Origin of the sequence: Variovorax ureilyticus (assembly GCF_037889935.1) — a bacterium.
Classification (GTDB): Bacteria; Pseudomonadota; Gammaproteobacteria; order Burkholderiales; family Burkholderiaceae_C; genus Variovorax; species Variovorax ureilyticus.
Map to the genome: position 1 here is coordinate 113623 of NZ_JBBKZU010000013.1, position 110137 is coordinate 223759.

101 protein-coding genes and 3 pseudogenes (1 of these 104 cut by a window edge) are annotated in these 110137 nt (G+C 67.0%); 50 read left to right on the top strand and 54 right to left on the bottom strand.

Annotated elements, in window-relative coordinates:
* The 3 genes from WKW77_RS25780 to WKW77_RS25790 all read left to right on the top strand — a co-directional run.
* A protein-coding gene (locus WKW77_RS25780) for an ABC transporter ATP-binding protein (protein WP_340359740.1) crosses the window boundary here: on the top strand, nucleotides 1-128 show its 3' portion. It extends 664 nt beyond the left edge of the window; the window shows 128 of its 792 coding nt (coding positions 665-792); the start codon falls outside the window, past its left edge; the stop codon is at nucleotides 126-128.
* Between the two features lie 161 nt (nucleotides 129-289).
* Nucleotides 290-1000, top strand: a complete 711-nt coding sequence (locus tag WKW77_RS25785) for an ABC transporter ATP-binding protein (RefSeq protein ID WP_340359741.1) — start codon at nucleotides 290-292, stop codon at nucleotides 998-1000.
* 4 nt (nucleotides 1001-1004) lie between these two features.
* Nucleotides 1005-1724, top strand: a complete 720-nt coding sequence (locus WKW77_RS25790; protein ID WP_340359742.1) for a type 1 glutamine amidotransferase — start codon at nucleotides 1005-1007, stop codon at nucleotides 1722-1724.
* A 27-nt stretch (nucleotides 1725-1751) separates the two neighbouring features.
* On the opposite strand, the gene WKW77_RS25795 is transcribed toward WKW77_RS25790, so the two are convergent.
* Nucleotides 1752-1949, bottom strand: a complete 198-nt coding sequence (locus tag WKW77_RS25795; protein WP_340359743.1) for a hypothetical protein — start codon at nucleotides 1947-1949, stop codon at nucleotides 1752-1754.
* Nucleotides 1950-2015: 66 nt separating this feature from the next.
* Here WKW77_RS25795 and WKW77_RS25800 point away from each other — a divergent pair, with 66 nt between their 5' ends.
* From WKW77_RS25800 to WKW77_RS25815, 4 genes and pseudogenes are all read left to right on the top strand, one after another.
* Nucleotides 2016-2216 carry a hypothetical protein gene (locus WKW77_RS25800; RefSeq protein WP_340359744.1) on the top strand — a complete coding sequence of 67 codons (201 nt, stop codon included), beginning with the start codon at nucleotides 2016-2018 and terminating at the stop codon, nucleotides 2214-2216.
* A gap of 1942 nt (nucleotides 2217-4158) precedes the next feature.
* Nucleotides 4159-4602 carry a hypothetical protein gene (locus WKW77_RS25805; protein WP_340359745.1) on the top strand — a complete coding sequence of 148 codons (444 nt, stop codon included), beginning with the start codon at nucleotides 4159-4161 and terminating at the stop codon, nucleotides 4600-4602.
* Between the two features lie 335 nt (nucleotides 4603-4937).
* Nucleotides 4938-5144: a hypothetical protein gene (locus WKW77_RS25810; RefSeq protein WP_340359746.1), complete on the top strand. Its 207-nt coding sequence runs from the start codon at nucleotides 4938-4940 to the stop codon at nucleotides 5142-5144.
* A 179-nt stretch (nucleotides 5145-5323) separates the two neighbouring features.
* A pseudogene (locus WKW77_RS25815) lies at nucleotides 5324-5638 on the top strand (FAD-dependent oxidoreductase); the annotation flags it as partial.
* On the opposite strand, the gene WKW77_RS25820 reads toward WKW77_RS25815, so the two are convergent.
* Nucleotides 5547-6542 (bottom strand): YihY/virulence factor BrkB family protein, encoded by a 996-nt coding sequence (locus tag WKW77_RS25820; protein WP_340359747.1) that lies wholly within the window; start codon nucleotides 6540-6542, stop codon nucleotides 5547-5549. The pseudogene WKW77_RS25815 and the gene WKW77_RS25820 overlap by 92 nt on opposite strands.
* Nucleotides 6543-6566: 24 nt before the next feature.
* Nucleotides 6567-7421, bottom strand: a complete 855-nt coding sequence (locus tag WKW77_RS25825) for a nucleotidyltransferase (protein ID WP_340359748.1) — start codon at nucleotides 7419-7421, stop codon at nucleotides 6567-6569.
* Between the two features lie 155 nt (nucleotides 7422-7576).
* Here WKW77_RS25825 and WKW77_RS25830 point away from each other — a divergent pair, with 155 nt between their 5' ends.
* On the top strand, nucleotides 7577-8347 hold the full coding sequence (locus WKW77_RS25830; RefSeq protein ID WP_340359749.1) for a metallophosphoesterase family protein: 771 nt from the start codon (nucleotides 7577-7579) through the stop codon (nucleotides 8345-8347).
* 27 nt (nucleotides 8348-8374) lie between these two features.
* On the opposite strand, the gene WKW77_RS25835 is transcribed toward WKW77_RS25830, so the two are convergent.
* The 17 genes from WKW77_RS25835 to badH all read right to left on the bottom strand — a co-directional run bounded on the left by WKW77_RS25835 (nucleotide 8375) and on the right by badH (nucleotide 26054).
* Nucleotides 8375-9337: a branched-chain amino acid ABC transporter permease gene (locus WKW77_RS25835; protein WP_340359750.1), complete on the bottom strand. Its 963-nt coding sequence runs from the start codon at nucleotides 9335-9337 to the stop codon at nucleotides 8375-8377.
* A 92-nt stretch (nucleotides 9338-9429) separates the two neighbouring features.
* The gene (locus tag WKW77_RS25840) at nucleotides 9430-10284 is read right to left on the bottom strand and encodes a branched-chain amino acid ABC transporter permease (protein ID WP_340359751.1); all 855 of its coding nucleotides are present in this window, start codon (nucleotides 10282-10284) and stop codon (nucleotides 9430-9432) included.
* Nucleotides 10285-10297: 13 nt separating this feature from the next.
* A complete protein-coding gene (locus WKW77_RS25845) occupies nucleotides 10298-11002 on the bottom strand; it encodes an ABC transporter ATP-binding protein (RefSeq protein ID WP_340359752.1) in 705 nt (234 codons plus the stop codon).
* A complete protein-coding gene (locus WKW77_RS25850) occupies nucleotides 10995-11738 on the bottom strand; it encodes an ATP-binding cassette domain-containing protein (protein WP_340359753.1) in 744 nt (247 codons plus the stop codon). The genes WKW77_RS25845 and WKW77_RS25850 overlap by 8 nt, the downstream gene beginning before the upstream one ends.
* A 1-nt stretch (nucleotide 11739) precedes the next feature.
* Nucleotides 11740-12933, bottom strand: coding sequence for a substrate-binding protein (locus WKW77_RS25855; protein WP_340359754.1), 1194 nt, complete (start codon nucleotides 12931-12933; stop codon nucleotides 11740-11742).
* Between the two features lie 52 nt (nucleotides 12934-12985).
* Nucleotides 12986-13645: a cysteine hydrolase family protein gene (locus WKW77_RS25860; RefSeq protein ID WP_340359755.1), complete on the bottom strand. Its 660-nt coding sequence runs from the start codon at nucleotides 13643-13645 to the stop codon at nucleotides 12986-12988.
* Between the two features lie 482 nt (nucleotides 13646-14127).
* Nucleotides 14128-15561 carry a GntP family permease gene (locus WKW77_RS25865; RefSeq protein ID WP_340359756.1) on the bottom strand — a complete coding sequence of 478 codons (1434 nt, stop codon included), beginning with the start codon at nucleotides 15559-15561 and terminating at the stop codon, nucleotides 14128-14130.
* Nucleotides 15524-15652 (bottom strand): hypothetical protein, encoded by a 129-nt coding sequence (locus tag WKW77_RS25870; protein ID WP_340359757.1) that lies wholly within the window; start codon nucleotides 15650-15652, stop codon nucleotides 15524-15526. The genes WKW77_RS25865 and WKW77_RS25870 overlap by 38 nt, the downstream gene beginning before the upstream one ends.
* Nucleotides 15649-16686, bottom strand: a complete 1038-nt coding sequence (locus WKW77_RS25875; RefSeq protein ID WP_340359758.1) for a zinc-binding dehydrogenase — start codon at nucleotides 16684-16686, stop codon at nucleotides 15649-15651. Before WKW77_RS25875 ends, WKW77_RS25870 begins: the two co-directional genes overlap by 4 nt.
* Complete coding sequence (locus WKW77_RS25880; protein WP_340359759.1) at nucleotides 16683-17156, bottom strand: MaoC family dehydratase; 474 nt, start codon at nucleotides 17154-17156, stop codon at nucleotides 16683-16685. The genes WKW77_RS25875 and WKW77_RS25880 overlap by 4 nt, the downstream gene beginning before the upstream one ends.
* A 16-nt stretch (nucleotides 17157-17172) precedes the next feature.
* Nucleotides 17173-18846 carry an electron transfer flavoprotein-ubiquinone oxidoreductase gene (locus WKW77_RS25885; protein ID WP_340359760.1) on the bottom strand — a complete coding sequence of 558 codons (1674 nt, stop codon included), beginning with the start codon at nucleotides 18844-18846 and terminating at the stop codon, nucleotides 17173-17175.
* 27 nt (nucleotides 18847-18873) lie between these two features.
* Nucleotides 18874-20841 (bottom strand): AMP-binding protein, encoded by a 1968-nt coding sequence (locus WKW77_RS25890; protein ID WP_340359761.1) that lies wholly within the window; start codon nucleotides 20839-20841, stop codon nucleotides 18874-18876.
* A gap of 48 nt (nucleotides 20842-20889) precedes the next feature.
* The gene (locus WKW77_RS25895) at nucleotides 20890-22080 is read right to left on the bottom strand and encodes an acyl-CoA dehydrogenase (RefSeq protein ID WP_340359762.1); all 1191 of its coding nucleotides are present in this window, start codon (nucleotides 22078-22080) and stop codon (nucleotides 20890-20892) included.
* 9 nt (nucleotides 22081-22089) lie between these two features.
* Nucleotides 22090-23250, bottom strand: coding sequence for an acyl-CoA dehydrogenase family protein (locus WKW77_RS25900; RefSeq protein ID WP_340359763.1), 1161 nt, complete (start codon nucleotides 23248-23250; stop codon nucleotides 22090-22092).
* Nucleotides 23251-23281: 31 nt separating this feature from the next.
* Complete coding sequence (locus WKW77_RS25905; RefSeq protein WP_340359764.1) at nucleotides 23282-24280, bottom strand: Bug family tripartite tricarboxylate transporter substrate binding protein; 999 nt, start codon at nucleotides 24278-24280, stop codon at nucleotides 23282-23284.
* A gap of 33 nt (nucleotides 24281-24313) precedes the next feature.
* Complete coding sequence (gene badI / locus WKW77_RS25910; protein WP_340359765.1) at nucleotides 24314-25096, bottom strand: 2-ketocyclohexanecarboxyl-CoA hydrolase; 783 nt, start codon at nucleotides 25094-25096, stop codon at nucleotides 24314-24316.
* Nucleotides 25097-25283: 187 nt separating this feature from the next.
* Nucleotides 25284-26054: a 2-hydroxycyclohexanecarboxyl-CoA dehydrogenase gene (gene badH, locus WKW77_RS25915; protein WP_340359766.1), complete on the bottom strand. Its 771-nt coding sequence runs from the start codon at nucleotides 26052-26054 to the stop codon at nucleotides 25284-25286.
* Nucleotides 26055-26189: 135 nt separating this feature from the next.
* On the opposite strand from badH, the gene WKW77_RS25920 reads away from it, so the two are divergent.
* Nucleotides 26190-26714, top strand: coding sequence for a MarR family winged helix-turn-helix transcriptional regulator (locus WKW77_RS25920; protein WP_340359767.1), 525 nt, complete (start codon nucleotides 26190-26192; stop codon nucleotides 26712-26714).
* 249 nt (nucleotides 26715-26963) lie between these two features.
* On the opposite strand, the gene WKW77_RS25925 is transcribed toward WKW77_RS25920, so the two are convergent.
* The 3 genes from WKW77_RS25925 to WKW77_RS25935 all read right to left on the bottom strand — a co-directional run bounded on the left by WKW77_RS25925 (nucleotide 26964) and on the right by WKW77_RS25935 (nucleotide 29070).
* A complete protein-coding gene (locus WKW77_RS25925) occupies nucleotides 26964-27245 on the bottom strand; it encodes a hypothetical protein (RefSeq protein ID WP_340359768.1) in 282 nt (93 codons plus the stop codon).
* 228 nt (nucleotides 27246-27473) lie between these two features.
* Nucleotides 27474-27704 (bottom strand): hypothetical protein, encoded by a 231-nt coding sequence (locus WKW77_RS25930; protein ID WP_340359769.1) that lies wholly within the window; start codon nucleotides 27702-27704, stop codon nucleotides 27474-27476.
* Nucleotides 27705-28506: 802 nt separating this feature from the next.
* Nucleotides 28507-29070, bottom strand: a complete 564-nt coding sequence (locus WKW77_RS25935; RefSeq protein WP_340359843.1) for a hypothetical protein — start codon at nucleotides 29068-29070, stop codon at nucleotides 28507-28509.
* Between the two features lie 38 nt (nucleotides 29071-29108).
* Here WKW77_RS25935 and WKW77_RS25940 point away from each other — a divergent pair, with 38 nt between their 5' ends.
* From WKW77_RS25940 to katG, 5 genes are all read left to right on the top strand, one after another.
* Nucleotides 29109-30140: an autotransporter domain-containing protein gene (locus WKW77_RS25940; protein ID WP_340359838.1), complete on the top strand. Its 1032-nt coding sequence runs from the start codon at nucleotides 29109-29111 to the stop codon at nucleotides 30138-30140.
* A 275-nt stretch (nucleotides 30141-30415) separates the two neighbouring features.
* Nucleotides 30416-30835 carry a hypothetical protein gene (locus WKW77_RS25945; protein ID WP_340359770.1) on the top strand — a complete coding sequence of 140 codons (420 nt, stop codon included), beginning with the start codon at nucleotides 30416-30418 and terminating at the stop codon, nucleotides 30833-30835.
* A 210-nt stretch (nucleotides 30836-31045) separates the two neighbouring features.
* Complete coding sequence (locus tag WKW77_RS25950; protein ID WP_340359771.1) at nucleotides 31046-33403, top strand: cytochrome P450/oxidoreductase; 2358 nt, start codon at nucleotides 31046-31048, stop codon at nucleotides 33401-33403.
* A 107-nt stretch (nucleotides 33404-33510) separates the two neighbouring features.
* Nucleotides 33511-33930 carry a hypothetical protein gene (locus WKW77_RS25955; RefSeq protein WP_340359772.1) on the top strand — a complete coding sequence of 140 codons (420 nt, stop codon included), beginning with the start codon at nucleotides 33511-33513 and terminating at the stop codon, nucleotides 33928-33930.
* 126 nt (nucleotides 33931-34056) lie between these two features.
* Nucleotides 34057-36327, top strand: coding sequence for a catalase/peroxidase HPI (gene katG / locus WKW77_RS25960; protein WP_340359773.1), 2271 nt, complete (start codon nucleotides 34057-34059; stop codon nucleotides 36325-36327).
* A 54-nt stretch (nucleotides 36328-36381) separates the two neighbouring features.
* Here katG and WKW77_RS25965 read toward each other — a convergent pair whose 3' ends face one another.
* From WKW77_RS25965 to WKW77_RS25975, 3 genes are read right to left on the bottom strand one after another with little or no spacing between them, the layout of a single operon-like run.
* Complete coding sequence (locus WKW77_RS25965; RefSeq protein WP_340359774.1) at nucleotides 36382-37311, bottom strand: dihydrodipicolinate synthase family protein; 930 nt, start codon at nucleotides 37309-37311, stop codon at nucleotides 36382-36384.
* Nucleotides 37312-37339: 28 nt separating this feature from the next.
* A complete protein-coding gene (locus tag WKW77_RS25970; RefSeq protein ID WP_340359775.1) occupies nucleotides 37340-38215 on the bottom strand; it encodes an SMP-30/gluconolactonase/LRE family protein in 876 nt (291 codons plus the stop codon).
* The gene (locus WKW77_RS25975) at nucleotides 38212-38979 is read right to left on the bottom strand and encodes an SDR family NAD(P)-dependent oxidoreductase (RefSeq protein ID WP_340359776.1); all 768 of its coding nucleotides are present in this window, start codon (nucleotides 38977-38979) and stop codon (nucleotides 38212-38214) included. The genes WKW77_RS25970 and WKW77_RS25975 overlap by 4 nt, the downstream gene beginning before the upstream one ends.
* A 135-nt stretch (nucleotides 38980-39114) precedes the next feature.
* On the opposite strand from WKW77_RS25975, the gene WKW77_RS25980 reads away from it, so the two are divergent.
* Nucleotides 39115-39852, top strand: a complete 738-nt coding sequence (locus WKW77_RS25980) for a FadR/GntR family transcriptional regulator (protein ID WP_340359777.1) — start codon at nucleotides 39115-39117, stop codon at nucleotides 39850-39852.
* A gap of 41 nt (nucleotides 39853-39893) precedes the next feature.
* Here the strand turns inward: WKW77_RS25980 and WKW77_RS25985 are convergent, their stop codons facing one another.
* Complete coding sequence (locus tag WKW77_RS25985) at nucleotides 39894-40790, bottom strand: amidohydrolase family protein (RefSeq protein ID WP_340359778.1); 897 nt, start codon at nucleotides 40788-40790, stop codon at nucleotides 39894-39896.
* Between the two features lie 29 nt (nucleotides 40791-40819).
* Nucleotides 40820-41209 (bottom strand): hypothetical protein, encoded by a 390-nt coding sequence (locus WKW77_RS25990; RefSeq protein ID WP_340359779.1) that lies wholly within the window; start codon nucleotides 41207-41209, stop codon nucleotides 40820-40822.
* 189 nt (nucleotides 41210-41398) lie between these two features.
* Here WKW77_RS25990 and bamA point away from each other — a divergent pair, with 189 nt between their 5' ends.
* The gene (gene bamA, locus WKW77_RS25995; protein WP_340359780.1) at nucleotides 41399-43786 is read left to right on the top strand and encodes an outer membrane protein assembly factor BamA; all 2388 of its coding nucleotides are present in this window, start codon (nucleotides 41399-41401) and stop codon (nucleotides 43784-43786) included.
* 7 nt (nucleotides 43787-43793) lie between these two features.
* Here the strand turns inward: bamA and bamC are convergent, their stop codons facing one another.
* From bamC to WKW77_RS26010, 3 genes are all read right to left on the bottom strand, one after another.
* Nucleotides 43794-44894, bottom strand: coding sequence for an outer membrane protein assembly factor BamC (gene bamC, locus WKW77_RS26000; RefSeq protein WP_340359781.1), 1101 nt, complete (start codon nucleotides 44892-44894; stop codon nucleotides 43794-43796).
* Nucleotides 44895-44987: 93 nt separating this feature from the next.
* Nucleotides 44988-45860: an EamA family transporter gene (locus WKW77_RS26005; RefSeq protein ID WP_340359782.1), complete on the bottom strand. Its 873-nt coding sequence runs from the start codon at nucleotides 45858-45860 to the stop codon at nucleotides 44988-44990.
* A 46-nt stretch (nucleotides 45861-45906) separates the two neighbouring features.
* Nucleotides 45907-46644 carry a phosphonate utilization associated transcriptional regulator gene (locus WKW77_RS26010; protein ID WP_340359783.1) on the bottom strand — a complete coding sequence of 246 codons (738 nt, stop codon included), beginning with the start codon at nucleotides 46642-46644 and terminating at the stop codon, nucleotides 45907-45909.
* 164 nt (nucleotides 46645-46808) lie between these two features.
* Between WKW77_RS26010 and WKW77_RS26015 the strand changes: the two genes are divergently transcribed.
* The 4 genes from WKW77_RS26015 (at nucleotide 46809) to WKW77_RS26030 (ending at nucleotide 51601) form a co-directional block, all read left to right on the top strand.
* Nucleotides 46809-47843: a putative 2-aminoethylphosphonate ABC transporter substrate-binding protein gene (locus WKW77_RS26015; RefSeq protein ID WP_340359784.1), complete on the top strand. Its 1035-nt coding sequence runs from the start codon at nucleotides 46809-46811 to the stop codon at nucleotides 47841-47843.
* An 80-nt stretch (nucleotides 47844-47923) separates the two neighbouring features.
* Nucleotides 47924-49018 (top strand): putative 2-aminoethylphosphonate ABC transporter ATP-binding protein, encoded by a 1095-nt coding sequence (locus tag WKW77_RS26020; RefSeq protein WP_340359839.1) that lies wholly within the window; start codon nucleotides 47924-47926, stop codon nucleotides 49016-49018.
* Between the two features lies 1 nt (nucleotide 49019).
* Nucleotides 49020-50714: a putative 2-aminoethylphosphonate ABC transporter permease subunit gene (locus tag WKW77_RS26025; RefSeq protein WP_340359785.1), complete on the top strand. Its 1695-nt coding sequence runs from the start codon at nucleotides 49020-49022 to the stop codon at nucleotides 50712-50714.
* Between the two features lie 95 nt (nucleotides 50715-50809).
* On the top strand, nucleotides 50810-51601 hold the full coding sequence (locus tag WKW77_RS26030; protein ID WP_340359786.1) for an alpha/beta fold hydrolase: 792 nt from the start codon (nucleotides 50810-50812) through the stop codon (nucleotides 51599-51601).
* On the opposite strand, the gene WKW77_RS26035 is transcribed toward WKW77_RS26030, so the two are convergent.
* The 3 genes from WKW77_RS26035 to WKW77_RS26045 are packed head-to-tail and all read right to left on the bottom strand — an operon-like array spanning nucleotide 51582 to nucleotide 53549.
* Complete coding sequence (locus WKW77_RS26035) at nucleotides 51582-52643, bottom strand: aldo/keto reductase (RefSeq protein WP_340359787.1); 1062 nt, start codon at nucleotides 52641-52643, stop codon at nucleotides 51582-51584. The genes WKW77_RS26030 and WKW77_RS26035 overlap by 20 nt on opposite strands.
* Nucleotides 52640-52996, bottom strand: a complete 357-nt coding sequence (locus WKW77_RS26040; RefSeq protein ID WP_340359788.1) for a TIGR04076 family protein — start codon at nucleotides 52994-52996, stop codon at nucleotides 52640-52642. The genes WKW77_RS26035 and WKW77_RS26040 overlap by 4 nt, the downstream gene beginning before the upstream one ends.
* A 16-nt stretch (nucleotides 52997-53012) precedes the next feature.
* Nucleotides 53013-53549 (bottom strand): helix-turn-helix domain-containing protein, encoded by a 537-nt coding sequence (locus WKW77_RS26045; protein ID WP_340359789.1) that lies wholly within the window; start codon nucleotides 53547-53549, stop codon nucleotides 53013-53015.
* A gap of 225 nt (nucleotides 53550-53774) precedes the next feature.
* Between WKW77_RS26045 and WKW77_RS26050 the strand changes: the two genes are divergently transcribed.
* From WKW77_RS26050 to WKW77_RS26075, 6 genes and pseudogenes are all read left to right on the top strand, one after another.
* Entirely contained in the window at nucleotides 53775-54056 is a 282-nt protein-coding gene (locus WKW77_RS26050) for a DUF3311 domain-containing protein (protein WP_340359790.1), read from the top strand.
* Entirely contained in the window at nucleotides 54053-55567 is a 1515-nt protein-coding gene (locus tag WKW77_RS26055; RefSeq protein WP_340359791.1) for a sodium:solute symporter family protein, read from the top strand. Before WKW77_RS26050 ends, WKW77_RS26055 begins: the two co-directional genes overlap by 4 nt.
* A 208-nt stretch (nucleotides 55568-55775) precedes the next feature.
* Nucleotides 55776-61401: pseudogene (locus WKW77_RS26060) on the top strand (HAMP domain-containing protein).
* The gene (locus WKW77_RS26065) at nucleotides 61392-63617 is read left to right on the top strand and encodes a response regulator (RefSeq protein ID WP_340359792.1); all 2226 of its coding nucleotides are present in this window, start codon (nucleotides 61392-61394) and stop codon (nucleotides 63615-63617) included. Before WKW77_RS26060 ends, WKW77_RS26065 begins: the two are co-directional and overlap by 10 nt.
* A gap of 140 nt (nucleotides 63618-63757) precedes the next feature.
* Nucleotides 63758-65605, top strand: a complete 1848-nt coding sequence (locus WKW77_RS26070) for a contractile injection system protein, VgrG/Pvc8 family (protein ID WP_340359793.1) — start codon at nucleotides 63758-63760, stop codon at nucleotides 65603-65605.
* Between the two features lie 160 nt (nucleotides 65606-65765).
* Nucleotides 65766-66635 carry an amino acid ABC transporter substrate-binding protein gene (locus tag WKW77_RS26075; RefSeq protein ID WP_340359794.1) on the top strand — a complete coding sequence of 290 codons (870 nt, stop codon included), beginning with the start codon at nucleotides 65766-65768 and terminating at the stop codon, nucleotides 66633-66635.
* A 9-nt stretch (nucleotides 66636-66644) separates the two neighbouring features.
* On the opposite strand, the gene WKW77_RS26080 is transcribed toward WKW77_RS26075, so the two are convergent.
* The 4 genes from WKW77_RS26080 to acnA form a co-directional block, all read right to left on the bottom strand.
* On the bottom strand, nucleotides 66645-66875 hold the full coding sequence (locus WKW77_RS26080; protein WP_340359795.1) for a Bug family tripartite tricarboxylate transporter substrate binding protein: 231 nt from the start codon (nucleotides 66873-66875) through the stop codon (nucleotides 66645-66647).
* A gap of 162 nt (nucleotides 66876-67037) precedes the next feature.
* Complete coding sequence (locus WKW77_RS26085) at nucleotides 67038-67790, bottom strand: ABC transporter substrate-binding protein (RefSeq protein ID WP_422823272.1); 753 nt, start codon at nucleotides 67788-67790, stop codon at nucleotides 67038-67040.
* Nucleotides 67787-68680 (bottom strand): GntR family transcriptional regulator, encoded by an 894-nt coding sequence (locus tag WKW77_RS26090; RefSeq protein WP_340359796.1) that lies wholly within the window; start codon nucleotides 68678-68680, stop codon nucleotides 67787-67789. Before WKW77_RS26090 ends, WKW77_RS26085 begins: the two co-directional genes overlap by 4 nt.
* Before the next feature lie 16 nt (nucleotides 68681-68696).
* Nucleotides 68697-71345, bottom strand: coding sequence for an aconitate hydratase AcnA (gene acnA, locus WKW77_RS26095; RefSeq protein ID WP_340359797.1), 2649 nt, complete (start codon nucleotides 71343-71345; stop codon nucleotides 68697-68699).
* A gap of 114 nt (nucleotides 71346-71459) precedes the next feature.
* Here acnA and WKW77_RS26100 point away from each other — a divergent pair, with 114 nt between their 5' ends.
* The 3 genes from WKW77_RS26100 to WKW77_RS26110 are packed head-to-tail and all read left to right on the top strand — an operon-like array spanning nucleotide 71460 to nucleotide 74873.
* The gene (locus WKW77_RS26100) at nucleotides 71460-72524 is read left to right on the top strand and encodes a lactonase family protein (protein WP_340359798.1); all 1065 of its coding nucleotides are present in this window, start codon (nucleotides 71460-71462) and stop codon (nucleotides 72522-72524) included.
* Nucleotides 72521-73846, top strand: a complete 1326-nt coding sequence (locus WKW77_RS26105) for an MFS transporter (protein ID WP_340359799.1) — start codon at nucleotides 72521-72523, stop codon at nucleotides 73844-73846. Before WKW77_RS26100 ends, WKW77_RS26105 begins: the two co-directional genes overlap by 4 nt.
* Nucleotides 73847-73880: 34 nt before the next feature.
* Nucleotides 73881-74873 carry a Bug family tripartite tricarboxylate transporter substrate binding protein gene (locus tag WKW77_RS26110; protein ID WP_340359800.1) on the top strand — a complete coding sequence of 331 codons (993 nt, stop codon included), beginning with the start codon at nucleotides 73881-73883 and terminating at the stop codon, nucleotides 74871-74873.
* 3 nt (nucleotides 74874-74876) lie between these two features.
* On the opposite strand, the gene WKW77_RS26115 is transcribed toward WKW77_RS26110, so the two are convergent.
* On the bottom strand, nucleotides 74877-75437 hold the full coding sequence (locus WKW77_RS26115) for an anti-sigma factor family protein (RefSeq protein WP_340359801.1): 561 nt from the start codon (nucleotides 75435-75437) through the stop codon (nucleotides 74877-74879).
* A complete protein-coding gene (locus WKW77_RS26120; protein ID WP_340359802.1) occupies nucleotides 75434-76033 on the bottom strand; it encodes an RNA polymerase sigma factor in 600 nt (199 codons plus the stop codon). The genes WKW77_RS26115 and WKW77_RS26120 overlap by 4 nt, the downstream gene beginning before the upstream one ends.
* Nucleotides 76034-76142: 109 nt before the next feature.
* Here WKW77_RS26120 and WKW77_RS26125 point away from each other — a divergent pair, with 109 nt between their 5' ends.
* The gene (locus tag WKW77_RS26125; RefSeq protein ID WP_340359803.1) at nucleotides 76143-76871 is read left to right on the top strand and encodes an oxygen-binding di-iron domain-containing protein; all 729 of its coding nucleotides are present in this window, start codon (nucleotides 76143-76145) and stop codon (nucleotides 76869-76871) included.
* Nucleotides 76872-76894: 23 nt separating this feature from the next.
* Here the strand turns inward: WKW77_RS26125 and WKW77_RS26130 are convergent, their stop codons facing one another.
* Together WKW77_RS26130 and WKW77_RS26135 are read right to left on the bottom strand one after the other, a co-directional pair.
* The gene (locus WKW77_RS26130; RefSeq protein ID WP_340359804.1) at nucleotides 76895-77851 is read right to left on the bottom strand and encodes a Bug family tripartite tricarboxylate transporter substrate binding protein; all 957 of its coding nucleotides are present in this window, start codon (nucleotides 77849-77851) and stop codon (nucleotides 76895-76897) included.
* Between the two features lie 159 nt (nucleotides 77852-78010).
* A complete protein-coding gene (locus tag WKW77_RS26135) occupies nucleotides 78011-78919 on the bottom strand; it encodes a LysR family transcriptional regulator (RefSeq protein WP_340359805.1) in 909 nt (302 codons plus the stop codon).
* Between the two features lie 160 nt (nucleotides 78920-79079).
* Between WKW77_RS26135 and WKW77_RS26140 the strand changes: the two genes are divergently transcribed.
* Nucleotides 79080-80234, top strand: coding sequence for an acyl-CoA dehydrogenase family protein (locus tag WKW77_RS26140; protein ID WP_340359806.1), 1155 nt, complete (start codon nucleotides 79080-79082; stop codon nucleotides 80232-80234).
* Here the strand turns inward: WKW77_RS26140 and WKW77_RS26145 are convergent.
* Complete coding sequence (locus tag WKW77_RS26145; protein ID WP_340359807.1) at nucleotides 80231-80623, bottom strand: VOC family protein; 393 nt, start codon at nucleotides 80621-80623, stop codon at nucleotides 80231-80233. The two genes, WKW77_RS26140 and WKW77_RS26145, sit on opposite strands and share 4 nt — an antisense overlap.
* Before the next feature lie 131 nt (nucleotides 80624-80754).
* Between WKW77_RS26145 and WKW77_RS26150 the strand changes: the two genes are divergently transcribed.
* From WKW77_RS26150 to WKW77_RS26175, 6 genes are all read left to right on the top strand, one after another.
* Complete coding sequence (locus tag WKW77_RS26150; protein WP_340359808.1) at nucleotides 80755-81318, top strand: BPSL1445 family SYLF domain-containing lipoprotein; 564 nt, start codon at nucleotides 80755-80757, stop codon at nucleotides 81316-81318.
* A 184-nt stretch (nucleotides 81319-81502) separates the two neighbouring features.
* Nucleotides 81503-82591: a tartrate dehydrogenase gene (locus WKW77_RS26155; protein ID WP_340359809.1), complete on the top strand. Its 1089-nt coding sequence runs from the start codon at nucleotides 81503-81505 to the stop codon at nucleotides 82589-82591.
* Nucleotides 82592-82733: 142 nt separating this feature from the next.
* On the top strand, nucleotides 82734-84089 hold the full coding sequence (locus tag WKW77_RS26160) for a dicarboxylate/amino acid:cation symporter (RefSeq protein ID WP_340359810.1): 1356 nt from the start codon (nucleotides 82734-82736) through the stop codon (nucleotides 84087-84089).
* 17 nt (nucleotides 84090-84106) lie between these two features.
* Nucleotides 84107-85396: a glycerate kinase type-2 family protein gene (locus WKW77_RS26165; protein WP_340359811.1), complete on the top strand. Its 1290-nt coding sequence runs from the start codon at nucleotides 84107-84109 to the stop codon at nucleotides 85394-85396.
* The gene (pyk, locus tag WKW77_RS26170; RefSeq protein WP_340359812.1) at nucleotides 85393-86808 is read left to right on the top strand and encodes a pyruvate kinase; all 1416 of its coding nucleotides are present in this window, start codon (nucleotides 85393-85395) and stop codon (nucleotides 86806-86808) included. Before WKW77_RS26165 ends, pyk begins: the two co-directional genes overlap by 4 nt.
* Nucleotides 86809-86959: 151 nt before the next feature.
* Nucleotides 86960-87907, top strand: a complete 948-nt coding sequence (locus WKW77_RS26175) for a Bug family tripartite tricarboxylate transporter substrate binding protein (RefSeq protein ID WP_340359841.1) — start codon at nucleotides 86960-86962, stop codon at nucleotides 87905-87907.
* Nucleotides 87908-87938: 31 nt separating this feature from the next.
* Here the strand turns inward: WKW77_RS26175 and bamE are convergent, their stop codons facing one another.
* The 3 genes from bamE to WKW77_RS26190 all read right to left on the bottom strand — a co-directional run bounded on the left by bamE (nucleotide 87939) and on the right by WKW77_RS26190 (nucleotide 89853).
* Nucleotides 87939-88535, bottom strand: coding sequence for an outer membrane protein assembly factor BamE domain-containing protein (gene bamE, locus WKW77_RS26180; RefSeq protein ID WP_340359813.1), 597 nt, complete (start codon nucleotides 88533-88535; stop codon nucleotides 87939-87941).
* Nucleotides 88536-88621: 86 nt separating this feature from the next.
* Entirely contained in the window at nucleotides 88622-88852 is a 231-nt protein-coding gene (locus WKW77_RS26185) for a hypothetical protein (RefSeq protein ID WP_340359814.1), read from the bottom strand.
* 80 nt (nucleotides 88853-88932) lie between these two features.
* Nucleotides 88933-89853 carry a LysR family transcriptional regulator gene (locus WKW77_RS26190; RefSeq protein WP_340359815.1) on the bottom strand — a complete coding sequence of 307 codons (921 nt, stop codon included), beginning with the start codon at nucleotides 89851-89853 and terminating at the stop codon, nucleotides 88933-88935.
* Between the two features lie 93 nt (nucleotides 89854-89946).
* On the opposite strand from WKW77_RS26190, the gene WKW77_RS26195 reads away from it, so the two are divergent.
* The 5 genes from WKW77_RS26195 to WKW77_RS26215 all read left to right on the top strand — a co-directional run bounded on the left by WKW77_RS26195 (nucleotide 89947) and on the right by WKW77_RS26215 (nucleotide 93636).
* Nucleotides 89947-90957 carry a zinc-binding alcohol dehydrogenase family protein gene (locus WKW77_RS26195; RefSeq protein WP_340359816.1) on the top strand — a complete coding sequence of 337 codons (1011 nt, stop codon included), beginning with the start codon at nucleotides 89947-89949 and terminating at the stop codon, nucleotides 90955-90957.
* Between the two features lie 139 nt (nucleotides 90958-91096).
* Nucleotides 91097-91738, top strand: a complete 642-nt coding sequence (locus tag WKW77_RS26200) for a peroxiredoxin (protein WP_340359817.1) — start codon at nucleotides 91097-91099, stop codon at nucleotides 91736-91738.
* A 219-nt stretch (nucleotides 91739-91957) separates the two neighbouring features.
* Entirely contained in the window at nucleotides 91958-93001 is a 1044-nt protein-coding gene (locus WKW77_RS26205; RefSeq protein WP_340359818.1) for a VWA domain-containing protein, read from the top strand.
* A gap of 81 nt (nucleotides 93002-93082) precedes the next feature.
* Nucleotides 93083-93373, top strand: coding sequence for a nucleotidyltransferase family protein (locus WKW77_RS26210; RefSeq protein ID WP_340359819.1), 291 nt, complete (start codon nucleotides 93083-93085; stop codon nucleotides 93371-93373).
* Complete coding sequence (locus tag WKW77_RS26215) at nucleotides 93370-93636, top strand: HepT-like ribonuclease domain-containing protein (RefSeq protein WP_479694170.1); 267 nt, start codon at nucleotides 93370-93372, stop codon at nucleotides 93634-93636. The genes WKW77_RS26210 and WKW77_RS26215 overlap by 4 nt, the downstream gene beginning before the upstream one ends.
* A gap of 46 nt (nucleotides 93637-93682) precedes the next feature.
* Here the strand turns inward: WKW77_RS26215 and WKW77_RS26220 are convergent, their stop codons facing one another.
* Nucleotides 93683-94423, bottom strand: a complete 741-nt coding sequence (locus tag WKW77_RS26220; protein WP_340359820.1) for a FadR/GntR family transcriptional regulator — start codon at nucleotides 94421-94423, stop codon at nucleotides 93683-93685.
* A gap of 116 nt (nucleotides 94424-94539) precedes the next feature.
* Here WKW77_RS26220 and WKW77_RS26225 point away from each other — a divergent pair, with 116 nt between their 5' ends.
* From WKW77_RS26225 to WKW77_RS26235, 3 genes are read left to right on the top strand one after another with little or no spacing between them, the layout of a single operon-like run.
* Entirely contained in the window at nucleotides 94540-95736 is a 1197-nt protein-coding gene (locus WKW77_RS26225) for a mandelate racemase/muconate lactonizing enzyme family protein (RefSeq protein ID WP_340359821.1), read from the top strand.
* Between the two features lie 2 nt (nucleotides 95737-95738).
* Nucleotides 95739-96698 (top strand): 2-hydroxyacid dehydrogenase, encoded by a 960-nt coding sequence (locus WKW77_RS26230; RefSeq protein ID WP_340359822.1) that lies wholly within the window; start codon nucleotides 95739-95741, stop codon nucleotides 96696-96698.
* A 43-nt stretch (nucleotides 96699-96741) separates the two neighbouring features.
* Complete coding sequence (locus WKW77_RS26235; protein ID WP_340359823.1) at nucleotides 96742-97761, top strand: Bug family tripartite tricarboxylate transporter substrate binding protein; 1020 nt, start codon at nucleotides 96742-96744, stop codon at nucleotides 97759-97761.
* Between the two features lie 21 nt (nucleotides 97762-97782).
* Here WKW77_RS26235 and WKW77_RS26240 read toward each other — a convergent pair whose 3' ends face one another.
* Nucleotides 97783-98433, bottom strand: a complete 651-nt coding sequence (locus WKW77_RS26240; protein ID WP_340359824.1) for a LysE/ArgO family amino acid transporter — start codon at nucleotides 98431-98433, stop codon at nucleotides 97783-97785.
* Between the two features lie 73 nt (nucleotides 98434-98506).
* On the opposite strand from WKW77_RS26240, the gene WKW77_RS26245 reads away from it, so the two are divergent.
* Nucleotides 98507-99403, top strand: coding sequence for a LysR family transcriptional regulator ArgP (locus WKW77_RS26245; protein ID WP_340359825.1), 897 nt, complete (start codon nucleotides 98507-98509; stop codon nucleotides 99401-99403).
* A gap of 23 nt (nucleotides 99404-99426) precedes the next feature.
* Here WKW77_RS26245 and WKW77_RS26250 read toward each other — a convergent pair whose 3' ends face one another.
* Nucleotides 99427-100725 (bottom strand): flavin-dependent oxidoreductase, encoded by a 1299-nt coding sequence (locus WKW77_RS26250; protein ID WP_340359826.1) that lies wholly within the window; start codon nucleotides 100723-100725, stop codon nucleotides 99427-99429.
* On the bottom strand, nucleotides 100722-102137 hold the full coding sequence (locus WKW77_RS26255) for a hypothetical protein (RefSeq protein WP_340359827.1): 1416 nt from the start codon (nucleotides 102135-102137) through the stop codon (nucleotides 100722-100724). The genes WKW77_RS26250 and WKW77_RS26255 overlap by 4 nt, the downstream gene beginning before the upstream one ends.
* Nucleotides 102138-102389: 252 nt before the next feature.
* Here WKW77_RS26255 and WKW77_RS26260 point away from each other — a divergent pair, with 252 nt between their 5' ends.
* Nucleotides 102390-102920 (top strand): GAF domain-containing protein, encoded by a 531-nt coding sequence (locus WKW77_RS26260; RefSeq protein WP_340359828.1) that lies wholly within the window; start codon nucleotides 102390-102392, stop codon nucleotides 102918-102920.
* 12 nt (nucleotides 102921-102932) lie between these two features.
* On the opposite strand, the gene WKW77_RS26265 is transcribed toward WKW77_RS26260, so the two are convergent.
* Complete coding sequence (locus tag WKW77_RS26265) at nucleotides 102933-103415, bottom strand: Lrp/AsnC family transcriptional regulator (protein WP_422823275.1); 483 nt, start codon at nucleotides 103413-103415, stop codon at nucleotides 102933-102935.
* A gap of 153 nt (nucleotides 103416-103568) precedes the next feature.
* Between WKW77_RS26265 and WKW77_RS26270 the strand changes: the two genes are divergently transcribed.
* The 3 genes and pseudogenes from WKW77_RS26270 (at nucleotide 103569) to WKW77_RS26280 (ending at nucleotide 107328) form a co-directional block, all read left to right on the top strand.
* On the top strand, nucleotides 103569-104738 hold the full coding sequence (locus WKW77_RS26270) for a M20 aminoacylase family protein (RefSeq protein ID WP_340359830.1): 1170 nt from the start codon (nucleotides 103569-103571) through the stop codon (nucleotides 104736-104738).
* Between the two features lie 154 nt (nucleotides 104739-104892).
* A pseudogene (locus WKW77_RS26275) lies at nucleotides 104893-106086 on the top strand (diaminopropionate ammonia-lyase); the annotation flags it as partial.
* 9 nt (nucleotides 106087-106095) lie between these two features.
* The gene (locus WKW77_RS26280) at nucleotides 106096-107328 is read left to right on the top strand and encodes a M20 family metallo-hydrolase (RefSeq protein WP_340359842.1); all 1233 of its coding nucleotides are present in this window, start codon (nucleotides 106096-106098) and stop codon (nucleotides 107326-107328) included.
* A gap of 15 nt (nucleotides 107329-107343) precedes the next feature.
* Here WKW77_RS26280 and WKW77_RS26285 read toward each other — a convergent pair whose 3' ends face one another.
* The 3 genes from WKW77_RS26285 to WKW77_RS26295 all read right to left on the bottom strand — a co-directional run bounded on the left by WKW77_RS26285 (nucleotide 107344) and on the right by WKW77_RS26295 (nucleotide 110042).
* Nucleotides 107344-108261 (bottom strand): protein NO VEIN domain-containing protein, encoded by a 918-nt coding sequence (locus WKW77_RS26285; RefSeq protein WP_340359831.1) that lies wholly within the window; start codon nucleotides 108259-108261, stop codon nucleotides 107344-107346.
* A gap of 82 nt (nucleotides 108262-108343) precedes the next feature.
* Nucleotides 108344-109120 (bottom strand): alpha/beta hydrolase family protein, encoded by a 777-nt coding sequence (locus tag WKW77_RS26290; RefSeq protein WP_340359832.1) that lies wholly within the window; start codon nucleotides 109118-109120, stop codon nucleotides 108344-108346.
* Entirely contained in the window at nucleotides 109104-110042 is a 939-nt protein-coding gene (locus tag WKW77_RS26295; protein ID WP_340359833.1) for a DUF3182 family protein, read from the bottom strand. Before WKW77_RS26295 ends, WKW77_RS26290 begins: the two co-directional genes overlap by 17 nt.
* Nucleotides 110043-110137: the final 95 nt, after the last annotated feature.

Consider the following 110137-nt stretch of genomic DNA (forward strand, 5'->3'; position numbering starts at 1 on the left):
TGGCCGGCCGCATCCTCACCGAAGGCGCGCCGGCCGAGATCGGCAGCGACCCGCGCGTGCGCGAGGTCTACCTGGGCAACACCCATGTCGCCGCACATGCGGCCATCGCGAGGGCCGCGTATGCCTGACATGAAACTCGCCCCCAGCCTCGCCCACTTCGTGTGGCTCGGGCACCCCCTCTCCGGGGGCAACCCCGGCGGCCCGGCAGAGCCGGTTCCGCGGGGTTCCTGGTCTTGGCTGTGCCGGCTGCATGTGATGCGGGCGGTGCACAACGCAATGGAGAACTGAGATGCTCGACTTCGATCAAGTCACCGCCGGCTATGGCAACGCGGTGGTGCTGGACCGCCTGTCCTTCTCGATCGCGCAGGGCCGGAGCCTGGCCGTACTGGGGCGCAACGGCGTGGGCAAGACCACCCTGCTCGAAACGCTGATGGGCAACACCCGCGTGACGAGCGGCGCGATCCGCTGGGGCGGCGACGACATCACGCGCTGGCCCGCGCACCTGCGTGTGCGCGCAGGCCTCGGCTGGGTGCCGCAGGAGCGCGAGGTCTTCCCCTCGCTGACGGTCGAGGAGAACCTCGCCGTCGTCGCGCGGCCGGGCCCCTGGAACCTCGGCCGGGTCTACGACTTCTTTCCGCGGCTGCGCGAGCGCCGTGCCAACTACGGCAACCAGCTCTCCGGCGGCGAACAGCAGATGCTGGCCATCGGCCGCGCGCTGATGACCAACCCGGCGCTGCTGCTGCTCGACGAGCCGATGGAAGGCCTTGCGCCCATCCTCGTCGAGGAGCTCGCGCGGTCGATCCGGCGTTTGTGCGAAAGCGAGGGTCTGGCATCGGTCGTGGTCGAACAGCATCCGGTGCTCGCGCTGGAGATGACCCACCAGGCGATCGTGCTGGAACGGGGCACCGTGGTGCATGCGGGCCCGAGCGCCGAACTGGCCGCCGACGTCGCGCTGCTCGACCGGCTGCTGGGCGTCGGTATCGAAGAAATCCCGGGCTGATGCGATGAAGCCGATTGCCGTCTTCCAGCACACCGAAGTCGGGGCCCCCGGCACCGTGGTCCCCATCCTGCAATCGCTCGGCCAGGCGGTGCGCGTGATCCGCATCGTCGACGGCGAGCCGGTGCCGGAGAGCGCCGAGGGCTTCTGCGGCCTCGTCTTCATGGGCGGCTACATGGGCGTCCATGACGGCCTGCCGTGGATCGCGCGCGAACTGGCGCTGATCCGCGACGCCGATGCGCGCGGTCTGCCGGTGGCGGGGCATTGCCTCGGCAGCCAGCTGGTCGCACTGGCGCTGGGCGGCAGCGTGGCGCGGCATACCGCGCCCGAGATCGGCTGGCAGCCGCTGCAGACGGGAAGCGGTGCGCTCGCGCGCGACTGGTGGGGTGAATTTGCCGGGGGAGAAGTGCAGACGTTCCAGTGGCATGGCGACACGTTCCAGCCGCCGCCGGGGGCACTGCAGATCGCACGCAGCGATCACTGTTCGAACCAGGCCTTCGCCCTGCGCGATCGTCACTTGATGCTGCAGTCACACCTGGAGATGACGCCTGCGCTCGTCTCGCTTTCGCTCGAACGCAATGGCGAGCAACTCAGGCGGCAGTTCGCCGCCGGCAATCCGGCCGTCAGCGATCCCTCGGATGTGCTCGGCGACCTCGACGCGAGAACGGCGCGCATGCGCACGGTTCTCGCGCGCCTCTACGCCCGCTGGGTTCGTGGCTGCGCCTAGCGCATCGGCGAACCACGAGCGCCGGCATCAGTAGCGGTACGGATTCTCCGGACGGCGGTCGTAGCGGTCCGGCACGCCGTCGCGGTCGTAGTCACGCCGCCAGCCGTGAGGCGGTGGAGCAGGCCGGCTGTAGTACTGGCCCTGCGGGGGACCGGCGTCATAGGGATAGGCCACGCAACCGGCGAGCGCGGCAGCGGCGAGGAGGAGTGGAACGAGGACTTTCATGGCGTCCAAGTTGCCCTCATCGATGCGGGGCGCCACCGGCCTGTTCGCCCGTGTTCGAGTAGGCGCATGCCGCTAGTTCCGCTTGCATGGGGTCAGGATGCCGCTCTTGCAGAGATGCTCCTGGGTGCGCTTCCAGCGCGGCTCTATGCGCGGCTCTATGGGCGGCTCGGGCAGACCGTATCCGTCGGAATGACGAGGTACTGGGACGTGCCACCCTGGCGACAGACCTTCATCTGCTTCTTCTGGGGAGCCGACGTGGCGCTGTAAGTGCCGCCCCCACCGGAGGCGAGAGCAGGCCGGGCTGGAGAGGTGCTTGCTTTTTGCTCGTAGTTCTGCTGCCCGCTCCGGATCGCGCTCTGTATCGCAGCGTCTTGAGATGCGGCCTTCTGTGGGCTCGGGGGTGCGCATCCTGCAAGCGCCGTCAAGCACAGGGATGCGAGCACTTTCATGATGACCCTCCTCCGGAAGCCCGAACTACGCGGCATTCATTCTTTGGTGACCACGAACCGATTCCCGCGGCGCACCCGCTCGGCACTGAGTGATGCCTTGTAGCAGGGCGAGCAGGCGCAAAAGGAGACAAAAGTATCACTGGCACTCGGGTTAGTAAATAAGACGAACGCTCGATTCTTTTCTTGCCATCGTTCACCTATGGTCACGCAGCCTGCTGAGCGGCGCCACGCCTCTGCGTAGCGACACTCCGCCGGTCCAGCAGCCGGCCTGGCAAGGGACAACTGCAAGAAATAGCGGCCTGCGCACCCCGTTCGTACAGCACCTCATCGAGCTGCACGCCCCGCCCAAGCATATGAACAAGGGGAATCAAAGTGACCGACGCACTCCACCGATCTCGAAGGGTTCCACCGCGGGAACGCAGGCGTTGATCGGCACTGCGCCGAGTGGGTAGCGCGATTCAAACGGTCAGACATCGTCCTGCTAACGGCCGTGCAAAGGGCCGACTGCCCGGATCGACTTCGCCGCCTGCATCCAGGAAGCCAGCCTGATCAGACCGCCGACCCATCCCTGAGACGCCCTCCGCTCGCTGCCACGCTCATTGCCATGACGAAAATCTGCGAGACGTGTCACACCGCAAACCGGGACGGGGCCAAGTACTGTCGAGGATGCGCAGCGCGGTTCGGCCTCGTTCGAAGCGCAGGCATCGAATTGGATGGATGCCTGCTCGAAGAAGAGGCGCCGGCGGCCGCAAGAACGCCGGTACGCGGTGCCGGACTGCCTGCGCCGGTCATCCAGCCTGTGCGAATGCGGGCGGTGACAACGAGCGAGTATCCCGTCGTACCTCACAGAGCCAGGAAAAAGGGGGAGTTCGCTTCGCGCCTCGCTCTTCCTCCCGAACTCGACGTGAGCGTCTTGTTGCTCCTGATCGGCGTTGTCCTGCTGAACGCGATCTTCGTGGGGTGGTATCTGCACCACAAGAGCGACAGGAGCCAGGCGACGCCTCGCCAGGTCTCGCGGATCCAGACTCTGCAGGTTCCGCTTGCGGCACCGGCGGAGAGTTCGCTGCTGACGTCCGCGCCGGCCGCAGCCGTACCGGTCGCCGTCCAGCACCTCGAGCCCACGCCATTGCCGCAAGAGGCTGCGCTTGCGATGCAGGTCGATGCTTCGGCCTTGGCTCTGCCGCAAGCCGCCGCGTTCGAGGAACATCCTCCCGGCACGCAACGGCCTCCCGATACCGGCGAAACGGCCGGGTCAAAGGGTTTCGATGCGCAAGTTCCCGGCGCGCCCGATGCACCAGCCCCGGCAGCAGTGCGGGAGCGTCGCGCGAGTGCTACGCCCAACGAAAGGAACCAGGCCTTGGCCGCGCCGGGCACCACCAGCCGGCGTCGTCAGGCGTCCGGCGTGCCGGGCGTCGCAAGCATCCAGCCCCCCATTCAACCGGAGCAGTCCGCCATTGCCCCGCAAGCGACGGTAGCGAAGCAGACTGCAGTGATGGAGCGGAAGGCTGCCAGCAATGGGGCACGCTGCGATCCGTACAACCCCTTCGGTGAGGCCATCTGTGTGAGCGTTCCTGTGCCGGGCATGCCAACGTCGGGTTCTTCCGACGCCGTCGCACCGTCCGGTCAATCCGCCGCCGGGATGGCCGCGTCCAAAGGCTTGACCATGTCAGCGGGTTTCGCCGTGGCGAACAGCCTCGCTGATCCGGGCGGCGGCGGTTCTGGCGGAGGTGGAGGGGGCGGCGGAGGAGGGGGCGGCGGAGGTGGAGCTGGTGGAGGTGGGGCCGGTGGAGGTGGGGCCGGTGGGGGTGGAGCCGGTGGGGGTGGAGCCGGTGGGGGTGGAGCCGGTGGGGGTGGGGCCGGTGGAGGTGGAGCCGGTGGGGGTGGGGCCGGTGGAGCCGGGGCCGGTGGAGGTGGGGCCGGTGGAGCGGGGGCCGGTGGAGCTGGAGCCGGTGGAGCTGGAGCCGGTGGAGCTGGAGCCGGTGGAGCTGGAGCCGGCGGAGCTGGAGCCGGCGGAGCCGGGGCCGGTGGGGCGGGCGCCGGAGGCGGTGGCGCCGGTGGCGCCGGTGGTGGCGGAGCCGGTGCCGGCCCCGGCGGCGGAGCCGCTGGCGGTGGATCGGGTGGCGGAGCCGGCGGGACCGGGGGCGGACCGGGTGGAAACGGCCGCTGAGGCAGCCGGCCACCGCGCCCTTTGCCCGCCCACGTGATGCCGGTGCGATTCCTGCACACGATGCGCTCCGTTCCCGACATGGGCGCGCCGAACGAAGGCAAGCCGGCAGGCACGCAAACCGGGAATCGGCGGGCAGTGGAACGTCCTCTGAAACGGTCGGGGGTCGCTCCAACGATTCGGCCTCGTCCAAACAGCACGGCTGAAGCGCCGAACGAGGGAGCGCAAAAGCGTGTGGGCCTGGTCCTACTCCGTGGCGCGCCCTGGGCCTAGTTCCACCAGCAGGTCCGGACGACACCATCTGCGGCCCGCGCCAGATCGGCGAGCGGACTGGTGCGCCGGGGCTTTCGCCCCCGATGAATGGAGACAAGAGAGATGCCACTGAAGTTGCTGGCGCAGATGGGCAAGGAACCGCTGCCCACGCTGGTCCGCAAGGACGATTCGAAGAACAAGGTTCTCGCGCTGAAGGCGGCCGGACTTGTCTATGCGCTTGAATCCGAGGACGAGGACGAGATGCTCGTCTGCCTGACCGACAAGGGCCGCCGTGCGCTCGAACCCACGCCCGGATCGCCGTCCCACTGAGGGGCTGCCAGTCGCTGCATCGAACTCGCCGGGGAACGGCACCGGGAACGCGTAGGCACCCGCGGCCCCTGGCGAGCGGTTCAGAAGCGGATCCGTGCGCCGGGCGTGGTCGCAAGCAAATGCACTTCTTCGAACTGCTTGAGCACCGCGGAGCTTGCAGCAGGTGGATCAACGTCGCGCTCGGGGTGTTTCCCCAACTCGCCGATCTGCAGATTCCGCATGCATGGGGCGGTTTCGTCGACATCACGATGAACAAGGCGCCGGACTTCGGTCGGCTGGGCCGCAACATCTATTACCTGCAAGGCTTCTCGGGGCATGGCGTGGCGCTCTCGGGCATGGCGGGCAAGCTGGCGGCCGAGGCGGTCGCGGGGCAGGCCGAGCGCTTCGACCTGTTCGCTCGCATCAGGCACCGCCGCTTTCCCGGGGGCTCGCCGATGCGGACGCCGGCGCTGGTGCTGGGGATGATGTATTACCGGCTGCGAGACATGCTCTAGGGCTGCCCACTTGCCGACCTGGACGCCGCGATGCCTTGGCAGCCCCCTGGCGGAGCACCCCGTTGATCTCCGCGCCATAGATCAAGGTCGTCGCGCTGATGTACAGGAAGATCAACGTCGCGACCACGCCCGCGAAGCTGCCGTAGATCAAGACCAGCTTTCCGGCGGTGCGCAGCGTGTACGAAAGGACGGCGGCGGCTCCCACCCACAGCGCTGCGCCCACCAGTGCGCCGGGCAGCACCGTCACCAGCCGCTGATGGGTGTCGGGAAGCCAGCCGTACACCAGCGCATACAGGACCACCAGGGTCACGTAGGCCAGGGCGTAGCGCACCGCGTAGTTCAGCCAGATCACGTCCGGTCCGACGCCCGCACCCGCTTCCAGCAGTTGCCAGAGGTACGGCAGGACGATGATCGAACTGAAGGCAGTCATCACGCCGATGACGACGACGATGGTGAAAAGCGTGACCTTGAGGCGCGCCTTCCAGAACGAAACGCCCTGCTCGATGCCATACGCGCGGTTGAGCGCGGTGCGCACCGCCTGCACGCCCGAGGAGGATGCCCAGATCGTGCCGACGATGCCCAATGCCAGCAGCGCCTGGTTGCGTTGGGCGAGGACCTGTGCGATGACCGGTCGCATCGCATCGCGGACCACCTCGGGTGCATAGCCCATGACCCGTTCGACCAGCGCTGCGACATCGCCGGGATGGCCGATGTAGGGTGCGATGGCGGACACGAAGATCAGCAGGGGAAACATCGCGAGCACGGAGGAGAACGCCATGCTGCCCGCCTGATTTCCGCTCTGATGCACGATGTGGTTGCGCACGGCGAGCAGGATCACGCCCAGGCCCGGGGTCGCCAACGCCGCACGCTGCAGGCGGCTGATCGCATCCGCAAGTCGTTTCATGCTCCGCCGCCGATTGGCTGCCAACTAGGCGCCGTTCCGAGGGCGCGCACGTGTGGGGTGCATGCCGGGAATGGCCTTCGTCCATCTCGCGACATCCCGATTCGTCATCGTGGTCGCGCGAGTCAGTCTTGCGTCCAGATAGCCCAGGCTTTCGATGTCGTGGAGGTACTGTTCGCGCGACAGCAGGGTCCCTGCACACACCTGCTCGGTTGAACTGGGGGGATGGTGTGTTTCCTCCACCAGGCGATCCGTGAGCCGGCTCATCACGCCGGGAGGAATTCGATGACGCTCTCCCGGATAGATGTAGCCGAAGAGAGTGAGATGCGCCAGCAGCACCCGCCAATGCGGTCCGAAGCTGGCGAGCAGCCTCTCCCAATCGATCCGCTCGGCATTGGTCTGCAGCAGATGTGCGACATCGCCTCCGTCGAATCGCTCGCGCTCCATGAGGAAGGCCTTGGACAGCAGCGCGTCCTCCACGTTCGCAATCCGCACGGGAACTCCCAGGGTATCGGTTCTGCTGTTGCCCCGGAACCATCGCTTGTCGACGGGCGCGAGGCCGTTGCCGGAGTTGAAGATGAGGTCGATGAACTCTTCGCAGTTCCGGACCTTTGCCAGCCAATGCGGATAGGTCATCTCGACCTGCCATCCGCGGCGCTGCATCAGCCTTTCGATGCGCTGGTAGTCCTCGCGTCTGATGAAGAGGTCCAGATCCTTGGTCGCTCGCCGGATGCCGGTGTGGAACGCGTGGGCGAACGCCCCGCCTACAAGAAAGGGAATGCGTGCACGCGTGAGGGCCTGCAGGGCCTCACGATAGAAATCGGCGGCGAACGGATCGATTTCCTCATCGAGCGAGCGCGCCGGCGCGGCAGAGCGAGTCATGGGCCAACACTAAGCGCCCGCTGCGCCAGCCCACGAGGACCGGGGCTCCACCGATCGTCGGCAGGAGCCTACGGCTCTTGCGGGGCGACGCCGATAGTGACCCGATCTGCACATGGGAGGCTTCTGCCAGTTGCATTGGCATCCTTCGAAGCATCATGGCCATTCCAAAATCTTCTTCTCACGTCCGCTTTGCGGCGGTCGGCGACATCCACGTCCACAAGGATTCAGCCGGAACCTTGCGCGGCTTCTTCGCGCAGGCCGCCGACGAGGCGGACGTGCTGCTGCTCTGCGGCGATCTCACCGACTACGGAACGGCAGCCGAAGCCCGCGTGCTGGTCGACGAACTGGGCGCCGTCTCGATTCCCGTCGTGGCAGTCCTGGGCAACCATGATTTCGAATCCGGCACGCCAGAGGCCGTGACGGAGGCGCTGGTCAAGGCGGGCGTGCGGGTTCTCGATGGCACCGCCTGCGAAATCGAAGGCGTGGGCATTGCCGGTGTGAAGGGCTTCGCGGGCGGCTTCGGCAGGGGATCACTGGGTGCCTGGGGCGAGCCGGCCATCAAGCTGTTCGTGCAGGAAGCGCTCAATGAGGCCATGAAACTGGAATCCGCGCTGGCCAAGCTGCGCACCAGGCAACGCATCGCGCTCCTGCACTACTCGCCGATCGCCGCCACGGTCGACGGTGAGCCCGTCGAGATCTTCCCGTTTCTCGGGAGCAGCCGGCTCGAGGAGCCGCTGCTTCGCTATGCCGTGGATGCGGTGTTCCATGGCCATGCGCATCGCGGCACGCTCGAAGGCCGTACGGTCAATGGAATTCCGGTCTACAACGTCGCCAAGCCGCTGCTGCAGCGCACCCGACCGGATTCGCCCCCGTTCTTCCTGTTCGAATTGCCCAGGGAGGCCGCCGACACTCCTTCGCAGAGCTGAACCGGCCGATAGATTGCACTGGCTACTCTAGGTCGAGGTCGGGTTTCCGACCGCAGGCTTGGCGACGGATGCACTGCTGCAAATGATTCGCGGGTTGGCGTGAGTGCGCAACCGCCTCGGTACTTGAAGTGCGAAGAGTCTTCCGAAGACGCCCCCCGGGGAGAACACGACCACGACGACAAAGACCGCTCCGAGTACAAGCAGCCAATAGCTGCCAAAGCGCTCGGAGAGCATCGACTCCACTGTTCTCACGAGTACGGCACCAAGGAGCGCCGCCATCAGGACCCCCCTGCCACCGACTGCGACCCAGATGAGGACTTCAGTGGACAGTCCAGCCCCGATCAGTGTCGGCGAGACAAAGCCGAAGAACGTGGCGAAGAGGGCGCCGGCCGTTGCCGAGATCATGGCCGAAAGGACCAGGGCGGTCGTCCGGTGCAGCGGGACGTTGAATCCCAGGAACGCGGCGCGCTTGTCGTTGTCGCGTATCGCGGCGACGACGGTCCCGAACGGCGTGCGAGACAGCCATAGAAGGAACAGGTAGGTTGCGAGCGATGCGCCGAATGCCACGAGGTACTGGGCTGCCGGGTCACTCAGGTGCTCGGCCACGACGGCCGGAAGGGTCAGGGGCGGGATTCCGAAGAGACCGTTGTTCCCGCCGACGAAGTCCCATCGCCCGGTGGCCATCTCCAGGATGACGGCCCCACAGAGGGTGGCAACGCCGAAGTACGCGCCCGACAGGCTGCGACCGTAGAACAGAATGGCTCCCAGAATTGCTGCAAACGCTGCGCTGATCGCGAGGGCCAATGCAAAGCCGTTGAGCGCGGTCGCCGGGATGCCGGGGAGCATGTCGAGCGACACGAGCCCCATCGAGTAGGCGCCTATTCCGAAGAAGATCGCCTGGCCGAACGACAGGATGCCTGCATGCCCCCACAGGAAACCGAGGGCGAGGGCGAAGATGCCGTAAGTCAGGAACTGCGCGAACTGCGCCATGGCCCACTCGCCAAGCACCAGCGGGATCACGCCGATGGCAACCCAGACCAGTGCCGTCAGCCACGAGGAAATGGATCGATGATGGGCCATGGCTATCGCTTTCCAAGGAGTCCGCTGGGGAAGAATCTGAATACCAGGATCGCGAGTGAGAAGACGACGATCTGTGCAAATACCGGGTCCCGCAACGCCGCAAGCCAGGTATTGCCGCCCGAGATCAGCGCCGCGCCCGTGACGACGCCAGCAAAGCTGGTGGTTCCGCCAACCAGGATCGAGAGGAATGCCGGGATCAGAAAACCCGAACCCATCTGGGGATCGACGCTCATCAACGGTGCCATTGCCGCACCGGCGAACCCCGCCAATGCCGCTCCGGCCATGAAGGTGCCTACATCGAGGCGGCGGGTGTTGATTCCGAGTGAACCGGCCATCTTTCGGTTGGCGATCACGCCCCGGATCATCAGGCCCGTCGGGGTTCGGTAGAGCAGTACGAAGGTGAGCGTCGTCAGCGCGACGGACGCGGCCATCACCAGCAGCTTGTACGCTGGATAGGAGACACCGAGGACGGACACCGTGGTGGCAACCGGGTCGCCTACGCCCTGCGAGGTGGGTCCGAAGACAACGACGATCAGCTGCTTCAGCATCAGGGAGAGGCCCCATGTCGCCAGGATCGAGTCGATGAATCGGTGATAGACGAATCGCACGATTGCGATCTCCACCATCCAGCCGACGACGCACAACACGAGGGGGGCTGCCAGCAAAGCCCACCAGAAACTCAGACCCGCCTTGGTGATTGCGACAGCGGTGTAGGCGCCGACGAGAAAGAACTCACCATGCGCCATGTTGATGACGTTCATGAGCCCGAAGATGACGACAAGACCCAGTGCCACGAGCAACAGGACGAGGAAGTAGCTGACACTGTCGAGCAGGACAGCGAGGAGATCTGTGTTCATTTCATCTCACCGGTTAAGCCGATAGGTAGCGATGCACCAGCGGGGAATCGGGACGAAGCTCGCTGACACTGGCTTCGTCCGAGATCGATCCGCTTTCGATGAAGAGGCACCGGCTCGCCACGGCGCGTACCAGATCAATGTTTTGCTCGACGAGGAGCACCGCCAGATTCTGTTCGGCCGCAATGCGTTTGATCGTCGAGCCGACCTCCATCACGATGGACGGCTGTATGCCCTCCGAAGGCTCGTCGAGCAGGAGCAGGTTGGGTCGGCCGACCAGGGCTCGCATGATCGCGAGTTGCTGTTGTTGTCCTCCGGACATCGTTCCCGCGCGCTGGCGGCGACGCTCGGCGAGGACCGGAAACGTCGTCCAGGCCCAGTCCGGCAAGGTCCTGGAAAGACCTGGCTTGCCGAGGATTCCCATGAGGAGGTTCTCCTCGACCGAGAATTCGGAGAATATCTCCCGCCCCTGCGGCACGTAGCCGACGCCGAGATGCGCGACTTCGAATGCCGCTCTCGACATCAACTCCTGGCCGTCGAGCCGCATCGACCCCTTGAGATGGGGGAGGTGCCCGGCGATGGCGCGCATCAAGGTGGTCTTTCCCATGCCATTGCGCCCCATCAGCGCGGTCACCGTCCCGCGCTCGAGCTTCAGCGAGACATTGCGTATGACCTCGCTGCCGCGTTGGTAGCCCCCGACGAGTTCGTTCACTTCAAACATGGCTGGCGGTCCCCAGATAGGCTTCGCGGACTTCGGGATTGCTGCTGACTTCGGCGTAGGTTCCCGTGCAGAGCACCTTCCCGCGCAGCAGTGCAATGACCTCGCACTGGAGACCGGCGACGAAGCTCATGTCGTGCTCGATGGCGAGGACGGTCCTGCCGTGGTCGCTGGAGATTCTCCTGATGAGCTCGACGGTTTGTTGCGTCTCGCGCATCGTCATCCCGGCGGTCGGTTCGTCGAGGAGAAGCACGGCGCTGTCTCCGGCCAGCAGCATGCCGATCTCGAGCCATTGCTTCTCACCGTGGGCGAGGTCCTCCGCCAGCATCTCCGCACGGTGCTCAAGGCCGATCGTGCGCAACAGCTCCGTGAGCGAAGCGACGTGCCGGGTCGTCGTCAGGCGTTCGATGGCGGATCGCTTTGCCATGAACGCGCACTCGACGTTTTCTGCAACGCTGAGCTCTGGGAAGATGCTCGGGGCCTGGAACTTCCGCAGGATGCCCATTCGTGCGATCCGCGACGGAGAGATCCCGGTGATCTCCTTCCCGGCGAACCAGATGCTGCCCGCGGTCGGACGCTGCTCCCCACTGATGATCGAAAGCAGCGTTGACTTGCCGCAGCCATTGGGGCCAACGATGCAATAGATGCGCCCGGCGTCCAATGAAAGGTCGATGCATTCGAGCGCGCGAACACCGCCGAAGTGCTTCTTGACACTCCGGACTTCAAGCAAGGCAGACACTTCAGGCCTTCGAGCATTGAGACGGCGCTACGACGCGGCCGACGTCCTGGAGCAATTCGAGCTTGCCCGTCTTGGCCACGGAAATCACGGTGTTCAGATCCGCGTGGCGATCACCGGCGCGGAGATGCACGTCACCATTGGCCGTCGGAATGGTCTGGTCCAGCATCGCATCGGTCACCTTTTCCTTGTCCGAGGAGTTGGCGCGCTGAACCCCGCCGAAGTAGAGCTTCGTCAGATAGTAGTGTGCGTAGAGGTTGTTCGACACGATCGTTTGCGGACCGAAACGCTCACGAACCTTCTTGACGAACGCCACTGCCTCGGGCTTCTGGAGCGTCGAGGTGAAGCTCGAGACCGTGACGATGCCTTCTGATTCCTGGGTCGACAGGCCTGCAAGGTAGTTCTCGCTGAACCCGAAGAAGAGGATTCGAACCTTCTGCTTGAGCCCGGCGCCCTGGAATTGCTTTATCAGGGTGATCGCGTCGGCACCGACAACGCTCACCACCAGCGTGTCTGCGCCGGAGGACTCGATCTTTCGCAAGGTGCTCGAATAGTCCTTGATGCCGAAGGGAACGTACTCCTCGCCGAGGATCGTGGCACCGTTCTGGCCGGCGGATTTGCGCACAGCCTCGTTCATCCGCTTGGGCCAGATGTAGTCGCTGCCGATCAGGTATAGCTTCTTGCCGACGTTCTTCGAGGAATAGGTGATCAGAGGATCCACCCACGCCGCGGGGAGCGCCGAGAAGCACGTGATGTAGCGGCTGCAGGTGCCTCCTTCGTAGTCTGTCGCATACAGCAGCGGGACCTTGGCTCTTTCGATGGTTGGGCGGATGGCATCTCGCTCGGCGCTCGTCAGCGGCCCCAGGATGGCATCCACCTGGTCTCTGCGAATCAGTTCCTGTGCCCGTTCAACGGCAGTCTTGGGATCCGTCTTGGTGTCCGCACGCACGAACTCGACCTTCTGGCCCAGCAGGCCGCCGGCTTCGTTGAGTTCGTCGATCGCCATCTTCCCACCTTGGAACCCCTGCTCTCCCAGCGCCTCGAGGCCCCCGGAGAAGGGTTGCAGGATGCCGATCTTGATGGGCTTGGAGGCTGCTCGAGCGAAGAGCGGATGGGCAAGTGCACCCGCATAGAGGGATGCGCTTCCAAGCTGAAGGAGGCGACGACGCTGTGGCGAGATGATGGTGTCCGTGAACATGGCGGGCATTCCTGGTCAAGTTGGTGCGAGTGAGTGGGTCGGAAGATCGCGATCAGGCGAACTCGAATCGGTTGTCGATGCGGCTGCCGGTGTCGTATGCGTTGGCGACCTCGCGCGAATCGGTCACCCAGCCGAAGCTCGTGGCGATGTCGAAAAGCGACGAGATCTGCTCCCGTTGCGAAGGAGCTGCGACGCAATCCTCGGGAACGAACACCCGGTATCCGAGGAAGAACGCGTCATGCACGGTAGAGCGGACGCAGATGTTCGTGACGACGCCCATCACGACGACGGAGTCGACCTCCATGTCCTTGAGAGTCATGTCCAGGTCGGTGCCGAAGAAGCCTGAATAGCGGCGCTTGATGACGTAGTGGTCATCCGGCAGAGGCTTGAGTGCGTCTACCACCTGGGCTCCCCAGGTTCCCTCGATGCAGTGCCGGTCGCGCTTGAGAAATTCGCGGTCGCGGTGCACGCCAGGACGATGTGCATCGGTGATGAAGACAATGGGCGAGCCCGCCTTGCGGGCGGTTTCGATGACGCGGAGTTGAGGGCCGATCAGCTTCTCGTAGCCGGGCAGAACCATGGCACCGCCTTCAACACAGAAATCGTTCTCCATGTCCACGACCAGAACGGCTGTGTGTCTGGGGTCGACCTTCGCCGGGGCGGACAGCCCTTTGGCGGAAAACTGGTCTACGGAATCGGGCATTGCACTCATCTTTGCGATCTCCTGGTGTGGGGATGGAGCAGGCTCTGGCTTGAGAACCGGTTGAACGAACATGCGGCAGTTGGCTGGTGTGATCACGTTCCGGCGCGAAATTGTATGTAGCACTCCCTGAATGAAATGATCAAAAGAAATCGGGATTCAACCCGATCAAGAATGGTTCTCAGCCCTCGGCCCGCTGTCGTGGATGCAGGACACCCCTCCTTTGAATAGCAGGGCCATGCCAGACTTTCTGTTCGTGCACGGCATGTTCGCAGGATGTTAGGTAAGTAAATCCTTCATGCTATTGGAGGAAACACTTAATCCAAATGGGAGAGTCGCCCCCGATTGAACATGCCATGAAGTTGCTCGCCCGCGTGGGCAAGGAATCGCTGCCTGTGCTGGTGCGCGAGAACGATTCCGTGAACAAGGTGCTTGCGCCGAACGCTCCTGGCCCGGTGCATGCGTTTGAATGCGTGGGTCATGGTCGTGTGTGCTCAATAGATCGTCATCGCGATGACGATGGCGAGGGCATTGGTGAGAATCGGGGTCACCACGGCCAGCATGAAGATCGGCTTGTAGGCCTGCTTGTGCGTCAGACCGACGACGGCCAGCGCCGTGATGACAGCGCCGTTGTGCGGCATCACGTCCAGGCCGGCGGTCGCCAGGCTGGCAACGCGGTGGATCACCTCGGGGTTGAGACCCAGCGCCAGAAACTGCTTCGCGAAGAGCTCCATCGCGATGCCGAGACCGCCGGATGCGGAGCCCGTGATGCCGCACAGAAGCTGCGTCGCCAGCGACAGCGAGATCAGCGGCGTGCCAGGGATGCTCAACAGCATGTTCGAGATCGACTTGAATCCGGCGACGGATCCCACCACCGCGCCAAAGCCGACATCGGCACAGGTATTGATGACGGGCAGGGCGCAGTTGGTGGCACCACCGGTCAGGGTCTTCAGCTTGTCGGGCAGGTGTCGGCTCAGAAGAATCATTCCCGCGGCGATCCCCCCGAGGAGCGCCCAGACGATGTCGACCTGGACGATATTCAGCAGAACGAGCAGGACGATAGAGGGCGTGAACGCCGGCCAGATGCTGGGGAGCGCCTTGTCGCCGCTCGCCTCACCCGGCGCGGCTTTCGCCGCCGCCGGATCCGTGCCCTCGTAGCCCTCGCCCTTGCGCTTCGCGCGCCTGATCATCCACCCGAGCAGGAAGTAGTTCGCCGTGATGACGAACACCGAGGCGATCAATCCAAGGGCCGGGGCCGCCATGGCCGTCGTCCCAAGGTACTTGGTGGGGATGATGTTCTGGATCTGCGGTGTTCCCGGCACCATCGACATCACGAACGTCGCGACGCCGAAGAAATAGATTCCGGGGAAAAGGTGCCACGAAAGGTCGATCTCCTTGAACAGCGGGCGGGCAATCGGCACGATGACGAAGAGGATGACGAAGACGCTGACGCCGCCGTAGCCGAGCAGGGCACAGACGGCAACGATGGCCATCGCCACGTGCAGTTGATTCGACTTTCCTGTCAGCCTCAGCAAGACGTCGGCGATCTTCCTGGCGGCGCCACTGTCTTCCATGACCTTGCCGAAGATCGTTCCCAGAAGGAACAGGAAGAAGAACTTCATGGCGAAGGAGCTGAACCCCTTCATGTAGTCTTCGTTCAGGCCCGTCAGCAGGTCGACCCTGGAGAAGGCCAGCACGATCACCGCGGCCATCGGCGCGATCAGGATGATCGACCAGCCTCGCAGGGCCAGCGTGATGAGTGTGGCGAGCCCCAGGACGATTCCCAGGATGCTCAGAAGTTGGGGGTCCATGTCGTTTCCATGCGCCGACTTGCCCTCCGCCCCGGCCGTCAAGCCAGGGGCGCGGGCGATGTTCTGAAAAGTGTGTTGACTACGCGTGACCGAACTCGCGGGCGTCGGTGTCGGCAATGAGAGTGCTGCCGGCGCCGATCAGCGCGGCAGCGGCGAAGTTCGGCCGCCTGGGCGACTCGTCGATCACCTCTGTACCAACGGAGTTCATGTAGCGCTCCCGATATTCAGGACGACCTTGCCGAACTGCAGCCCGGATTGCAGGCGGTCGAGCGCACCATGCACATCGTCCAGCGCAAACTCGCTGTCGATCACGGGCTTCAGGCCGGTGCGTTGCACGAGCGTGAGCAGATCGCGGAACTCATAGAGGTCGCCCAGCGTCGAGCCGAGGATCTGCAGTTGCCGGATGAAGATGCGGCGGATGTCGGCCGGCGGTTGATCGCCCGACGTGGCACCGCAAACGACGAGGCGCCCGCCGCGCACCAGCGACTTCAGCGCCGCCGTCCACACCGCGGCGCCTACGTTCTCGATCACGACGTCGACCCCGCGGCCGTCGGTCGCTGCCATCACCTGCTGGACGACGTCGCCACGGCCGTCGATCGCGGCGTCGGCGCCCAGTTCGAGCGCGCGTTCGAGCTTGGCAGGATCGCGCGACGTGACGAGCGTGCGTGCGCCGGCCAGCCGGGCCAGCTGCAACGCGGCGAGGGACACGCCACCGCCGATGCCGAAGATCAGCACCGTCTCCCACGGTTTCACGCGCGCCTTGCCGTGCAGCATGCGCCATGCCGTGAGGTGGTTGACGCCCAAGGCGGCTGCCTCGCCGAAGCTCAGGCCTTCGGGCATGGCGAACACATTGCGCGCCGGCACGCTGACGAATTCGGCGAAGGTGCCGTCGCGGTGTTCGCCAAGCAGGCGCATGGAGGAACACAGCGTGTCATCGCCGCGCAGGCAGAACTCGCAACGTCCGCAGGCGATGCCGGGGTGCACGACCACGCGCTGGCCCATACGCAGCATCCGTTCGTCGGCGTCGATCTCCTCGACCACGCCGGCGCCGTCCAGGCCCATGACCATCGGCAGCGTGTGCGTGATGCCCGCACCGCTGTCGCGCATGTAGAGGTCCACGCGGTTCACCGTCGCTGCATGCAGGCGCACCAGCACCTCGCCGGCGCGGCGCATCGGGCGCGGACGTTTTCCGACGGCTACGACCTCGTTGCCGCCGTGGCCGGTGAGGTAGGCGGCCTTCATGGGCTGCTCGCGAGTTCGCACGCTGCGCGGGGAGCTGGCCGGCGGGTCCGGGACGTGGTCATGACCGACGCTTCGCCGTCGATCACGACGGTGTCGCCCACGCGGCAGGTGGTCGCCAGCACGGCACGCGCCCTTGCCTCGTCGATGCTCACCACACTCACCGTCGCGTGGACGGTGTCGCCCGGCCGCACCGGCGCGCGGAACTTCAACTGCTGGCCGAGATACACCGTGCCCGGCCCGGGCAGGCGATTCGCGACCGCGGCGGAGATCACGCTCGCGGTGAGGAAGCCATGCGCGATCCGTCCGCGGAAGGGCGTGGTCTGCGCGAACTCCTCGTTGGTGTGCACGGCGTTGCTGTCCCCGGACACGCCGGCGAAGAGCACGATGTCGGCTTCCGTGATGGTCTTCGAGTACGTCGCTTGCATGCCGGGACGCAGGTCCTCGACGTCGTAGCCGCCCAATTCGTTCATGGTTCGGTTCTCCTGGTCACATACCGGTGTAGTTGGGGCCGCCACCGCCCTCGGGCGCGACCCACACGATGTTCTGGGTCGGGTCCTTGATGTCGCAGGTCTTGCAGTGCAGACAGTTCTGCGCATTGATCTGCAGTCGTTCGGTACCTTCGCCGTTGCTCACGAATTCGTAGACGCCTGCCGGGCAGTAGCGGCTCTCGGGGCCGGCGTAACGGACGAGGTTCACGTTCACCGGCACCTCGGCGTCCTTGAGCGTCAAATGCGCCGGCTGATCTTCGGCATGGTTGGTGTTGCTGACGAACACCGAACTCAGGCGGTCGAAGCTGAGCTTGCCGTCGGGCTTCGGGTACACGATCTGCGTGCAGCGCTCGGCCGGCAGCATCGACGCATGGTCGGGCCAGGTGTTGTGCAGCGTCCAGGGCGGATTCGTGATGCCCATCTTGGGCAGCAGCCATTGCTCGACGCCTGTCATCACCTGGCCGATGCGCGGGCCCTTCTTGAACCAGAGCTTGAAGTTGCGCTGCTGGTCGAGCTCCTGCTTCAACCAGCTTTGCTCGAAGGCTTCGGGAAAGGCGCTCAACTCGTCGTGCGAGCGGCCGTCCGTCAGTGCAGCAGCGATCGCTTCGGCGCACAGCATGCCGCTCTTGATCGCGGCATGGCTGCCCTTGATGCGCGCCGCATTGAGGAAGCCGGCATCACAGCCCACCAGGGCGCCGCCCGGGAAGACGAGCTTGGGAAGGGCCTGCGGCGTGCCGTTGTTGATGGCGCGTGCCCCGTAGCCGATGCGTTTGCTGCCATCGAGATGGGCGCGGACCGCGGGGTGCGTCTTCCAGCGCTGGAACTCCTCGAAGGGGCTCAGCCACGGGTTCTTGTAGTCCAGTCCAACCACCAGGCCGAGCGTGACCTTGTTGTCCGACAGGTGGTAGAGGAAGCCACCGCCGAAGCTCTCGTTCGTCATGGGCCAGCCGGCGGTATGGACGACCAGACCGGGCCTGGCTCTATCCGGGTCGATCTCCCACAGCTCCTTGAGACCGAGAGCGAAGCTCTGCGGATCCTTGCCGTCTGCCAGCTTGAAGCGCTCGATCAACTGGCGGCCAAGGTGTCCGCGCGCGCCTTCGGCGAAGACGGTATAGCGGCCGAGCAGTTCCATGCCCAGCTGGAAGCTGTCGGTCGGCTCGCCGTCCTTGCCCAGCCCCTGGTGGCCCGTGGCCACGCCCCTCACGGCACCTTGCGTGTCGAACAGCACTTCTGCTGCGGCAAAGCCGGGGAAGATCTCCACGCCCAGGCTCTCGGCGTGCTGCGCCAGCCACTTCACGACGTGGCCGAGCTGCACGACGTAGCAGCCGTCGTTGTGGAGGTTGCGGGGCACCAGCCAGTCCGGCACACGGCGGCCGCCGGTCGCGGAGAGGAACAGCACGTCGTCGCCTGTCACCTGCTGGTGCAGCGGCGCCCCGCGCTGCTTCCAGTCCGGCAGCAGTTCGGTGATCGCGCGCGGGTCCATGACCGCGCCGGAGAGGATGTGCGCGCCCGGTTCGGAGCCCTTATCGAGCACGACCACTGACGCATCGGGTCTCAGCTGCTTCACTCGGATGGCTGTGGCCAGGCCCGCGGGCCCGCCGCCGACGACGACCACGTCGTAGTCCATCGCCTCTCGAGGTCCGAATTTCTGAAGGATGTCCTGGGGGTTCATGTTGACTCTCGGTGCCTGCAATGACCGTCAGCGGCGCGCAGCGCGGATCGCCTGCACGGCTTCGGGGTTGACCAGGGTGCTCAGGTCCCCGGCGTCTTCGCCGAGCCAGGCCGAACGAACGACACGCCGCATGAGCTTCATGTTGCGGGTGCGCGGCAGGTCGGGAACGAACACCACGTCCGCCGGCTTGAAGGCGCCGCCCAGGCCCGCCGTTACCGCGGTCGACAGGACCTTGACCGCCGTGTCGCGGTCGGTATCGGGCCGTGCGACGCACAGGCAGACCACGGCCGTGCCCTTGATGGGGTCGGGAACACCGATGGTGACCGCGTCGTCCAGCAGCCCCGTGCCCATCAGCAGTGCCTCGATTTCCGCGGGCCCGGTGCGCTTGCCGGCGATCTTGAGCGTGTCGTCGGAGCGCCCGTGCACGTACCACATGCCATCGGCGTCACGACTGGCGAAGTCGCCATGCACCCACAGGTCCGGCAGGCGCGACCAGTAGCTTTCCAGATAGCGCTCGCGGTCGTGCCAGAGCCCGCGCGTGAGGCCGATGGTCGGCGTGCGCATCACCAGCTCGCCGGTGACCCCCACGCCGACGGAAGCGCCGGTGCTGGCGTCGACCACGTCGGCGCCGGTGCCCGGCACGGCACCCGCAAAGGCACAGGGCTTGAGCGGATGGATCACGGTGCCGGTCAGGATGCCGCCCATCTCCGTACCGCCCGAGAAATTGAGCAGCGGCACGCGACGCTGTCCGACGCGCTCGAAGGTCCAGTGCCAGGCTTCGGGCGTCCAGGGTTCGCCCGTGGAAATCATCACGCGCAGCGAGCTGAGGTCGCGCTCGGCCAGGGCGGCGTCCGGCAGCGACATCGACAGCCGCGCGATCGTCGGCGCGAGGCCCAGGTAGCTGACGCGGTGGCGCTCGACCAGCCGCCACAGGCGGTCAGGCTCGGGATAGTTCGGCGCGCCTTCGGCCAGCACCACCGTGGCGCCGACGAGCAGGCCGCCGAACACGAGCATCGGTCCGACGAGCCAGCCCATGTCCGACATCCAGAGGAAGCGGTCCCCGGCCTTGAGGTCCATGCAGATCGACAGGTCCAGAGCGGTCTTGATCGGAAAGCCGCAGTGCGAGTGCACGACGCCTTTGGGCTTGCCGCTGGTGCCCGAGGTGAACATCAGCAGGAAGGGATCGTCGGCCGGCATGGCTTCCGTCGCCACGTCGGCCGCGTCCTCGGGCGCACCTGCGGTGAGATCGTCCCACCAGTGATCGCGCCCCTGCGTCCAGTCGTGCGGAGCCGCGAGATGGCGCAGGACCACGACGTGACGCACGTCGGGGCAGTGCGCCAGCGCGACATCGACGACGCTCTTTGCACCGACCGGCTTGCCACGACGCGCGGAGCCGTCGACGGTGATGACGGCCACCGCCCGGCCGTCGTTCAGGCGTTGCGTGATTGCGTCCGCACCGAAGCCCGAGAACATCGGCAGCACGATGGCGCCGATCTTGGCCACGGCCAGCATCGCGGCGGCAGCATGCGGCAGGTTGGGCAGGTACATGCCGACGACGTCACCGCGACCGATACCGAGGCTGCGCAGGCCCCAGGCGAGGCGGCAGGTCTCGCGGTCCAGATCGGCGAAGGTCCAGGTGCTCACCGCACCGTCTTCGCCTTCCCACACCAGCGCCGGCTGTCCGTAGCGCTCGGTGCCGCGCCGCCGGTCGAGGCAGTTGAGCACCACGTTCGTCACGCCGCCCACGCACCAGTGCGCGAAGGGCGGTCCCTCGCTCACGTCCAGCACCCGCTCGTACGGATGTTCGAACCGGTAGTCGAGGAAGCGGATGAGCTCGTCGTGAAACCAGCCCGGGTCCAGGCTCGCGCGCTCGTTGAGCGCCTCGAAGCTGTCGACGCCCAGCGCACGCATGAAGCGGGTCAGGTTGGCCTCTTCGACCATCGCCGTGTCGGGGCGCCAGACAACGCCGGGGGAAGTGGAAGGATCGATTTGCATGATGTGCAGTCCCATCAAGAGGGGAGAAACGAGGCGGTGGCCGCGCCTTCAGTTGAACGCGGCGATGCCGGTGATCGCACGGCCGAGGATCAGCGCATGCACATCGTGGGTGCCCTCGTAGGTGTTGACCACCTCGAGGTTGACCAGGTGGCGCGCCACCCCGAACTCGTCGCTGATGCCGTTGCCGCCGAGCATGTCGCGTGCGACGCGGGCGATGTCCAGCGCCTTGCCGCAGCTGTTGCGCTTCATGATCGAGGTGATCTCCACGGCGGCCGTGCCCTCGTCCTTCATGCGGCCCAGACGCAGGCAGCCCTGCAGGCCGAGCGAGATCTCGGTCAGCATGTCGGCGAGCTTCTTCTGGATCAGCTGGTTCGCGGCGAGCGGACGGCCGAACTGCTTGCGGTCCAGCACATACTGGCGGGCACGCTGGTAGCAGTCTTCGGCCGCACCCAGGGCACCCCAGGCAATGCCGAAGCGCGCGCTGTTCAGGCAGGTGAACGGGCCCTTCAGACCGCGCACTTCAGGGAAGGCGTTCTCCTCGGGGCAGAACACCTCGTCCATCACGATCTCGCCGGTGATGCTGGCGCGCAGCCCGACCTTGCCGTGGATGGCGGGTGCCGACAGGCCCTTGGCGCCCTTGTCGAGCACGAAGCCGCGGATCGCGCCTTCGTCGTCCTTGGCCCAGACGACGAACACATCGGCGATCGGGCTGTTGCTGATCCACATCTTGCTGCCGCTGAGGCTGTAGCCGCCCGGCACCTTCTTCGCCCGGGTGATCATGCTGCCGGGGTCCGAGCCGTGGTTCGGTTCGGTCAGCCCGAAGCAGCCGATCCATTCGCCCGAAGCGAGCTTGGGCAAGTACTTCTGCTTCGTGGCCTCGTTGCCGAATTCGTTGATCGGGACCATCACGAGCGAGGACTGCACGCTCATCATCGAGCGGTAGCCCGAGTCCACGCGCTCGACTTCGCGCGCGATCAGTCCGTAGGCGACGTAATTGAGCCCCGTGCCGCCATAAGCCTCTGGAATCGTCGGGCCGAGCAGGCCGAGTTCGCCCATCTCGCGAAAGATCGCGGGATCCGTCTTCTCCTGGCGGAACGCATCCTGCACGCGCGGCAGCAACCGCTCCTGGCAGTAGGCGTGCGCCGCATCGCGGATCGCGCACTCGTCGGCCGTGAGTTGCCCGCTGAGCGCAAGCGGGTCGTCCCAAGCGAAGGTGGGGCGCGCGGAAGTCTGGGCCATGTCGATCTCCTAGTCCTGGTTCATCAGCTCGCGGCCGACGATGATTTGCTGAATTTGCGTGGTGCCTTCGTAGAGGCGCAGAAGCCGGACGTCGCGGTAGAAGCGCTCCACCGGGTACTCGTTGATGTAGCCGGAGCCACCATGGACCTGCACGCCGCGGTCAGCCACGCGGCCAGCCATTTCAGTGCAGAACAGCTTGGCGCACGACACGCGCATCGAGACGTCAGGGTCCGACACATGCGGTGGTTTGCGGTCGAAGCGCTCGGCCACGTCACGCACCAGGGACCAGCCGGCGAGCAACTCGGCCTGGCTGTCGGCCAACATGGCCTGGATGAGCTGGAACTCGCCCAGGCGCTTGCCGAACTGCTTGCGTTCGCGTGCGTAGCGGGCCGATTCATCGAGCACGCGCTGCGCGATGCCGCACGCCACCGCCGAGATATTCAGGCGCCCTCGGTCGAGCACCTTCATCGCAGTCTTGAAGCCTTGGCCCGGGACGCCGCCGATGATGTTGGCCGCCGGAACGCGCACGTTCTCGAGGATGACATCGCAGGTCATCGTGCCGCGCTGGCCCATCTTCTTGTCCTTCTTGCCGAGCTTGATGCCGGGCAGGTCGGAGGGGACGATGAAGGCCGAGACGCCGGATGCGCCCGGACCGCCGGAGCGGGCCATCAGCGTGAAGGCGCCGGCGCGCGGCGCGTTGGTGATGAAGCGCTTGGTGCCGTTGAGAACGTAGTGGTCGCCGTCGAGATCGGCCCGGGTCTTCAGCGACGCGGCGTCCGAGCCGGCATCGGGCTCGGTGAGCGCGAACGACATGACCAATTCGCCACTGGCAACGCGCGGCAGGTAGTCCGCCTTCTGGTCGGGCGTCCCGTCCATCAGGATGCCCTGCGAGCCGATGCCGATGTTGGTGCCGAACACCGAGCGGAAGGCCGGCGCGGTGCGGCCCAGCTCGAAGTTGACCTGCACCTCCTGGCTGACCGACAGGCCGATCCCGCCGAACTCCTCCGGCACGGTCAGGCCGAACAGGCCCAATTCCTTCATGGCGTCGACCAGTTCCGGCGGGACTTCGTCGTGCTCCTCCAGGTGGTTCTCGGCGGGCACCAGCCGCTCGCGCACGAAGCGCTGCACGGTGGACAGCAGGATGTCGAATGATTCGTGGTCGAGGGCCATGGTTATGCTCACTTTTCGTTGTGCTGCCGGATCACTCGAGGACGATGTTGCGTTCCTTGATGAGGCGCGACAGGGTCTTGTCTTCCTCGGCCAGCAACTTGCGGAACTCGGGTTGCGCCAGCGGTGCCGGCTCGGCGCCAAGCGTGTTGAAGCGCTCCTTCAGCGCCGGCGCCGCCAAGGCCTTCGTCAGTTCGCGCGACAGGCGCTCGATGATTTCGGGAGGTACGTTGTTCGGCGCCCAGACGCCGAACCAGACGTCCAGGCTGGCGTTCTTGATGCCGAGGTCGGCGTAAGTGGGCGCGTCGGGGAAAAAGGGTGACTTGCGGTCGCTCGCCACGCCCAGCAGCTTGACCTTGCCGGCCTTGATGTAAGGAAAGGCGATGCCCGGGTCGAAGGCGAAGTCGGCCTGCCCGGCCATCACGTCCTGCAGGGCAGGGGCGGATCCGCGATAGGGCACGTGCGTGATGAAGGTGCCCGTGCTCTGCTTGAACAGTTCGCCGGCCAGATGGGGCGGTGTGCCGGGGCCTGAGGATGCGTAGTTCAGCTTGCCAGGCTGGGACTTGGCGAGCGCGACAAGGTCCTTGATGTTCTTGGCCTCGATGGTGGGCTTGGCCACCACGTACATCTGCATGCGCCCGATGCCCATCACCGGCGTCAGGTCGCGCGAGGGCAGCACATTGGACTTGAACAGATAGGGGTTGGCGGTCTCGACGGAGGTCGGCGCAACCAGGATGGTGTATCCGTCCGCAGGGGCCCGGGCCACTTCGCTGGCACTCAGGTTGCCGCTGGCGCCCGGCTTGTTGTCGACGATGACCGGCTGCCCCAACGACTCGGTGAGCGACTGCGTCAGGGCTCGGGCCATGACGTCGGTGCCACCGCCCGGGGCGAACCCGACCACCAGCCGGATGGGCTTGGTGGGCCAGGCCGTCTGCTGGCTCGCCGCGGGCAGGATCGCTCCGGCCAGAAGCGCTGCTGCACAGGCTGCAAGCAAACGGCGCTGCTTGAAGTGGGAAGTGGATGTCGAGGTCATGGCTGTCTCCTGTCGCTGTCGTGGGGGAGGCGGTTACTTGGCGTATTTGCGGAACTCGGGCTTGCGCTTTTCCTTGAGGGCGGCCACGCCCTCGCGCGATTCGTCGGTGTCGTAGTACAGCTTCAGCGCATACATGCCCATGCCCGCGATGCCGGCCTGGTGGGCGGTGTCCATGTTGAAGCTGCGCTTGGCGATGGCGATCGCGGTGGGGCTGCGCTCGCAGATGGTCTCGGCCCACTCCTGCACCGTCTCGTCGAGCTTCTCGGGCGGCACGCAGATGTTGGCCAGGCCCATCGCGACGGCCTCCTGGCCCGAGTAGCGCTTGTTGAGATACCAGATCTCGCGCGCCTTCTTCTCGCCGACGACGCGCGCAAGGAACGCGGTGCCGTAGCCCGGATCGACCGACCCCATCTTGGGGCCGACCTGCCCGAAGATCGCCTTCTCGGAGCAGATGGCGAGGTCGCAGATGGTGCACAGCACGTTGCCGCCGCCGATCGCGAAGCCCTGCACGCGTGCGATCACGGGCTTGGGCACGTCGCGGATCGCGGTGTGCAGCTCTTCCATCGGCAGGCCGATGGTGCCGCGGCCGTCATAGTTGCCGTCGTGCGCGGACTGGTCGCCGCCGGTGCAGAAAGCCTTCTCGCCGGCGCCGGCCAGCACGATGGCGCCGACGCTCTTGTCGTAGCCTGCCTTGTTCAGCGCCTTGATGATCTCGTCGCAGGTCTGGCCGCGAAACGAGTTCATCTTCTCGGGCCGGTTGATCGTGATCCAGGCCACGCCGTTGCGGTTCTCGTACAGGATGTCTTCGAATTCCATGATGGTCTTTCAATGAGAGTTGAAGGGATGAAGCCGCCGCGCTTCGCACGGCCGGCGGCGAATGAAACCGTCGCAGCCCAGCCCAGGGCGCCCGCGGAACCGGCTTCGCCGGCCCGCCGGGCGCGCCCCCGGAGAGGGGGTTGGCGAAGCGACACGAAGTGCGCGAAGCCTGGGGGTGAACGTCATTTCAGCCGTTCATCGTCAGGCCGCCCGAGACGCTGAGCACCTGGCCGGTGACGAAGGCGGCGTCGTCGCTGGCGAAGAAAAGGATGGCGCCCGGCAGGTCGTCGGGCTGCCCGATGCGGCCGAGCGGGATCGAGCGTGTGAAGGCTTCCATCAGCTTCTCGGGATTGCCGGCGCCTTCCTTGTAGTCGGCGAAGAGCGCGGTGTCGGTCGGCCCGGGGCAGACGACGTTGACGGTGATGCCGTGGCGGGCGTGTTCGCGGGCGATGGTCTTGGAAAACGCCACCAGGCCACCCTTGCAGGCCGCGTACACCGCTTCGCCCGAGGAGCCGACGCGCGCTGCATCCGACGCGATGTTGACGATGCGGCCCTTCTTGCGGCTGGCCATGCCCGGGAGCACGGCGTGATGCATGTGCAGCGCGCCGGTCAGGTTGATCGCGATAAGTTTGTCCCACTGCGCCGGCTCGGTCTTCGTGAACGGCTTGAACACGTCCCAGCCGGCGTTGTTCACCAGCACGTCGATCGGGCCCAGCGACTTCTCCGTTTCGGCAACCGCGGCATCGACGCTGGCGCGGTCGGTGATGTCGCAGCGGAAGGCCTGCGCGCGGCCACCTTCGTCGCGGATCTGCGCGGCGACCTTTTCTGCCGCATCGAGGTTGAGGTCAAAGACGGCGACTGAAGCGCCCTCGTCGCCGAATCGGCGGCAGGTGGCTCCGCCAATGCCGCCGCCGCCGCCGGTGACGATCACGGTCTGGTTGTTGAATCGCTGGCTCATTGGGTCTCTCCGTTGCAAAAGTTCATCAATTACGTAAACATGCGTCGTATCAACCTTGGCTAGATACGTCAATATGTTGACGCAAGTGTACGTCCGGCATGATCGGACCTCAAGAGAATTTTGTAAGAGAAAACCATGGTAAACCCTAGACATAGCTCGTTAGACGCAAAGACAGATCTTGCCAATCGGCTGTTCTTCAGGCTGTATCAATGTGCCAATATGTTGCACAAGACTGGCACCCGAGCCGTCGAGGAGGAAGGGCTGACAACGCAGCAATGGGCCGTCTTGGGCGCCCTGTCGCGCGAGAAGTCGCAGGGCGGGGTGAGCATTGGCGATCTGGCCCGCTACCTGATGGTGAGCAGGCAGAACCTCTCTGGCCTCATCAGCCGCATGGAGCGCGATGGGCATGTAGCCGTCGCCGCGAGTGGGCACGACCGGCGATCACGGATGGTCACGATGACGGAGGCGGGCCGTCATGTATGGCAAGACCTCGCCTTGCCCAAGATCTACGGCTACTACGAAGCGATCCTGGCCGACTTCTCGGTCAACGATATGACGCACACGCTGCACTATCTGCTCAAGATCCTTGAGAACATGCAGCGACTGGATGCAGAGAGGCTCACAGCCGAAGATGCGGAAGAGGCAAAGGCCACTACCTGACTTTCGGGAGTCACCGTTGCTTGGAAACTGGGCCGGCGGCCTCGCAGCAGACGGGACCTCGGAACTCACATCGCTTCAGCGCGGAGATGACCGGCAAAGTCAAAGCCAAGCTGGTTCCGGTGCCGCCACCCGCCATGCTCGATGAGCGGCTGCGCGTCCTCCTGGAACAGGAGCGCCAGGCGGAAACTTGAGCGAGTTGGCGACGCGGGCCCGCCTTGTTGCGGGAGTCCACGCTACCAACCGAACAGCTCAAAATCTGGGCTCTGCGAACTCCGTTGCCATGCGCTGCGTGTGGCGTTTCAGGCTTCGTTCACGAGCAGCGGCAATGGCTTCGGCTGCTGTCTTCATCTTGCGGCGCCAAACCACCACCAAAGCCGTCAGGATCGATCCGACCAACCCGGCAATCAAGACTGCGGCGATCAGCCAGGACTCTGCAACGCCGAGTTCGAAAGAGGTCGCGGCCCGCGCCGTGGTCGAGAGGAGATACATAGGACTGGCGGCGCAAAGTGGCGCGATGCGGATGGTCGTCATGTTGCTTCCCGGGATGGAGGAGGTGCGATTCTCCGCAAGGTAACGCTTTCTTCTGCACTCACTTCAAGTGACTGCGGCCACGGAATGTGAAAAAGTCACATGTAGTGGACGCCATGCGGCATATGCAGCGCTCCTATTCACGGCGGGAATTGACATTCACTGTCCGGGTGCGTTTGGATGCCAAGGGCGCTTCTGGAGCACCGCGAACAGCGTCCGAGGCCCTGTTGCTCATGAACCCGTTGAGTGCTGCGCCCCCACTGGCGCATGAGCGCTGGGCTTCTGGCTCCCCCGGTGTTGCACATCGACGCCGGTTGCCTGAACTCGATTCACGAGACCAGGGTTGAGCAGGATGAAGTCCATTCGGAACCCTGCGTTGCGCCGGAAGGCCAGGTCGTTGACCTCCAGCAAGCGCGGCATTCGGCCTTTGATGCCATTGACGTTGAACGAGGCGACCTTCATGGCTGTTGATTCTCGAATCGACTCTGTCGAAGTCGGTTGATGCTGAAGTCGGCAGACGCGGACGATGTAGGCGCGGGCACGCTTCCCTTGAGGCTGCATTCCCGCTAGGCCGACGGCCGTCCAAGGGTGGCTGTTGGGCAGGTTCGTGCTGCTGCCCGGTCTGGGCGTGCAGATCTTGGATGTCGAGGCAGACGGATCTGCTTTCCGCTCTGCGGTTGCTGAGCGGCAGGCGCGTGCCCGTCCCGCCGATTCGGCTCGCTCGAAAGCGGCCCTTTGGGGTGGACGGTCGTGTCATGCGGCTTGGCGGCAGCCGAGCGCCTTGTTCCGGAGATGTCGCCGACTCCAGGACCGACAACTTGGCGGAGTTTCCGCGTTCCGGCCGAAAAGCTGTGAAGTCATCCCGCAAGGACTCCGGCGAGGGTGCCCTCAGGGGCGTCTCCCCATTCGACGAGATTTGGCGCGAATGGCCCCCTTGTGCGCCGGAGGACCGACACGCGCCGTCAAGGTCCTCCCAGGCGAAAGTGTGATCTTTTTTGCTACCAAAGCATTCACTTCGATATCGAGAGAGGGGATGTAACGAGTTGTGTGAGTTATTTCCTCATGAAATGAGTACCTACGGATTAACTTCGAAAGTATTCAATTCAAGAGGAAACGTCTGTGAATCCCGTCCACAAAAAGATTTCGAATTCGACCCAGCGCCATGAGCATGTGGCGTCCCCGATGCCGATCACCAAGTTCAGGTCGGTAGCCGGCATCGCGACTTGTCCGAAGGGGATTCGCACGTCCGTCGCGCTCGCACTTCTCACCTTTGCAGGAGTTTCTTCGGCAGCAAATTGTGGCAACGACAAGGATGTGGGTAACGCCCAATGCGCAACCGCGCCTGCACCGGCGCCTGCACCGGCGCCTGCACCGGCGCCTGCACCGGCACCTGCACCGGCACCGGCACCCGCACCCGCACCCGCACCGGCACCCGCACCCGCACCGGCACCCGCACCCGCACCCGCACCGGCACCCGCACCCGCACCCGCATCTGCGCCTGCACCTGCACCTGCACCTGCACCTGCGCCTGCGCCTGCACCTGCACCTGCGCCTGCACCTGCACCGGCGCCCGCACCCGCACCCGCACCCGCACCAGCACCAGCACCAGCACCGGCACCGGCACCGGCACCGGCACCGGCACCGGCACCGGCACCGGCACCCGCGCCAGCACCTGCACCTGCGCCAGCACCTGCGCCAGCACCTGCGCCTGCTCCTGCTCCTGCTCCTGCACCTGCTCCTGCTCCTGCTCCTGCACCTGCGCCTGCACCTGCGCCTGCTCCTGCTCCTGCACCTGCACCTGCGCCTGCACCTGCGCCTGCTCCTGCACCGGCCTCAGCTCCGGCCTCGGCTCCGGCCGCTGCCGCACTGGAAGATCCCACCAAGAGCGCAACGCCTTCAGCCGCCGAAGCCTCGACCACTCAGGCTGCGGTGAGCGTGGCGGCGCCTCCGCCTCCGCCTCCGGCCGCATCCCAGAACCAGATCTTGCTTTTCGCAGCGCTTCCTTCACAGGTTCGCCAGGCCGATCTCTCGATGCTGGGCAACCTGCATCGGCGCGCCGGCGATACCGGCTCCGCACGTGGCGCATGGGCGCGGGTCATCTACAGCGACCTGGACATCCAGCAAGGCGGCGGCGTCGGTCCGTCCAGCCAAGGCCACGTCAGCGGTCTGCAGGCCGGCAGCGACCTCATGGCCACGGACACCTGGCACGCCGGTGTCTATGTCGGTTCGCTGGACGGGAGCGTCGACGTGAGCGGAAACCCACGTGGTGCCTTCGGCCGGGCTGGCAGCAACGACCTGCGATCGGGCTACCTTGGCGCCTATGGGACCTGGACGGACCCAACCGGCTGGTATGCGGATGTCGTGCTGCAGGCGGGAGACCATCGTTACGACGTGCGATCCAATGCAGATCTGCCGACTTCAGGCAAGGGGCGAAGCTACTCGACGTCGCTGGAAACGGGTAAGGCCTTTGCCCTGACGGATGGCTGGAGCGTCGAGCCACAGGCGCAGCTGATGTATCTCAGCACGAGGTTCGATGACGTCCGCACCTTCAGCGCGCGCGTCCGCCAGGACGCAGACGGCGGCTGGATCGGGCGTCTCGGTGTGCGCATCAAGGGCGACCTTTTCACCGCAGCGGGCCGACTGCAACCCTATGCACGCGTCAACCTGTACCGCGCGGCTTCCGGTACCGACGTGGTGACCTTCACCAGCCCGGTCAACGCGAGCCGCGCATCTACCGAAACCGGCTACACGTCGACGGAGGTCGCGGGCGGCTTCTCGTTGGCCTTGTCGGCCGCCACGATGATGTACGGCGAAGTGGGCAGGTTGTTCAGCAGCGGCGGCGACGCTCGTGTGAAATCATCGGTGCAAGGTTCGCTGGGCTTGCGCGTGTCCTGGTAATTCGAATTGAATCAATTCAATCTTGATGGCAGACACGATGAGCTGTGCACGCGGCCGTGGCCGGAACGCTGAAACTGGCTTTACAGTCTATTTGTCCAATCGTTAGAGTTGTTGTCATTCTGTAACTGGGTAGGTGTCCAAAGCACGAAGACGTGGAGCAAGGCAATCTGGTTTTGCCGATTGCAGTGCACAGCGCACACGTGCACCTCTACCAGTTCCACTCACCAGGGTGAATGACAAACTCGATGCAATCCCCGGATTTAGAGACTGTTCAAATGGTCAGAGTCGCGCTGCAGGACGTGATCTCTGCCCGAGAGCATGGCGTTCAAGCTGTGCCGTATTTCGCTCCCACAAACATCGGAACGCTTCCGCCGTTCGAGCAGGAGAGGGAGCTGAACGTCAAGGAAGAGACCGACTACGGGAACCGTGTGCGAGCGGGCATCCACATGACGCTCTCCGCGGCGGTTTCAGCCCTCGAGGTTGCAGAAGTGCTCATGAAGAACTTCGCCATCGTGGATCCGAAGGATCGAAAGCACGAATTGATTCGATGTTCGCTCAATGCTCGCGTTGCCAGGGACGCTGCGGCAGAAGCCGCGGCAGTCTTGTCAGGGCAGCAGGCGCCGAAGTCGGATGCGATGGTCGAGATCAAGCGGCTGAAGTCCGCACTGTTTCAGCGCTTCGGAATCGGCGAGTAGAAGGGCGCCACGCCGACTCTGCGGAGCCGGGGGGTGCGCAGATGAGAGCGATGGCTCACAGGAACGCCGAGCTGTTCGAACTGCTTGCCCCAAGCTGGAAAAACGACGATGACGCTTTCGGCTTTCGGACCTAAGCTCCCCACTTTGTCCGCGACAAATGGCAGAAGCTCATCCGGGACTTGAAGATCACGCTCGATTGAGGAGTGCGCGGTGAGCACCGTGGAAGTCTCCCGCCAAGCCACCGGCTGCCCGGTGGCGCACGGTGCGCTTTCCGCCGAACGCACGCCGACCGGCTGCCCCGTGAGCCGGCGCGCCGCCGACTTCGATCCTTTCGAGGACGGCTACCAGCAGGACCCGCCCGAGTACGTGCGCTGGGCCCGCGAGAAGGAGCCGATCTTCTGGAGCCCGAAGCTGGGCTACTGGGTGGTCACGCGCTACGACGACATCAAGGCGATCTTCCGCGACAACATCACTTTCAGCCCGGCGATCGCGCTTGAGAAGATCACGCCCACGGGCGACGAGGCGAACGCGGTGCTGGCCTCCTACGGCTTCGCGCTGAACCGCACGCTGGTCAACGAGGACGAGCCCGCGCACATGCCGCGCCGCCGCGCGCTGATGGATCCGTTCACGCCCGAGGAACTCAAGCATCACGAGCCGATGGTGCGGCAGCTCGCGCGCGAGTGGGTCGACCGCTTCATCGACGACGGCCGCGCCGATCTCGTCGACCAGATGCTGTGGGAGGTGCCGCTGACCGTCGCGCTGCATTTCCTCGGCGTCCCCGAGGAGGACATGGACACGCTGCGCAAGTATTCGATCGCGCACACGGTCAACACCTGGGGACGGCCCAAGCCGGAAGAGCAGGTGGCGGTGGCGCACGCGGTCGGCAACTTCTGGCAGTTCGCCGGCAAGGTGCTCGACAAGATGCGCGAAAACCCGGAGGGCGGCGGCTGGATGCAGTACGGCCTGCGCAAGCAGCGCGAACTGCCCGAGGTGGTCACCGACTCGTACCTCCACTCGATGATGATGGCCGGCATCGTCGCCGCGCACGAGACCACCGCCAATGCCACGGCCAACGCGATGAAGCTGCTGCTGCAGCATCCGGACGTGTGGCGCGAACTCTGCGAGGACCCGAGCCTGATTCCCAACGCGGTCGAGGAATGCCTGCGCCACAACGGCTCGGTGGCCGCATGGCGCCGCATCGTCACCGCCGACACGCAGGTGGGCGGCGTCGATCTGCCGAAGGGCTCGAAGCTGCTGATCGTCACCTCGTCGGCCAACCACGACCAGGCGCATTTCGCGGATGCCGACTTCTTCGACATCCGGCGCGACAACGCGAGCGACCATCTCACCTTCGGTTACGGGTCGCACCAGTGCATGGGCAAGAACCTCGCGCGCATGGAGATGCAGATCTTCCTGGAGGAGTTCGCGCGCCGCCTGCCGCACATGCGGCTGGCCGAGCAGAAGTTCAGCTACGTGCCCAACACTTCGTTCCGCGGACCCGAGCACTTGTGGGTCGAATGGGACCCGGCGCGGAACCCCGAGCGTGCGCGGCCCGCGCTGCGGCATCCGGAGGTCCCGGTGCCGGTGCGCGTCGGCGAACCGTCGAGGGGCGCGATCACGCGGCCGGTGGTGGTCGAGCGCATCACGCGCGCCGCGAACGGCATCGTGAGGCTGCGCCTCGTTGCGCCCGACGGCCGCCCGATGCCGCGCTGGACGCCGGGCTCGCACATCGACATCGAATGCGGACATCCGGATCTGTCGCGGCAGTACTCGCTGTGCGGCGATCCGGACGACTCCCAGGCGCTCGAAGTCGCGGTGCTGCACGAGCCCGAAGGTCGCGGCGGTTCGGCCTGGATCCACGCGAACGTGAAGGCCGGCGACAAGCTCAGGATCCGCGGACCGCGCAATCACTTCCACCTCGACGAGTCGGCGAAGAGGGTGATCTTCATTGCCGGCGGCATCGGCATCACCCCGCTGAGCGCGATGGCGCGGCGCGCGAAGGCGCTCGGCATCGACTATGCGCTGCACTACAGCGGCCGGTCGCGCGCGAGCATGGCCATGCTGGGCGAACTGGCTGCGATGCACGGCGAGCGGCTGGTCGTCTACGCCGGTGACGAAGGCCGTCGCAACGACCTCGCCGCGCTGCTCGCCACGGCCGAGCCGGGCACCCAGGTGTACGCCTGCGGCCCGAAGCGCATGCTGTCGGCGCTCGAAAGCCATTGCGCCGCGTGGCCCGACGACACGCTGCACATCGAACATTTCGAATCGACCCTGCGGACTCTCGATCCTTTGCGCGAGCAAGCCTTCGACGTCGAGCTGAAGGATTCCGGCATCGTCGTCAACGTGCCGGCCGACCAGACGCTGCTGAGTGCACTTCGCGGCGCCAACATCGATGTTCAGAGCGACTGCGAAGAGGGCCTGTGCGGCTCGTGCGAGGTCCGCGTGCTGGGCGGTCGGATCGACCACCGCGACGTGGTGCTCACGCGTGCGGAGCGCGACCTCGGCGCGCGCATGATGGCCTGTTGTTCGCGCGCTTGCGGCGGCGAAAAGCTCGTCCTGGAGCTTTGAGGCGCATCCGACCCTGCGCGGTCTGGGCCTGCGTCACAGGCTTGTCAGCAGGCAGGCAGATGCTCGGGACAAAATGACGCACTTGCCAATTTTCTGATGGAGGGCCGGTGGCCAGTGTTGACTATTCCCGCAAACCGACGACCGTGTTCGTGGCGGTTGCGCTCTTGTCGCTTGCGCTCGCGGTCGACCTCGTCTCCTGGCTCATCGCGCTGAACGACCTGCCGGGCGAAGGCCAGGCCTACGGACTGATGGTCGTCGCGGCGGTCATGCTGGTGGTCGCCTACCTGCTGTGGCAGGTCGTCGGCAGGGCGCGGTGGGCGGCCATCGTGCTGAGTGTTCTGCTGGTGGTCCTCGAACTGCCGAACCTCCTCGACCTCGTCACGGGCGGAATCGATCAGCCGGTGGCCGAGGGCGACTTGCTGTTCGAAGGGGCGGAGGCGCTGCTCTGCCTCATGGGTGTTGCCCTGCTCTGGACGAAGCCGAGCCGCAACTGGTTCTTCCCGCGGGTGCGACGCGCCGGGAGGTAGGCAAGCACACCCCGAGCTTGCCGTCAACGCTCGCTATCGTTGCCATAGTCGTTTTTGGTCGCGCCCGGACGGGTTCTGACTCAGAATGCCCCTTCCTCCCCCGATACAACCCAAGGAGTGGCTCACATGAGTAGCGAAAAGACTGTAGACGAGAAGGCGGAAGCCAAGTGCCCGTTCAGCAGCCGGGCCAGCGGAGGAACCACCAACCGCGACTGGTGGCCGCAGCAACTGCGCCTTGACCTGCTTCATCAGCATTCCTCCAAGTCCGACCCGCTGGGCCAGGACTTCGAGTACAGGAAGGCATTCAAGAGCCTGGACTACTCGGCGCTCAAGAAAGACCTCGCCGACCTCATGACCGACTCGCAGGACTGGTGGCCCGCCGACTTCGGCCACTACGGTCCGCTCTTCATCCGCATGGCCTGGCATAGCACCGGCACCTACCGCACCGGCGACGGACGCGGAGGCGGTGGCCGCGGCCAGCAGCGCTTCGCGCCGCTCAACAGCTGGCCCGACAACGTCAGCCTCGACAAGGCCCGCCGCCTGCTGTGGCCGATCAAGCAGAAATACGGCCAGAGCATCTCGTGGGCCGACCTGATGGTCCTCACCGGCAACGTGGCCCTTGAAACGATGGGCTTCAAGACCTTCGGTTTCGGCGGCGGACGGGCCGATGTCTGGGAGCCGGACCACGACGTGTACTGGGGGCGCGAAACGACTTGGCTGGGCGGTGACGTCCGCTATTCCAAGGGCTCGCCGGGCGTCGAGAAGGACCGCGGCGTGCTCGTGAAGGACGACGACAGCCAGGTGCCGCATACCCGTGATCTGGAGAACCCGCTCGCGGCCGTCCAGATGGGCCTGATCTACGTCAACCCCGAAGGTCCGGACGGCAACCCCGACCCGCTCGCCGCGGCGAAGGACATCCGCGACACCTTCGGTCGCATGGCGATGAACGACGAGGAAACCGTCGCGCTGATCGCCGGCGGCCACACCTTCGGCAAGACGCACGGCGCCGGCCCGGCCAGCAACGTGGGTAAGGAGCCCGAAGGGGCGGAACTCGAAGAGCAGGGCCTGGGCTGGAAGAACGCCTTCGGCACCGGCAAGGGCGGCGACACCATCACCAGCGGCCTCGAAGTCACCTGGACCACCACGCCGACCAAGTGGAGCAACAACTTCTTCTGGAACCTGTTCGGCTACGAATACGAGCTGACCAAGAGCCCGGCCGGCGCTCAGCAGTGGGTGGCCAAGGGTGCCGGCGCGACCATCCCGCATGCGCACGACCCGTCGAAGAAGCTGGTGCCGACCATGCTCACCACCGACATGTCCCTGCGCATGGATCCGGGCTTCGAGAAGATCTCGCGCCGCTTCATGGAACACCCGGACCAGTTCGCCGATGCCTTCGCGCGCGCGTGGTTCAAGCTCACGCACCGCGACATGGGCCCGATCGCCCGCTACCTGGGTCCGGAAGTTCCGGCCGAGCAGCTGATCTGGCAAGACCCGGTCCCGAAGGTCGACCATCCGCTGGTCGATGCGAAGGACGTGGCTGCGCTCAAGAAGGACGTGCTCGCCTCGGGCCTCACGGTGCCGCAACTCGTGTCGACCGCCTGGGCGTCGGCTTCGACCTTCCGCGGCTCCGACAAGCGCGGTGGCGCGAACGGCGCGCGCATCCGTCTCGCGCCGCAGAAGGACTGGGCCGTCAATCAGCCGGACCAGCTCGCCAAGGTGCTGCAGGCGCTGGAGGGCATCCGCGAGAAGTTCAACGGCGCGGCAAGCGGCGGCAAGAAGATCTCGCTGGCCGATCTGATCGTGCTGGCGGGCAATGCCGCCGTCGAGAAGGCCGCGAAGGATGCCGGCCAGGATGTGACCGTGCCCTTCTCGCCAGGCCGTACCGATGCCTCCCAGGACCAGACCGACGTCGAATCCTTCGCGCCGCTGGAGCCGGTGGCCGATGGCTTCCGCAACTACCTGAAGTCGCAGTTCGCGGTGCCGGCGGAAGCCCTGCTGATCGACAAGGCGCAATTGCTGACGCTGACCGCGCCGGAGATGACGGTGCTCGTCGGCGGCTTGCGCGTGCTGGGCGCCAACGTCGGCGGCAGCAAGCACGGCGTCTTCACGCAGAAGCCGGGCACGCTCACCAACGACTACTTCGTCAACCTGCTCGACATGGGCACGGAGTGGAAGCCCACCTCCGACGCCAAGGAGGAGTTCGAAGGCAGCGACCGCAAGACCGGCAAGGCGAAGTGGACCGGCACGCGCATCGACCTCGTCTTCGGCTCGAACTCGCAGCTGCGCGCGATCTCCGAGGTCTATGCAAGCTCGGATGCCAAGAAGAAGTTCGTCGACGACTTCGTGGCGGCGTGGACCAAGGTGACGAACCTCGATCGGTTCGATCTGGCGAACTGAGTCGGCGTCGTTCGCATTCCGTCGATCGGGCGGGCCGGTGAAAGCCGGCCCCCCTCAACGGCCCCAGCGCAGCACCAGCGGATCGAGCCGGCGCGCGATGTCGATCAGCCCCTCGCGCACCGCGGGATGCAAGGGCGCCCACGGATGGCGCGGTGCGTCGCACGCGATCACGCCGCCTTCCTTCATCAGCGCCTTGGCCGCGAGGAAGCCCGCCTGCCGGTTCTCGTGGTTGATGAGGGGCAGCCAGCGCTGGTAGAGCGCGAAGGCCTGGTCGCGATCGCCCGTGCGGTGTGCCTCGATGATCGGGCGGATCCCGTCCGCGAAGCCGCCGCCGGTCATCGATCCGGTCGCTCCGGCATCGAGATCGGCCAGCAGCGTGATCGCCTCCTCGCCGTCCCACGGCCCTTCGATCGCGTCGCCACCGAGGCGGATCAGTTCGCGCAGCTTGCTTGCGGCGCCCTGGGTCTCGATCTTGAAGTACGAGACCTGTTCGATCTCCTTGGCCATGCGCGCGAGAAAGGGCGCCGAGAGCACCGTGCCGCTGGCCGGCGCGTCCTGGATCATGATGGGGATGTCGACCGCATCCGAGAGCTTCGCAAAGAACTCGTGGATCTGGTTCTCGCCGACGCGGAAGGTCGCGCCATGGTAGGGCGGCATCACCATCAGCATCGCCGCGCCCATGGCCTGCGCGCGCTGGCTGCGCTCGGCGCAGACCTTGGTGCTCGTGTGGGTCGTGGTCACGATCACAGGCACGCGGCCGGCCACGTGTTCGAGCACGGTGCGCGTCAGCAACTCGCGCTCATCGTCGGCGATCAGGAACTGCTCGGAGAAGTTCGCGAGGATGCAGATGCCGTCCACGCCCGAATCGATCATGAAGTCGATGCAGCGCTTCTGGCTTTCGAGGTCGAGTTCGCCCGATTCGGTGAAGGTGGTCGGCGCCACGGGAAAGATGCCGCGATAGCGCGGTGTGCGGGTGGTGGTCATGGGATCCTTTCAGTAGCTGCGGGGTCGCTCACCGCGCGCTCGCGAAGCGCGCCTCGGGCAATCCGCGCCAGCCGGTCTGCATCACGAAGATGCCGCCGGCCGCGGGTTCGTGCGAAAGGGCGGCGTCGTCGAGCCCGATGCGCGCGGTGCTCACGTAGAGTTGGTCGAGCGCGGCGCCGCCGAACGCAGGGCAGGTGACCTGCGAAGCCGGGACATCGAAGCGCGCGCTCTCGGTGCCCGATGAGTCGTAGCGCACCACGCGGTGGCCTTTCCACTGCGCGTTCCAGAGACCGCCTTCGGCATCGATCGCCGAGCCGTCGGCGAAGCCTTCGCTTGCGGGCAGTTGCACGAACACTTGCGGCGCGCCGAGGCGTCCGTCGGCGTGGTAGTCGACACGCCAGATCGTGCGCGTGGGCGAGTCGGTGTAGTAGAGCGTCGTGCCGTCGGGGCTGAAGGCGATGCTGTTGCCGACGCCGGCCGCGGGCAGCGGCAGGCATTCGACCCGCAGGTCCGCATCCACGCGGTAGAAGTGGCCGATCGCGGCCTCGGCCGGGTTGAACATGCCGAACACGAAGCGGCCCTGCCGGTCGCAGCGGCCGTCGTTGATGCGGGTCGAGGGCTGTTCGGCATCGACCGGCACGATCGGCGACAGCGCTTCGCCCTCGAGATCGAACAGCGCGATGCCCGAGGCCAGCCCGAGCAGCAGCTGCGAATCGCGCTCGCACAGCGCGAAGCTGCCCACGCGCTCCGGCAACGTCCACTGGCGCAGGCGGCCATCGGCCGCGCGCCAGTTGTGCAGCGTCGCGCCTTCGATGTCGGTCCAGTAGAGCGACGCGGTGCGTTCGCACCACAGCGGGCATTCGCCGAGCCGGGCGCGGGCATCCACCAGCAGTTGTGCCTTCATGTCCAGCCTCCGTCGACCACGAAGTCCTGCGCGGTGCACATGGCGCTGTCGTCGGCCGCGAGGAACAGCGCCATGCGCGCGATGTGCTCGGCCAGGAGCGGCCGGTTGATGCACTGCCCGCGCGCGATGTCTGCGCGTGCGGCGTCGTCGACCCACAGGCGCACCTGTTTGTCGGTCATCACCCAGCCGGGCACCAGCGTATTGACCCGGATGTTGAAGGCCCCGAGGTCGCGCGCAAGACTGCGCGTGAGGCCCTGCACCGCGGCCTTGGCGGTGGTGTAGACCGGCATGCCGCCCTGCTTGAGCATCCAGCTGATCGAGCCGAAGTTGACGATCGAGCCGCCGCCTGCCGCGCGCATGTCGTCCGCGACATGGCGTGCCGCGAAGAACTGGTGCCGCAGGTTGACCGCGATGCCCGCGTCCCATGACTCGGGCGTGGTGTCCTCGATGCGATGGCGGCGGTCGTTGGCCGCGTTGTTGAGCAGCACCGCGATCGGCCCGTGGCGACCCCGCACCGCATCGATCGCCGCCTCCAGCGCCGCGATGTCGGTGAGGTCGGCATCCACGAAGAGCGGCGCATGCCGCGCGCCGTCGGCCAGCCGCTCTGCAAGCGCCGCACCCGATGCAGCATCGATGTCGATGAAGCCGACTTTCGCGCCCTGCGCGACGAATTCCTCGACGAGGGTGGCCCCGATGCCGGTGGCGCCGCCGGTGATCAGCACGGTGCGATCGGTCAGGCTCGAATAGCGGGCGAAGGTGGTCATGGTGCGGGAGGGCGAAGTGAAGTGCGGGATTATGTAGTCATACTTAATTGATGTGTTGGTGCCGAATGCTAGGGTTTCTACGCGGGAATTCAGTCGATTAGTATTACTATATTTTTCAACCGATCCAACTCCTTCATGAACGCATCGGACAGCGACCCCGGCTATCGCCGGCCGCCGGAGCGCAAGAGCATGCATCCGCAGATCGTTCGCGACCTGGGCATGCGCATCGTCTCCGGCGAATACAGGCCGGGCGAGCGCCTGCCGGCCGAGGCCTCGCTGTGCGCGGCCTACGACGTGAGCCGGCCGGTCCTGCGGGAGGCGACCCGCGTGCTGGCCGCCAAGGGGCTCGTGGTCTCCAGGCAGCGCGCCGGGGCGATCGTGCGCGCGCGCAGCGACTGGCACCTGCTCGACCCCGACGTGCTGTACTGGCTGATCCAGACCAAACCGCAGGCGGAGTTCGTGGAGACGCTGCTGACGGTGCGGCGCATCTTCGAGCCCGCGGCCGCCGCGCTGGCCGCCCGCGTGGCGACCCCCGAGAAGCTCGAAAGCATCTCGGAGGCCTATGCCGGCATGGAGGCGGCGGGCACGCCCGAGGAATTGCTGGAGCCCGATCTGGCTTTTCATCGCCGAATTGCCGAGGCCACCGGCAATGACCTCCTCGCCTACATCGGCAACATGCTGTCGCTGGCGCTGCGCGAGTCGATCAAGCTCAGCAGCCGGCATCCGAACACCCACGCGCTCTCGCTGCCTCGGCACAAGGCGATCCTCACGGCGATCCTCAACCGGGACTCGCTCGCAGCGCGGCAGGCAACGCTGGTGCAGCTCGAGGAAACGCGCGAGGACATCTCGCACTTGATCGATTTCGAGGAATAGCGGCCGTGCCCGCGATGGGCCTCGCGGATCGCCTCTGAACCTCAACGCACGTCGAACAGCGCAGCCGCATTGCCCCAGGCGATGCGCTGGGCCACATCGGCGGGCAGGTCGCCGAGCCATGCGCGGTAGCCGCGCATGGTGTCGTCGTAGCTGCTCCAGCGCTGGTTGACCCAGGTGTCCGAGCCGATCATGAAGCGGTCCGGATATTTCAGGAGCAGCGCGCGCCATTCGGGGCACAGCCTGCCGCCTTCGCAGGTGAGGCCGGGGCGGTACGACAGTTCGCCCATCAGCATCGGATAGCGGTCGAGCAGCGCCTGCACACGCTCGATCGGCGGTCCGCCGATGCCGGTGTGGGCCCAGATCAGCCGCAGCGATTGGCCTTTCGACGGCGCGTGTGACATCAACAGGTCGATCGCCACGTCGTCGACGTGCGCCAGCACCGCGAGCTTGCGCTGCTCCGCGAGCGCCATCAGCTTCTTCGCGACCGGGCCGTTGGCGTTGGCGCTCTCGTAAAGGTGAAACTCGCCGATCCCGCGATAGGGTCCGCTCGCGGTGCCGCGCGCCAGTTCGATCTGGACCATCTCATAGATGCTCTCGTCGCGGAACCAGTTCGTGTAGTCGGCGCGGGTGCGGTAGAGGCGCACGAAGGGCACGACGGTGACGCCGGCGGCGCGCGTCTCGCGTGCGGCGGCCAGCGTCTGCGTGCCGGTGTTGGGCCTCGAGTTGGCGACGATCGCCTTCACGTCGTTGCGCTGGATGCGGGCGAGGGCTTCGGCGGGAGGATAGGGGCCGGTGTCGCCGTCCGAGGCTTCTTCGTTGTAGTGCAGGTGCGTGTCGAACAGCGGGCCTTCGTACGCCGCCTGGGCAGCGGTCGCGGCACCGGTGCAGATGGCGACAAGCAGTGCCGCGGAAGATGCGAAGGGCGCGAAGGCTCTCATGGGATTTCCGCTGGATGAGGTGCGGGCGATTATCCGGATGCGGATGGAGCCGGCAAGCGATCGGCGAGGATCGCGCGCGCCCGCAGCGCCGCCTCGACGACGAGATCGGCATCCTTCGCGCAACTTTGCAGCGCGAGTTCGCCGTCATCGATGCCCTCGTCCTTCGTCCGGTCGAGCAGCGCGCGGCCGACCTCCAGCGCCGCCGATGCGACCGCCAGGCACATGTGCAGCCCCGCGTCGGTTCTTTGCAGGGCGGCGATCCGGCGCGCCGCAAGCAGGCTCTGTTCGGGGCAATCGCTCGCGATGCCCACGATGCGCGCGTGAGGCGCGCCTTCGACGATCTGCAGGTTGAACAGTTCCAGCATCACGTCATCGACAGCGCATCGTGCGCGTCGGATCTTGTCTGCGGCAGGGCTCATGGTTCGGCTTGACGGAAAAACGAGCCGCGAATCTAGAGACCGAAAGAGGACAAATCGGGGAGCGGGCTCCCCAATCCTTCCCAGATTGGCGCGCAGCATTCGCGGGATGCACGCATCTTTCGTTTCGTACGGCAGGCCCGGCCTGCATCTGCCCATTCCCTCCCCTGAAATGCTGGAAGCCGCTGCCGGATGAGGCGCGCCATCCTGGCCCTGGCGTCGACGCTCCTCGCATCGACCGGCTGGGCGATCGAACCATTCACCGTCAAGGACATCCGCGTCGAGGGCCTCCAGCGCGTCGAGGCCGGAACCATCTTCGCGACGCTGCCGGTGCACGTCGGCGATACCTACACCGACGAGACCGGCGCGAGCGCGATCCGCGCACTGTTCGACCTGGGGCTGTTCAAGGACGCCCGCATCGACGTCATCAACGACGTGCTCGTCGTGATCGTGGAAGAGCGGCCCACGGTCGCCGATGTCGACTTCGTGGGCGCGAGGGAATTCGACAAGGCGGCGCTGGTCAAGGCCCTGCGCGAAGTCGGGCTCGCCGATGGGCGCCCCTTCGACAAGGCGCTCGCCGACCGCGCCGAGCAGGAGCTGAAGCGTCAGTACGTGAGCCGCAGCCTCTACAACGCGCAGATCGTGACGACCGTCACGCCCATCGAGCGCAATCGCGTGAACCTCACGTTCACGGTGACCGAAGGCGAGGTGGCGCACATCCGCGAAGTGCGCATCGTCGGCAACAAGGCGTTCAGCGAGAAGACGCTCCTCGACCTGTTCGACCAGGACAGCGGCACGATGCTGAGCTGGTACACCAAGTCGAACCAGTACTCGCGCTCCAAGCTCAACGCCGACCTCGAAACGCTGCGCTCCTACTACCTCGCGCGCGGTTATCTCGAGTTCAACATCGACTCCACGCAGATCGCGATCTCGCCCGACCGGCAGGACCTGAGCATCACGGTCAACATCACCGAAGGCGAGAAGTTCGTGGTGTCCGGCGTGAAGCTGGAAGGCAACTATTTCGGGCGCGACGACGAGTTCAAGACGCTGGTGCAGATCCGCCCCGGCGAGCCGTACAACGCCGAAGAGGTCAATGCGACGGTGAAGGCCTTCACCGACTACTTCGGCAGTTTCGGCTATGCGTTCGCGCAGGTGCAGCCGGTGCCCGAGATCGACCGCGAGAAGGGCAGGGTGAGCCTCACGCTGAAGTCCGAGCCGTCGCGGCGCGTGTCGGTGCGGCGCGTGGTCATCTCGGGCAACGACCGCACCCGCGACGAAGTCATCCGCCGCGAGTTCCGGCAGTTCGAGGCCTCCTGGTACGACGGCGACAAGATCAAGCTCTCGCGCGACCGCATCGACCGGCTGGGCTACTTCAGCGACGTGGACGTGCAGACGCAGGAAGTGTCCGGCGCGCCCGACCAGGTCGACGTGGTGATCAACGTCAAGGAAAAACCCACCGGCAACCTGCAACTCGGCGCGGGGTATTCCACGACCGACAAGGTCTCGCTGACCTTCGGCATCACGCAGGAGAACCTGTTCGGCTCGGGCAACTACCTCGGGCTGCAGGCCACCACGAGCTCGTACAACCAGTCGATCTCGCTGACCGCGACCGATCCGTACTTCACCGCCGACGGCATCTCGCGCACGCTGAGCGTCTATCACACCACCACCCGGCCCTACTACTCGGCCGACGGCAACTACAAGCTGACGAACGAGGGCGGATCGATCCGCTTCGGCGTGCCTTTCAACGAGCTCAACACGGTGTACTTCGGGCTGGGGCTGGAGCGCTACACCTTCTCGCCCGGCACCAACGGCGCCTACACGCTGGTCGATGGCTCGTATGTCTACACCGCGACGCCGCAGGCCTACCTTGACTACTTCCAGTGCTCGGGCACGGTGCCGAGCGTCGTCTGCGCGAAGAGCAGCGTGATCGGCGTGCCGGCGACCATCGGCTGGTCGCGCGACGACCGCGACAGCGCGCTGGTGCCCTCGCGCGGACGGCTGCAATCGGCCAGCGTCGAAGTCGGCGTCGGCTCGGAGATGCGCTACCTGAAGAGCCAGTACAGCTACCAGCAGTACGTGCCGCTGTCCAAGCAGTACACGTTGGCCTTCAACGGGCAGCTCGGCTATGCCACGCCCTATGGCGACTCGACCTATCCGATCTTCAAGAACTTCTACGCCGGCGGGCTCGGGTCGATCCGCGGCTTCGAGCAGAACTCGCTTGGCCCGACCGATTCGGTCACCGGTGCCGCGCTGGGCGGCACGCGCAAGGCGATCTTCAACATGGAGCTCAGCACGCCGTTCCCGGGCGCGGGCAACGACCGGTCGCTGCGGCTCTACGGCTTCTTCGATGCGGGCAATGTGTTCTCGACCCGCACCGCGTCGATGACCGATGCGCAGTGGAGCGCGCAGAACAAGCTGCGCTCCTCGGCCGGGATCGGCATCAGCTGGATCTCGCCGCTCGGGCCGCTGCGCCTGGCGTATGCGCTGCCGATCACCTACCAGAAGCTGGACGAGGCGAACGGCATCGCGGCCGACCGGCTGCAGCGCATCCAGTTCCAGATCGGCACGTCGTTCTGAACCCGGCCTACTGAAGATCCGCCGCGATCACCTGCACGATGCGCAGCGCATCAGCAGGTGCGACGGCGCTGTTGGCGCGCCCGACCACCGTCACCGCGCTCGTGTCGTTCTCGCTGCGCACCTGGATGCCCAGCTTGAGCGGCGCGGCCACCGGGCCCGGATGCACGAAGTCGATCAGCTTCGAGAAGACGCCCGGCTCCTTGGCGTTGAGGTTCGGCGGCACGTAGCGGACGAAGTAGGTGCCTTCGCTGCGGTTGCGGTCCTCGACGGTGAAGCCGGTGCGGTCCAGCGCGAGGCCGACGTGCCGCCAGGCCAGGTCGAAGCTCTCGGCGAGCTGCAGCTTCGGCTGGCCCTTGGGATCGATGATCTGCGGGCCGCGCTTCTGCTGCTGCATGACCGGGGCCGCTCCTGCGGTGGCGGTGCCCGGAGCGTCGCCGAGGCGGGCCATCATGCGGCGCAGCCATTCGGCCTCGAGCTCGGCATTGGCCGGCTGCGTGCGCCAGGCGGTGTGGCCGTCGCGCGAGGTGTCGGCCATCTCGCGCATCCCGCGATGGCTGACGTAGATCTCGGTGCCGCCCGGGACCTGTTCGAGCCGGGTGCGGAAGCGGTCCATCTCAGCGCTGCCTTGCGATGGCTCCATCACCGAAGAGAGGGCGTCGCGGACAAAGCCCGTCGAAACCTTGGCATGGCTTTCCGCCCAGTCGGTCTCCATGATGCGGCGCTCCGGCTGGTCGGTCTCGAGCACGAAGCCGTTGTCCTGCCAGAACTTGCGCAGAGGCTCCCAGAGCTGATCCGGTGTGCGGCCGACCACCAGCCAGCGGTGCGTGCCTTCGCTTTCCATGCGCACGTCGCCGATCGCGTCGGGCGCGGTGGAGGGCGCGGCCGCCTGTGGAAGCGCGGCCTTGTAGTCGCTCGCGGAAGCAACGCGCGGCGAAGCGATGTCGCCCTGTACGCGCATGAGCTGCGTGACGTCGGGCGGCGTGGCCAGCGAACTGGCCTTGGCCTTGCTGGTGCTCCGGTAGCGGAGGTTGTCGTCCTGGGGGGTGCTGCATGCGGCCAGGCCCAGGCTGATCGCGCACAGGGCGAGGCGGGAGGGTGTGAAGCTCATCGGATCCTTCGAAATGGGACCCACGAAGCGGGGTCGCGCGCACGCGATCCTGACGAACGAATCGGGAGAAAGCTGGGAGACCCCTCGACGCCTTCAGCCGAAGCGCAGCGCGATCACACCCGCGACCAGCACCGCGGTGCCCGCTGCCCGATGGCGCCCGAAGGCCTCGCGCAGCCACAGAGTGCCGATCAGCGCCGCGAACAGGACCGAGGTCTCGCGCAGCGCCGCGACCGCCGCCACGGGCGCGCGCGTCATGGCCCAGAGCGCAATGCCGTAGCTGCCGAGCGAGGCCAGCGTACCGAGGCAGGCGATCTTCCAGCGCCCGGCCATGTAGGCCAGCGCGGCACGACCCTGCCCGGCGCCGCGACGGCGCCACATCACCAGCAGCATGTAGGGGATGCCGTCGAACAGGAACAGCATCGCGAGATAGGCCGCCGCATTGCCCGATGCGCGCACCCCCAGGCCATCCACCACCGTGTAGACCGCAATGATCGCGGCGTTGCTCAGTGCGTAGCGCACTGCCTTGCCGCGATGCCCGTCCCCCGCATGCAGGCTCGCGGGGGAAAGGCCCAGCAGGATCACCCCGGCGCAGATGGCCGCGACCCCGCCCCAGGCAAACGTCGAGAGGGATTCGCCGATCACCGCATGGCTGGAGAGGGCCACGAGCAGCGGCGCGCAGCCGCGCATCAGCGGATAGGTGAGGCTGAGGTCGCCGTGCTTGTAGGCGCCCGCAAGCGCGATGTAGTAGCCGATATGGACCAGCGTCGAGGCGACGATGTAAGGCCACGCCGCGGGCGGCGGCAGGCCGGTGATCAAGAGCAGCGGCACCGCGATGAGGAAGCCGAGGCTGTGGATGAGCGCGGTGTCGAGCGACTTGTCGGTCGCCGACTTGATCAGCGCGTTCCAGCTCGCATGCAGCAGCGCGCCGAACAGCACCGCCAGCACGATCGGGCCGGTGAGCGTCACGCGGGGACTTCGATGCCGTCGAGCGTCAGCGCCACTGCGTCTGCCTTCAGGCCGATACGGTTTGACGGGATGCGGCGGCCGAGGCCGCCGCGGCTTCGGCGAGCTTCTGCTCGTAGTTGCGCAGCGTGCGGTCGCGGCTGTTCATCACGTGCTGGAACATCGCCTGCCCGGCGGCCTCCGCGTCGCCGGCCGCGATCGCCTTGACGATCTGCCGATGCTCGCGGGAATAGATCGCCATCGATTCGCTGGTGAGGTTCTGCCTGCGGAACAGCGACAGCTCGTTGACCAGTTTGCGGTACGTCGCGAGCAGCTTGTCGTTGCCGGCGAGTTCGAGCAGGCGGTCGTGGAACTTGAGGTTGAAGCGGTGATAGTCCTGCGCGTTCTCGGCCTTCACCGCCTGCTCCATGGCGTCGACGAGCTGTCGCAGTTCCTTGACCTGCGTGGCACCGAGCGACTGCGCGAGCTTGCGGCCGACGTAAAGGTCCATCGCGGCGCGCACCTCGAAGATCTGCAGCGCCTCGTCGATCGGCACATCGCGCACGAACACGCCGCGGTTCTTCTCGGTGCGCACGAGACCGGCTTCCTCCAGCATCCGGAAGGCCTCGCGCACCGGGCCGCGCGAGACGCCGAGTTGATCGGCGAGGGTGGATTCGGTGAGCTTCGCGCCGGAGGGCAGATCGCCCGCGAGGATCATGCGTTCGATCTCGGTCTGCACCAGGTTCGCAAGCGAATTGCACTGAAGCTGTGCGATGGCGGGATGAGGTGAAATCTTCTTGCCTGGCATGGATGAAAACTGTACGTTGCCGGGTGCAGATTGTCTACGATCGGCAATCGACGATTGACAAAGCTAAGTGACTGGCCCTGATTCTGCTTCGCGGATGTGTCACGCGAATGTCTTCTTCGCCCGGCACATTTCGGCCCACCTTTTTGTCCGAGGAGTTCGCAAAAATGCACTACGCAAAAACCATCATCGCCGCCCTGATCGGCCTGACCTGCGCGACCGGCGCACTGGCCCAGAAGACCCAACTCACGGTCTACACCGCACTGGAGACGGACCAGCTCAAGGCCTATCAGGAAGCCTTCAACAAGGTCAATCCCAACATCGACATCAAGTGGGTGCGCGATTCCACCGGCGTGATCACCGCCAAGCTGCTGGCCGAGAAGGCGAACCCGCAGGCGGACGTCATCTGGGGCGTGGCCGCGTCGAGCCTCGCGCTGTTCGAGAAGAACGGCATGCTGGAGCCCTATGCACCGCTGAACCTCGACGCGATCATGCCGCAGTACCGCGACAAGAAGTCCCCGCCGGCATGGTGGGGCATGGATGTCTTCGGCGCGACGGTGTGCTTCAACACCGTCGAAGCCAAGAAGAAGAACATCCCGGTGCCCACCACCTGGAAGGACCTGCTCAAGCCCGAGTACAAGGGCCAGGTCGTGATGCCGAACCCGGCGTCGTCGGGCACCGGCTACTTCGACGTCGCGGCCTGGCTGCAGATGTGGGGCGACGACGCCGGCAAGGGCGGCGGCTGGAAGTACATGGATGCGCTGCACGAGAACATCGCGCAGTACACGCACTCCGGCTCCAAGCCCTGCAACATGGCCGCCGCGGGCGAATACGTGGCCGGCATCTCCTTCGAATACCGCGGCCACACCAACAAGGCCAAGGGCGCGCCGATCGAACTCGTGTTCCCCAAGGAAGGCCTCGGCTGGGACCTCGAAGGCTTCGCGATCTACAAGGGCACGAAGAAGGAAGAGGCCGCGAAGAAGCTGGCCGACTGGGCTTCGTCCAAGGACGCGATGCTGCTGTACGGCAAGAACTTCGCGATCACCGCGCAGCCCGGCGTGGCCCCGAAGCTCGCGAACATTCCGGACGACTACGAAGCGCGCCTGATCAAGATGGACTTCGAGAAGTCGGCCGTCAACCGCGAGCGCATCCTCGCGGAATGGACCCGGCGCTACGACGCCAAGAGCGAGGCGAAGAAGTGAGGCTCGTACCGGCGCGCGCCTTCGGCGTGGAGCGCAGCGCCGGTACGCCGGCGCTTTCTGCGTTCCAGCGGGGAGCCGGGATGGACCCGAACGACACGTATCTGCGCATCGAGGGCGTGCACAAGCGCTTCGGGGCCTTCTCGGCGCTGGAGCACATCGACCTGGCGATCCGCCGCGGCGAGTTCGTCTGCTTCCTCGGCCCGTCGGGCTGCGGCAAGACGACGCTGCTGCGCATCATCGCGGGGCTCGAAGTTCAGACCGGCGGCCGGCTCTGGCAGGACGGGCGCGACATCTCGCTGCTGCCGCCTCCGCAGCGCGACTACGGGATCGTGTTCCAGTCCTATGCGCTCTTTCCCAACCTGACGATCGCCGACAACGTCGCCTACGGGCTGGTCAACCGGCGCCAGCCTCGCGCACAGATCAAGGCGCGCGTGGAAGAGCTTCTCAAGCTCGTCGGGCTGCCCGGCAGCGGCGGCAAGTACCCGGCGCAGATGTCCGGCGGCCAGCAGCAGCGCGTGGCGCTCGCGCGCGCGCTGGCGACGTCGCCGGGGCTCCTGCTGCTCGACGAGCCGCTCTCGGCGCTCGATGCGATCGTGCGCGTGCACCTGCGCAACGAGATCCACGCATTGCAGCGAGAACTGGGCGTGACCACCATCATGGTCACGCACGACCAGGAAGAAGCGCTTTCCGTCGCCGACCGGCTGGTGGTGATGAACCATGGGGTGATCGAGCAGGTGGGAACGCCGATGGAGGTGTATCGCGAGCCCGCCACCCCCTTCGTCGCCGGATTCGTCGGCAAGGTGAACCGGCTGCCCGCCGTGGCCGAAGGCCATCGTTCCTTCGCTTGCGGGACGATGAAGCTGCGGTGTGCAGACGGGCAGGGCGGGGACTACAGGACCGGCCAGGACGTGATGCTCTACCTGCGCCCCGAAGACCGCGTGATGCTGAATGCGGGCGCCGATCATCCCGACCGCTGCTCGGGCAGGGTGAAGCGCATCGAGTTCCTCGGCGGCAACTGCCTCGCGGAAGTCGATGCGGAATGCCTGCCCGGCATCCCGGTGCAACTGCAGTTCTCGTTGAACCAGATGGACGAGTTCAACGTGCGCGAAGGCCATCGCCTGGACTTCGCGCTGCGCACCGACCGGCTGCGCGTCTTCCCGAAGAACGGAGCCTGAAGTGGCGGCGGTTCTGCATCCCGCGCGGCTGCGTGTGCACTGGAGCGAGCGCGCGGCGCATCTCGTGCTGCTGGCGGTCGCGACTTTCCTGCTCATCGGGCTGGTCCTTCCGTTGGGCGCCATTCTTTCGCAGGCGGTGCAGGGCGGCGAAGGCCGGACCGGCTGGACGAACTTCGCCTCGTACCTGGCTTCGCCGGCGCTGCTGAACAGCCTGTGGAACAGCATCTGGGTGTCGGTGATGGTCACGCTGATCGTCATCCCGCTCGCCTTCGCCTTCGCCTACGCGCTCATGCGAAGCTGCATGCCTGCCAAGGGCTTGCTGCGCAGCGTCACGCTGCTGCCGCTGCTCGCGCCCTCGCTGTTGTCGGCGATCTCGCTGATCTACTGGTTCGGGAACCAGGGGGTGGCCAAGGGGTTCTGGCTGGGGCTCGGCTTCGCGGGCATCTACGGGCCCTCGGGCATCGTGCTGGCCGAATGCTTCGCGACCTTCCCCCATGCGCTGATGATCCTCGTCACCGCGCTGTCGCTGGCCGATGCACGGCTCTACGAGGCGGCGGATGCCATGGGCACCTCCACCATGCGGCGCTTCTTCACGATCACGCTGCCGGGTGCGAAGTACGGGCTGATCTCCGCGGCGCTGGTGGTGTTCACGCTGGTCATCACCGACTTCGGCATCCCGAAGGTGGTGGGCGGCAACTTCAACGTGCTCGCGACCGACGTGTTCAAGCTGGTGATCGGCCAGCAGGACTTCCAGCGTGGCGCGGTGGTGGCGCTGCTGCTGCTCGCGCCGGCCGCGATCACCTTCGCGGTCGATCACTTCGTGCAGCGCAGGCAGACCGCGATGCTGACCGCGCGCGCCGTGGCGTACGTGCCGCGCGCCTCGCGCGGCTTCGATGCGGCGATGACGGGCTACTGCCTCTTCATCTGCGCGCTGATGCTCGCGATGTTCGGCATGGCGGTGTTCGCGTCCTTCGTGACCCTGTGGCCCTACAACCTGACGCCGAGCCTGACGCACTACATCGCCGGCATCGTGGACGCGGATCTCGGCGATTCGATCATCAACAGCCTGAAGCTGGCGGCCGGCACCGCCGTGTTCGGCACGGCGGTGGTCTTCGTCGGCGCGTACCTGCTGGAGAAGACACGCGGCATGGACTGGGCTCGCCCGCTGGTGCGCCTGATGGCGATGCTGCCGATGGCGGTGCCGGGGCTGGTGCTGGGGCTCGGCTACATCTTCTTCTTCAATGCGCCGGGCAATCCGCTGGGTGGCCTGTACCAGACCATGGCGATCCTGATCGTCTGCACCGTCGTTCACTTCTACACGACCGGCCACCTGACGATGGTGACCGCGCTGAAGGCGATCGATGCGGAGTTCGAGGCGGTGTCGGCGTCGCTCAAGGTGCCTTTCCACGTCACGTTGCGTCGCGTGACATTGCCCATCTGCCTGCCGGTGCTGCTCGACGTGTCGCGCTACTTCTTCATCAACGCGATGACCACGATCTCGGCGGTCGTCTTCCTCTACTCGCCCGACACCAAGCTGGCCTCGGTGGCGATCCTCAACCTCGACGAGGCGGGCGAGACCGGCGCCGCCGCCGCGATGGCGGTGCTGATCGCCGGCACCTCCACCGTGGTCACGCTGCTGTACCTCCTTGCGGGTCGCTGGATGGAGCGCAGGACCCAGGCCTGGCGCCGGCGCTAAGCGCCTCTTGAAAGGCGCGTGCGACTCGACGGACTTCTTGAGCCGAAGCTGGCCGGGTAATCTCGGCCGCCTCGAAGCACGATGGAGGCGATCGGATGTACATCGAACAAGGCGGAGAAGGTGCGGACCTGCTGGTGATGCTTCATGGCATGGGCGCGACGGCAGCGGTGTGGTCGCCGATGTGCGCGCAAGCCGGTGAACGTTGGCGCGGCCGCTGGCTTGCCGTGGACCTGCCCGGCCATGGCGGATCCGATCCGCAGGAAACCTACCCGGTCGGCCAGTACGCAGCCAGCGTGGCTCGCGCGATGCTGCCGCATGTCGATCCCGCGGGCCGGCTCGTGGTGCTCGGGCATTCGCTCGGCGGGGTGATCGGACTTGCGCTCTCGACCGGGTGGTTCGGCATCGCGCCGCATCGGGTCCTCGGCGTGGGCATCAAGGTCGCGTGGACCGACGAGGAACTGCGCGGCATGGAAACGCTGGCCTCACGCGCGGCGAAGACCTTCGCCACACGGGAGGAAGCCTGGGACCGTTATCTCAAGGTCTCGGGGCTCGTCGGCCTCGCCGACGCAGGTTCGCCTGCCGCGCGGCGCGGCGTGCGGCAGGACGCGGACGGCTGGCGCCTGGCGATGGACCCGCGCGCGCACGGCGTCGGCATGCCGCCCACGGCTGAGCTGTTCAAGCTGGCGCGCTGCCCGGCTCACCTGGGCCGGGCGGGCAATGATGCGCTGGTGACGCTGGAGCAGCTCCGCGCGATCGATGCGGATGCCTCGGACCTCGGGCCGCACGGCCACAACGTGATGGTCGAGGCGCCGGCGCTCGTGTGGGACTGGGTCGCGGCGCTCGAAGGCAGCGAGGCGGTCCAGGGGCTCAGTGCCCGGCGTCGTTGAGGTTGTACTTCATCACGCTGCCGTGCCGCCCTTCGATGTCGCGTTCGACGGCGTAGACATCCCCGCTGGGTGGCCTGCGTTGCGACAGCACCGCATCCAATGCAGCGAGATCGTCCGCGTCGAGCTGCAGGTCGAGCACCTTCAGTTGATCCGCGAGATGGTCGCCGCGCCGCACGCCGACGATCACCGCCGCGACCACCGGCTGCTGCAGCACCCAGCGCATCGCGACGGTCGGGATCGAGACGCCGTGCCGCAGCGCGATCTTCTGCAACTGCGCGAGGAGCTGCTGGAAGAGATCCCATCCGCCGAAGTCGTCGATGATGAGCTTGTACTTGACGAGGGACCGGTTCTCCAGCGGCTCTGCAGGTTCGCTCACGCCGAGCCAGCGTTCGGAGAGGAAGCCGCCGGCCACGCTGCCGTAGCACAGCAGCTGGATGCCCGAGCGCGCGCAGAACGGCGTCATCTGGCCCAGCGGCCGTTGATCGAGCAGCGAGTACTGCACCTGCATGCTCAGGAGCGGCACGCCGGCTTCGACCAGCTCGCGGGTGCGGACGGTATCGAAGTTGGTGCCGGCTATGCGGTCGATCTTTCCGGCGCGCTGCAGTTCGGTGAGCCAGTGCGCCACTTCGAGGTAGCGCGGCACGCGGTAGTCCCACCAGTGGAACTGCACGAGGTCGAGCCGCTCCGTGCGCAGCCGCTTGAGCGAGCGGTCGATGGTCTGCTCGACCTGCTGCTTGTCGATCGTCGGCAGTGTCGCGAGGTCGGGCACGAACTTGGTGTGCACGCGCAGCCGCGAGAGGCTGTTCCGGCCGTTGCGGGCCATGTAGCCGGCGCGGAAGTCGCCGATCAGTTCCTCGACGCCGGTATAGATGTCGGCGCAGTCGAAGGTGGTGATGCCGGCGTCGTAGTAGGCCGCCATGTCGGCGATGGCGCCGGCGTGGTCCACTTCGCCGTGGCCGCCGGCCAGTTGCCAGCCGCCCTTCAGAAGGCGCGAGATGGAATAGCCGGGGGCGAGCTCGATGCGGTGACGGTTTTCGGTCATGACGGATTCTTCGAGGGATGGATCACCGCCGTCGTGTCGCCGTGGCGGAAGCTGCGCAGGCCGATGCGCGAGATGCGAAAGCGCGAGGGGCAGTGGGGGTCGGGGCACGCGATGTCGGCATCGGTGCTCATCCAGTCGTTCGGATCGGTGTGCCGCTGCTTGGCCGCCAGCAACGGCAGCAGGGCGCCGAGCGAATAGATCGAGAAGCCCTGGCCTTCGGGCAGGTGCAGCATCTCGCCGCGAAGCTCGAAGTAGTCGCCGACCTTGGCGCCGCAGTAAAGCCTGGCACCTTCGGGCGCGACGACTTCGACTCGCAGGTCATGGATGGAAAAAGCGTTCTCGTCGGTGCTCATGGGAGTCTCCCCTGGTTCATGGATTGGGCGGCGTCACCGAGAGGATGATTTCCACCGGGGACTGGGATTGATTCAGATAGCGATGCGGCAGGCGCGAGTCGAACGAGATGCTTTCGCCGCCCGCGACCGCGTAATCGACGCCTGCGATCTGCGCCACCAGCGTGCCTGTCACGACGTACACGCACTCGGTCGACGGATGGCCGCGCGGCTCGTCCGCCGACACCTGGCCGGGCTCGAGCACGGCGCGCAGCACCTCGAGCTGGCCGTTGCCGGCGGTCAAGCGTTCGTAGGCGACCTGTCCCTTGGGCGCGGTGAGCAGGGACCGCTCGCCGGGCCGGCTGATCCACACCGACGGCGGCGCGGGTTCGGAAAAGAGCGAGGAGATCGATTCGCCGAAGACGCCTGCAAGGCGGCGCATGGTTTCGAGGCTCGGGTCAGTCACCGAGCGCTCGATCTGACTGAGCAGCGTGGCCGACACACCCGCCTGGGCTGCGAGGTCGCGGAGGGTCAGGCCTCGCGCGGTACGGAGCTCTTTCAGCCGATCACCAATCATGTTTGCCTTCCTTTTCTCTCGTTCATGCAGTCCTGCTTTACATGAAGAGTGATGTTATGTGCTGTGTCACTGCACGTCAATAATATCAAGCGATGGCGTTTTATCCGTATATGAAGAGGGTAAATACTGATCCGATTGACGTCTTCTGATGTTGTGCTGACGAATATCACCACTGCACAATTCATTCAATGATTGTGCAGTGAAACTATACAGGAGAGATAGAAGATGACTGCCTCGTCGCCCCAGCGGAACCAGCCGCTCCGCCTCAGCCATCGATGGCTGCTGCTCCTGCCCTTCGTCTGGCAGGCCCTTCTTGCACCGGCCGTGAACGACATTGCCTGGCGTCCGCTCGGCATGCCTTTCGCGATGGCATGGCAGATGGCCGGCATCGTGTTCGCCAGCGTGGTGATCGCCATCGTGTTCCGGCTCGATGCCGCTGCGGGAGTCGACGAGGAGGAGGCCGCCTTTCTTGCCGAGTGTTCGCGCGCCGATGGAGAGCCAGCATGAAGCTCGCGATCATCCTTGCCATCCTGCTCGCCACGGTCGCTGGCGCCATCGCCTACGGCCGGCAGACCCGCCGCAGCGCGACGCTCACCGACTGGGCCGTGGGCGGCCGCAGCCTCGGCACGCTGGTGTTCTGGTTCATGAACGCCGGCGAGGTCTACACCACCTTCGCGGTGCTCGGCATCTCGGGCTACGCATGGGCGCTGGGTGCTCCGGCCTACCTCGCGTTCTGCTCGGTGTCCCTGAGCTATGCGGTCGGCTACTGGCTCATGCCGAAGATCTGGCGCGCCGGCCGCACGGGCAGGCTGGTCACGCAGGCCGACTTCTTCGCCGCGCGCTACGACGCGCCGTGGCTCGGCGTGCTCACCGGCGTGGTCGGCATCGCATCGCTGGTGATCTACGTGCAAATCCAGCTGGTGAGCCTGGGCCTGATCGTGCAGCTCACGCTGGACAACGTCGTCTCGAGCGAGGTGGCCACGGTCCTCGCGGGCCTGCTGATGATCGTGTTCGTCTTCGCGGCGGGCGTCCGCTCGGCGGCCTTCGCGGCCGGGGTCAAGGACGTGCTGATGGTGGTGGTCGTCGTCCTGCTGAGCGCGACGGTCGCGAGCAAGGTGGGCGCGGCTTCGCTGCTGGACGTGTTCGGCATGGTCGAGGCGCGGCATCCGGGCATCGGCAGCTTCCCGGGCATGGACCCCAAGTCGCCGACCACCGCGATCTGGCTCATGACCTCGGCCATCAACATCGCGCTGGGCAACTGGGTCTTCCCGCACCTGTTCCAGATGTCGTACACGGCGCACAGCGCGAAGGCCATCCGCCGCAATGCGATCTGGCAGCCCATCTATTCGCTGGCCTACTTCTTCATCATCCTGCTCGGCTTCGCGGCCCTGCTCGCCAACACGCAGCCGCCGGGCAGCAACCTCAATGCAGCGCTGCTGCAGTTCGTATCCGACAAATACCCGGCCTGGACCGTCGGCCTGCTGGCCGGCACCGGCTTCCTGCTGGCGCTGGCGCCGGGCTCGATGCTGCTCATCACCGCCGGCTCGGTCTTCACGCGCAACGTGGTGCAACCCTTCAAGCCCGAACTGAGCGAGCGCGCGTCGCTCACGCTGTCGCGCGGCTCGCTGGTGTTCTTCGCGGTCGCTGCGGTGGTGCTCTCGGTCACGCAGAAGGGCTCGCTGGTCAAGATCCTGCTGGACGCCTATGCGGCCATCGGGATGCTGGCGCCGGGCGTCTTCCTGGGTTTCATCTGGCGGCGCACGAGCGCGATCGGCGTGCTTTGCGGTCTGATCGCCGGCTTCTTCGCGCTGCTCGCGCCCGCGCCGGCCCGGTTCTGGGCCAGTGCCGTACCGCAATGGGAACCCGGACTCATCGCGATGGCGATCAACGCCGCGGTGGTCGTGGCCGCGAGTCTCGTCACGCCGCGGCCCCGACGGGCCGCCGTTGCGCTCGCCATGCAGGAACGACCGATGCGTTCGGACGCAAGGCGCGAAGTGCCTGCGGTCAACGCGGCCTGACGCGTCGCCGGGGTCTTCAGTCGGACGATGCAGCCGGATCGCGTCAGTCGATTCCTACGCGGCATTGCCGTCGAGTGAGGACGGCCCCGACCGGGCGGGAACCCCGGTTGCGAACTAAAGACGCATGCGTGATAGTGCCGAGTGGCATCCGGAGCCCATGACCGCAGGGGCAGCGCTCGGCGGTGCCGCTTCGATAAGGTGGTCCAGCATGCAAGCGGTTGAAAAGATTCCCTTCGTGGCTTCGACGGATGAGCTCGAGCTGCTTCTGGAGGCGCTCACGCGACTTCGCAAGGGTGACTCCACGGCGCGATTGCCGATGCGCTGGACCGGCCTGTCCGGCAAGGTGGCCGAAGTCTTCAACGACGTGGTCGAGCAGAACGCGGCGCTGGCGTCCGAGCTCGTGCGCCTGCGCAAGGTGGTCGGTCGCGAAGGCAAGCTCAAGCAGCGCGCGGTGATGGCGGAGACGCGGGGCTTCTGGGGCGAGTCGATCGAATGCGTGAACGCGCTGATCGACGACCTCGTGCATCCGACCACCGAGGTCGCGCGCGTGATCGGCGCGGTCGCGCAGGGCGATCTTTCCAAGAGCATGGCGCTCGATGTCGACGGGCGCGAACTCGAAGGCGAGTTCCTGCGCACCGCCAAGACGATCAACAAGATGGTGGAGCAGCTCGGCGACTTCTCCGCCGAGGTGACGCGCGTGGCGCGCGAGGTGGGCACCGAGGGCAAGCTCGGCGGGCAGGCCAAGGTCAAGGGCGTGGCGGGCACCTGGAAGGACCTGACCGACTCGGTCAACTCGATGGCCGGCAACCTGACCGATCAGGTGCGCAACATCGCGGACGTGACGACCGCCGTCGCGAAAGGCGACCTGTCGAAAAAGATCGACGTGGACGTGAAGGGCGAGTTCCTCACGCTCAAGAACACCATCAACACGATGGTGGACCAACTCCGCTCCTTCGCCTCCGAAGTGACGCGGGTCGCGCGCGAGGTGGGCACCGAAGGCTCGCTCGGCGGGCAGGCACGGGTCGAAGGCGTGTCCGGGACGTGGAAGGACCTGACCGACTCGGTCAACTCGATGGCGGGCAACCTCACGAGCCAGGTCCGCAACATCGCGGACGTGACCAAGGCGGTGGCGGCGGGCGACCTCTCCAAGAAGATCACGGTGGACGTGAAGGGCGAGATCCTCGAACTGAAGAACACGGTCAACACCATGGTGGACCAGCTTCGATCGTTCGCAGCCGAAGTGACGCGGGTGGCGCGCGAAGTCGGAACGGAAGGCAAGCTCGGCGGACAGGCCGACGTGCAGGGTGTCGCGGGGACGTGGAAGGACCTCACCGAATCGGTGAACTTCATGGCCGGCAACCTCACCTCGCAGGTGCGCAACATCGCGGAAGTGACCACGGCCGTCGCGGCGGGCGATCTCTCCAAGAAGATCACGGTCGATGTGAAGGGCGAGATCTCGGAACTGAAGAACACGATCAACAGCATGGTCGACCAGCTTCGGTCCTTCGCGGCCGAGGTGACGCGCGTGGCGCGCGAGGTGGGCACGGAGGGCAAGCTCGGCGGCCAGGCCGACGTGCAGGGCGTGGCCGGCACCTGGAAGGACCTGACGAACTCGGTCAACTCCATGGCCTCGAACCTCACCTCGCAGGTGCGCAACATCGCGGACGTGACCAAGGCGGTGGCGGCGGGCGACCTGTCCAAGAAGATCACGGTGGACGTGAAGGGCGAGATCCTCGAACTGAAGGCGACCATCAACACGATGGTCGACACGCTCAACTCCTTCGCGGCCGAAGTCACACGGGTGGCGCGCGAAGTCGGCACCGAAGGCAAGCTCGGTGGCCAGGCCGACGTGCAGGGCGTGGCCGGCACCTGGAAGGACCTCACCGAATCGGTGAACTTCATGGCCGGCAATCTGACGAGCCAGGTGCGCAACGTGGCCGAAGTGACCACGGCCGTGGCAGCGGGCGACCTCGGCAAGAAGATCACGGTGGATGCGAAGGGCGAGGTGCTCGAACTCAAGAACACCATCAACACGGGTGAACTCGATGGCGTCGAACCTCACCTCGCAGGTGCGCAACATCGCGGACGTGACGAAGGCGGTGGCGGCGGGCGATCTCTCCAAGAAGATCACGGTGGACGTGAAAGGCGAGATCCTCGAACTGAAGAACACCGTCAACACGATGGTGGACACGCTCAATTCCTTCGCGGCGGAAGTCACCCGCGTGGCGCGCGAAGTGGGCACCGAAGGCAAGCTCGGCGGACAGGCCGACGTGCAGGGCGTGGCGGGCACCTGGAAGGACCTCACCGATTCGGTGAACCTGATGGCCTCGAACCTCACCTCGCAGGTGCGCAACATCGCGGACGTGACCAAGGCGGTGGCGGCGGGCGACCTGTCCAAGAAGATCACGGTGGACGTGAAGGGCGAGATCCTCGAACTCAAGGCGACCATCAACACGATGGTGGACCAGCTTTCGTCCTTCGCGGCCGAAGTGACGCGCGTGGCGCGCGAGGTGGGCACCGAAGGCCGGCTCGGCGGACAGGCCGAGGTGAAGGGCGTCTCGGGCACCTGGAAGGACCTCACCGACAACGTGAACTTCATGGCCGGCAACCTCACCGGCCAGGTGCGCGGCATCGCGAAGGTGGTGACCGCGGTCGCGGGCGGCGACCTCAAGCAGAAGCTCACGGTGGAGGCCAAGGGCGAGATCGCCGCGCTGGCCGAGACCATCAACAGCATGACGGATACGCTCGCGACCTTCGCCGACCAGGTGACCACCGTCGCGCGCGAAGTGGGCGTGGAAGGCAAGCTGGGCGGACAGGCCAAGGTCCCCGGCGCGGCGGGCACATGGAAGGGCCTGACCGAGAACGTCAACCAGCTCGCCGCCAACCTCACCACGCAGGTGCGTGCGATCGCCGAGGTGGCGACCGCGGTGACGCAAGGCAACCTCACGCGCTCGATCACGGTCGAGGCGCAAGGCGAAGTGGCTGCGCTCAAGGACACGATCAACGAGATGATCCGCAACCTGCGCGACACCACCCAGAAGAACACCGAGCAGGACTGGCTCAAGACCAACCTCGCGAAGTTCAGCCGCATGCTGCAGGGGCAGAAGGACCTGCTGACGGTCGGCCAGCTCATCCTATCGGAGCTCGCGCCGGTGGTCGGTGCGCAGCAGGCCGAGTTCTACGTGCTCACCAACGTGGGCGGCACGCCCAAGCTCAAGCTCTTCGCGAGCTACGCCTCGGGCGGGCAGACCGCGCATGGCAAGGAGATCGAACTGGGGCAGGGTCTGGTCGGGCAGTGCGCAGCCGACAAATCGAAGATCCTGCTGACCAACGTCGCCAACCCGGCCTTCCGCATCGCGACGGGGCTCAGCGAAAGCGCGGCGATGGACGTGATGGTGCTGCCGATCGTGTTCGAAGGCGAGGTGCGCGGCGTGATGGAGCTGGCATCGCTGGAGCGCTTCAATCCGTCGCATCAGGCTTTCCTCGACCAGCTCACCGAATCGATCGGCATCGTGGTCAACACGATCGCGGCCAACATGCGCACCGAGGATCTGCTGACGCAGTCGCAGTCGCTTGCCGAGGAGCTGCAGAGCCGGCAGCTCGAACTGCAGCAGACCAACGAGGAACTGCAGGAAAAGGCCCGCCTGCTGGTTCACCAGAACCAGGAAGTGGAGCGCAAGAACCGCGAGGTCGAGCAGGCCCGGCAGGCGCTGGAGGAAAAGGCCGAGCAGCTCGCGCTCACCTCGAAGTACAAGTCCGAGTTCCTCGCGAACATGTCGCACGAGCTGCGCACGCCGCTCAACAGCCTGCTGATCCTGTCCGACCAGCTGTGCAAGAACACCGGCGGCAACCTCACGGCCAAGCAGGTGGAGTTCGCCAAGACCATCCATCTGTCCGGCAACGACCTGCTGATGCTGATCAACGACATCCTCGACCTGTCGAAGATCGAATCGGGCACCGTCGCGGTCGAGGTCAGCGAGCTTCGGCTGGACGACCTGCAGCGTTCGGTGGAGCGCAGCTTCCGCCACGTGGCCGAGTCGCGGCATGTCGGCTTCGAGATCGTCGCGCCGCAGCCGCTGCCCGAGACGCTGGTCACCGATGCCAAGCGGCTGCAGCAGATCATCAAGAACCTGCTGTCCAACGCCTTCAAGTTCACGCACCAGGGCGCGGTGTCGCTCTCGATCGCGACGGTGGGCGGCGGCTGGTCGCGCGACAACGAGGAGCTCAATCGCGCGAGCAGCGTGGTGGCCTTCTCGGTGACCGACACCGGCATCGGCATCTCGGCCGACAAGCAGCAGATCATCTTCGAGGCTTTCCAGCAGGCGGACGGATCGACTTCGCGCAAGTACGGCGGCACCGGCCTGGGTCTCGCCATCAGCCGCGAACTGGCACGGCTGCTGGGCGGCGAGATCCGCTTGAAGAGCGTGCCTTCGCAGGGCAGCACCTTCACGCTCTACCTGCCGCAGGACTACAGCCCGTCGCGCAGCGTGCGCACCAGCCGCAGCGCACCGGCCGAGCCGGAAGCGCTGCCGCGCGCCGAGCGCGAGCAGGTGGAGATGCGCCGGCGCGGCGAGACGGAGCCGGTGCCCGCCGCCCGGGAGCCGGCGGACGATGCGCACGATTCCGAGGTCAACATCGCCGACGACGACCGCGGCAACATCCTTCCGGGCGACCGCGTGGCACTCATCGTGGAGAACGACCTCGCGTTCTCGAAGATGCTGCTGCAATCGGCGCGGCGCGCGGGCTTCAAGGGGCTGGTGAGCGCAAGCGGCGCCGATGCGCTGGGCCTCACCCGCGACTACCGGCCGGCGGTGATCACGCTCGACATCTTCCTGCCCGACATGGAAGGCTGGCGCATCCTGGAGCGGCTCAAGGCCGATCTCGCGACGCGGCACATCCCGGTGCTGGTCGTGTCCACCGATGACTCGCGCGAGCGTGCGCTGGGTTCGGGCGCGGTGGGCTTCCTGGCGAAGCCGCTGCAGTCCATCGACATGGTGGACGCGGCGCTCGCGAAGCTTCGCGACTTCCTCGGCTCGGGCACCCGCAGGATCGTGCTCGCGATGAAGCCGTCGGACCTGCGCGACCGCTACGTCGCGGCGCTGGGCAGCGACGTGCAGGTGGTCATGGCGGCATCGGCCGACCGGCTGCGGCAGGAACTGGCGAAGAGCGACGTCGACTGCCTGGTGACCGACGGCTCGGTCGCGGGCTTTCATCGCGGCGACATCGCCGAGTTCGCGGAAGACCGTTCGCCCGAGCGGCAGTTGCCGGTGGTGCTGTTCCGCCCCGAGGGTGGCACGCTGCCCGGATGGGAGCCGGGCCCGAACGGGCCGGCCCTGTGCCTGGCGCCCTCGCTCGAACGGCTGATCGACGCGACCACCTTCTTCCTGCACCGCGGCATCGCGGTGATGACGGAAGCCGAGCGCACGGCGGTGGATGCGATCAGCGACACCGCGCGCACGCTCGCGGGCAAGAAGGCGCTGATCGTCGACGACGACATCCGCAACATCTTCGCGCTCGCCGCGGTGCTCGACGAGCAGGGCATGTCGATCGTCTCGGCCGAGAACGGCCGCGATGCGATCCGGCAGGTCCAGGACGATCCCGACATCGACGTGGTGCTGATGGACATCATGATGCCGGAGATGGACGGCATGGAAACCATGCGCGAGCTGCGCAAGCTGCCGCGCGGCAAGCACCTGCCGCTGATCGCGGTGACCGCGAAGGCGATGAAGGGCGACCGCGAGAAGTGCATCGAGGCGGGTGCCTGGGACTATCTCTCCAAGCCGGTGGAGACCGCCCACCTGCTGGTCGTGCTGCGAGGCTGGCTGTGCCACTAGATCCGCCGAGCGCCGGGATCACGCTGCCGCTGGAAGAGGGCGCGGAGCCGGTCGACATCCTCATCGTGGACGACCTGCCGGAGAAGCTGCTCGTCTTCCGCACGGTGCTGGAGGAACTGGGCCAGAACCTCGTGGCGGTGCGATCGGGCGCGGAGGCGCTGCGCGAGATCCTCAAGCGCGAGTTCGCGGTCATCCTGCTCGACGTCAACATGCCGGACCTCGACGGCTTCGAGACCGCGGCACTGATCCGCAAGCACCGCCGCTCGGCCTACACGCCGATCATCTTCATCACCTCCTACTGGGACGAGGTCCAGAGCGCGCGGGGCTACTCGCTCGGTGCGGTCGACTTCATCATCTCGCCGGTGGTGCCGGAGGTGCTGCGCAGCAAGGTCGGCGTGTTCGTTTCGCTCTACCAGATGAAGCGGCAGATCCAGGTGCAGGCGGACAGCCGCGGCGCCGTCATGGCCGCCGAAGCCGCGCGCCGTGTCGCCGAGGAGAACGACCGGCGCTCGGCCTTCCTCGCGCATGCGAGCCGCATGCTCGGCGGCACGCTGGAGATCGATCGCGCGATGGCGCAACTGGCCGAGCTGCTCGTGCCGGCGTTCGGCAGCCGGGCGGTGGTGCGGCTGATCGATGCCGAGTCGGAGGTCGACGGCTGGTGCCTTGCCGAAGAGGTCGATCGCGGCGTGCGCATCCGCACCGACAAGGAAGCGGGCGCGGCGCTGGAGCCGGCCGTCGAAGCCATGCTCCGGAAAGTCATCGAATCGGGCCACGCGATCGAAGTCGATTCCGCGCGCGAAGGGCGCGGCGATCTGCCATGGGCGTGGGTGGCCGCGGTGCCCTTCGTGGCGGGTGATCGGCGGCTGGGTGCGCTGTGGGTCGCGCTCCACGAAGGTCGGGCCTGGCCGCGCCCGACCGCCGCGGGCATGCTCGGCGAAGTGGCCGCGCGTGCGTCGGTGGCGTTCGAGAATGCACGCCTCTATGGGCTCCTGCAGCGGGAGATCGTCGAGCGCCAGATGGTCCAGCAGGAGTTGCAACTGGCCAGCCGCCGCAAGGACGAGTTCCTCGCGATGATGTCGCACGAGCTGCGCAACCCGCTGGCGTCCATCGTCACCGCGATCGAAGTGATCCGCCGCATCGCGCCGAACGAAGGCAAGCTCACCTGGGCGATCGATGTCGCCAGCCGCCAGTCGCGGCAGATGACGCGGCTGATCGAGGAGCTGCTCGACGTCTCGCGCATCAGCGAAGGCAAGATCGTCCTCAAGTACGAGAGCTTCGAGCTGAGGCACCTCGTCGCGCAGAGCGTCGAGACGGTGCGCGCAGCGGTCGAGCGGCACCGGCAGACGCTGAGCGTGCATGTGCCCGACGAGCCGCTCTGGGTGCGCGGCGATGTGGCGCGGCTCACGCAGGTGATCTCGAACCTGCTGCACAACGCATCGAAGTACAGCCCGGACGGCAAGGCGATCGCGCTGCATGCGCGGCGCGAGGGCGAGGAAATCGTGCTCACGGTGCACGACCAGGGCATGGGCATCGAGCCCGAACTGCTGCCGCGCATCTTCGATCTCTTCGCGCAGGGGCAGCGCGGGCTGGATCGTGCGCAGGGCGGACTGGGCGTGGGCCTCACGCTCGCGCGGCGGCTCACGCACCTGCATGGCGGTGACATCGAGGCCTTCAGCGAGGGCAAGGACAGGGGTTCGATCTTCAAGGTACGGCTGCCGCTGGCGAGCGAGGCGGGTGCGAGCGAGCCGGGCGGCGTGTCCCAGTCAGCGCCGCAAGCGGTGCGCCGCAAGGTGCTGGTCGTCGATGACAACCTCGATGCAGCATCGGGCATCGAGGCGCTGCTGCGCATCGACAGCCACGAGGTCCGCGTGGCGCTCGACGGCGAGCAGGGCCTCGCGGCCTTCGCCGACTTCCAGCCGGACGTGGTGATCCTCGACATCGGCCTGCCGAAGGTGGACGGCTACGAGGTCGCGCGGCGCATGCGCGCCCTGCCGCAGGGGCGGGGCGTGCTGATGATGGCGCTCACCGGCTACGGGCAGGCCGAGGATCGGCAGGCGGCGCTCGACGCGGGCTTCGACAGGCACTTCGTCAAGCCGGCCGATGCGCAGCAGCTGCTGGCGTGCATCCGGGAATGGCGCGATGGCGGCAGCGCATCCGCAGGCGATGCGAGCGCGCCGCAGGCGCAGTCCGGCGTGCCGCAAACGCTGGGCACCTGATCGCCGTGGCGGGCCGCTTCAGGCCGCCCTGGGTGCTATAACCCGCTCCGGACTTCGGAAGCATCGAGACGTTCTGCTCGTTTTCGAAGTCTTCGCCACTGTCACGGCGATCGATCAGAGACTTCAGGGAGAAAGAACAAATGCCTCATACGCTGGCCATCGGCGGCCCGGCCGTGCCTGTCTTTCTGGGCGCACCCGCCCTCGAACCCGTACGCCTCTCGGGCCGCGAAGGCCTCAACAGCCTGTTCGAATACGAGCTCCTGCTCAAGACCCCCGATGCGTTGAACCTCGGCGCCAGCCAAGCGGCCGACTTCGACCTCGACGACTTCATCGGCCGCGAGATCAGCTGCTCGATCCAGCTCGACGGCTCCGGCCAATTCCTCGTCGGCGCGGTGGGCCCGAGCGTCGACCATATCGGCGCGGGCGTGCGCCAGATCAACGCCCTGATCACCGACGCCGCCTTCTGGGGTGAAGAAGGCCGCCACATCCAGTACCGCCTGACCCTGCGCCCCTGGCTGCACCTGGCCACGCTCACCACCGACTGCAAGATCTTCCAGAACAAGACCGTGGTCGAGATCCTCGACGACCTGCTGGCCGACTATCCGTTTGCGGTCGACAAGCGCCTGATCGAGACCTACCCGCAGCGCGACTACCCGACGAACCGAGCGCGCGCGTGGGTCCGCACCGCATGCTCATCGGCAAGTACTACTGGTTGCTGTGTTACTACGACAGCATCAACAAGCGGCGGCGCCCCGACCAGCCCGACTATCTGGCTGACATCCTCCCGAGCGAAATTCCATTGGCAAGAAAGGCAGCGTATGAACTCTTACAAGACGTGGGTCTGGGCGGCACGCCCATCGACGTGGAGCAGATGGCCCGGGGCGTGGACGGCAGCTACGGCTACCGCATGCGGCCCTGGGAGGAGGACAGCTTCGCGTGCGACGAGGTGGTCAAGGGGCTTTGGAATGGCAATGCTGGCGCTGTGCTGCCTCAGCCCGGCTTTTGCACAAGAGTCTTTGGGATCGCCACGCGCGCACTCCAAGGTCAAGCAGGAGCAGGTGACCATGCCCAATGAGAAGGAAAGAGCTTGGGAGGCCTATCAATCCCGCAAGAGGGCCTACCAGTCCGTCTACGACAACTACCGCTACAACGATGCGCAGCGCGAGCAGGCTGTGGCGTTCATCGATGCGGCGATGAAGGTCATGCGCGGCGACGTGGAATTCGAGAGCCTGAAGCGGCTGCTCAAAGTGAGGGAAGCGACCCCGGCGCCAGGCAGTGGCCAATCCTATCGAGGGGGCACCCAATTCGATTTCGATGCCCGCGCCCTGAGCGACTGGACCAGCATCTACACGATCGCCACCGCCGATGCCCAGGGTAAGGTCGAGCCGTATCACTTCCAGATCTACTTCGGCCCCGCCATGCAGATCCCGCGCGAGCGCCTGGAGCAAATGCTTGGACTCAAGGTCGTTCCAGGCTGGACCTCGGAAGGCGGCAACCTGCAGCTGGAGTTGCCCGACCCGATGCACAACCTGCCTGCGTTCAACGGCGGGAACTTCGAGTACGGATTGATCCATCCGCCTCACGCCCCTTACACGGTGCAGGCGAAGTTCACCTACCTCAATGGGCCGGACAAGAACCCCTACAACGCCAAGCGCCTCAGCCGCCTTGAGATTCGCCGCGAATACCTCACCCCTGAAGAGATTCGCGAACGCGATCACAAGAAGCTCGGCCACCTGCCGACCACCGGCGAGCGCGTACCGAAAGGCGGCAAATGGCTCGGCGTGTTCGCAGACGATGCATTGACCGCGTGCGTGCCGATGGAGCGGCGCATTTGCAGCTTCGGCGAAGAGCAGGTCTTCACTTATCTGTGGGTCTGGAGCGACGCGGCGCGCGAACGGGTGCCGGTGCAAGCCTGGTGGCAGTGGCATGCACCCGATCCATTTGAAGAAGAGCTGGAAAGGATTTTCGGAGGCAAACGCAAGGGTTGATGACGAGCCTGCCCTCGGCGAAAGGAGGCGCGGGTATTGGCCCCGAGCTGCCCCGCGCCCTGTATGGAGCGACGCGAATCCGCCCGCATCTCCGCAGTCGTTGCCAAATCGCGGCTTCGCCCCCCACAATGCGCCGGCCACTCCAACGAAGGACGAACGGATGACTTCCCGCTTCCTGGCGCTCGTGCCGCTGCTGCTGACTTCCATGCTCCTGGGCGCCTGCGCCAATCCGCCCGCTGCGACCGCCAAGGACACGCTGGCGCGCATCAGCCAGACGCAGACGATCAGGCTGGGGTTCCGGGAGGATGCGAAGCCCTTCGCCTTCAGGGGCCCTGACGGTGCGCCCACCGGCTACTCGGTGGAACTGTGCAAGCGGGTCGCGGGTTCGTTGAAGTCGCAGCTGGGCCTCGCCAAGCTCGACGTCCAGTGGGTGCCGGTGACCGTTGCCTCGCGCATGCCCGCGGTGATCGACGGCACCGTCGATCTCGAATGCGGAAGCACTTCGCGCACGCTCGGCCGCGAGCGGCAGGTCGACTTCAGCAACACCATCTGGGTGGAGGGCGCTTCGTTCGTTTCGCCGTCCTCCAAGCCGCTCGCGCGTGCGGTCGAACTCAACGGCAAGCGCGTCGGCGTGATTCCCGGGTCCACGACCGAGAAGGTGCTCAAGGGCCTCTCGGAGCGCGGCATCGTGCCGGTCTTCGTCACGGTGCAGACGCACACCGACGGCATCGCCGCCGTGCGCGACGGACGCGCCGATGCTTACGCCACGGATCGCCTGATCCTCGTGGGCGAAGTGCTCGGCGGGCCGGCCGGCAGCACGCTGCGGCTCAGCGACGACTACCTCTCGATGGAGACCTACTCGCTGATGATGCGCCGCGATCCGGACATGCGCCTCGCGGTGAACCGCGCGCTCGCGGAGGTCTACCGCAGCGGCGAGATCGTCAACGTGTTCCGCCAGACCTTCCCGTCGGGCACCGTGCCGTCGCCGCTGATCGAAGCGGTGTACGTGCTGAACGCACTGCCGGAGTGATTGCCGCTCTCACTCCGGCTTGATGTCGTGGGCCTTCACCAGCCGGCCCCAGCGCTCGGATTCGGCCTTGATGAAGGCGTCGAACTCCTGGGGCGTGCCGCCCGCGATCTCGTTGCCTTGTGACGTGATCTTCTCGGCGACGTCGGGTTCGCGGATCGCCCGGTTGATGGCCTGATTGAGCTTCGCGACGATGGCCGGCGGCGTGCCCTTGGGGGCGACCACACCGAACCAGTTGGACATCTCTCCATCCCCCGGATGCCGAGCTCGTCGAAGGTCGCTACGTCCGGCAGCAGCGGGGAGCGCTTGTGGCTCGTGACGGGGAGCGGACGCAGCTTGGCGTTGTCTCCCTTCAGGTAGGTCGGCAAGGACGACGAGCGCGCGCGCGACGCGCCGGGCGACGACTCAAGCTTCGGCGGGCGCCACTGACGCGCCTTCGATGCGGTGGCGCGCCAGCGCATCGGCGACGAAGCCCGTGGCCTTCATGTCCTCGACGAAGCCGTGCAGCAGCTTCGCGGCCGCTTCGCCTCGCGACTTGGGCGTGCCCATGGCCTGCCGGATGACCATGAAGTGGCCGGGCAGCAGGCGCAACCCGGCATGCACGCGTGCATCGGCTTCCAGCTGCTGCTTCACGCCGGCCGCGACATCGAGGCCTTGCGCGATGAAGGTCTGGACGACGGCCGGGGAGGTGGGCGCGCGAACGATGCTCGCCCGCTTGAGTTCGCGGGTGAGGAACAGGTCGTAGGCGCTGCCCTTGCCGACCGTCACACGCGTGCCGTCTCGATCCACTTCCTCGTTGCTTCGAAGCGGGGAGTCGTCGCGCACGAGGTAGCTGCCTTCGATGAGCACATAGGGTGCGGTGAAGGCGATGTCGGCACCGCGAACCGGATCGATCGCGAAGAAGCCGATGTCCGCCTGCTCGCCGGCGACGGCCTCGACCGACTTCCCGGCCGCATCGAAGACGACGAGCTCGAGTTGCACGCCGAGATATTCCGCGAACGCGCGTGCCAGATCGATCGACACGCCACTGGGTTCGCCGGTCGCGGGGTCCTTGCCCGCGAGGATCGGGTTGCCCAGGTTGATCGATGCGCGCAGTGCGCCGGTGGGGGCGAAGGCGCGGACCACGTCCGCGTCGGGCGAGATGCGATTCAGAGTCATGACTTGAGGATTCCGGAGATCTTCTTGAAGTTGCGCAAGGTGCTGGTGAGGTGCTCGGTCATCGCCTTGGCCGCGTCGTCGTTCCTGCCGCGTTCGATGAGGTCGAGCAGATGCAGGTGCTGCCTGCAGTGTTCCTTGTAGCGGCTGCGGTCCTGCATCGAGCGATAGGAGAGCAGCCGCCGCACGCGGTTCACGCGCCGGATGGTGTCGATGAAGAAGGGGTTGCCCGAGCCTTCGACCAGCGCTTCGTGGAAGCGCACGCCGCGGTCGTGCAGTTGATCGGCGGTGTCGGTTTCGATGCCGCCTTCGAGCAGGTGCTTCTCCGCGGCGCGGCACCGTGCGATGACATGCGCGGGCAGGTGGTAGCCGGGTTCGAGCAGCGCGGCGGGCTCCAGCGCGAGCCGCAGCCGGTACGACTGCAGCAGGCTGTCCGCGGTGGTGAGCATGGTGGAGAACTGCCAGCCGTAGCCGGGCTTCTTCTCCACCCAGCCTTCGTTGGTGATCCGGCTGAGCACCGCGTTGAGCTGTGCCGGGGTCAGCCCGTAGCGCTGCTTGAGGAGCACTTCGGTGAATTCATCCGGCAGCGCGCCGCGCAGGCGGTCGTCCGCGATCCGGAAGTACACCTCGGTCACCGTGTCCGCCTCGACCAGCCCGAGTTCCCTGGCGACCGCGTCGCCGCTCTCGATGGGTTCGACCAGGAAGTAGCCCCGGTTGGGTTGCCGCTGCAGGATGCCCTTTTCGGCGAGGAAGGACAGCGCCTCGTTGACCGGCGATCGCGACACGCGAAGACGATCGGCGAAGGACTGCGCTGGGAGATGGCTGCCTGCGGGCATCGCGTCCGCCTGGATCAGGCCGAGGATCTGCGAGGTGATGGAGCGTTCGGGTCGCATGAACTCCATTGTCGTTTCACTTCGCGCTGACCGGTGATGTCGTCCGCGCCTGCTCGGCCAGCATGCGCTTCAGCGTCGAGGGAATGACGCCGCCGGCGCGCAGCAGGTCGACTTCGAGTTGCGTCTCGACCGCGGCGATCGCTTCGATGCTCTCGGTGTGTCCTTCGCGACGAACGACGCGCACCGCGATGCGACCGCGCGGTCGCAGCTGCTCCGCCTCGGCCGCCACTTCGATGCGATCGCCGGGGCGCAGCGCGAGCGTGGCCGGCGTCACATCGGCAGGGAATCGCAGCGGCAACACGCCCATGCCGATCAGGTTGGAGCGGTGGATGCGCTCGAAGCTGTTCGCGAGCACGGCGCGGATGCCCAGCAGGCGCTGGCCCTTCGCGGCCCAGTCGCGGGACGAGCCCGTGCCGTAGCGCTCACCCGCAACGAGCACGACCGGATCGCCGGCTGCCCTGTAGCGCTCGGCCGCGTCCCACAACGGAAGGATGTCCCCGCTCGGCACGTGCAGCGTGTGCGCGACCGGCGCGTCGGGCACGAGCAGATTCTTCAGCGTCTTGCTGTGGAACGCCCCACGGACCATGACCTCCCAGTTGCCGCGCCGCGAGGCGAAGACATTGAGGTCGTTGCGGTCGTCGCCGCGCTCGACGAGGTAGTCCGCCACGAGGCTGTCCTTGGGAATGGCGCTGGCCGGCGAGATGTGGTCGGTGGTAATGTCGTCGCCCACGACCAGCAGCGGAAAGGCACTGTAGGTGCCGAGCAGGCTGCCCTCGCTCGCCGCCGCGAAGGGCGGCCGGCGCAGGGCGGTGGAGGTGGGGTCCCACGGGTACAGGGCCGTGTCCGGTGCTTCGAGGCCGTGCCAGAGCGGATTGCCGCTCGCGACCGCGAACGCGCGGCCGTAGTCGCGCGGGTCCTGCGATCCGCGCAAGGCCTCGTCGATCTCATCGCGCGTGGGCCAGAGGTCATCGAGGTACACCGGCGTGCCGGTCGACGTGACCTGGACTGGGTCCACACGCAAGTCGCGCTCCGCATCGCCGGCCAGTGCGAAGGCGACCACCAGCGGCGGCGACATCAGGAATCCCAGTTCGAGATCGGGATGAACGCGTCCGGGGAAGTTTCGATTGCCCGAGAGCGCCGCGACGGGGCGGATCGCGCCGTCGGCGATGCCTTGCCGGATCACCTCCGGCAGCGGGCCGGGATTGCCGATGCAGGTCGTGCAGCCGAAGCCCACGATGTCGAAGCCGACCGCGGCCAGGTCGGCAGTGAGCCCCGCGCGTGCCAGGTAGTCGGCGGCGGCGGGCGAGCCCGGTGCGGTGGATGTCTTGACCCATGGCGGGACCTTCAGGCCGAGCGCCCGCGCCCTGCGCGCCACGAGGCCTGCGGCGATCAGCAGCCGCGGATCGGAGGTGTTCGTGCAACTCGTGATCGCGGCGATCGCGACGGGATGACGGGGCAGCGGCGAATCGATGTCGCGCTGGAAGTCCAGTGCGGCCAAAGTCGCGGCGACCTCGCCGAAGCCCATGAGGTCTTGCGGCCTGCGCGGGCCGGCCACGTGCATGGCGACGCTCGACAGATCCACGTCGATGGTGCGCGTGTACCTGGGCTGTGCCTCCGGGTCGAACCACAGGCCATTGGCACGGCAATAGGCTTCGACCCGCGCGATGGCCGAGGACGAACGTCCCGTGGATCGCAGGTAGTCGAGCGTGTGCGCGTCGACCGGGAAGAAGCCCGTGGTGGCGCCATATTCCGGCGCCATGTTCGCGACGACGCTGCGGTCGCCCGCCGTCAGCGTGGAAACGCCGGGGCCGAAGAACTCGACGAACTCGCCGGAGACGCCGATGCGGCGAAGCCGCCCGGTCACGGTCAGCGCGAGATCGGTGGCCAGCACGCCGGGCTGCAGCGCACCGGTCAGGCGCACGCCGATCACGTCCGGAATGCGCAGCATGGTCGGCATGCCGAACATCACCGTCTGCGCTTCGAGGCCGCCGACGCCCCAGCCGAGCACGCCGATGCCGTTGACCATCGGCGTGTGGCTGTCGGTGCCGATCATCATGTCGGGCACCAGCCATTCGGCCCCGTCGCGCATCTCGCTCGTGACCACCGTGGCCAGTTGTTCGAGGTTGATGGTGTGCATGATCCCCGTGCCCGGCGGGTTGATGCGCACCCCTCGCAGCACCTTCGAGGCCCAGCGCAAAAAGGTATAGCGCTCGCGGTTGCGCCGGATCTCGATCGCCATGTTGTGCGTCGGCGCATCCGCGCGCGCGAAGGCCTCGACGGCCAGCGAGTGGTCGACCGACACATCCACCGGCAGGCTGGAGTTCAGCCGCGTCGGGTCCACGCCGGCTTCGGCGAGCGTGCTGCGCATGGCGGCGAGGTCGACCAGCGCGGGCGTGCTGGTCGTGTCGTGCATGAGCACGCGGCCGGGCTGGAAGGCCACCTCGGCCTCGCTGCTGCCCGCTTCGAGCCAGCCGAGCAGTTCGGCGATCGCGATGTCTCGCTCCGCACCCTGCATGTTGCGTGCGGCGTTCTCCAGCATCAGGCGCAGGACCACGGGCATCCGCATCAGGCTCTCGCCGCCAAGCCGCGGCAGGTCCACGGCCGAATAGCGGTGGTTGCCGACCTCGATCTGTTGGAGCGGCACAGCCGCATTGGTGTTTTCCATAGGGCTAATTTTGCATTTGTCATCGATAAAATGCAAACCAGTGCAAACCCTCGGATCCACCTCGAGCGCAAAAAGGCTCGCTGGCGAAGGCTCCGAACACCTCAAGGACGCCTCATGTACGCCTATGTCGGCAGCCGGACCACACGCGAGCGCAATGCGCGTGGCGAAGGCATTGCCATCTTCAAGCTCGACCCCTCGGAAGGCAGGCTGACGCAAGTCGGCCTCGTGGGCGATCTGGTGAACCCCTCCTTCCTCGCGATGAGCCGCGATGGAGAGTTCCTCTATGCGGTGCACGGCGACGAGACCGAGGTCAGCGCGTTCAAGGTCGATCGCAGCAGTGGCGCGCTGGCCTTTGTCAACCGGCAGAGCAGCCAGGGCAAGAACCCCGTGCATCTCGCGCTCGACCCAACGGGGCGCTTCCTCGTCGTCTCCAACCACATCGGCGCGAGCCTGGCGGTGTTGCCGGTTCGCGAAGACGGATCGCTCGGCGATGTGGTGCAACTCGTGACGCTCGAAGGACCCGTGGGTCCGCATCGGGTGGAGCAGAAGCAGGCCAAGCCGCATTTCAATCCGTTCGATCCGGGCGGCCGCTTCGTGGTGGCTCCGGACAAGGGGCTCGATCGTGTCTTCGTCTTCCGCTTCGAAGAGGGGCGCCTGACGCCGGCGGCGGTGCCGTTCGTCGTCACGCGCGAAGGCGCGGGGCCGAGGCACATTGCATTCCATCCGCGCGCGGCGCGGGCCTACGTGATCAACGAGCTCGACTCCACGGTCACGGCCTGCCGCTTCAACGCAGAGACTGGCGAGCTGCAGCCCTTCCAGATCGTCCCGTCGCTGCCCGAGAGCTTCACCGGCAACAGCCGTGCAGCCGAGATCGAGATCGATGCGGCGGGCCGTTTCCTCTACGCCTCCAACCGCGGCCACGACAGCATCGCCGTCTTCCGGATCGATGCCGCGACCGGGGCACTGAAGTTCGTGAACGCGCAGCCGACGCAAGGCCGAACTCCGCGCTTCATGACCGCGACGCCGGACGGCCGCTTCATGTTCGCGCTCAACGAGGACAGCGATTCCATCGTGAGCTTCGACATCGACCCGGCCGCCGGCACGCTGGCGCCGACGGGCGCCGAGGTGCGGTCGGGCAGCCCGGTCTGCATGGTCTTTTCGACCGGAGTCGCGGCATGAACGCCATCACCTTCACGCCCGAACAGGAAAAGGCCACGGTGCGCAAGGTCACCTTGCGGACCATCCCCTTTCTCTTCCTGCTCTACATCATCTCGTACCTCGACCGCGCCAACATCGGTTACGCGGCCTTGCAGATGAATGCCGAACTCGCCCTCAGCAGCGAGGCGTTCGGCTTCATCTCCGGCATCTTCTTCGTGGGCTACTTCATGTTCGAGGTGCCGAGCAACGTGATGCTCAACAAGTACGGTGCGCGCGTGTGGATCGCGCGCATCCTGATCTCGTGGGGCATCCTGGCGGCGCTCTCGGCGTTCGTGCAGAACGCGACGCAGCTCTACATCCTGCGCTTCCTGCTGGGCGTCGCGGAAGCGGGATTCTTTCCCGGGATCATCGTCTACCTGACCTACTGGTTCCGCTCCAAGGAACTGGCCACCACGGTCGCGCTCTTCACGGCGGCGATCCCTGTGTCCTACATCATCGGCGCGCCACTGAGCACGCTGATCATGGACCACATCCATTGGCTCGGCTGGAGCGGCTGGCGCTGGATGCTCTTCCTCGAAGGCATTCCCGCTGTGATCTTCGGCGTGGTCTGCTGGCTGCGCCTCACCGATCGGCCCGAGCAGGCGAAGTGGCTGCGCCCCGACGAAAAGGAATGGCTCGTCGCCGAACTGGAGCGCGACCGGCTCTCGCGCAAGAACGTCAGGCACCTGACCGTGGGTCAGGCGATGGCGAACGGCAAGGTGCTCTACCTGTCGTTCATCTACTTCGTCTACCAGTGCGGAAGCCTCGGCGTCGGCTACTGGATGCCGCAGATCATCAAGGGCTTCTCGGACACGCTGACGCACACGCAGATCGGCTTCATCGCGATGGTGCCGTACATCGTCGCGACGATCGCGATGGTCCTGTGGTCGCGCAGTTCGGACCGGCGCAACGAGCGGCGGCTGCATTCCGCCATTCCGCTCGCGGTCGCCGCCGCGGCGCTGCTGGGCGCCGGAATGACGGCGAATCCGCCCGCGGCGATCGCGCTCATCAGCATCGCACTCGCGGGGCTGTATGCCTTCAAGTCGCCGTTCTGGGCACTGCCCACGCTGTTCCTGAGCCGCTCGACCGCCGCCATCTCGATCGCGGTCATCAACTCGATCGGCAACCTCGGCGGCTTCGTCGGGCCCTATGCGATCGGCCTGATCAAGGGCTCCGGCAGAAGCGCGACCGCGGGGCTGGTGTTCCTGAGCGCACTGCTCGTCATCTCGTTCCTCATGACGCTCTTCATGCGCCTCGCGCCGGGCGCCGATCCCGCGCCTGCGGGCGCAGCCAAGGCGACCTGAGGCGACCTCACACATTCACTTCAACGGAGACCCCATGTCATTGCGCTTCAGAAATATCTGCCAGACGGCCGTCGCATCATTCGCCCTCGTTGCGGGCCTCTCGTCCACTGCGCACGCGCAGGGTGCGGGCGACTATCCGAACAAGCCCATCACGATCATCGTGCCCTTCGCCGCCGGCGGAAACACCGACGTCAAGACGCGCCTCGTGGCATTGCGGCTGGCATCGGTCCTCGGCAAGCCCGTGATCGTCGACAACCGCCCCGGCGCGAGCGGCAACATCGGCATCGAGATGCTGGCGCGCGCTGCGCCCGACGGCTACACGATCGGCATGGGCAGCTTCGGGCCGCTGGCGGTCAATCCGTCGATCTACCCGAGGGTCAACTTCGATCCGAAGAGCTTCGTGCCGATCGTCCTGCTGGAGAAAAGCCCGCTCGTGCTCACCACGCCGGCCGACAAGCCTTACAAGTCGGTCAAGGAAGTGGTCGCGGCATCGAAGGCGAAGCCGGGCAGCCTCAACATCGCCAATGCGGGGCCGGGTGGCGCGCATCACCTGTCCGCCGAACTGTTCGAGAACGCCGCGGGCATCGACATGGTCGGCGTGCCGTTCAAGGGCGGCGGTCCGGCATCGACCGCGCTGCTCGCGGGCCAGGTGGACCTGATGTTCGAGCAGACGGGCGCGGCGCTGCCGTCGATCCAGGCGGGCAAGATCAGGCCGCTGGCCGTGACATCGGCCAAGCGGCTGGCGAGCATGCCGGACGTTCCGACGTTCGCGGAGACCGGTTATCCGCAGGTGCTGGTGTCGAACTGGATGGGCTACATCGCGCCCAAGGGAACGTCGCCCGCCGTGGTGGCCAAGCTGCACGCGGCGTTCGTCAAGGCGATCAACCATCCGGACGTGAAGGAGCGCATCCTGTCGCAGGACAACGAGATCGGTGGCGGCTCGTCGAAGGAATTCGCCGACTTCATCGAGGCCGAGAGCGCGAAGTGGTCGAAGCTCGTGAAGGAGCGGGATATCCGGATCGAGTGAGGCTCAGGCGGCCCACGGGCTGTGATTGAGCCGGTATTCGCCGATCGTCCGCTCACGCCCCTCTCCATGCGCGACAAGGCGCACCGTCAGCACATGCGCGGGCAGGCCGCGCACGATCGCGATCTTCGGCACCATCAGGATCTCGCCGGATGCGGGATCGAAGGGGATGTCCTGCGCGCGGTACTCGGCATCGTCGGCGAACGACACGTGCAGCACCGCGTCCACGCGTTCGACGTTCGCCAGCGGGGCCTCGATGCGTGCGATCAGCACCTCGTCCTCCGGCGCGGCGCTGCAGTTGACGCTGCCGTTGTGCGCCAGGCGGTATTCGCGCACGCGCCGTCCCTCGTCGATCAGCCGCTGAACGAAGGGCGCGCCGACGAAGGCGTGCACCAGCCCGGCGTCGAAGGCGCGGCGCACCGCATCGCCGAGCGCGACCAGCTCGTCGAGCGTGCGGCCGCAGGGGTCGCAGCCGAGCAGGTGCAGGTCGATGGCTTCGGTCCGTGTGTCGTCCGTTTCGCCGAGCCAGTAGGCCAGAAGCGTGTCTTCGTCGAGGTGCGGGTTCATGCCGTAAGCTCCCGGCTGCCTTCGACGCAGCGGCGCAATTGGGTGATGCCCCGGTGGCGGATCACGCGCACATTGCCGGCGGTGAGACCCAGTTCATCCGCAACCTCCCAGGCGGGCTTCTCGTCGTAGAAGCTCATCAGCAGCACGCTGCGTTCGCGTTCCCGCAGCGCATCGAGGCAGCGGGCGACGCGCTCGTGATCGTGGCGCGGCGCGATGGCGATGTCCGCCGAGGCCAGCACCTCGCCGTGGCGCTCCATCAGGCTTTCGCGGCGCGATTCCTTGCGGTGCATCGCGAGCACCAGCGTGCGGCAGCTCCCGAAGATGAAGGACACCACCCGCTCGGGTTCGCGCACGCGGCCGGCGCGCAACTGGTCGAGCGCGAGCAGCATCACCTGCTGCATGAGGTCGTCCGCCGCCGAAGCGTCGCGCAGGTGGCGCAGCCCGTAGCGACGCACGCGCGGGGCGAGTTGGCGATAGAAGGCGGTTTCGGCGTCCATGTCGCGTGCCGCGCCCGCGCCGGCGATGCGCAGCGCGAGCATGACCGCGGCGTCGGACTCCGCGGATTCCGCTGGGTTCGCTTGCACGGCGTCGGGCATGGGGCGCAGCTTAAGCGCGCGCGCACGAGATTTCCAGATGGCTGTAACGCCAGCGCAGGTCGCGACACAACCTGCCGACATTCACCCACCGACCCAAGGAGACCCCCGCATGATCACCAACGCCGCCGCCGGCACCAATGTGCAGGAAATCGCCACCGGCATCTTTCGCATCAACACGCCCGTGCCGCTGCCCGACGGCCAGCTGTTCAGCTTCAACCAGTACCTCGTCGTCGACGACGCGCCGCTGTTGTTCCACACCGGGCCGCGCCAGCTCTTCCCGCTGGTGAGCGAGGCGATCGCGCGCGTGATATCGATCGAACGGCTGCGCTATATCGGCCTGTCGCATGTGGAAGCCGACGAATGCGGCGCGATGAACCTGCTGCTGGCCGTGGCGCCGCAGGCGGTGCCGCTGTGCGGGCAGGTGGCGGCGATGGTCTCGATGACCGATCTCGCCGACCGGCCGCCGCGGGCGATGGCCGACGGCGAGGAACTCGACCTGGGACAGCACACCATCCGCTGGTTCGACATGCCCCATGTGCCGCACGGCTGGGAATGCGGGCTGATGATGGACACCCGCACCCGCACGCTCTTCTGCGGCGATCTGTTCACGCAGGGCGGCCCGAGCGAGACGGCGCTGACCGACGCCGACATCTTTGGGCCGAGCGAGGCGTTCCGGCTGCAGATGGACTACTTCGCGCATGCACCGCAGACGGCGGATCGGCTGGCGGCCCTGGCCGCGCAGTCACCGCGCGTGATGGCGGTGATGCATGGAAGCGCGTGGGAGGGGGATGGCGCCGCGCTGCTGCGGCACCTGTCGGAGGCTGTCTCGCCGCACTGACAGCCAGCCCCCGGGGAAGGGGCTCAGTGCTGCTTGGGAAGGTTCAGGCTCTGCAGCACCGGCAGCCAGCGGTCGGATTCGGCCTTGACGAATTTGGAGAGCTCTTCCGGCGTGCTGCCCTTGGGCTCCATGCCGATCGCGCGGGCGCGGGTCACGAATTCAGGATCGGCGATCACCTGGTTCACCGCCTTGTTCAGGCGGTCGATGGCTTCCTTCGGCGTGCCGGTGGGCACCGAGAACGAATACCAGAGCGTCGCCTCGAGGTCGTAGCCCTGTTCCTTGAAGGTCGGCGCATCGGGCACCTGCGGCAGCCGCTTGGAGTCCATCACGCCGAGCACGCGCAGCTTGCCGGACTTGATGTAGGGCAGCGATCCGGTGATGGAGGTGCCGTGGATGTCGATCTGGTCGCCCAGCAGCGCCTGCAGCGCGGGTGCGTCGCCGTTGAAAGGAATGTGCGTGGCGGTGATGCCGACGCTCTTCTCGAACACCATCGGAGCCAGGTTGGTCAGGATCGCCGCGCCGGGCGAGCCGCGGTTGATCTTGCCGGGGTTCTTCTTCGCGTACTCGACCATCTCCTTGATGTTCTTGTACGGCAGGTCGGTGCGGCCCACGATGATGGCCGGCTGGTAGGCGATCTGCGTGACCGGCGCGAAATCCTTCTGCGGGTCGTAGGGCAGCTTGTCGTAGAGCACGCTGTTGTTGGCGAGCGTGCCGAGCGACGACACCAGCACCGTCTGTCCGTCCGGCTTGGAACGGGCCACGTAGTCCGCGGCGATGATGCCGCTCGCACCGGGCTTGTTGTCGATGATGACGTTCATGCCGTGCTTGTTGAGTTCCTGCGCGAGGATGCGGCAGTACTGGTCGGTGCCGCCGCCGGCGGCGAAGGGCACGACGATGCGGGTCACCTGCTGCTGGGCCAGCGCCGGGCCGAAGGCGCAGACCCCCAGGGCGAGGCCCATGACGAATTTCCGAAAGCTCACTGTGTCTCCTTGGTGCCGGTCCTGGTTCGGACTCGCTCGGGCCAGTCTAGTTCGCGCCCGGGGCGCGGAAACTGCAAGGAGTGAAAAGGTGGTTTCCGCGTCCTGCATGTCCTGCATGTCCTGCATGCCCGGACGCCGCATCGCGTGGCGGACCGAACGCTAGGCCTTCTCGTCCCTGAGTGCCTCGGCCACGAAATCCACGAACGCCCGCACCTTCAGCGGCAGCACCGTGCTCTGCCGGAACACCGCGAAGATGCCGTTCGAGAAGCCGCGCACCGCAAAGCGGTAGTCCGGCAGCAGCCGAACCAGCGAGCCGTCCTGCAGGTTGCTGCGCACGGTCGGCTCCGACAGCAGCGCGACCCCCATGCCGCCGAGGGCGGCCAGCCGCAGCAGTTCGCCGTTGTTGGCGCTCAGCACGCCCTGGATGGGCAGCTCGTGCTGCTCGCCGCGCTCGTCGACGTACTTCCAGCTCGTCGCCTCGTGCTCCCGCCGGTACGTCAGGCAGCGCACGTCCGGCAGGTCCGTCGGGTGCTTGATGCGCGAGTAGGTCTTGACGAACGCTGGGCTGGCGACCAGCACCTCGTCGCTCGACAGCAGCCGCTTGATGACGAAGCCCGAGTCGTTCGATTCCCCGGTGCGGATGTCCACGTCGAAATCGTGCTCGACGAGGTTGACCGGATGTTCCGACAGCTCGATCTGCACCCGGATATCGGGATAGCGCTGCGCGAAACGCGGCAGGAGCGGCGCGACCACGCGCAGGCCGATGTGGGTGCGCGAATGCACCCGCAGCCGGCCTTCGGGACGCTGGCGCGAATTGCGCGCCGCCTGCTCGGCCTCGGCCATCGCTTCGAGCACGCCTTCGGCCCGCTCCAGGAAGGCCTGCCCGGCCTCGGTCATCTTGAGGTTGCGGCTGGTGCGGTCGACCAGCTGCACGCCCAGCTCGTCCTCCAGCGCGCTGATGCGGCGCGAGATCGTGGCCGGCGACAGGCTGAGGCTGCGGGCCGCGGCCGAGAGGCTGCCCTTGCGCTGCGTCGTCACGAAGATCCGCAATGAATCGAGGGCCTTCATTTCGAAAGATGCAAAGAAGCTGTGCGCACGTTGGTGTTCTTCAGGGATTCGCTGCTTCTACGATCGATCGGACTTGACCCCCATCCATCAGGAGCAGCGGCATGGATGTCGAAATCCTACCGGCTGCTGGCAAAGCGCGCGAAAGAAGGAACCCGCAAGCATGATCCGCGACCCGCAGAAATTCGAAGCGCTGCTTTCCGAAGTGCGAGGCTTCGTACGCGACGAGTGCCTGCCGCTCGAAGAGGAGATCGACCGCACCGACGAGATTCCGGAGCCGCTGGTGCAGCGCATGCGGCAGTTGGGCCTGTTCGGCCACAGCATTCCCGAAGCCTTCGGCGGCGCGGGCCTCACGACCGAGGAACTGGCGCTGGTGAACATCGAGGTGTCGCAGGCCGCGACCACCTTCCGCGCCCGCTTCGGCGGCAACACCGGCATCGCGTCGGAATCGCTGGTCGTCGACGGCACCGCCGAACAGAAGGACCGCTACCTTCCGCGCATGGCGAGCGGCGAACTCACCGGCTGCTTCGCGCTCACCGAGCCCGAGGCCGGCTCCGACGCCACCGCGCTGAAGACGATGGCGGTTCGCGACGGCGGCGACTACGTGATCACCGGCAGGAAGTGCTTCATCACCAACGCGCCGATCGCGAGCCTCTTCACCGTCTTCGCGCGCACCGATCCGCAGGGCAAGGGTGCGAACGGCATCAGCGCGTTCCTGCTGGAGCGCGGCGCGCCGGGGCTTTCGACCTCCGATCCCTATCGCAAGATGGGGCAGCACGGATCGCCGGTGGGAGAAGTGTTGCTGGACGGCGTGCGCGTTCCCGCGTCCGCGATCGTCGGCGGCGTCGAGGGACAGGGCTTCCGCACCGCGATGAAGACGCTGAACAAGCAGCGCATCAACCTGGCCGCACTTTGCGTGGGACCGGCGATCCGCCTGGTGGAAGAGATGGCGCGCCATGCGCGGTCTCGCCGGCAGTTCGGCCAGCCGATCGGCGAGTTCCAGCTCGTGCAGCAGTTCATCGCGAAGAGCAACACCGAAGTGCACGCGGCGCGCGCGCTGGTGCTCGAAACCGCGCGCAAGCGCGACGCGGGCGCGGACGTGACGATGGAAGCGTCGATGTGCAAGCTCTTCGCCTCCGAGATGTGCGGCCGTGTCGCCGACCGGGCGGTGCAGGTGTTCGGCGGCAGCGGCTACATCGCCGGCAACGTGGCCGAGCGCTTCTTCCGCGATGTGCGCCTTTTCAGGCTCTACGAGGGCACGAGCCAGATCCACCTCGTCAACATCGCGAAGCGGACGATCGCGCACGTCGCCGCCTAGCCGGTGCCACCGCCGCTGCCGTAGGGCCGCGTGAGGATCTCCAACACGTGGCCGTCGGGGTCGTCCCAGTACACCCCGCGGCCGCGGTCGTTGTGGTTGATGCGGCCCGCCAGCGCGTGCCGCGGGTCGGCCCAGTAGTTGAGCCCGCGCGCGCGGATGCGCTCGAAGATCACGTCGAACTCTTCCTCGCTCACGAGGAAGGCGAAGTGCTGCACCGGGAACTCGCCGTCGTCGCGGATGTAGTCCAGCGTCACGCCGTTGTCGACCGTCACGCCCTGGAAGGGACCGAACGGCACCGGCGCGGCGCAGCCGAGGATCTCCGACAGGAAGGTGGCGGAGGCCAGCGGATCGCGGGCCGAGACGATGGTGTGGTTGAGCTGGATGGCCATGGCGGAATCCGGATCGATCTTGCTGCAACGCGGGACGGGAATTCTGCGCCCGTCCAGGCGACGGACGCGCCTTGAGTGGTGCCGACCCCGCGCGCAAAATGGCCGGACCGGTAACTCAAGGAGAGAGATCCATGAAGAAGCGTTCTTTCCTGGCAGGCGGACTTCTGGCGGTGCTCACGACGGCGTGCACGACCACCGGCACGTCGAGCGGTGATCCGGCGGCGCGGCGAAGCGGCATCGATGCCTCGGTGGACGCCGCGCTTTCCAAGCTGTACGGCCAGGTGCAGGGTTCGCGCGAGTTGACCGGCAAGGCCAAGGGCGTGCTGGTGTTCCCGTCGGTGGTGTCGGCGGGGCTCGGCGTGGGGGGCTCCTACGGGCAGGGTGCGTTGCGCGTGGGCGGCCGTTCCGTCGGCTACTACAGCACCACGGCGGCTTCGGTGGGCCTCTTGGCCGGCGCCGATTCCAAGGCGGTCTTCGTGCTCTTCATGACGCAGGAATCGCTCGACAAGTTCCGCGCGAGCAACGGCTGGACCGCCGGCGCCGATGCGTCGGTCACGATGCTCAAGGTCGGCGCCAATGCGGCCATCGACACGCAGACCGCGCAGCAGCCCATCATCGGCTTCGCGCTGAGCAATGCCGGGTTGATGGCGAACCTGAGCCTCGACGGCACGAAGATCAGCCGGCTCGATCTCTGAGCCGTTCGCTGCTTGTCGCCACCGGAGCCCGCGCGGTTCCGAGGCGGCGCTGCACGAAGGCGCGACGATTCTTGAGTCCAGGTTAACGATGGATTCACTTTTTCGGTGGTCCAGGTGCCGTGGGGGCTTCTACAGTTCATCCCACGTTCCCCTCAACCCTCGCACCACATCACCGGAGACATTCATGAAGACGTACAAGATCGCGACCATTCCTGGCGACGGCATCGGCAAGGAAGTCGTGCCCGCCGGGCAGCAGGTCCTGCAGACGCTGGCTTCGACCAGCAAGGCCTTTGCCTTCGAGTTCGAGAACTTCGACTGGGGCGGCGACTACTTCCGCGAGCACGGCGTGATGATGCCGGACAACGGCCTCGACGCGCTGCGCGACAAGGACGCGATCCTGTTCGGCTCCGCCGGCGATCCGCACATCCCCGACCACATCACGCTCTGGGGCCTGCGCCTGAAGATCTGCCAGGGCTTCGACCAGTACGCCAACGTGCGCCCGACGCGCATCCTGCCGGGCATCGACGCGCCCCTGAAGCGCTGCAGGTCCGAGGACCTGAACTGGGTCATCGTGCGCGAGAACTCCGAAGGCGAGTACTCGGGCGTCGGCGGTCGCGTGCACCAGGGCCATCCGATCGAGGCGGCGACCGACGTGTCGATGATGACCCGCGTGGGCGTGGAGCGCATCCTGCGCTTCGCCTTCAAGCTCGCGCAGTCGCGTCCCCGCAAGCTGCTCACCGTCATCACCAAGTCCAACGCACAGCGCCATGCGATGGTGATGTGGGATCAGATCGCGGGCGAGGTCGCCGCCGAGTACCCCGATGTGAAGTGGGACAAGGAACTGGTCGACGCGGCGACCGCGCGCATGGTCAACCGTCCGGCGAGCCTGGACACCATCGTCGCGACCAACCTGCACGCCGACATCCTGAGCGACCTGGCCGCCGCGCTCGCCGGCAGCCTGGGCATCGCGCCCACCGGCAACATCGATCCGGAGCGCCGTTATCCGTCGATGTTCGAGCCGATCCACGGTTCGGCCTTCGACATCATGGGCAAGGGCCTGGCCAACCCGGTCGGCACCTTCTGGTCCGTGGTCATGCTGCTGGAGCACCTCGGCGAGCATGACGCCGCGGCCCGCGTGATGGAAGCCGTCGAGCGCGTGACCGCCGACACCGCGCTGCACACTCGCGACCTCGGCGGCACCGCCACCACCGCGCAGGTAACCGAAGCCGTCTGCCGCCAGCTCTCGGCTGCCGCCCAGCTCAAAGCGGCCTGATCCACACGCCCGCCTGACCCCGGCGCGCGCGCCGGGGCCGTTCCCGAATCCGGGCGCATTCATCCCCGTTGCGCTCTCCCGCCCAAGCAGCCGAACGAGCTGCGGGAGTGCGCTCGCGCCCACCCTTCCTCAGGAGACATTCATGCGGCGCTTCTTCGGAAAGCTCTACGTCCAGGTGCTGATCGGCGTCTTCGCCGGCATCGCCCTCGGCGTGTTCGCCCCCAACTTCGCCAGCGACTTCAAGCCGCTGGGCGATGTGTTCATCAAGCTCATCAAGATGGTCTTCGCGCCGATCATCTTCGCGACCGTCGTGCTCGGCATCGCGCGGATGGAAAGCATGAAGGAACTCGGCCGCGTGGGTTTTCGCGCGCTGATCTACTTCGAGGTGCTGTCGACCTTCGCGCTCGCGCTGGGTCTGGTGGTGGTCAACATCGTCGGCCCGGGCCGGGGCATGAACATCGACGCGAGCCATCTGGACACGAAGGCCATCGCGACCTACACCGCGACCGCCGCGAAGCCGCAGGGATTCATCGACTTCATGATGAACCTCGTGCCGACCAGCCTCTTCGATGCGCTGGCGCGCAACGACATCCTGCAGATCCTCGTCTTCGCGACGCTGCTCGGCGTCGCGCTCTCGCACATCGGGCCGCGTGCCAGGCCGGTGGTCGACTTCCTCGATTCGTTCACGCACGGCGTGTTTGCCATCGTCGGCATGATCATGCGGCTCGCGCCGATGGCGGCCTTCGGCGCGATGGCGTTCACCGTGGGCAAGTACGGTCTCGGCTCGGTGGTCGCGCTCGGCAAGCTGATGGGGACGATGTACATCACCTGCTTCCTGTTCGTCACCGTCGTTCTCGGCGTGATCGCCAGGGTGTCGGGCTTCAGCCTCTGGAAGTTCCTCAAGTACATCAAGGACGAGCTGTTCACGGTGCTCGGCACGAGTTCGTCGGAATCGGTGGTGCCGCAGTTGATGCGCAAGCTGGAGCATGCAGGCGTGTCGAAGCCGGTGGTCGGGCTGGTCGTGCCATCGGGACTGACCTTCAACCCCGACGGCCAGTGCATCTACTACACGATGGCCGCGATCTTCATCGCGCAGGCGACCAACACGCCGCTCACCCTGACGGACCAGCTCGTGGTGCTTGGCGTGCTGCTGCTGACCTCCAAGGGCTCGGCGGGCGTGACCGGATCGGGCTTCATCACGCTGGCGGCAACGCTCGCGTCGATGGGCAAGATCCCGGTGGCCGGCATGGTGCTGCTGCTGGGGGTGGACCGCTTCATGTCCGAGGCGCGGGCGATCACCAACACCATCGGCAATGCGGTCGGCACCATCGCGATTGCGCGCTGGGTCGGGTCCGTGGACCGGCAGCGCCTGGCGCGTGTGCTGGACGGCCAGACCGATCCCGAGGACCTGCAGGAGCTGTACGAGGGCGACGACGAGAGCAAGGTCAAGCCGATCCGTGCCGATCTCGGCGAGCGTGGCGTGCGGGCCGTGGCCTGATGCCGGTGGAGGATGCGATGAATCACGCAGCGCCGGACCGTCTGCTTCGCGCCATGTTCGATGCGGCCATCGCGGCGGCGCAGCCCGCGTTGTGCGTGCCGCGGCATCTTCCGGCCGCGCCGAAGGGCCGTTTGGTCGTCATCGGCGCGGGCAAGGCATCGGCCGCCATGGCGAAGGCGGTCGAGGATCACTGGCCGGGCGAACTCTCCGGGCTGGTGGTCACACGCTACGGCTATGCGGTCGAATGCAAGCGCATCGAGATCGTCGAAGCCGCCCATCCCGTGCCGGATGCAGCGGGCGAGCGCGCGGCGAAGCGGCTCTTCGAAACGGTCTCAGGCCTCGGTGTCGACGACCTCGTGCTGTGCCTCATGTCGGGCGGCGGCTCGTCGCTGCTGCCGCTCGCGTTGCCGGGGCTCACGCTGGCCGACGAGCAGGCGCTCAACCGGGCATTGCTGGCCAGCGGAGCGAGCATCACCGAGATGAACTGCGTGCGCCGCCACCTGTCGGCGATCAAGGGCGGCCGGCTCGCGGCCGCCTGCAAGCCGGCGCGCGTCGTCAACCTCGTGCTGTCGGATGTGCCGGGCGACGATCCGGTGGACATCGCTTCGGGACCCACGGTGCCCGACCCGACCACCTGCAGCGACGCGCTCGACATCCTGCGCCGCTATTCCATCGCGGTGTCGCCGCGCGCACTGGCATTGCTGGAAAGCGGCGAAGGCGAAAGCCTCAAGCCCGGCGATCCGCGGCTGCCCGCGATCGAGACGCGCTTCATCGCCACGCCACAGATGGCGCTGGAGGCGGCGGCGAAGGTCGCACGCGACGCGGGTTTCGCGGCCCACATCCTGGGCGATGCGATCGAAGGCGAAGCGCGCGAGGTGGCGAAGACATTGGCCGGCATCGCGCTCCAGGCTTCGCGCCGTGCACAGCCGGTGTCTCCACCCTGCGTGCTGCTTTCCGGCGGCGAGACCACGGTCACGCTGCGCGGCCATGGGCGCGGCGGGCGCAACGTCGAATTCCTTCTCGCGCTCGGCATCGCGCTCCACGGCGAGCCGGGCATCCATGCGCTGGCGGGCGACACCGACGGCGTCGACGGGCAGGAGGAAATCGCCGGCGCCTTGCTCGCGCCCGACACGCTCGCGCGCGCATGGCAGCGCGGCATGAATCCGCGCCGCCATCTCGATGACAACGACGGCCACGGCTTCTTCCAGGCGCTCGGCGATTCGGTCGTCACCGGCCCGACGCTCACCAACGTCAACGACTTCCGCGCGATCCTGATCAGCGCACCCCACCCCAAGGAACCCCGATGAGAAAAATCAAGCACGCCAAGATCGTCGCGACGCTCGGACCCGCGAGCGACGAGGGCGGCACCATCCGCGCACTGTTCGAAGCCGGCGCGGACGTGTTCCGGCTCAACTTCAGCCATGGCACGCGAGAGGACCACAAGCGCCGGCTCGATCTGATCCGCAATGTGGAGCGAGAGAGCGGCCGGCCCATCGGCGTGCTCATCGATCTGCAGGGACCGAAGCTGCGCGTCGGGACCTTTCGCGACGGACCTGCCATGCTGGTGGAGGGCAAGCCCTTCCGCCTCGACCTGGACACGAAGACGCCGGGCGATGCGAGCCGCGTGGCACTTCCGCACCCGGAGATATTTGCCGCATTGCAGACAGGGGCCGAGCTGCTGCTCGACGACGGCCGCCTGCGCCTGCGCGTGGAGCGCTTCGGGCCCGATTTCGCGGAGACGCGCGTGGTGGTCGGCGGCAAGCTCTCGGACCGCAAGGGCGTCAATGTGCCCGGCGTGGTGCTGCCGCTCTCGGCGATGACCGACAAGGACCGCGCGGACCTCGACTACGGTCTTGCACTCGGCATCGACTGGGTGGCGCTGTCGTTCGTCCAGCGCGCCGAGGACATCGCGGAGGCGCGCGAGCTGATCGGATCGCGCGCCGGCATCGTCGCCAAGCTGGAGAAGCCCGCCGCCATCGCATCGCTGGATGCGATCGTCGCCGAAGCGGATGCGGTGATGGTCGCGCGCGGCGACCTCGGCGTCGAGATGCCGGCCGAGCAGGTGCCCTCGATCCAGAAGCGCATCGTCAGCGCCTGCCGTCGCGCGGGCAAGCCGGTGATCGTCGCGACGCAGATGCTCGAATCGATGATCACTGCGCCGGTGCCCACGCGCGCCGAAGCCTCGGACGTCGCGACCGCGATCTACGAAGGTGCGGATGCGGTGATGCTCTCGGCCGAATCAGCGAGCGGCCGGCATCCGGTGGAGGCCGTGAAGATGATGAGCAGGATCATCACGCACACCGAAAGCGACCCGTACTACCGCAGCGCCATCGACGCGTCGCGAACGCAGCCGCGCGCGCTGGCTGCGGATGCCATCGGCTCCGCCATGCGCGACATCACCGGACTGCTCAACGCCGCGGCGACCGTGGCCTACACGAGTTCGGGCTACTCGGCCCTGCGCATGGCGCGCGAGCGTCCGCAGGCGCCGATCATCGGCATGACGCCGCGCCTCGCGACCGCGCGCCGGCTTGCGCTCTGCTGGGGCGTTCACGCGGTGCTGTGCCACGAGGTGGTCGACGTGCCGGAGATGAGCGAACTCGCGAGCCGCACCGCGCTGAAAGAAGGCTTCGGCACGGCGGGGCAGACCCTCGTGATTTCCGCCGGCATGCCGTTCGGTGCCTCGGGCACCACCAATCTGCTGCGCATCGCGCAGATCTGAAGACGCCATCGAGCGCATCCGCATTGTTGAACGCCGGTTAAGACTGGATTCACTTCGGGGGCGATTCCGAGGTACCCGGGCTCCCTACAGTGCCCTCATAAATCAAAGGAGACAGTTCGTGAAGACATGGTTCATTTCCCGTCGCGTCGCCATGGCGGCTGCAATTGCACTGGCCTTCGGCGTCACGGCCGCATCGGCGCAGACATGGCCTGCGAAGCCCATCAGCCTCGTCGTACCCTTTCCTCCGGGCGGCAGTTCCGACGTGCTTGCACGCACGCTCACCGACAAGCTCTCGCAGAGCCTGGGCCAGACGGTCATCGTCGAGAGCAAGCCCGGCGCGGGCGCGACGCTCGGCGCCGACTACGTGGCCAAGGCGAAGCCCGACGGCTACACGCTGCTGATGGGCGCGGTGCACCACACGGTCGCGACCAGCGTCTACAGGAAGCTGCCCTACGATTTCGAGAAGAGCTTCTCGCCCGTCACGGTACTGGCGATGGTGCCCAACGTGCTGGTGGTGAATGCGAAGAGCCCGGCCACGGATGTGAAGAGCCTCATCGCCCAGGCGAAGGCTTCATCGAGCAAGCTCTCGTACGGCTCGAACGGAAACGGCACCGTGCAGCACCTGATCGGCACGCAGTTCGCGAGCCTTGCCGGCATCGAACTGCTGCACGTGCCCTACAAGGGCAGCGCGCCGCTGACCACGGACCTGCTCGGCGGGCAGGTCGACATGTCCTTCGACACGATCACGCCGGTCATCCAGCACATCAAGGCCGGCAAGCTGCGCGCGCTGGCCGTGACCACGGCGAAGCGTTCGACCTCGCTGCCCGATGTGCCGACGCTCGCCGAATCGGGGCTCAGGAACTTCGACCAGGGCACCTGGTTCGGCATCCTCGCGCCGAAGGACACGCCCGCCGATATCGTGCAGCGGCTCAACACCGAGATCGTGAAGATCGCGCAGTCGCCGGAGTTCAGGAAGCGCATGGAGGAGATCGGTGCCGAGCCGGTCGGCAACACGCCGGCGCAGATGGCCGATCAGATCAGGAGCGACACGGCGAAGTACGCGCAGCTCGTGAAGGACGCGAAGGTCACGATCGACTGAGGCTGCGCGTGATGCGGGCTGTGCAGGCTCTTCAGCGCGGCACGTACAGCACCTGCTCCAGCACGGCGGGCGCGCCGGTCACGGTCTTCACCTTGCCGGCGTCGTCGAACGACACCTGGTACTCCGACCACGAGTCCGTCCAGTAGCGCCACACCTTGGCATCCAGGCGCGGGTTCTCGCTGGTGATCGGCCAGCCGACGGCCATGGTCACCTGTTCGCGCGTCATGCCTTCGGCGATCTTCGCGTCGCGGATGGCTTCGCGGATCGCGGGCTCGAAGCTCGCGATGCGGACCTTGGGGTCTTCCTTGACGACGTAGCGCTCGACGAACGGCGTCATCGCGATGTCGCGGCTGTAGTCGTTCTTCAGGCGCTGCACCTTGCCGCCGATCTGCGTGTAGACGAAGCGCATCTCGTAGCCGGTGACCTGCGCCGGGGTGCCGACCGGCACGAGGCTGGTGCCGGCCTCGCGGTAGTTGCCGTCGCCCATTTGCGTGCCGTAGGTGTACATGTTGCAGCACAGGTAGCCCGCGAACAGCGGGCCCTGCGGCGCCTGCGGGCGCTGTGCGTGTGCGACGGAAAAGGGGAGCGCAAGGGCGCAAGCGGCGGCCAGGGCCAGGCGACGGGGCATCGGGAAGGTTCTCCTTGGGTTGATCGACCCGCCGAAGCGGGCGCGGCAGTCTAGGAGATTTTGTAACAGCCGCGCAACCCGGGGTACTAGATCAAGCCTCGCAAGCGCCGCTGCGCCCGATCGAGTCCGACGACCAGGCGGTTCTCGATGCTTTCGGCTTCGGTGATGCGCTCGTCGAACCACTCGGCTTCCGCACTCGCGACCTGCGACATCCGCTGCAGCATGGCGCCGATGAGCGCGTTGTGGTCCTTGATGAGTCCGTCCCAGAGATCGATGTCCGCCTGGGCGCCCTGGATGTCCACGTAGCTGGCCGTCATCTTCGTCTCCTGTGCCCGTGTGGGCCGGAGCGTAGCACCGGGGGCAGGCAAGCCAAAGAGAAACGCCGGGCCGGCAAGGCTCATTCGGGCGATCCGAGCGAGCCCGACATGGGAGTGAACTTCATCGCGAGAAAGTCCACGAGCGCCCGCACGCGCGCCGGCACGAAGCGCCCGCTGGGCAGGAGGGCGTGCAGGGGATAGGGCTCGGTGTCCCAGTCCGGCAGCAGCCGGACGAGCGCGCCGGATGCTTCGTCGCCCCGCACGTCGAGCGCGGACTTGAGCGTGATGCCCCGCCCCGCGAGCGCCCATTCGCGCGCCAGCGACGCATCGTCGGCGACGCGGTCCCCGTCCACCCGCACTTCGGTCCACTGACCGTCGCGCGCAAAGCGCCATACGCGCTGGCGGCGGCCGCTGCGGTGGAAGGTCAGGCAGTTGTGATGCACGAGTTCCTGCGGCGTCCGCGGCGCGGGGTGGCGGCGCAGGTAGTTGGGCGATGCGCACAGCACCGGCCGCGAATCGGCCAGCCGGCGCGCGACCAGGCGCGAATCCGACAGCACGCCGTAGCGCAGCGCGACATCCACTTCGTCGCGCGTCACGTCCAGCGGACGGTCGCCGACCGACAGCGAGAGTTGCAGGCCCGGGTGCAGATCCAGGAACTCGTCGAACCACGCCAGCAGCGTGACGCGGGTCAGGTCCGACGGCGCGGCCACGCGAACCGTGCCGACGAGCGCGCCGCGGTCGGCGGACACCTGCGACTCGGCTTCCTCCAGCAGTTCGAACGCGCGCACGGCGTAGTCGAGCAGGGTCTGCCCCTGCGGGGTGAGGCGCATCGCCCGGGTGGAGCGCTCGAAGAGCCGCGCGCCGAGTTGCGCCTCCAGCCGCTTGAGCCCCGCGCTCGCGGCCGCCGGGGTGATGCCGAGCGCGCCCGCGGCGGCGGTGAGCGTTCCGTTGCGCGCGGTGTGCACGAGCACGCGGAGGTCGGCCAGATTTTCAATCTTCATTTGAAATTGAAGCTATTCGCATACGGGTTATCAAATCACGATTGTGTCTCTACATTCGCTGCATCGTTCATCCGCCACATCGAGAGGATCCCTATGAAAGCCGTCGGCTACCGCCAATCCCTTCCCATCGACGATCCGGCGTCGCTCGAAGACCTCGAACTGCCCGAGCCGACACCGTCCGCGCGCGACCTCCTGGTCCGCGTGAAGGCGATCTCGGTGAACCCGGTCGACACGAAAGTGAGGAAGAACGCGGCGCCCGAACCCGGGCAGGTCAAGGTTCTCGGCTGGGATGCGGTCGGCATCGTCGAAGCGGTCGGGCCGCAGGTCGGCGGCTTCAAGCCGGGCGACCGCGTCTACTACGCCGGCTCGGTCATCCGTCCCGGCGCGAACAGCGAATTGCACGTGGTCGACGAGCGCATTGCCGCGCTCGCGCCGCGCAGCCTCGACGACGCGCAGGCGGCCGCCTTGCCGCTCACCACGATCACCGCCTATGAACTGCTCTTCGACCGGCTCGGCGTGGCCAAGGGCGGCGGTGCCGGAAAGACGCTGCTGGTCACGGGCGGTGCGGGCGGCGTGGGCTCCATCCTCATCCAGCTCGCCCGGCAATTGACGCAATTGCGCGTGATCGCCACCGCTTCGCGGCCGCAGACGCGCGACTGGTGCCTGTCACTGGGCGCGCACGCGGTCGTCGACCATTCGCGGCCGCTCGCGGCCGAACTCAAGGCGGCAGGCATCGGCCAGGTCGACATGGTCGCCAGCCTGACGCAGACGCAGCAGCACTACGCGCAGATCATCGAAGCGCTCGAGCCGCAAGGACGACTCGCGGTGATCGACGACATGCCGGTGCTCGATGCGATGCCGCTGAAGACCAAGTCGATCTCGCTGCACTGGGAGATGATGTTCGCGCGATCGCGCTTCGAAACGCCGGACATGGCGCGCCAGGGCGAGCTGCTGGCCGAGGTCGCCGCGCTCGTCGATGCGGGGCGCATCCGCACCACGGCCAATGCCAGCTTCGGTGCGATCAACGCGGCGAATCTCCGCCGCGCCCATGCGTTGATCGAAAGCGGCAAGGCGCAGGGCAAGGTGGTGCTGCAGGGCTTCTGAGCCGCGCCGGTGCAGCCGTCGGCTGGACGCGAAGACGAGATATGCGAAATCGCCATACCGAAAGAACAACTCGTTCGTTGCCTCGCGGCAGGTGTTCCAGAGAATCGATGCGCTTCCACTCGTGAATCCGGACATCCACATGACAACACTTCGTCTCGGCGACACCGCCCCCGATTTCACCCAGGACTCGAACGAGGGTCCGATCGCATTCCACGCGTGGGCCGGCGATTCGTGGGTCGTGCTCTTCTCGCATCCTGCGGACTTCACGCCCGTCTGCACCACCGAACTGGGCAGGACGGCAGCGCTCTCGGGCGAGTTCGCCAGACGCGGTGTCAAGCCGATCGCGGTCAGCGTCGATCCGGTCGACAAGCACAGGGAATGGATCGGCGACATCAACGACACGCAGGACACGACCGTCGATTTCCCGATCCTGGCGGACGTGGACCGCAAGGTGGCCGGCCTCTACGACCTGATCCACCCGAACGCCTCGACGACCGCGACGGTGCGCAGCGTGTTCATCATCGATCCGAAGAAGGTGATCCGCACCACCATCACCTATCCGGCAAGCACCGGGCGCAACTTCGACGAGATCCTTCGGGTCATCGATTCGCTGCAGCTCACCGACAGCCATAAGGTGGCAACACCGGTGAATTGGAGGGACGGCGACGACGTGGTCATCCTTCCCAGCCTGCAGGACCCGGCGGAAATCGCCCAGCGCTTCCCGAAGGGCTACAAGGCAGTGCGTCCCTACTTGCGCATCACCCCGCAGCCGAACAAGTAAGCCTCGGCGGGAAGCGGCTCCGTCGGAGCACACGCGCCGGCGGCCGGGCGGAGGGTCAGCCTCCAGCAAGGTTTGCGAGAGCGCAATGAATCGCTGATCGACCCTCGTCCGGCGGTTGCGAATCGCGAAGTTCGAGGGCACGATATCGCGGCACTGCCGAGATGGGTCGACACCCCCGTCGTCGTCTGCGGCACGGTGCCAAACCGCACGACGACGCCGATGTTCTTCCTCTGGCCTGACGTCCTCTGGGTGCTGATGCTGCTTCCGCTGCTGCCGGCGGCCTACGTCTGGTTGCTGCGGCGCCGCAGCACGGCGGCCTTGCGCTTCAGCAGCCTGAGCGTCGTGCGCGGGGCGGTGGGACACGCATGGCGGCGGCATGTGCCGCCGGCGCTGTTCCTGCTCGCGCTGATCGGGCTGGTCGTTGCGGCGGCCCGTCCGGTGGCGCGCGTGCCGCTCCCGTGGATGCGTTCATCGGTCATGCTGGCCATCGACGTGTCGCTCAGCATGCGCGTCAGCGACGTCAAGCCGACCCGGATCGCGGCCGCGCAGGAGGCCGCGAAGTCATTCCTGCGCGAGCTGCCTAAGAACATCGAAGTCGGCCTGGTGACTTTCGCCGGCAGCGGCCAGGTCGCGCAGCGCATGACGCTGGACCGCGAGGCACTCGTCGCCAGCATCGACGGCATCCAGATGCAGATGGGCACCGCGATCGGGAACGGGATCGTGCTGTGCCTGGCGGAGCTCTTCCCGGAGCAGGGCATCGAACTCGACGACCTCGACACGCCCAGCACGCGCTACGGTCGCAGCCTGGACAAAAAAGACAAGAAGGAGAAGTTGCCGGTCAAGGAATTCACTCCGGTGGCGCCGGGCTCATACGACTCCGCCGCCATCATCCTCTTGAGCGACGGCCGCCGCACCACCGGTGTCGACACACTGGAGGCCGCGAAGATGGCCGCCGATCGCGGTGTCCGCATCTACGTGATCGGGCTCGGCACGGTCGACGGCGACGTTCCCACGTCCGACGGCCTGGCGATCTACATGCAGCTCGACGAGCCGACGCTGCGCGAAGTGGCGCGCATGACCGCGGGCGAATACCACCACGCGGGCACCGCGGAGTCGCTCCACAGCGTCTACCGGAACCTCGGCACGCGTGTGCAGGTGCTGACGCGCGAAACCGAGCTCTCCGGCGTGGTGACGCTGATCGCGGCCGTGATCGCGATCGCGGCGGGGGTGCTTTCGTTCGTGTGGTTCGGGCGCGTCGGTTGACGAAGGGCCTTGGCTCGGCTGGATTGCGCTGTGTGGCGCTACGGCGGTTTGCATATCATCCCGACAAGAGAAAGGATTCCCATGCGACCGTCTGTTGCGCTCGAGATGAAGCGAAATGCAGTGCGCGATCTCGCCGCTCGCTTCTGCACAGCGAATCCGCGCGTGTTCGGCTCGGTACTTCGCGGCACCGACCGGGATGGCGGTGATCTGGATCTGCTCGTCGATGCACTGCCCGGCGCAACACTGTTCGACCTGGGGGGGTTGCAGGACGAGTTGGAAACGTTACTGGGCATCCATGTCGATCTGTTGACACCGGCCGACCTGCCGCTGAAGTTCCGGGCCAAGGTGCTCGCCGAGGCGCAACCGGTATGAGCGAAGACCGGCTGGCCGACTACCTCGACCACATGTGCCAGGCCGCCACCGACGCCTGCGGCTTTGTGGAGGGTTCAGCCAAGGAGGGCTTCCTGGCGGACAAGCGAACTCAGCAGGCGGTCATCATGAACCTCATCATCATCGGCGAGGCTGCCACGAAGGTGATGGAGGGCCATGCCGACTTCGCGCAGGCGCACGCAGACGTGCCGTGGCGCAGCATGCGTGGCATGCGCAACCGAATTGCCCACGGCTCAAGGAACTGAGCGGCGCGCGGCTGCCCCCTGCTGGGGGCCAAGGTGCCCGTAATTTTCAGGCGCGCTGTTCCTGGCCGAACAGCCGCGCGATCCCTCCGCGCAGATGCGCCTCCATCGCCTGGCGTGCGGCATCGGCATCCTGCCGCTCGATCGCCTGTTCCACGGCCGCGTGCTCCTGACACACTCCCGCCCGGCGCTCGCCTTGCGGGCGTCCCGCAAGGCTGCGTGAAAGCCCGATGCTGAAGCGCGTCTGCGGCGCCAGTGCCGTCATCGTCATGCTGAAGAAGCGGTTGCCGCAGGCCTGGGCCACCGCGTCGTGGAAGGCGACGTCTTCTTCGATGGCGTCGCTGCCGTCCGCCAGGGCCTGATCGAAGCGCTCGCGGCAGCGGCGGATGTGGTGCATCTCGTCGGCGGTGCGCATCCGCGCCGCACGCGCCGCGGCTTCGCCTTCCATGAAGCACCGGAATTCCAGGAAGGCGCGGATGTCCGCGATGTTCTTCAGCGTGCTCAGCGAGATGGGCGTGGCTTGCGGCAACGCGTCCGTGACGAAGTTGCCCGAGCCTTTGCGCACGTAGATGCGGCCCTCTTCACGCAGGCGCGCCAGCGCCTGGCGAAGCACCGGACGCGAGACGCCCAGATGCTGCGACAAGGCGGTCTCGCCGGGCAGGCGTGCACGCGGCTCGAAGCCCGGTGTGCCCAGCAGCTGGAGCAGGTCCTCGTAGACCTTGTCGGCGAGCAGGCGGTCCGCCCTGTGCGTTTGCGGCGTCGCGTCAGCGTCCGGAGCCCTAGTTTTCATATGACAGCTATTTACAGGGAAATCGTGAAAAGCGCGAGACGCTCTCCTGAGGAGAATGCATTCAAGAGCAAACCGGATCTTTGATCATCCGGCAAAGATATAAAAAGCTGTAAATCATGTCAACCATACGCTGCCTCCGAACCTACCGGCTGCCTGACAGGCCCAGCCTGATCTGGCTCGAACTCGAGACGAGCGACGGCCTCGTCGGCCTCGGCGAGACCTTCCGCGGCGCGGTGTCGGTCGAGACCTGCCTGCACGACGAGCTCGCGCCGTGGCTGGTGGGGCGCGACTCGCGGCACATCGAAGGCATTTCGCGCCACCTGCTGACGCCCTACGTGGGCTACAACGGATCGGGCGTGGAAGTGCGCTCGGCCAGCGTGATCGACATCGCGCTCTGGGACCTGGCCGGCCAGCGCCAGGGCGTGCCGATCCACGAGGCGCTCGGGGGGGCGGCGCGTGACAGCGTGCCGGTCTACAACACCTGCGCCGGCTACGCCTACAACACGAATGGCCGGCGCCGCGACATCGGCGACGAGGACAAGCCCCAGGGGCCCTACGACGACCAGGTGGCCTTCATGCACGATGCCGGCGAGCTCGCGCGCAGCCTGCTGGACGAGGGCTACAAGGCCATGAAGATCTGGCCCTTCGACATCTACGCGCCCAAGAGCGGCGGCCACCTCATCAGCCTGCCCGATCTCGAGAAGGGCCTGGCGCCGTTCCGCAAGATCCGCGAGGCGGTCGGCAACCGCATCGAAGTGATGTGCGAGCTGCACAGCCTCTTCGGCGGCCACTCGGCCCTGCGCATCTGCCAGGCGCTGGAGGACTACGACGTGTTCTGGGTCGAGGACCCGCTGTGCAAGATGGACGATCACGCCGCCCTCGCGGACCTTCGGCGACGCACGCGCGTGCCGGTGTGCGGCAGCGAGACGCTGGGCGGCCTGCGCCCGTTCCGCGACCTGCTGGCCAACGATGCGCTCGACGTGGTGATGCTGGACCTCGCGTGGTGCGGCGGCTTCAGCGAGGGACGCAAGATCGCGGCGCTGGCGCAGGCCTACAACCGGCCGCTGGCGCCGCACGATTGCACCGGCCCGGTCACGCTGATGGCCGGCCTGCAGATGGCGCTGCATGCGCCGACCGCGATCTACCAGGAGGTGGTCCGCGCCACGCTGGCCACCTGGTATCGCGACATCGTCACCGACCTGCCCGTGATCCGCGAAGGCATGGCGCAGCCCACCGTGGCCGCCGGGCTCGGTACGCGATTGAAGGACAGCTTCAAGCAGCGGCCCGACCTCATCGTTCGCGAGAGCCGCTAGCCATGCATATCCAGATCGTCGGGCTCCATGCGCCCAACGCGCCGCGTTTGCGCGAACTCCTCGGGCCCGGGCACGAGGTCGAAGCGCTGCAGGCCTTTCCCGAAGCAGGCCTCATCCATTCCGATGTCGTCATCGGCAACAGCATCGGCGAGAGCGAAGCGGCCCGCCTGCGCTGCCGGCTGGTCCATGTGCCCGGCGCCGGATCGGAGCAGATCGCCTGCGGCTCGCTGCCTTCCGGCACGACGGTGTGCAACGTGCACGGCCACGAAGTGCCGATCGCGGAGTTCACGCTCCACGCCATCCTGGAGCACGGCCTGCAGCTCTGGCAGTACCCGGCGCGCCTGGACGCGGACGCCTGGGCGAAGGCCTACGCCAGCCGGCCCCAGCATGAAGAGGCGCACGGCAAGACGCTCGCGATCGTCGGCTTCGGCCACATCGGGCAGGAGATCGCGCGCCGCGCGCGGGCGCTGGGCATGCACGTGGTCGCGGTGACGCGCAGCGGCAAGCCGGGGCCGGCGGAACTGGCCGACGAGTTCGTCGCCGTATCGGCGCTGGACGACGTGCTGCCCCGCACCCGGTTCCTCGTGATCTGCTGCCCGCTCGACGACAGCACCCGGGGGCTGATCGGCGCACGCCAGCTCGCGTTGCTGCCTGCACAGGCGCTGCTGGTGAACGTGGCGCGCGCCGAGGTGGTCGACGAGCAGGCGCTGTACGAAGCCCTGCGCGACCAGCGCCTCGCGCGGGCGGTGCTCGATGTCTGGTACCAGTACCCGAAGAAGGGCCAGCCGCCGGTGGCTCCCTCGCGCTGGCCGCTGCACGAGCTGCCCAACGTCCGCGCCACGCCGCACATCTCGGCCATGACGCCGGAGCTGCTCGACCGGCGCTACCGCTTCATGGCCGACAACATCCTTCGGCTGCAGCAGGGGCAGCCGCTGCGCAACGTCATCTACCAGGCGACCTGATCGCCCACGCCTTCCTTCGCGTCCACACATTTCGGAGACATCCATGAAAGCTGAGACTTCCATCACCCCGTCCGTTCCCGCCATGGCCCGGCGGGCGTTGCTCGGCATGGCCGCCGTGGCGCTGCTGGCCGGGACTTCGCTGCCGGCCCATGCGCAGGACGCGGCAGCGAACTATCCCAACAAGATGATCCGCATCATCGTGCCCAACCCGCCGGGCGGCACGTCGGACGTGCTGGGGCGCCTGCTCGGCAAGGAGCTGGGCGACGCGTTCAAGCAGACGGTCATCGTCGAGAACAAGGCCGGCGGCAACGGCCACATCGGCGCGGCATTCGTGGCCAAGTCCGCGCCCGACGGCTACACCCTTTTGCTGCTCGACATGAGCGTTCTGACCATCGGCCCGAGCGTGGTGACGCAGCTCACCTACAACCCGGAGAAGGACCTCGCGCCGATCGCGATCCCGGCCTATTCGCCGCATCTGCTGGTGGTGCGCAAGGACCTGCCGGTGAAGAACATCGACGAGCTCGCCGCCTATGCCAGGAAGAGCGGCAAGCCCGTGAGTTTCGGCACGCCGCTGGCGTCCATCAGCCAGCTCGCGGGCATCCTGCTCGCGCAGAACCGCGGCTTCGAGTTCAATGTGATCGGCTACAAGGGCGGCTCGCAGGCGCTGGCCGATCTCTCCGGCGGCCAGATCGACAGCGCGATGGCAAGCGTGGTCGCCACCAACCAGCTGGTGCAGGGCGGCAAGGTCAAGGCGATCGCGGTCACCAGCGCCAAGCCGTTCGCGGCGACGCCGGGCGTGCCGACCGTCGCATCGCAGATCCCCGATTTCGTCACCGGGTCGTGGCAGGGACTGCTCGCGCCCGCCAACACGCCGCCGGCCGTGCTCGACAAGCTGCAGGCTGCCGTGCAGCGCATCGTGACGCAGCCCGAGTTCGCGAAGCATCTGCAGGACCTCGGTTCCGAGCCTTCGCCGATGAACCGTCAGCAGATTGCCGAATGGATGCGCGCCGAGTCCCAGCGGTGGGGCAAGGTGGTCAAGGACAACAACATCAAGGCGGAGTAGGGCGGGGGGCGTGCGCCGTCGTCAGAAGCCGGCGAAGACGCGACCCATGAGCAGCACGGCGAGCACGCCCATGGTGAGACCCACGAGCGCGTCCAGCACCTGCCACGCCCGCGGCCGCGCGAACCAGGGCGCGAGCCAGCGCGCGCCATAGCCGAGCAGACCGAACCAGCAGAGGCTCGCCGCGCTCGCGCCGGCCACGAACCAGCCCCGCAGCGCGGCGGGCTGTTGGGCGCCGATGCTGCCGACCAGCAGCACGGTGTCGAGGTACACGTGCGGGTTGAGCAGCGTGAACGCGGCCGCCTGCGCCAGCACGGCGGCGCGGCCGGGATTCGCCGCGCCTTCCGCCGCATGCAAGCCCTGCGTGCGGCGCGCACGCCGCAGCGCCTGAACGCCGTAGGCCGCGAGGAAGACCGCGCCGGCCAGCGCGAGCCCCCGCGCCAGTCCGGGCCGATCCCCGAGTGCATGCGCCATGCCCAGGACGCCCGAAGCGATCAGGACGCCGTCCGCCACCGCGCAGAACAGCACCACACCGCCCACGTGCTCGCGCCGCAGCCCCTGGCACAGCACGAAGGCGTTCTGCGCACCGATCGCGACGATGAGCCCGAACGAGAGAGCCAGCCCCTGGACGAAGACGGGCAAAGCGAGTGAAGCGTTGGCGAGGAGCAGCGGCATGCCCCAAGCTTGCCTGCGCGGTTGGCTGAAGACAAACTATCTCTTCTAATCAAGATTTAGAAAAACTAATCCGATGCTCGACTATTCGGCGCTCTCCGCGCTGGCCGCCGTGATTCGCGAGGGCAGCTTCGATCGGGCGGCGCGTGCGCTGCACGTCACGCCCTCGGCCATTTCGCAACGCATCCGCCTGCTCGAGGAGCGCGTGGGTTGCGCGCTGGTCGTGCGTGGGCAGCCCTGCACCGCCACCGAGACCGGCCGGCGCCTGTGCCAGCACGTGGACCGGGTCCGCCTGCTCGAGCAGGCGCTGGAAGGCGCGCTGCCGGCGCTCGCGCCCGAGGGCGCCGCGCGGGTGCCGCTGCCCGTCGCGGTGAACGCCGACAGCCTTGCCACGTGGTTCGCGCCGGCGGTAGCCGCATTCGCGGCGGACGCGCCGGTGCTGATGGAAATCGCCGTGGACGACCAGGACCACACCGCCGAGTGGCTGCGCAGCGGCGCGGTACTCGCCGCGGTGACCGGCACCGCCCGACCGGCCGCGGGCTGCGACAGCCGCCCGCTCGGCGTCATGCGCTATGTGGCGGCGGCCAGTCCGGCCTTCGTGGCGCGGCATTTCGCGCGCGGGGTGGGGGCACGCAGCCTGGCGGCCGCGCCGAGCCTGGTGTTCAACCGCAAGGACACGCTGCAGGCGCGCTGGGCGCGGCGCCTGTGCCATCGGCATGTCGAGCTGCCGCGGCACGCGCTGCCGTCCTCGCACGCGTTCGTCGCGGCGTCGCTGGCCGGCATGGGCTGGGGGCTGCATCCGCTGGCGCTGGTCGCACCGCATCTTCGCGAAGGGTCGCTGGTCGAACTGGTGCCCGACACCCCGCTGGACGTCCCTCTGCATTGGCAGCAGGCGCGCGCGGCCTCGGGCCTGCTCGATGGACTGACCCGCCAGCTCGTCGCCGCAGCACGGAAGGCGCTGCTGCCGGCCTGAACGGCTTGTCTGGTCTGTCCGACTTACGCGACGTGCATCCGGGCCCCTGGCGCGATGGTCGGCGGCGCCGAGTTGAGCGTCTCGATCGCGAAGCCCGCCGCGGCCTTGTAGCGCGCCATGAAGGCCTCGCGCTCGGCCGCGGGGATGACCTGCTCGATGTCGTCGAACACGCCGCCGCAGCGTTCGTCCACCAGCCCGAGGATGCCGAAGGGGCCGGCGCCGCGATTGCGCAGCACCAGCGCCGAAATGTCGGCGCACAGCCGCGCGTCGTACGCATCGAGCGCCGCCGGCGTCACGCCGTGCGCCAGCATCGAGGCACCGAGCACGCGCGCGTCGACGATGGCCTGGCTCGCGCCGTTGGAGCCCACGGGGTACATCACGTGCGCCGCGTCGCCGAGCAGCGCGACGCGGCCGTCGACCCAGGTCGGCACCGGGTCGCGGTCGATCATGGGGTATTCGAAGACCTCCTTCGCGCCACGCAGCATCGCGGGCACGTCGAGCCAGTCGTAGTTCCAGCCTTCGAAGTGCCCGATGAAGTCGTCCACCGAGACCCGGCGGTTCCAGTCGCCCTGGGTCCAGCCTTCGGAGTTGTCGACCGTGATCTCGGCGATCCAGTTGATGGTCGCCAGGCCCGTCGACGGATCGGGCGGCGAGATCGGATAGAGCACCACGCGGTGCCGCAGCGATCCGACGCCGACGAACGAGGCGCCGCTGCGGACCGGCACCCCCGGCGTCGTGCCGCGCCACAGGATCGCACCGCCCCACTGGATCGGCGGCTGCGCGGGGTGCATCTGCGCGCGCACCGCCGAATGCAGGCCGTCGGCGGCCACCAGCAGGCGGCCTTCGGCTTCGATGCGCCGGCCGTCGCGCGTCTCGACGAACGCGGTCACGCCGTTCGCGTCGTTGCGATAGCCGGTGACCCGGTGGCCGACCCGCACCGCGTCGGGGCCGAGCCGTTCGAGCGCCGTCCGGTAAAGCAGCATCTGCAGTTGCCCGCGATGCACCGAGTACTGCGGCCAGCGGTAGCCCGCGAGCAGGCCGCGCGGCTCCGAATAGATGTCGTTGCCGTTGCGCCCGACCAGCGCCCATTCGCGCGCCTGGATGCCGATGCGATCGAGCGCGGGGGCGTCGATGCCGAGGTCGTACAGCTCGCGCACCGCGTTGGGCTGCAGGTTGATGCCCACGCCCAGCGGCTGCAGCTCGGGAACCGCCTCGAACACGATGCAGGGCACGCCGATCTGGTGCAGGGTGAGCGCGAGGGCGATGCCCCCGATGCCGCCGCCGGCGATCAGCACCGGACGGGAATCGAACGAATGAATCATGGCGCCGATTGTCGGGGACGCATCGATCCGGCCTGCGAGACGGCGGCCAGGAGATCGCCTGTGTACAGCATCGCTTCCCGGGCGCGGCGCGCGGTGTCGTATTGGTTCAGCGTCGCGCGCAGACGCGGCTCGTGCGGCAGGGCTTCCCACACGGGCGCAAGGCTGGCGTGCGGCGGCGCGGCACCGTTGGCGAGCGCGCAGGCGAAACCGAGGCTGGCGGGCTCCGAGAGCAGCACGGCCTTGGCCGCCGCGCCGAGCAGCGTGGGGCGCGATTCCGCCGGTGCCGGGCAGAGGTAGATCACCGGCGCCGGCAGCGATGGGCCGAGCGGCGCCAGCGCGCGCAGGGAACGGCCGCGCAGGCGCACGGGACCGTCGACCGAGGCGAAGGCAAAGGATGCATCGGCGTCCGCCTGTGCGAGCCGCGCGAGCCCTCGCAGCAGGCGCGGCATGTCCGATGTCACGGCGGCGGGTGCGGCCTTCACTTCGGCCAGCAGGACGACGTCGCAGAGGCCGCCGCCGATGCTCCTCACGAGGGCAGCGTCCCACTCTTCCTTCGACCGGTCGCCGCCGCCGGACAGCACGCGCGGCGTGAGCAGGCTGCGCAGGACGCGGTACGTGCTGCGCTCACCGCCTTCCAGTCCGTTCAGGAAGGTGGCCACCTGCCCGAGGGCTTCCGCCGCCGCCTGCTCGGCCTGCGCGCCCTCCCTCGCCGCGGCGCGGCCCTGGTCGAGCGCGACATCGCTTCCCGCCGCCGGCACGCGCCGGGCGCGCAGTGCGCGATAGTGCCGGACCGCTTCCAGCGCGGTCATCGCTTCCGCCGTGATCCGCCGCTGCAACGCGGGGTGCTTCGCGAGATCGCGCACCAGCGTGTGAAGCGCCGCGTCGTTGCCGATCGACAAAGCGCCGAGGGATTCGGCCTCCAACGCGAGCGCGCGCCATTCTCCGGCTGAGGCCAGCGCATGCAGGTGCGACAGGGCATCGCGCCGTGCGCCCTCCGGCATGTCGCGCAGCTTGCCGGGGTGCGCGAAGGCATCGACCGCCGCACGCACCGCGCGCGCATCGACGGGTGCGGTGCTCTCGACCTGCACCCAGTCGCGAACCTGCGCGTCGCGCGAGTACAGCACCTGGGCCTGGAAGACCGGGTCGCCGCCGTCGGGCGCCATGGCGCGGCGGATCAGCGCGGCCAGCGCGGCGGTGAAGGCGTCGCCCAGCGCGGCGGGCATGGGTGCGGCGCGTTCCCCGGCGGCACGCGCCGATTCGATGGCGAACGCGAGCGTGGCCTCGGTGCCCGCGGCGACGGCCGCATCGAGATCCGGCGGCAGCAGCGGCGACCTGTATCGCCGCGGCACCGTGCGCAGCAGATCGTGCAGCGCAGCCTGGGGCCGGTCATCCGATGCCGGGGACGTTTGCACAAGAGTCTCCTTGCCTGCGGCGCCCGGGCCGCAGGAGCGTTGCATTTTCGCTGCGCGAGCGGCGCGGATCGTGCAAGAAAAACGTATTCAAAAGAACCTCGGCTGTCGGATATGGACCACGCCTTGGGATGAATTCCTGCGTCTTTTCTCCGTTCGCGCCTTTCGCGGGGCTGGGGCCGCGTACCATGCCACCCGCCAAACAGGAGCGAACCGACAGTGGAAAGTGGGAGAGAGAGGCCGGCGTTCGATCATGTGGAATGGTCGGAACGTATCGCGGCAATCACCGCCGAGGCCTACGGGGTCGACGGCATTTCATGCATCGAACGTTCGATCGGCGGCCTGTTGCGCATCGTGCGCGAGCAGATCGATCTCGAAGTGGTCTTCGTCGGCGAATTCGTCGAAGGCCGGCGGATCTTCCGCCACGTCGCCGCCAGGGACGACGACGCGATCATCGAAGTCGGCCAGTCGCACGAGATCGACCAGACCATCTGCCAGCGCATCGTCGACGGCCGCATGCCCCATGTGATCGATAGCGTCGCGGGGGTGCGCACGCAGTACGGGCTGTCGCCTGCCTATGGCGTGCTCGGCGCGCACATCGGCGTGCCGGTGCGCTTCGCGGATGGCGGCCTCTACGGCGTGCTGTGCGGATTCAGCCTCGAAGCACGCGACCACCTCGGCGAGCGCGATCTCAAGCGGATGGAAATGGCGGCCAATGCGGCGGCCCGGCTGCTCGCGCAGGCGCGCGGCCTGGATGTCGAGCCGGTGGCGCAAGCGCTGAACTGACGTCGGCGCGATTCAGGCGGGCTCGCCCGCCGGCGGCGGCAGCGGCACGCGGGTCTCGAACTTCGAGCAGTTCATCGCGAACATGCTCTTGAAGTTGCGCACGTTGTTGTTCGACGAGAAGACCTCGCGGGTGAAGGCGTGGTACTGCGCCATCGACTCGGCGCTGACGATGATGAGGAAGTCGAACTCGCCGGACACCTCGTAGCAGGCCATCACGTCTTCCTCGGCAGCCATGCGCTTTTCGAACTGCGTGAGGAGGGCGGCGTTCTGCTTGTCCAGTTCCACCGACACGAACACCGTGAGCGGCCGCCCGACGAGCTGGCGATCCACGATCGCGACCTGCTTTTGCAGCACGCCCGATTCGCGCATCTGCGCGATGCGCCGCTGGCAGGTGGCCGGCGAACTGCCCACCTGGTCGGCCAGCGTGCGCACCGGCAGCGAGGCGTCTCGCTGAAGGAGATCGAGCAGCGCGGTGTCGAGCGCGTCGAGCGCCACCGGAATGCCTTTCTTGCCAATTCGTCGAGACATCTGGAGCTCCATGGCGGGCTGCATGAGACAAACAACTCACCAATCGCGCCATCGGTGGTGATTCCGCTCGCGATGATGCACCAAGAATTCTGTCCATAGAAAAGGCAGGAGCCAGCCGCCATGGACACCACGAACGACATCGCACCCGAAGCCGAGTGGGTGCGCTGGCGACACGACTTTCACCGCTTTCCCGAGACCGGCTTCGACGAGCGGCGCACCGCGGCCCGTGTCGCGCAGATCCTCGAAGTGCTGGGGCTGGACGTGCATCGCGGTATCGGCGGCACCGGCGTCGTCGCGAACCTGAAGGTCGGCAGCGGAAGCGGCGTGATCGGGCTGCGCGCAGACATGGATGCGCTCGCGATGCACGAGAGCGCCGAGCGCCGCGACTATGCCTCCGCGAACCCGGGCCGCATGCATGCCTGCGGGCACGACGGCCACATGGCGATGCTGCTCGGCGCCGCGCAACTGCTCGCCGCCAGCCGCGACTTCGACGGCACCGTGCGCTTCGTCTTCCAGCCCGCCGAGGAGCATGGCAAGGGCGCGGCCGCGATGCTCGCCGACGGGCTTCTGGAGCGCTTCCCGATGGACGAGATCTACGGCGCCCACAACATCCCCGGCATGCCCGCCGGGCATTTCGCGACCCGCGTGGGCGGCATCATGGCCAGCGAGGACAACTTCATGATCCGCATCACCGGGCGCGGCGGCCACGCGGCCCGGCCGCACATGGCGGTCGATCCGCTGGTCATCGGCGCGGAGATCGTGCTGGCGCTGCAGACCATCGTGGCGCGCTCGGTCGATCCGCGCTGTTCGGCGGTGGTGTCGTGCACCGAGTTCATCACCGACGGCATCCGCAATGCGATCCCGACCGAGGTGGTCATCAAGGGTGACACGCGCAGCGATGCGCCGCAGGTGCAGGCGCTCCTCGAAAAGCGCATGCGTGAACTGTGTGAGGGCATCTGCCATGCGCACGGCGCGTGCTGCGTCGTCGAATACACCCACGAGTTCGCGCCCACGGTCAACTGGCCGCAATGCGTGCGCGTCGCTGTCGAGGCCGCACGCACTGTCGCCGGCGCGGCGCAGGTCGACGGGGATGTGGCGCCGATGATGATTTCCGAGGACTTCGGCCGCTTCCTGCAAAGCATTCCCGGCGCCTTCGTGTTCATCGGCAACGGCGACGGCGACGGCCCCGGCGCGGTGCCGCTGCACAACGCGCGCTACGACTTCAACGACTCGATCCTTCCCATCGGAGCGCGCTACTTCGCCGAACTGGCGCGCATCCGGCTGAAATGAACCCACCCCCAGCCTCGCCCACTGCGTGTGGCCCTGCACCCCCTTGCAGGGGGCAACCCCGGCGGCCCGGCCTAGCCGGTTCCGCGGGGTTCCTGGTCTCGGCTGTGCCGGCTTCATGCGCCCTGGGCGGCGCGTAGTGTTATGGACAACTGACATGTTCCTGCTCAATTCCCACGCCACACGTCGTCCTTACGACATCGATCTTCAGGCCATCCTGAGCGTTGCCGAAGGGCACGCAAGCCGGCAGCGACTGTCGACATGGGACCGGCTCTCGCCCTACCCGACCCCGGCGTGGTCGCTGCCCGGTCTCGCGGCTTCGCTGGGCATCGCGGGGCTCACGCTCAAGGATGAGTCGAAGCGTTCCAGCCTCGGCAGCTTCAAGGCGCTCGGCGCGCCCAATGCGCTCATCCGGCTCGTGCTGCGCCGCTGGCCCGATCGTGCACGGCGCGCGGAGGACCTTTTTCGCGGATCGCATGCTGCCGAACTCCGTGACTTCGTCGTCATCAGTGCCACCGACGGCAACCACGGCCGCGCGCTGGCCGCTGCCGCGCAGAGCATCGGCTGCCGCTGCGTGATCGTGCTGCACGCGCATGTCAGCCGGGAGCGAGAGGACGCGATCGCCGCGTTCGGCGCCGAGATCGTGCGCATCACCGGCAACTACGACGAATCGGTGGAAGAGGCCGCGCGGCTCGCGCGCGCCAACGGCTGGGAGGTGGTGTCCGACACTTCGTACGAAGGCTATGAGGACGTGCCGTGCGACGTGATGCAGGGCTACGGCATCGTCGCCCAGGAACTGCTCGAGACCGCGCCTTCCGGTGCCTGTCCGTGGACGCATGTGATCCTGCAGGGCGGCGTCGGCGGGTTGGCCGCCGGCATCGTGAGCCACTTCTGGGAGCGCTACGGCGAGCGCCGCCCGCGCTTCATCGTCGCGGAGCCCGAGCAGGCCGACTGCCTCTGTCAAAGCGCGCTGCAGGGTCGTCCGGCGCGCGCGACCGGCAGCGTGGATTCGGTGATGGCGGGTCTGGCGTGCGGCGAGACATCGCCGCTCGCGTGGCGCTTTCTGCAGCCGGCGGTCGATGTCTTCATGACGGTGTCGGATGCGAAGGCGGTGGAGGCGATGCGCCTGCTGGCCGGCGGAGCGCATCGCGATGTGCCGGTGATTGCGGGCGAATCCGGCGTCGCGGGGCTGGCCGCGCTCGAACGCATCGCGCGCAACGAGGGGTGGCGGAAACAGGCAGGCCTCACCGCGGACGCGCGCGTACTCGTCATCAACACCGAAGGGGCCACCGCGCCGGCGGTGTACGAAAGTCTCGTCGGACGTTCGCATGACGAGGTGCTTGCGGCCCAGCAGAAGTGGCTGCGGCAGCGCTCGGTCGGCGAGGCGGCGCTGGTCGAACGCATCGAGGCGCACGCGGCCATCGGCGCGATCGAAGGCGGCGGCGTGTGCCGCATCGCGCTGACCGACGCCGACCGCGAGGGCCGCGACCGGCTCGTCGCGTGGATGCGCCAGCTCGACCTCGACGTGTCCATCGACCGCATCGGCAACATCTTCGGCGTGCGGCGCGGCAAGGCGGACCTGTCGCCGGTGATGACCGGCTCCCACATCGACACCGTCGCGACCGGTGGCCGCTACGACGGCAACTACGGTGTGATGGCCGGGCTCGAAGTGGTGCGCTGGCTCAATGAACGCGGCATCGTCACGCACCGGCCGCTCGTCGTCGCGGCATTCACCAACGAGGAGGGCGTGCGCTTCCAGCCCGACATGATGGGCTCGCTGGTGCATGCCGGCGGCCTGGCATTGCAGCGGGCGCTCGACACCCGCGGCACCGACGGCGCGCGGCTGGGCGACGAGCTGGCGCGCATCGGCTACGCCGGCGAGATGGCGTGCGGATCGATCGTGCCGCATGCGTTCGTCGAATTGCACATCGAGCAGGGTCCGGTCATGGAAGCCGAAGGCGTGCAGATCGGCGCGGTCGAGAACCTGCAGGGCATCTCATGGCAGGAGTTCACCATCACCGGCCAGTCCAACCATGCGGGGACCACGCCGATGCGCCTGCGCCGCGACGCCGGCTACTGCGCGGCCGCGATCTCGGTGTTCGTGCGCGAGCTGGCGCTGCGCTACGGCGGGAGCCAGGTCGCGACCGTCGGGGCGATGGACCTGCACCCGAACCTCATCAACGTCATCCCGGCGCGCGCGACGGTCAGCGTCGACCTCCGCAACACCGACGAGGCCACGCTGCAGCGTGCGGAGCGGGAACTCGCCGCCTTCGTCGAGAAGCTCGCCGACGCGCAATCCGTGCGTATCGACACACGCCGGCTCGTGCGATTCGAGCCGGTGGTCTTCGACGAGCGGTTGGTGCGCGTCATCGAACGTGCATCGCAGGCGCGCGGCCACGCCACGCGGCGCATGACGTCCGGCGCCGGCCACGACGCGCAGATGATGGCCCGCGTGTGTCCGTCGGCGATGGTGTTCGTGCCCAGTGCGCTCGGCATCAGCCACAACCCGCGCGAACACACCGCGCCGGCAGACTTGCTGCGGGGCGCGGACGTGTTGCTCGATGTGCTGCTGGCGCTGGCGGAAGAGGCCTGAAAGGGCTGAGCGCCGCTACGACGGCTGCAACCCCGGCGCGCTGTCGACCTCGGAGCCGCGGTAGAGCTTGTGCTGCGCCGCAGGCCCCGGCGCATCGCTGACCACCGCCAGGCGCCACGGATCGCCGGCCTTGGCGCACGCGCGTTCCGCGCTGCTGAGCTGGAAGCCGGGCGCGCCCGACTTCGTGCCCTTCACCGCGATCTTCAGCAGCGTCTTGCCCTTCTTGTCCGAGACCTCGATGTCGTAGCCCAGGCCCTGGGCCGTGACGTTCTCGGCCTTGTAGCCGTAGCCTGCGAAGTGCTTGGTCAGGTGCTCCATCGCGGCGGCGTGCAGCTCTTCGGGCGATGTGGGGACGGCGAGTGCTTCCTCTGGCGCCGGCTCGGGCATGGCGGCGCGGGCACGCGCGGCCTGCAGCTCTTCGTCGCTCGGCGTCCAGCCGGGTTCGCCGCGCACCAGGATCGCGAGCTGCCGGTCCGCATTCCAGTCGGCGATGTGCCATTCCTCGTCGTCGGGCACGCGGACGGACACCTTGGCCGTCTTGTCCGACTCCATTTGGAGCACGGGCACGCGGTTGGTCTGCAGCACCACGCGAACGCCCTGGCCTGCGTCAACCGCGCGCTTGAGCAGGCCGTGGCGATCCTTGGCGCGCTGCGCCTGCTGGGCGCTGCGGTCGCCGCCGCCGATGCGGATGAGCGGATTGAGCGATTCGATGTAGAACCAGCGCCCGCTGGCGCTCACGTTGACGAGTTCCGCCCACAGCGTGGCGATGACGTTGAGGCTGTCGCCGGTGGCGAGCCAGGCGAGGTCGCCTGCTTTTTCGCGGGCGTCGAACACGCCCATCCTCGCGATGATGTCGACGGGCGTGCGCTTTTCGCCCATGAGGCGCTTTTCATTGATGATCCCGAGCACCGCGGGATCGACTTCCTTGTCCATTCGGCTTGATCTGACGAGTTGAGTTCGCGTCGAGTATGCCTCTTGCCGCACCGGGCCGGCACCACGGGGGCACCTCGCCGGCCTACGCCGGCACGCGCGGCACCGGGCGGATCTTGCCCGTCGCGGCCTTGGCGCCGAGCACCATCTCGGTCATCCAGCTCACCAGCTGGATGCCGTAGGCGTGCCGCATCTCGTCGGTCGACAGCGCGTGGTCCGCGTCGGCGAGCACGCGGTAGGTGACGGAGCGCACGTGCCTGAAGGCGTGCACGTAGTTCTCGATCACCTCGTGCGGCACCGTCTTGTCGATCTCGGACTCGACCACCAGCACGTCGCCGTTGAAGTCCGCGCAGGCCTGCAGCGCCCGGTTGTCCTCCGGGCGGATCGCGGTGCGGCGATAGGCGTTGAGGTCCTCGCGGTCGAGCTTGCCCTTGGGAACGTCCCAGTTCTCGTCGCGGTAGATCGCCGGCGCGCGCAGCGCGAGCCAGCGGATCGGCCGCAGCGCGCTTGCGAGCGCCGCGAGATAGCCGCCGTAGCTGCTGCCGACGATGGCGATCGAGTGCTCGTCCACGCTCGGATGGGCCGCGAGCGCGTCGTAGGCGGCGAGCACATCCTGCAGGTTGTCCTCGCGCGTCACCGCCAGACGCTGCGACTGGTGGCGCGCGTGGCCGCGCAGGTCGATCGCCAGGCACACGCAGCCCAGCGCCGCGAGTTCGTGCGCGCGCGCGTTGTACTGGTCGCGGCTGCCGTCCCAGCCGTGCACGAGCAGCACGCCAGGGATCACCTGGGGAGGTGCGACCAGCGTGCCGTCGATGTGCTGGCCGGCCACGGGGATTTCGATGGTTCTAGTCAGCGTCGGCATCGGGGTGGATGAAAGCGTACTTGGCGATCGGTCCGATCTCCGGATCGTGGCCATGGAAATAGACCGTCGCGCCCGGCGGCGGAGCCGCACCGCCGTAGGCCTCGACGCACGAGGCACGGACCACCTGGCGGTCTCCGCTCAGCTGAAAGGCCTCCAGCGCCGCAATCTCGGCGCCGGTCGCACCGCCGAGGCGCCACGACTGCTCGAGCACGCCGCTGCACGGTTCGCCGCGCGCGTTGCGGCCCTGCGCCACGTCGTAGTTGATGCGCGAGGCGAAGAAGCCGGGGTAGCAGTCGATCACCGCGGCGTGATAGAGAGACGCCTGCTCGACCGCGCGCCGCACGCCCGCCGAGAGCGGCTGCTGCAGCAGCGCGTCGAAATCGCCGCGCACCATGTGCACGTCCGTGCCGCCGTAGATGGCATGGTTGCGGTTGCTGCGCGTCTCGCGCTGCACGCCGTGGTAGCTGGCCACGATGCCGCCGACGCGCACCTGGCCCACGCTGTGGACGATGGGGTCGTCGAGGTTCTCTTCCAGCACCACGCCATCGGTGCGCAACGCCTCCGGGTCCAGGGCATCGAGCCGGTGCGCGAGCTGCGCCGCGTCGCCGACCACGCGCTGGTCCTTTCCGCCGGCCGAACGCGCCGGCTTGATGCGCACCTCGCCGCCTGCGAGCAGGTGCTCGCCGGCCTGCTGTGCATCGGCGCGCGTGAAGGCGGAGAAGCCTTTCAGCGTGGCACCGGCGACCGCATCGCCAAAGCGCGCCACCCAGCCTTCGGGCCGCGCGGCGTCTGGACGCACCAGGGGATGCGTGATGACCTTGGACGCGACGAACAGATGCGGCACGACGCCGCCGAACAGATCGTCGGGGCCGCGGATGCCGAGCGCAGCCGCAGCATCGACGTGCAGCGTGTCGCTGGGCACGAAATAGCCGATGCCTGCGAAGCCCGCATCACCGGTATGAACGGCCGCGGTGAAGTTGGCTGGGGAGTCGACGAGGTTTCATGGCTCCAAGCGGC

Coding starts and splice junctions, on each gene's coding strand:
- WKW77_RS26235 (WP_340359823.1), top strand. CDS start 96,742: ATGAAAGCTGAGACTTCCATCACCCCGTCCGTTCCCGCCATGGCCCGG.
- WKW77_RS26165 (WP_340359811.1), top strand. CDS start 84,107: ATGAATCACGCAGCGCCGGACCGTCTGCTTCGCGCCATGTTCGATGCG.
- WKW77_RS25980 (WP_340359777.1), top strand. CDS start 39,115: ATGAACGCATCGGACAGCGACCCCGGCTATCGCCGGCCGCCGGAGCGC.
- WKW77_RS25880 (WP_340359759.1), bottom strand. CDS start 17,156: ATGAACGAATTGGGCGGCTACGACGTCGAGGACCTGCGTCCCGGCATG.
- WKW77_RS25845 (WP_340359752.1), bottom strand. CDS start 11,002: ATGTTTGAAGTGAACGAACTCGTCGGGGGCTACCAACGCGGCAGCGAG.
- WKW77_RS26250 (WP_340359826.1), bottom strand. CDS start 100,725: ATGATTCATTCGTTCGATTCCCGTCCGGTGCTGATCGCCGGCGGCGGC.
- WKW77_RS26015 (WP_340359784.1), top strand. CDS start 46,809: ATGCACTACGCAAAAACCATCATCGCCGCCCTGATCGGCCTGACCTGC.
- WKW77_RS25945 (WP_340359770.1), top strand. CDS start 30,416: ATGGTCAGAGTCGCGCTGCAGGACGTGATCTCTGCCCGAGAGCATGGC.
- WKW77_RS25905 (WP_340359764.1), bottom strand. CDS start 24,280: ATGACCTCGACATCCACTTCCCACTTCAAGCAGCGCCGTTTGCTTGCA.
- WKW77_RS26105 (WP_340359799.1), top strand. CDS start 72,521: ATGAACGCCATCACCTTCACGCCCGAACAGGAAAAGGCCACGGTGCGC.
- WKW77_RS25810 (WP_340359746.1), top strand. CDS start 4,938: ATGCCACTGAAGTTGCTGGCGCAGATGGGCAAGGAACCGCTGCCCACG.
- WKW77_RS25820 (WP_340359747.1), bottom strand. CDS start 6,542: ATGAAACGACTTGCGGATGCGATCAGCCGCCTGCAGCGTGCGGCGTTG.
- WKW77_RS26285 (WP_340359831.1), bottom strand. CDS start 108,261: ATGGACAAGGAAGTCGATCCCGCGGTGCTCGGGATCATCAATGAAAAG.
- WKW77_RS26100 (WP_340359798.1), top strand. CDS start 71,460: ATGTACGCCTATGTCGGCAGCCGGACCACACGCGAGCGCAATGCGCGT.
- WKW77_RS25800 (WP_340359744.1), top strand. CDS start 2,016: ATGCCGCTAGTTCCGCTTGCATGGGGTCAGGATGCCGCTCTTGCAGAG.
- WKW77_RS25920 (WP_340359767.1), top strand. CDS start 26,190: ATGGTAAACCCTAGACATAGCTCGTTAGACGCAAAGACAGATCTTGCC.
- WKW77_RS25885 (WP_340359760.1), bottom strand. CDS start 18,846: ATGAACCCCCAGGACATCCTTCAGAAATTCGGACCTCGAGAGGCGATG.
- WKW77_RS25970 (WP_340359775.1), bottom strand. CDS start 38,215: ATGAAGGCACAACTGCTGGTGGATGCCCGCGCCCGGCTCGGCGAATGC.
- WKW77_RS25840 (WP_340359751.1), bottom strand. CDS start 10,284: ATGAACACAGATCTCCTCGCTGTCCTGCTCGACAGTGTCAGCTACTTC.
- bamA (WP_340359780.1), top strand. CDS start 41,399: ATGAGGCGCGCCATCCTGGCCCTGGCGTCGACGCTCCTCGCATCGACC.
- WKW77_RS25825 (WP_340359748.1), bottom strand. CDS start 7,421: ATGACTCGCTCTGCCGCGCCGGCGCGCTCGCTCGATGAGGAAATCGAT.
- WKW77_RS26125 (WP_340359803.1), top strand. CDS start 76,143: ATGATCACCAACGCCGCCGCCGGCACCAATGTGCAGGAAATCGCCACC.
- WKW77_RS26290 (WP_340359832.1), bottom strand. CDS start 109,120: ATGCCGACGCTGACTAGAACCATCGAAATCCCCGTGGCCGGCCAGCAC.
- WKW77_RS25795 (WP_340359743.1), bottom strand. CDS start 1,949: ATGAAAGTCCTCGTTCCACTCCTCCTCGCCGCTGCCGCGCTCGCCGGT.
- WKW77_RS25875 (WP_340359758.1), bottom strand. CDS start 16,686: ATGAAGGCCGCCTACCTCACCGGCCACGGCGGCAACGAGGTCGTAGCC.
- WKW77_RS26240 (WP_340359824.1), bottom strand. CDS start 98,433: ATGCCGCTGCTCCTCGCCAACGCTTCACTCGCTTTGCCCGTCTTCGTC.
- WKW77_RS26225 (WP_340359821.1), top strand. CDS start 94,540: ATGTCAACCATACGCTGCCTCCGAACCTACCGGCTGCCTGACAGGCCC.
- WKW77_RS26070 (WP_340359793.1), top strand. CDS start 63,758: ATGCCTCATACGCTGGCCATCGGCGGCCCGGCCGTGCCTGTCTTTCTG.
- WKW77_RS26270 (WP_340359830.1), top strand. CDS start 103,569: ATGGACACCACGAACGACATCGCACCCGAAGCCGAGTGGGTGCGCTGG.
- WKW77_RS26215 (WP_479694170.1), top strand. CDS start 93,370: ATGAGCGAAGACCGGCTGGCCGACTACCTCGACCACATGTGCCAGGCC.
- WKW77_RS25855 (WP_340359754.1), bottom strand. CDS start 12,933: ATGTTCACGGACACCATCATCTCGCCACAGCGTCGTCGCCTCCTTCAG.
- WKW77_RS26080 (WP_340359795.1), bottom strand. CDS start 66,875: ATGTCCAACTGGTTCGGTGTGGTCGCCCCCAAGGGCACGCCGCCGGCC.
- WKW77_RS26175 (WP_340359841.1), top strand. CDS start 86,960: ATGGCGGCTGCAATTGCACTGGCCTTCGGCGTCACGGCCGCATCGGCG.
- katG (WP_340359773.1), top strand. CDS start 34,057: ATGAGTAGCGAAAAGACTGTAGACGAGAAGGCGGAAGCCAAGTGCCCG.
- WKW77_RS25930 (WP_340359769.1), bottom strand. CDS start 27,704: ATGAAGGTCGCCTCGTTCAACGTCAATGGCATCAAAGGCCGAATGCCG.
- WKW77_RS26200 (WP_340359817.1), top strand. CDS start 91,097: ATGACAACACTTCGTCTCGGCGACACCGCCCCCGATTTCACCCAGGAC.
- WKW77_RS25830 (WP_340359749.1), top strand. CDS start 7,577: ATGGCCATTCCAAAATCTTCTTCTCACGTCCGCTTTGCGGCGGTCGGC.
- WKW77_RS25785 (WP_340359741.1), top strand. CDS start 290: ATGCTCGACTTCGATCAAGTCACCGCCGGCTATGGCAACGCGGTGGTG.
- WKW77_RS26050 (WP_340359790.1), top strand. CDS start 53,775: ATGACTGCCTCGTCGCCCCAGCGGAACCAGCCGCTCCGCCTCAGCCAT.
- WKW77_RS26230 (WP_340359822.1), top strand. CDS start 95,739: ATGCATATCCAGATCGTCGGGCTCCATGCGCCCAACGCGCCGCGTTTG.
- WKW77_RS26160 (WP_340359810.1), top strand. CDS start 82,734: ATGCGGCGCTTCTTCGGAAAGCTCTACGTCCAGGTGCTGATCGGCGTC.
- pyk (WP_340359812.1), top strand. CDS start 85,393: ATGAGAAAAATCAAGCACGCCAAGATCGTCGCGACGCTCGGACCCGCG.
- WKW77_RS26030 (WP_340359786.1), top strand. CDS start 50,810: ATGTACATCGAACAAGGCGGAGAAGGTGCGGACCTGCTGGTGATGCTT.
- acnA (WP_340359797.1), bottom strand. CDS start 71,345: ATGGAAAACACCAATGCGGCTGTGCCGCTCCAACAGATCGAGGTCGGC.
- WKW77_RS26010 (WP_340359783.1), bottom strand. CDS start 46,644: ATGCCAGGCAAGAAGATTTCACCTCATCCCGCCATCGCACAGCTTCAG.
- WKW77_RS26245 (WP_340359825.1), top strand. CDS start 98,507: ATGCTCGACTATTCGGCGCTCTCCGCGCTGGCCGCCGTGATTCGCGAG.
- WKW77_RS25790 (WP_340359742.1), top strand. CDS start 1,005: ATGAAGCCGATTGCCGTCTTCCAGCACACCGAAGTCGGGGCCCCCGGC.
- WKW77_RS25895 (WP_340359762.1), bottom strand. CDS start 22,080: ATGGCCCAGACTTCCGCGCGCCCCACCTTCGCTTGGGACGACCCGCTT.
- WKW77_RS25990 (WP_340359779.1), bottom strand. CDS start 41,209: ATGAGCCCTGCCGCAGACAAGATCCGACGCGCACGATGCGCTGTCGAT.
- WKW77_RS25900 (WP_340359763.1), bottom strand. CDS start 23,250: ATGGCCCTCGACCACGAATCATTCGACATCCTGCTGTCCACCGTGCAG.
- WKW77_RS26115 (WP_340359801.1), bottom strand. CDS start 75,437: ATGAACCCGCACCTCGACGAAGACACGCTTCTGGCCTACTGGCTCGGC.
- WKW77_RS26220 (WP_340359820.1), bottom strand. CDS start 94,423: ATGAAAACTAGGGCTCCGGACGCTGACGCGACGCCGCAAACGCACAGG.
- badH (WP_340359766.1), bottom strand. CDS start 26,054: ATGAGCCAGCGATTCAACAACCAGACCGTGATCGTCACCGGCGGCGGC.
- WKW77_RS25870 (WP_340359757.1), bottom strand. CDS start 15,652: ATGAACTCCGTTGGTACAGAGGTGATCGACGAGTCGCCCAGGCGGCCG.
- WKW77_RS26210 (WP_340359819.1), top strand. CDS start 93,083: ATGCGACCGTCTGTTGCGCTCGAGATGAAGCGAAATGCAGTGCGCGAT.
- WKW77_RS26205 (WP_340359818.1), top strand. CDS start 91,958: ATGTTCTTCCTCTGGCCTGACGTCCTCTGGGTGCTGATGCTGCTTCCG.
- WKW77_RS26055 (WP_340359791.1), top strand. CDS start 54,053: ATGAAGCTCGCGATCATCCTTGCCATCCTGCTCGCCACGGTCGCTGGC.
- badI (WP_340359765.1), bottom strand. CDS start 25,096: ATGGAATTCGAAGACATCCTGTACGAGAACCGCAACGGCGTGGCCTGG.
- WKW77_RS26045 (WP_340359789.1), bottom strand. CDS start 53,549: ATGATTGGTGATCGGCTGAAAGAGCTCCGTACCGCGCGAGGCCTGACC.
- WKW77_RS26145 (WP_340359807.1), bottom strand. CDS start 80,623: ATGGCCATCCAGCTCAACCACACCATCGTCTCGGCCCGCGATCCGCTG.
- WKW77_RS26040 (WP_340359788.1), bottom strand. CDS start 52,996: ATGAGCACCGACGAGAACGCTTTTTCCATCCATGACCTGCGAGTCGAA.
- WKW77_RS25925 (WP_340359768.1), bottom strand. CDS start 27,245: ATGACGACCATCCGCATCGCGCCACTTTGCGCCGCCAGTCCTATGTAT.
- WKW77_RS26140 (WP_340359806.1), top strand. CDS start 79,080: ATGATCCGCGACCCGCAGAAATTCGAAGCGCTGCTTTCCGAAGTGCGA.
- WKW77_RS26190 (WP_340359815.1), bottom strand. CDS start 89,853: ATGAAGATTGAAAATCTGGCCGACCTCCGCGTGCTCGTGCACACCGCG.
- WKW77_RS25965 (WP_340359774.1), bottom strand. CDS start 37,311: ATGACCACCACCCGCACACCGCGCTATCGCGGCATCTTTCCCGTGGCG.
- WKW77_RS25975 (WP_340359776.1), bottom strand. CDS start 38,979: ATGACCACCTTCGCCCGCTATTCGAGCCTGACCGATCGCACCGTGCTG.
- WKW77_RS26090 (WP_340359796.1), bottom strand. CDS start 68,680: ATGCGACCCGAACGCTCCATCACCTCGCAGATCCTCGGCCTGATCCAG.
- WKW77_RS26075 (WP_340359794.1), top strand. CDS start 65,766: ATGACTTCCCGCTTCCTGGCGCTCGTGCCGCTGCTGCTGACTTCCATG.
- WKW77_RS26150 (WP_340359808.1), top strand. CDS start 80,755: ATGAAGAAGCGTTCTTTCCTGGCAGGCGGACTTCTGGCGGTGCTCACG.
- WKW77_RS26185 (WP_340359814.1), bottom strand. CDS start 88,852: ATGACGGCCAGCTACGTGGACATCCAGGGCGCCCAGGCGGACATCGAT.
- WKW77_RS26135 (WP_340359805.1), bottom strand. CDS start 78,919: ATGAAGGCCCTCGATTCATTGCGGATCTTCGTGACGACGCAGCGCAAG.
- WKW77_RS25860 (WP_340359755.1), bottom strand. CDS start 13,645: ATGAGTGCAATGCCCGATTCCGTAGACCAGTTTTCCGCCAAAGGGCTG.
- WKW77_RS26110 (WP_340359800.1), top strand. CDS start 73,881: ATGTCATTGCGCTTCAGAAATATCTGCCAGACGGCCGTCGCATCATTC.
- bamC (WP_340359781.1), bottom strand. CDS start 44,894: ATGAGCTTCACACCCTCCCGCCTCGCCCTGTGCGCGATCAGCCTGGGC.
- bamE (WP_340359813.1), bottom strand. CDS start 88,535: ATGCCCCGTCGCCTGGCCCTGGCCGCCGCTTGCGCCCTTGCGCTCCCC.
- WKW77_RS26195 (WP_340359816.1), top strand. CDS start 89,947: ATGAAAGCCGTCGGCTACCGCCAATCCCTTCCCATCGACGATCCGGCG.
- WKW77_RS26085 (WP_422823272.1), bottom strand. CDS start 67,790: ATGACTCTGAATCGCATCTCGCCCGACGCGGACGTGGTCCGCGCCTTC.
- WKW77_RS25985 (WP_340359778.1), bottom strand. CDS start 40,790: ATGAGAGCCTTCGCGCCCTTCGCATCTTCCGCGGCACTGCTTGTCGCC.
- WKW77_RS25890 (WP_340359761.1), bottom strand. CDS start 20,841: ATGCAAATCGATCCTTCCACTTCCCCCGGCGTTGTCTGGCGCCCCGAC.
- WKW77_RS26035 (WP_340359787.1), bottom strand. CDS start 52,643: ATGACCGAAAACCGTCACCGCATCGAGCTCGCCCCCGGCTATTCCATC.
- WKW77_RS25835 (WP_340359750.1), bottom strand. CDS start 9,337: ATGGCGCAGTTCGCGCAGTTCCTGACTTACGGCATCTTCGCCCTCGCC.
- WKW77_RS26020 (WP_340359839.1), top strand. CDS start 47,924: ATGGACCCGAACGACACGTATCTGCGCATCGAGGGCGTGCACAAGCGC.
- WKW77_RS26120 (WP_340359802.1), bottom strand. CDS start 76,033: ATGCCCGACGCCGTGCAAGCGAACCCAGCGGAATCCGCGGAGTCCGAC.
- WKW77_RS26155 (WP_340359809.1), top strand. CDS start 81,503: ATGAAGACGTACAAGATCGCGACCATTCCTGGCGACGGCATCGGCAAG.